The following is an 83,117-nucleotide window of genomic DNA, read 5'->3' as shown; positions in this document are numbered from 1 at the left end:
GGACCTGTAGCTCAGTTGGTTAGAGCGTCCGGCTGATAACCGGGAGGTCACAAGTTCGAATCTTGTCAGGTCCACCACTTTCTTTCGCAATAAACACCCCAGCGAGAGCCGAGTCGCCGCTGGGGTGTTTATTACTGTCTCCGTGGGGGTTTAGCTCAGCTGGGAGAGCGCGGGCTTTGCAAGCCTGAGGTCAGGGGTTCGATCCCCCTAACCTCCACCATGATGGACCTGTAGCTCAGTTGGTTAGAGCGTCCGGCTGATAACCGGGAGGTCACAAGTTCGAATCTTGTCAGGTCCACCATCAAAACTGTGAAGAGCCCTGGGGCGTTGCCTCGGGGCTTTTTTCATACCTACTGAAAGTAGTCAAAAAAGCCCCGTCCCAAATTAACTGCTTTGATTTTGTGTGCTGTGCGAAAGTTTGGGTAGTATAGCTATTCAATGCGGCGGGCTGCCGCGTGTTAACCGCTACGTACCGGAGGTGTTCCATGGTTCGTGTCGACATAGAGACCATCGTCATGGCCGCCGGTCCCGTGCCATCGCTTATCGTACTTCGTGAGCGCAGCAGCAAATCGGACTCGCCCGCGCCGCTGCGTTCCCTTTCCATTCAGACTGGTTCGTTTGAAGCTGCTGCCATCAGCCGCGGCATCGATAGCGGCCGCGCCGAGCGCCCGATTACCCATGACCTGCTGCTCGATACCGTTGACGCCCTGGGCGCCAAGCTCGAGCGCATCGAGATCGTTCGCGCCGAGCCGCCGGTGTTCTACGCGACGATCGTCGTACTGGCCGATGGCGAGGAGCGCAAGATCGACGCCCGCCCCAGTGACGCCATTGCCCTTGCCGTGCGCAGCAATGCCCCCATGTTTGTGGAGGACGACATCATGAATCGCCTGGGCACTGTTTCTACCCACGCCGAGGAAGTCGACGACGAGCAGGAGTTCGAGAAGTTCGACGAGTTCGTCCATACGCTCTCCCCCGATGACTTCTAAATGTCTGGCACGCGAGCGGAGAGGTCGCTGATGGGTACCCGCGTATCGGCTGAAGCGGCCGCCATCGCGCGTGAAGCCCAGATGCGCTCGGAGGCATCCGAGGCGGCACGCATCGCCTATGTGATGCAGGCCCGCACGCTTCGCGAGCGCCGCAGCTCGTTTATCAAGATGGTTGTCATCTCCGTCCTTGTCGCGGCAATCTGTTCGCGCCTTCGTGGTACAGTTGGTGCGCTTGGGTTTTCGATTTCAACAGGCTTGGTAATCTGGGGCGTGGTCGATGCAGTAATGCTGACCAGCCAGATCAAGGTACTCGACAAGCGCGCGATGGATATGATGCGCGCCCGCGACGCTGCCGCCAAGATCGCTGCCGAGGCACAAGAACTGTAACGACGCCAGACTCGATGGGAAGGTCTAAAGATGGCACAGGATATGCAGGACGCCGGTAACGTCTCCGCCGAGCTCGACGCCATGGTGTGTGACCTGATCGGCGCGTTCTTGGACGACCTCGCCGCCGGTGAGAATCCGGGCGTAGTTGTGGCGATCGAGGACGCTACTTCCAACCGATATCTGGCGGCGCTCGACGAGGACGGCGAGGAGGCATGCCTGGAGGCTGCCACCAACTTTATCTCCGAGCACAAGATGGGCCTCAAGGACGAGGGCCTGGGCCGCATAGCCCGCTATGCCATCGGCTACACCGGTTGTGTCGAAATTGACGGCGGCTATCACGACGCCCTGCTTGTGAGCTTCTTCGAAACCACGCTCGAGAGCGGTTTTTCGGCATACGTGCTGTATGAGGGCATGGGTGCCGGCGATGGTTTTATGTGGAGCGACCCTGAACCTGCAGGTGAGGAAACCCCTCTTATCTAAAATCGCTAAAATAAACGAGTTTTCGGTAAAAGGCTCAATATTCCCGCTGAGCGTTGTATCGCTGGGCGGGCCGCATACGCGTGCCGTTTGTATATGGATAGAAGATAGGGGAACTACATGCGCGTAGACAATCTGAGGAACATCGCCATCATCGCCCACGTCGACCACGGCAAGACGACGATGGTCGACAAGCTCCTGCGTGCCACGGACGCCTTCCGTGCCAACCAGCAGGTCGAGGACCGCGTCCTGGACTCCAACGACCAGGAGCGCGAGCGCGGCATTACGATTCTCGCCAAGAACATCTCTATCGAGTACAAGGACGTCAAGATCAACGTCATCGACACCCCGGGCCACGCCGACTTTGGCGGCGAGGTCGAGCGCGTGCTGCGTATGGCCGACGGCGCCCTGCTGCTGGTTGACGCTTTTGAGGGCCCCATGCCCCAGACCCGCTTCGTGCTGCGTCACGCTATCGACACCGGCCTCAAGATCATGATCGTTATCAACAAGATCGATCGTCCGGGCGCCAACCCCGAGAAGGCCTACAACGACTGCCTGGACCTTATGGCCGACCTGGGTGCCACCGACGACCAGCTCGAGTTCGCCATGGAGCACGTGGTCTACGCCAGCGCCATGAACGGCTTTGCCCGTCTTGACCCCAACGACGGCAACATGGACATGTATCCGCTGCTTGATATGATCATCGACGACATGCCCGCCCCCGAGGTTGACGAGAACGCCCCGCTGGCCATGCAGTGCGTGACCATCGACCACTCCAACTTTGTCGGCCGCATCGGCATCGGTCGCGTGTATTCCGGCGCCATTCACCAGGGCGATCAGATCCTGGTTGTCAAGAACGACGGCTCCAGCGCAACTGCTACCGTCAAGCAGCTCTTTACCTTCGACTACCTGGGCCGCACCGAGTGCCAGGAAGTCGGCGCCGGCGACATTGCCGCCGTTGTCGGTATTGACCGCACCGATATCGGCGATGTCTACACCGACCCCGAGAACCCCGTTGAGCTCGAGCCCATCGAGATCGACCCGCCGACTCTGTCCATCGTCTTTGAGGCTTCGACCTCCCCGCTCGTCGGTCGCGACGGCGACATCGTGGGCGCCCGTCAGCTCAAGGAGCGCCTGTTCAACGAGGCCGAGAACAACGTGACCATGAAGATCGAGGAGCTCGAGGACAAGAGCGGCGTCGAGGTCTCGGGCCGCGGCATCCTGCACCTGTCCGTCCTGATGGAGTCCATGCGCCGCGAGGGCTTTGAGTTCCAGGTCGGCCGTCCCCGCGTTCTGTTTAAGAAGGACGAGAACGGCAACAAGATGGAGCCCGTCGAGCAGGCCGTCGTCGAGTGCCCGGACGAGTACTCGGGCAAGGTCGTTGAGGTCTTCGGTACCTCCGGCGGTATCATGACGAGCATGGATACCTCGGGCATCGTGACGCACCTCGAGTTCAAGATCCCGACGCGCGGCATCATGGGTCTTAAGAACCGCATCATGAACGTCACCCACGGCGAGGGTGTGTTCTACCACACCTTCCTGGAGTACGGTCCCTACGCCGGCGAGATCGGCAACCGTCAGAACGGCGCCATGATCTCCATGACCACCGAGAAGGCGGTTGCCTACGCCCTGGGCACGCTGCAGGAGCGCGGCCAGCTGTTTGTTGAGCCGGGCACCGAGTGCTACGAGGGCATGATCGTGGGCGAGCGCAGCAAGGCTGGCGACATGGTCGTCAACATCGCCCGTACCAAGAACCTGGGCAACCAGCGTTCCTCGACCTCCGATATCTCCGTCCAGCTGGTGCCGCCTCGCACCTTCTCGCTGGAGGAGGCGCTGGAGTACATCGCTGATGACGAGCTGGTCGAGATCACTCCCAAGAACATCCGCCTGCGCAAGCGCCTGCTCAACGCCACCGACCGCAAGAAGGCCGCCGTTCGCGCCGGTCAGGTCAACAAATAAGCGCTGGGGCTTATAACCGCCAATAAGAAAGGGCGTCGACCGCGATGGTCGGCGCCCTTTTTGGTCCAAGGGGAACAGGTTCGTTTGCACCACAGCTGGGGCGACTATTCCCCGATCGGCTTTCCAGCCAAAGTAAAGTTGTTTAAACATATACATAATTCCACAGAATATAACTGCTTTAATGCAAAACCGTTAACAGGTAAATATCAACTGGTATTAAATTAAAAGACCTCTTTACCTGCGGTTTACATGACTGGTATCTATATTGTATTTTATGCATTGTGGCATAGACGAACCGTCTTAGAAGTTGCTCCCCAATGGGTTCTTGCAATGCGCTAGGTAGGTTCTCGCTGATGTTGGGGTTTGTGTTCGATCCGACGATTCGCCGTATTCCACACTGTGTTGTAGGAATTAGGGGACAACTATGGACGCACACCGCTCACGGTCGCTGGGTATGGCGGCCCTGATCTTCATTTTAATTAGCCTCACCGCCGCAGTTTTTCACGGTGCAGCCCCCGTGCGCGCCGAGGACGTGACGACGCCGACGCCGATTGTGATCAACGGCGATACGGCGGACGTTAAGGTCAAGCTTTATACCGACGAGTACCATACTCAAGAGCTCAATGGTGCCGTAACGTCTACTTCGAAGCTCTATGGAGCTTTTTCGGCACAATTCAAAAACGGTGAGGCGCCTTCGCCCGAGAACTATATCGCTGTCTATAAGCTACCCGACACCATCGTCGTCGATGACGCACGTGGCAACCTCATGGAGGGTCCGGAAGCTTCTGCCGCCTAAGCTGGCACGTGGAAGATCGAGGGTAATAAGGTTGTCTTTACGTTTGACGAGGCGTGGCTCAAGTTAAACCCCGCGGAAATCTACGTTGCGGCAAACTTCTCGTTCCAGCTCGCAAACAAGGACACCGGTTCAGGCAACAGTACATCCGTAGTATTCCCTGGTGAGGGATCGATTGATATCCCCACTAAGGACGGCGAGGTCACGGGGACGAAGGCTGGGGCCTTCTCCCAGGGATCCGATGGCGTAGCCAAGGTTACCTGGACCGTTACGCTTACCGTTGAGTCGTACGCCACGAACGTTAGCTTCACCGATACACTGGGCGACAACTTCAGCTTTGTGAAAGGCAGCTTCGCGCTCGACGGCACGAAGCTCGAACCCCAGCCGAAGATCGACAGCCAGGTCGCGACCCTCGACAGCCTGGGCGATCTTTCCCATGGCGACCACACGATCACGTACGAAACGGAGCTGAAGAGCGGCGTTTCGGCAAACAACGGCGAGTTCATCGACGGTCAGGAAGCCTCAAAGAACATGGCGTCGTGGGAGTGGGGCGGTGCCAATGATCGTCAGAGCGGCACGGTTACGGCTGCCCCCAGCAAGTTCCGCTACGACATGATCAGTAAGTCCAGCGGCTCGGGCACGTCGTCGGACATTAAATGGACGGTCAAGCTCAACCAAGGCGAGCTCAAGGCGAACATGAGCGGCTATGTGTTCACCGACAAGCTGGACAATAAGCAAACGTATAAGGGGAGCTACGCGGTATATAAAGGCGATTCTAGTTCGGCTCTTTATACCGGCGAGATCGAAACGTCGCAGGACTCCTTTAGCTTCAAGTTCCCGGCCGACCTTGCCGACAAGTACGCCACTTATCGTATCGAATATCACACCGAGATGACGGACGCGAATTCATACGAAACGGTGAGAAATGAGGCGAAGATTGAGCACGAGGGCCGCGTGTCAGGCAACAGCGGCAATACGTTTACGCCGCAGCTTGTCGGTAACTCTTTTGTTGTCAAGAGCAAAGAGGATTCGAGCACTGCCGCCGCGGATGGCATGGTAACCTGGAAGCTAGTCGTTGACCTGGGTTCTATCGTGAACGCGTACAATCCGAATAGCGTTACCGTGTACGACACATTTCAGAGCGCTTTGAGCCAGACGCTCGGCCCTGTTCCCGAAAGTTACTCCATCAAGATCGGAGATAAGAAGCTGAACAAGGGCCAAGACTGGGATTTCTGGTACAGGTACGATACCTCTTCGGTTGGCACCAAAAAGAACATCAACCTCGATATATACACCAATAGCGATAGAGTAAAGGAAGCGCTTGAGCTGTCACGGTATGCGGAGATTACCTATAAAACGCGGACCGACGCTCTACCGGGTTGGTATTCGAATTTCGCTGCCGTTGGAGTCCAAGGTTGGAAGTCTTCCCTTACCGATGTGGTCACCTATGTTGTCAACAACGAGGCGCCTTGCCCTGCTGTGGAAAAGCCCACCTCGAAAGCTGTTGCAAAATGGGATGAGAACTTCGACTGGAATACAGTCGACGGCTCGAAAGAAAAGGGCGCTTGGGTTATCAGCTGGACGGTCTACGCGAACCGCGCCACTACAGTTGGTGGGGGCCATTACGGCGCGACCAAGCTCAACGGCAATCCGCTTAATATCGTCGATACCCTTCCCGCTGGCATGAGCTATGTGCCTGGTTCCGCCAAATACTTGCTGTATCAGAACCCGCACACGCCTCCGGCGGCGAACAATTATGGACGTGGCGATGAAGTAACTATGCTTCCGCAAGGTTTTCCGAATGGCAAGGACCTTGTGGGCGACCAGGTGAAGTCCGACGCTTCGGCGAATGCTGTCACCTTCTCCATTCCCACGACGGAACTCGGCGACTACGCCGGTTACGCCAAACTTACGTATCAGACGGCGGTCAAGCGCAGCGAGCTCGACATCTCCACGAACGAGGTGAAGTTCACCAACACCGCCAGCGCCGAGTCGGGAAGCAAGAAGTTCGAGTCCGGCAGCGGCACTGTCACTGTCAAGAACAGCGTCATCAAAAAGTCCGGCGAGCAGGTTGCCAATAGCAATCGCATCAAATACACCATTCTTGTTAACGAGTCTGCCGTTGCCCTTAAAAATGGCACCGACTTCCTTGAGCTCGTCGATACCATGGATGCCAAGTGCACGCTGGTGCCGTCGACGCTTAAAGTCTATGAGTGGGTGGATGGTGCCTGGTCGTCGCTGAGTGATATGGACTATTCGTCATCGATGGAGCGGATCGACGATGCTTCGGGCTCGCGTACGAAACTGACGCTCAGCGTGCCCGACGAGAAATATCTCAAGGTCGAGTACGAGGTTATCCCGACTGGAAACCCCGGTGATAAGGTGTCTCTTTCCAATACCGCGACACTTACGGGCGTGACGGAAGGCACGGCGATCGACGATCAAATATGGACTATCCAGAGTGCTTCCGCCAGTACGGGTGGCAACGGCTACGGCATCACGGTGACCAAGTACGATGCGCAGCAGGTTGGAGCGACACTCAAAGGGGCGGGGTTCGCACTCTACAGCGTGGATATGGGCGGGGAGAGCGCCAGGAAGTTGTTTGCCACCACTGAGACCGATGACAGCGGCAATATTTCGTTCGGCACGAGTGGCAGTGCGATGAACAGTTGTGTGCTCTACCAGCTTGAGGAGACCAGGGCGCCTGTTGGCTACGCCAAGGCCAAGTCTGCGTGGATCATGCTCAAGGGCAACGAGAACGACGAGGATTATCAAGCTGCGCTAGCTAAGGCGAAGACCATCGTCGGCGGTGCGGATATCATCGGCGATGACAAAAAGGACGAGATATGGATCTACGACAATCGCCTAACGGGCTCTGCGGTTATTAAAGCAAAGAAAGTGCTTGAAGGTGGAACCTTCAAGGAAGGACAGTTCTCGTTCGAACTCAAGGACGGCGAGGGCAAGGTACTCCAGACGGTGACTAATGACGCCGAGGGGAACGTCTCTTTTCCCGTCGAGTACAACAAGGCGGGAACCTATACCTACAAGATCTCCGAGGTCGTTCCCAAGGACGCCGAGGGCAACGTCAAGGATCACATTACCTATGACACGACCGAGCACAAGGTTAAGGTTGTCGTGGCTAATGGCGACGGAAAGCTCGATGTCACCGTCACCTACGATAACGACTCTCCGACTCCACCGACCTTTACCAACAGGTATTCGACCACGCTTCCCGAGGCGGGCGGGGCTGGCTTGACTATGACGTATCTGGCCGGCGCTTCGATGCTGTGTTTTGCCGCGACGTGGATGCATGCTCGTCGTCATCGCGATCTGGATCGAGGTGGCCGTCGTGAGTAGGTTTTGCCGCCGCTTGCTGGCTGTCGCGACGATAGTCACGGTTGCCATCCTCTCTTTTGTGGTGTTGCCCGGGACGGCTCATGCTGTCGGTACCGGAGCTATTACGGTGGACGGTAAAGTTGCGACGCGGTATGACGCGTATCAGCTCTTTTCGGCGATCGTTACCGACGATGCTGATGCCGACCAAAAAGTCGCAACTGACGTAACGTGGGCGAATGACGCCGTTCGTCAAGCTGTTCTCCCCGTGCTTCATGATGCGGGGCTCGATAGCTCGGCATCGGGGGCACAAGAGGCTGCCGAATGGATGGATGCCGACGGACACATGACGATGGCGCTGACGGCGAAACTTGCCCGCGCAATTGTCAAAGCAGGCGCCGTGTCCGTGGCCCTTAACGCGGGCACGACGGCCGAGCTGCCCTGCGGCTACTGGCTCATCGTCGCCGACGACGACGCCATCGCCCAGGGCGAGGCCGGCACCGCGCCGATCATGGCCCTGGTGGGCGGCGGCGCCGTCACCGTCAAGCCCAAGGCGTCGACCCCCAAGGTCCAAAAGCACGTGCTGGAGGACAGCCCCGCCGCCTGGCGGAAGGCCGCCGACGCCACGGTCGCCGACGACCTGTACTGGCGCCTCTCTGCCACGGTCCCGGCCGGGCTCACCGCCTACGACACCTACGCGGTGCAGTTCGTTGACGCCATGAGCGCGGGACTCGACCCCTCAAAGGTGGCCGCGAGCATGCGCGTGTACGTGGCGGCGGGCGCGGACGGCGGCTTTGACGCCGTCGCATGTGAGGACGGCAACGCCAACTCGACGCCGGCTAAAGGGTGGACAGACATAACTTCACAGTGCAAGGTCTCGGTCGAGGGGAACGCCTTCACCGTGCGCACCGGCGACCTGGTCGCCGCGCTCGGCGGGGCCGACGCCTTCACCGCGGGCGCCCGCGTGGCTGCTGTCTACAATGCGCCGTTGGGGGCCAACTGCAATCGAGGCGCTACCAAGGGCAACCCCAACGAGGTCTACCTGCGCTACCCGCGCTCTCCCCTCGCCGACCAGTCCGGCGACGTCGGATTCACCCGCACGCCGAGTGACGATGCGACGGCCTACACCTGGAGTCTCAGTCTGATCAAGCGCTCAAGCTCGGACGATAAACCGCTCGCGGGCGCCAAGCTGCGCATCATCGATGACCGCGGGCGCATTCTAACGACTGACGGCTCGTGGTCGACGGATGCCGACGCTTGTGTCACCACGGGCGCGGACGGCCATGTGGAATTGACCGGCGTGGACGCGGGTGTTTACACCGTCGAGGAAATCGCGGCACCCAAGGGCTACACCGCCTTTGAGGACAAACGTACGGTGACGGTTACGGCCGAGGGTCTGGACGTTAAACAGGTGGCGGCCGCGAAGCCCAAGGTGACTGTATCGGCCGAAAGCCCTCTGCGGGTTGACGCGGCCGATGCCGGGACGGGTTCGATTGAACTGTCGGTGCTCAACATCCCAAGCAAAGAAACAATTCGAGGCTTTATGCCCTCGACGGGAGATAGAACGTTGGTACTGGTGGCGGTTTTGGCTGCCATCGGAGCGGCGGTTATTGTTGTCGCGCTCGTCATCAAGCGGGGAGGAGGTCGCCGTGAAAAATAATTGCCCCCCCCCTTGCTCAATGGCGTGCTGCCTCCGTAGCGAGTGACGCGCGGGTCTACCGACCTGATGATCATTGGTTTTGAAAAAGTTACTAGAGAACCCTCCAAGAAAGAGGACCAAACATGAAGGCAACCAAGAACATCGCCCGCCTAGCAGTAACCGCCGGACTTACCGCGGCGTTGGGCTTCGGTGGAGTTATGGCACCGGTCACGATGGCGTTCGCTGAGGATGCGACTGCAACGGCCAATGGCTCGGTGACCATTGCGAACGTTGAGGGCAACCATACCGAATTCGATGGCTATCAGATTTTTAAGGCTGATGTTGCGACAGTCGAAGGTAAGACGGTTGTGAGTAATATCACCTGGGCAAACGGTAGCGTGAAGGCGGCTGTCGAGGGTGTCATTATGAATGAGGAGCCGACTTACAAAGGCAAGACCGCCCAGGACGCTGCGGACTGGATCACGAGTAAGGTGACGGGAACCAACGATGCATATTGCGTTGGCCCCGACAACATTGCTTATAAGATTGCCGCTGCTGTGGACGATCTTACTGACAAAAAGACAACGAGTGCTGGTGTTGCCTCCGGTCTAGAGCACGGTTACTGGCTCTTTGTGACCGATGCCGGCACCATCGGAGACGGCGAGACGGGCACGTCTCCCATCTTCACTGTCGTGGGAAGCACGCCCGTTAACGTCAACGAGAAAACGGGCATCCCTACCGTTGAGAAGAAAATCGTGAGCGATGCTGATGGCAAAGAGCACGATGCCGCCGATTCCCAGATCGGCCAGGACGTGACGTACAACCTCTACGGCACCGTCGCCGAGAACTTCGACAAGTACGACACGTATTTCTACAAGTTCTCCGATCAGATTTCCAAGGGCCTGACGCTGCAGAAGAATAGCGTCAAGGTCTATCTGTACGCTTCGTATACGGCGGCGAAAGCTGATCCGAACCACGAGAATAATACGGCTACAGACATTACGAATGCCTTTACCGAGGCGTCCTCTAATGCTGATCCATCTGACGGTAGCGTTACGACGACATGGACCCGCGACAACCTTAAAACTATCCCAGACGTGACCATCACCAAGGATTCTTGCATCGTTGTTTCCTATACGGCACAGATCAATAGCCATGCGGTCGTCGGTAGGAATGATGGCGGAAAGGGCAATCCCAACACCGTAACGCTTTACTACTCCAACAACCCCATGACCACCGACCATGGTCAAACCGTGCCCGACACTGTCAGGGACTACACCTACGGCCTAAAGATCAATAAGGTCGACTTGGGAACGGAGCGGGCTCTGAACGGTGCCCAGTTTACCATTCAGGTGAATAAACCAAACGATAAGACCTTGGATGGTAAGTTTGTTCGGGACGATGGCACCCTCTCCACCGAGGAATATGTATTCCAGACCAAGAACGACGGATGTTTTACGGTGACGGGTCTCGATGCCGGCACATATACCGTGACAGAGAAACATCTCGACGGTTATGCCGATATCTTACCGTTCGATTTCAAGATCGTTCCGACCATGTCAGAGGATGGGACTCAAATTGAAAGCCTAGTGCTTTCTATGACCGAATCTGACAAGCTTATCGCCGGCATCAACGATAATGGCGAGGGTAAAGTTGGCGATAACAAGCTTGAGGCCAAAGCTGATACCATCACAAACTCCGACGGCACCTTTAACATTACCGTCGGCAATACCAAACAGATCAACCTCCCACTGACCGGTCTTAACGGCGTGACCTTTACTTGGATTGCTGGTGGCGCGGTGCTGTGCATTGGCGTGGCACATCTCATCCGCAGCCGTAAGCGCGACGACGGTTCTGAGGAGTAGCTGTTCGCCTCGAATATCAACACGAGGTATGAAAAAGCGGGGCGCCCGGTCGATCGGGTGCCCCGCTTCGTTTGTTGGTGCAAAGAAACCTGGGCCTATTACACCACCACAAAAGGTGCCTGTCCCCTTTGTGGTGGTTGGTGGCTAGGCGGTGGGGAGTTCCGGCGTATTAGCCGGCTGTTGCGACTTGAGGTGGGCGTTGCGCCAGATGATCTGGATAACGTAGCCGAGCGTGAAGACAAAGGCCACGCCGCTGATGAAATCGCCTACGAGGGGGATTGCCGTAAGCGCGCCCGCGGCCACGCCGCCCGCGGCTGCCATGGCGTAGCGGTTCTGGTTGTGTCCGACCATGCGGGCGATCGCGCACCCCGCAAAGGCGCTCGACACCAACGCGATGCCGATAACGCCGCACAAGAGGGTTCCGGCAAGCGGCAGGCCAGCGATTGAGATAATCAGCAGTAGGACGGCGGGGACGATAGCGACCGTGCCCAGAAGACCGCTCACCCACAGGGGCGTGGGGCGCTGGTGGAGCATTCCGGCGGCGCTGGCGGTCGCGCGCGGAAAGACGAGCTCGAGCAGTAGGGCGATGAAGCAGGTCGAGAGCGCCGCGGCGACGATGCCGCCGATGACATCGTTAACGGTGGAAGAATCCTCGTTCTCGGTGCGGTCGATCTTGAGGGCACCGACCTCGGCTCCCGCGGCGCGCTCGGGGTCCTCGGAGACGTGCGCGTTCACGGTGCCGGTGATGTGGGCGTTCTTGCCCAGGATGAGCTTGTCGGCCCAGACCTCGACATCGCCCTCGACGGTGCCATCGATGGTCACCGTATCGCCCGCGAGCGCTGCCGACTTGGTAGAGCTGCGCAGGGCAACCGTCTCGCCTATCGCATAGAAGCAGTTGGCGGTGCTGTCGGAATTGAGCACGACATGCTGACCGACGACCGTGACGCTGCCGTCAACCGTAGTCTTGGCAATGTCGATGGTGCGCGCCGCAAGACGAACGGCGCCGCCCACCGTGCAGTCGCGGATCGAGAGGGTATCGCCCGCGGCGATGATATCGCGGTCGATGGAGGTGTCGTCCAGGTTGAGGCTCTGACCTGCCCAGTACAGGTCACCTTCGACGCCGGACGGATTGGCGTCGTTGTCGGTCGTAAGTACGTTGCCTGCGGTGTCCGTGCCGGCGAACGACGCCGTGGGAAGCGCGGTGATCGCCAGTGCGATGAGTGCGAATAGGATGGTGATGCGGCCCCACGCTTTACGGCGCTGGGTCGACGGGAATTGATTGTGGGGCATAGTGAATCCTTCGTCAGATGCTCGATATGCACCTAACAGGGTACCCAACGCGTGGGCGCTCTAAAAGAACCTCTCGGTTGCATTTCGAAGGATGAGCTCGCGCCACCTATTTTTTACGGTGCAAAAAGCGCGCAATGTCTTCCTCGGTGGGACTTTTGATGTCAAAGCGCAGCGATAGCCAGCGCAGCCCCATGGTCACAACGACGCATACGACCAGCGCGGCGACATTGCTCATAAGACCGCTCATGACAAGGCATACATAGCTTGCCGAGCCGGCAATGGCTGCGATGGCATAGAAGTTGGTGCGCTGGAAAATGCCCGGCACCACGCCCATAAAGCTGTCGCGCAACATGCCGCCGCCCACCGCGGTGAAAAAGCCCATCATGATGCACACCGCTGGCGCAAAGCCGTAGACCAGCGCCTTGTCTGCTCCGGTGGCGGCATAGATGCCGACCGAGATGATGTCGAGCAGGGGGATGAGTTTTTCGGGCTTGTCGACGATTGCCGGGAAAATATAGATGATGGCTGCCGTGGCAATGGAAAGCGGGAGTGCCATCGGCTGGTTGAGGATGTAGACGTTGCCCACCTGCAGCGTCATGTCGCGTAAAAGACCGCCGCCCAGGCCACAGACCACGGCAAGCGCGACCGCGCCCACCAGGTCGAGCTTGTGCTCGCGTGCGACCAACACGCCTGAGATCGATGCGGCGACAACAGCGAACATCTCGAGCCAAAATGGGATAGCGACCATGGCATCCGTGGCGTGTGAGGTAACGGTCATAGCGGCGACGACGGGCAAGATGGGGTCCTTTTGGTTGCGGGTTTAGACAAATGCTCGTACATAGTACATGGTTGGCGGGCGTGGTGACCCTATTGCTCGGTAAACGGTCGGCAGCGGATGCTGGCGTGGCATTGCTGGAATGCCAGGGATCCAAAACATGTACGTCACCCTCCAAAAACGACATTTTTCGACATCTTTGGAGGCTGACGTACATGTTTGGATTGAGCTCACAGCATGAGTGGGTTGATTTACCCACATCCGGTATATTTCCCCACTTCAACGGACATAAGAGTTGGATACCGGCTCAGAGCGAGAGGCCCTCAATGGATACCCCTGTTCTCATTTCGCATAAAACCGCATGGCTTGTTCATCATGCACCCCAGAATTTGGTTCAGTCTCTTGCACGGCACGACTACCAGATAGGCGCACGAGGCATCTCCACCCAGCAACGCGTTGCGCGCATACGACAGGCCCTTACCGACTGCGGCATTCCGTCCGATATGCTCAAGACTATCGATATCTCGGTTGTATTCGAATTCGAGCGAATTCGCACCAAAGGCGTCATTTGCCACATTCTTGGACAAAATCTTCCCTACGAGCATATTGACGAGCTGACGCCCGGAATCTTCATCACCGACGAAGCCTTCACCTTCGTGCTCGCTGCCGAGTGGATGGATAAGACCGAATATCTCGAGTATGGTTATGAAGTTTGCGGCGATTATCGCATGAGGCTCAATCCCGCCGACCCCTATACCGAGCAACCAGCCACTACCTCAAAGGATGAAATAACCGAACTGCTCGATCGGCACCCCGGCAAACCCGGTGCCACGCGTGCACGGCTCGCTCTCAGGCACATCTACGATCACTCGGCCTCGCCTATGGAGACCGCTTCGGCAATCGCCCTCTCGCTCCCAACAAGCGAAGGCGGCGTTGGCATCCGAGGTATCGAACTCAACAAACCGCTCGAGATCCCTCAACGTCTCTGGCATTGCGCCAAAGCTCGAACGCTCAAAATCGATGCGCTCGTTACCTACAAGCGCAGGGAGCTCGGTATCGAATATAAGGGCGGCTTTCACGACGAGGTCGAGCGCAAGGGAGCGGATGCGGAACGAGAGGCCGTTCTCTCCCAAATGGGATATCGAATCGTTACGCTCACTTCGGCTCAGTTCAGCAGTCAGCTCGCCTTTCACCGCGCCATGAACAACATTCGCGAAGCACTCGGCATGCCTCGCTGTACCAACACCGAGTACCAGAGAAAACAAAACGAACTACGCAAGGCACTTATCCGCAACTGGAAAGGCATGCGAGACGAGGAGACACCTTCCGAATAGCGCCACTCCCGTGAGCTCAATCCAAACGTGTACGTCAGCCTTCAAAGATGTCGAAAAATGTCGGTTTTGGAGGGTGACGTACATGTTTTGAGGGAGGGGTGGGTTCGAATCCCTCCTCCTCTGCCTTATTTGCTTGTTAGGGATTCAAAACAAAAAAGCTCCCATTCTTGGGAGCTTTCTCAACCAAAATGGCGGAGGAGGAGGGATTCGAACCCTCGTGACCTTATACAGGCCAAACGGTTTTCGAGACCGCCGCATTCAACCACTCTGCCACCCCTCCGCGTGGGGTAAAAACAAAGCAGGCTCGAAGGCCTGCTTTGGAATTAACTGGCGGAGAGTCAGGGATTTGAACCCTGGAGACGCTTTTGACGCCTACACGATTTCCAATCGTGCTCCTTCGGCCACTCGGACAACTCTCCGTTAAATGCGAAAGTCAGTATACACGAGGAATCGCAAAGTGCAAACAGAAAAGTTGGCATTTTTTAAAACGCTTGGCCGCGTTTGGCGTTGCAGCGGGGTTTGAGATGCCAAAAAACGGCTTCCGACCAGCGTAGTTGATCAACTCAATTGTTCAAAAGGGGTATTTATAAGCGATTTGGCAATGAATTTAAAAATCTTTGGGTGGTGCTGTGGGCCACTGGTATGCATTTTGCGACCACAACCATGCGCCCGTTGACCTGCGACTTGGCTCAGCTTGTCCTCACGGCACCGTATCTTGTCCACAGATCCGTCAAGCTTTTGGTCAGCATTTGGTTGGAATGCGCATGAAACGTCGTGCGAGTATGGGCATATGTGGAGGTCATGAGGTTGTAGCTGCATATTCTTGCAGCCTAGGAGGTTGAAAGATATTATTACCAAGTCTTTTCCTGCTTCAGGCGCACCTTCACGACCTGAAGCCACATTTGCCCAGAGGAGGTGACAATATGAAGGCTTATGAACTGCTGTTCTTTGTTGATCCGTCGCTCGACCCCGAGACTCGTCTCGCTGTTATGAAGCGTATCGATACCACGATCGCTGAGGGCGCTGGCAAGGTCGACTCCGTTGACGAGTGGGGCAAGCGCAAGCTCGCCTACGAGATCAACGACCTCACCGATGGTGACTACACCCTCATCAACTTCCACGCAGATCCTACCCAGATCGCCGAGCTTGATCGCGTCCTGCGCATCACCGACGCTGTGGTCCGCCACATGATCGTCCGTCGCGACGACCAGGAGTAAGACTGTCGTTTTGGACTGGGCTTGTGCCCCAAGAGGAAGTAGTGAGTTATGAGCATCAATCGAGTGAACATCACCGGTAACCTCACCCGCGATCCCGAGCTGCGCGCCACCGCCGGCGGAACCCAGGTTCTGTCCTTTGGCGTCGCCGTGAACGATCGTCGCCGCAACGCGCAGACTGGCGAGTGGGAGGACTATCCCAACTTTGTCGACTGCACCATGTTCGGCACCCGCGCCGAGGCCGTGAGCCGTTTCCTGGCAAAGGGAAACAAGGTCGCGATTGAGGGCAAGCTGCGCTACAGCTCTTGGGAGCGCGACGGCCAGCGCCGGAGCAAGCTTGAGGTCATCGTCGATGAGATCGAGTTTATGAGCTCCCGTGGTGGCCAGGGTGGCTACGACCAGGGCGGTTACGCCCCCGCAGCTTCCGCGCCCGCAGCACGTCCTGCCGCGCCGGTGGCTACGCCGCCCGCGGTCGACGTCTACGATGAGGACATCCCGTTCTAAGGGTTGTTCACCTATTTTTGAGTGAGAGGCGGCTTCGGTTCGCCGAAGTTGCCAAATGAAAGGTATTTTGACATGGCTAATGATTTTTCTGCACGTCAGCCGCGTCGTAAGTACTGCCAGTTCTGCAAGGAGAACACTGAGTTCATCGACTATAAGGACACTCAGCTTCTCCGTAAGTACATGACCGACCGTGGCAAGATCAAGCCCCGTCGCGTCACTGGCGCTTGCACGCAGCATCAGCATGACATCGCCAACGCCATCAAGCGCGCCCGCGAGATGGCTCTCCTGCCGTACACCGTCCCCGTGGTTTCCTCTCGTGGCAACCGCGACCGCGGCTAAGAAGGGAGACGCATCATGAAGGTTATTCTTCTCGATGAGATCAAGGGCAAGGGCGGCGAGGGTGACGTCGTAGAGGTCGCTCAGGGTTACGCTGAGAACTTCCTGTTCCCCAAGAAGCTCGCTGTTGCCGCCACCAAGGGCAACCTCAAGCAGCTTGACGAGCGTCGCAACAACATCGCCAAGCGCGAGGCCGTCCGTCTGGCTACCGCCAACGAGACCAAGGCTGCCTTCGAGGGCAAGACGGTCACCGTTGACGTCAAGGTCGGCGACGAGGGCATCCTCTTTGGCTCCGTTACCGCCGCTATGATCGCTGACGCCATCAAGGCTCAGCTCGGTATGGACATCGACCGCAAGCGCGTCGAGCTCGGTAAGCCCATCAAGGTTGCCGGTGCCCACACCGTTGCCATCTCGCTGTACCGCGAGATCAAGGCCGAGGTTGTCGTTCTCGTCGGCGTTACCGCCGAGGAGCTCGCTGCCGAGGCTGAGGTCGAGGAGGCCGCTGAGGTCGCCGAGGCCGAGACCGCCGAGGTCGAGACTGAGGCTGCTGCCGAGTAGCATTTGCTGCAACGCAACAATCTTGTTCTAAGAAGGGCGCTCTGGGAAACCAGGGCGCCCTTTTGTTTTTTGCGCTGAGTGAGTGTCATGGTGAACGTTGCGTCGAAGTCCTATATACAGGACCGTTCATCCGTTTGGTTCGGTGATGATTGGCGGCGCGCGGCGCGTTTTGGGACCGTGGCTGATACTATGGATGCTCGCAAGCGATATGAATGAGGATGCTCATGGCATATGACGATAGGGAGACCGGGCTGACGGTTGAGGACCGCGGCTCAAAGTTGGGTCTTCCCCAAAACCAAGATGCAGAGGCCAATGTGCTGGCCGCTATGCTGCTATCGCCCGAGGTGGTCGAAGAAGCCCAGGTCGAGCTGCAGCCCGATGACTTCTACCGGCCCATTCATAAGACCATCTATACCGCGATGGTCGATATGTACAACAGCCGCATTCCCATCGACTCCATCTCGCTGATCGATTACCTGCGAAGCATCAACAAGCTCGATGCCGTGGGCGGCGAAGCGTACATTTTGGAGTTGATGGGTCAGACCCTGTCGCTCGTCAACTGGCAGCATCATGCCGCCATCGTTCGCCGCGATTCGATGCTGCGTGAGCTGATCGGCGCCACCAACGAGATCAACGCGCTGGCATATAATGCCCCCACCGACACCAAAGAGGTTGTCGAGCTGGCCGAGAGCAAGCTGCTCAAGGTTACGGCGCGCGAGGTCAAGTCGAGTTACAAGACGTTGACCGAGTTTATGGTCGAGGCCTATAACGAGGCCGAGGAAGTGTGCCAGGCCGGTGGCCAGGCTGCGGGCGTGCCCACGGGCTTCCCGTCGCTCGACCGCATGCTCATGGGTTTTCGCGAGGGCCAGCTCATCATCATCGGCGCCCGTCCTGCTGTAGGTAAGACGTCGTTCGCTCTGAACCTGGCACTTAACGCTGCCGCTGCTGGTTATACCGTCGGCTTCTTCTCGCTGGAGATGTCGGGCAAGGAAATTGCCCAGCGTCTGATTTGCGCCTACGCCATGATCTCGATCAGTGACTTCCGCATGGGCCGTATTAGCCCCGAACAGTGGGCCAATATCAACGAGGCCACGCAGACCTTGTCCAAGCTCGATATTCTGATTGACGATACGCCCGGCACCACAGTGACCGAGATTCGCGCCAAGAGCCGCCGTATGCTCCATAACAAGGAGAAGGCAATCATCATCCTGGACTACCTGCAGCTGGTGAGTCCTCCGCCGGGACGCCGCTCCGAGAGCCGTACCGTCGAGGTTTCGGAGATGTCGCGTGGTCTGAAGATCATGGCCAAGGAGCTCAAGATCCCGCTCATCGCGCTGTCGCAGCTCTCGCGTCAGGTCGAATCCCGTACCGGCAAGCGCCCGCAGCTTTCCGACCTTCGTGAATCGGGCTCCATCGAGCAGGACGCCGATATCGTCATGTTCTTGGACCGCTCCGCCGACGAGGCCGAAGCCTCGCGCGACGATCGACCCGACGAGGGCGTTACGCGTATCGTCGTGGCCAAGAACCGTTCGGGCCCGATCGGCGACGTCGACCTGATGTTCCTGCCGGCATCCACCAAGTTCTATGAGCTTGATGGGGCGCATGCCGAGGAGTAGGACAGGCGCCCGTTGCACGGGTATACTGGGAATGTTTTGTGCTTCTGCGTGCCGGCATGGCGCGTAGACAGTCCATGAATGTGAGGAGTAAACATGCCGTCAACCGTTTTGGTCGGTGCCCAGTGGGGCGATGAGGGCAAGGGTAAGATCTGCGACCTGGTCGCCGGCGACTTTGATGCCGTCGTGCGCTATTCGGGCGGCAACAACGCCGGCCACACCATCGTCGTCAACGGCAAGAAGTACGGCCTGCACCAGGTGCCCTCCGGCATCATGTATTCCGACCACGTGTCGGTGATCGGTAACGGCTGCGTCGTCAACCCCAAGGTTGTCCTTGAGGAGATCGACATGTTCGAGGCCGACGGCATCACCACCAAGAACCTCAAGATTAGCGGCAACGCGCATGTCATCATGCCGTACCACATCGATCTGGATGGCGCCTTTGAGCAGAAGCTCGGCAAGAAGAACATCGGTACCACAAAGCGCGGCATTGGTCCGTGCTATCAGGACAAGATGGCCCGCATTGGCCTGCGCATGCAGGACATGCTGGACGAGACGCTGTTCCGCGACAAGCTGGAGACCGCTCTCGCCCGCGTGAATCCCGAGCTCGAGCTCATCTATCACCTGCCCACCTACACCGTGGACCAGATCTGCGACGAGTACCTGCCCATGGCCGAGCGCCTGCGTCCCTACATCACTGAGACGAGCCTGCTGCTCAACAACATGATCGACGAGGGCAAGGACCTGCTGTTTGAGGGCGCCCAGGCGACGCTGCTCGACATCGACCACGGCACCTATCCGTACGTGACGTCTTCCAACTGCACCGCCGGCGGCGCCATTACCGGCTCCGGCGTCGGTATGAAGAATGTCGACCGCGTGCTGGGCGTCATGAAGGCCTATATCACCCGCGTCGGTTCGGGCCCCATGCCCACCGAGCTTTCCTATGAGTCCGAGGCTGGCCACACGCTGACCGAGGAGGGCTATGAGTACGGCGTGACCACCGGTCGCCGTCGTCGTTGCGGCTGGTTTGACGGCCCTATCGCCAGCTATGCCTCGCGCGTCAACGGCCTCACCGACATCGCCGTGACCAAGCTCGACGTGCTTTCGGCCTTCGACACCATCAAGGTGTGCGTGGCCTACGACGTCGATGGCGAGCGCTACACCAGCGTGCCCGAGCACCAGGTGCGCTTTGAGCATGCCGAGCCCATCTACGAGGAGCTCCCTGGCTGGAAGTGCGACATCACCGGTTGCCGCAGCTTTGAGGAGCTGCCGCAAGAGGCTCAGGACTACGTGGCGTTTATCGAGGATCTGGCACACACCCGCGTGACGTTCATTGGCGTTGGCGCTGGTCGCGAGCAGATCATCAACCGATTCTGGAAGTAATCGGGACTATTTGGTTATTGCGATATACCCCTTTGCAGCCCGGACGGGCGGCCGAGGGGTATATTTGCTTGCAAAGGGCTCGCGCGGAGCGGGCCATTCATCCATAGAGGAGGCACCCTTGAAGGCGGACACTCAAACCATCGACATCCTGTTGTTGGGCAGCGGCGGCCGTGAGCATGCTTTGGCAGCTAAGCTCGCAGCATCACCGCGCGCCGGCAAGCTCTACATTGCGCCGGGCAACGGCGGCACCGCGAGCTGCGGCGAGAACGTTGTTCTCGACGACTGCGATCCTGCGGCCGTGGCGGCGTTTGCGCAGAGCCACGGATGCGGACTCGTGGTAATTGGCCCCGAGGCTCCGCTCGTGGCGGGCGTGGCCGACGCCGTGCGCGCGGCGGGTATTCCCTGCTTTGGCCCGGGTGCCGAGGGCGCCCAGATGGAGGGCTCCAAGCTGTTCTCCAAGCAGCTCATGGAGCGCGCCGGTATCCCGACGGCAGCCTATGGTTCGTTTACCGACGAGGCTTCGGCTCTCGCCTACGTGCGCGAGCAGGGCGCCCCGCTGGTCGTCAAGGCCGACGGCCTTGCCGCGGGCAAGGGCGTTATCGTGGCGACCGAACTTGAGCAGGCCGAGGAGGCCGTGCGCGAGTGCTTTGGCGGCACCTTTGGCGATGCCGGCAACACCGTGGTTATCGAGGAGATGCTCGTTGGTCCCGAGTGCTCGCTGCTGGCCTTTACCGACGGCAAGACCGTGCGCCCCATGGCCACCTCGCAGGACCACAAGCGCGCGCTCGAGGGCGACAAGGGCCCCAACACCGGCGGCATGGGCGTCTACAGCCCGGTGCCCATCGTGACTGACGAGGAGCACGCCACCATGGTGGCGGTCATGGAGCAGACCGTGGCCGAGCTCGCTGCCGAGGGTATCGACTACCGCGGCTGCCTGTACGGCGGCTTTATGCTCACGCCTGCCGGCCCCAAGGTGCTGGAGTTCAATGCCCGCTTTGGCGACCCCGAGACGCAGGTCGTGCTGCCGCGCCTTAAGAACGACCTGGTTGAGGTCATGCTGGCTTGTGCCAACTGCGAGCTCGACCAGATTGAACTCGACTGGCGCGACGAGTGGGCCGTGGCCGTTGTCCTGACGAGCGCGGGCTACCCCGGCAGCTACGAGAAAGGCAAGGTCATCACCGGTATTGAGGATGCCGAGGCCATGGAGAACGTGACCGTGTACCACGCGGGCACTGCTGTGGTGGACGGCCAGCTCGTGACCAATGGTGGCCGCGTGCTTGCCGTGACCGCTCTGGGCGACACGTTCGAGAACGCTCGCAACCTTGCCTACGAGGCCTGCGAGAAGATTGATTTTGAGGGCAAGACCCTGCGTCACGACATCGGCCTGCGCGCGCTGCGCGGCCGCGACGCCTGGGATGCCTAAAGTCCGAGAGGAATGAGACGGATGGACGAGAAGAACGAAGAGCTCGTGGACGCGCAGATCGTCGAAGAGGACAGCCGCATGTATGGGCACGCCGAGGGCGAGCCTGGTGGCGAGGTCGCTGACGAGCCGGCACTGGTGCTGGGCGACGACGACCCGCACGATGCCGAGCTGCACGAGAAGATTCTTTCGGAGGAGTGCGCCTGGAAGGGCAAGATTCTCGACGTCCACCGTCTTGAGGTTGAGCTGCCCAACGGTCACCGCAGCGCCCGCGATATCGTTCGCCATCCGGGTGCGGCGGCCGTTGTGGCACTGACCGAGAGCGGCAAGATCGTACTGGTGCGTCAGTACCGCACCGCCATCGACCGCGTGACGGTCGAGATTCCTGCCGGCAAGCTCGACCCGGGCGAGGACCCGCTCGATTGCGCCAAGCGCGAACTGCATGAGGAGACGGGCTTTAAGGCTGGTCGTATTCGCTTTTTGACGTCGATTGTCACGTCCTGCGGTTTTTGCGATGAGATCATCCACATCTACTTGGCTACCAAGCTCGAGTTTGATGCGCCCAACCCCGATGATGACGAGTTTGTCAACGTGGACCTGGTGCCGCTGCACGAGCTGATCGACGCCGTGCTCGACGGCAAGATCGAAGACGCCAAGACCGTCGTAGGCGCGCTTGCCTGCGACAGCATCGCGCACCGACTAGGCGGGGCCGAGCTTTAACGAGCGGGGATGATCCCGCAGGTTTGTGTAAGTCAGCGAAAGTGCTCCATTTGAGACAAGGTGGCCTAAAAGAGGAGGGAAGCGTATGGATATACGCGACCGACGATTGAAGGCCAGATTGTCCAAATGGAGCACTTGCAGCGTCGAGACGAAACGCGGTTTGGTAAAACCGCGTAAGGTGATTATGCTGAAGAGGTTTTTGTCTTATTACAAGCCCCAGATGGGGCTTTTTGTTGCTGATACTGTTTGTGCTCTGGTGCTTGCCGCCATTGACCTGGCGTTCCCCATTATTCTGCGCAATTTGACCGGTGGGCTATTTACTCAGGGTCAGGCTGCCATTATGCAGGCGCTCGGCATGATCGCGGTGGGCTTGGTGCTGATGTATGCCGTCCGCTGCGCCTGCCGCTATTTTGTGAGCTATTGGGGTCACGTGATGGGCGCGCGTATGGAGTCCAAAATGCGCGAGGACCTGTTCGACCAGTATGAGCGCTTTAGCTTTGCATACTTCGACCGCAACAGCTCGGGCGACATGATGAGCCGCGTGGTCAACGACCTGTTCGATATCTGCGAGGCGGCGCACCACGTGCCCGAGTGGATCATCATCTGCGGCATCGAGATCATCGGCTCATTTGTGATCCTCTTTACCATTGCCCCGGTGCTGGCGCTCGCCATGGCCGTGGTGACGGCGGCGTTTGCGGTCATCATGTTTTGGCAGAACATGCGCATGCGCGAGGTCTTTAGCGACAACCGCAAAAAAATCAGCGGCATCAATGCGCAGCTGCAGGATTCGCTGGCGGGCATGCGTGTGGTCAAGAGCTTTGCCAATGAGGAGACCGAACGCTTCAAGTTCCGCGCCTCAAACAATCGCTATCTTTCGTCCAAGGAGAACATGTATCACGCCATGGGCGTCTATACCGCGACGTATGGCCTGCTCTCGGGTGTGCTCTATGTGATCGTGGTGCTGCTGGGCGGCTGGCTGGTCGCCCAGGGACAGCTGCAGGCGGTCGATATGGCGACCTTTGCACTCTATATTTCGCTGTTCTGCACGCCGCTCGAGACGCTCGTCAATTCGGCCGAAACGTATCAGAAGGCTATCGCCGGCTTTAAACGTATGGACGAGGTGCTCTCGACCGCGCCGGATATCCAGGACAAGCCGGGCGCTACGGATCTGCAGGTGACTGCCGGCGCCGTGGAGTATCACGACGTGTGCTTTAACTACGAGGATGTCGAGCTGGGCGAGGGCTATGCCGACGAGCGTCCCGTTATCGACCATATGAATCTGTCCATCAAGCCCGGGCAGACCATCGCGCTGGTTGGCCCTTCGGGCGGTGGCAAGTCCACGACCTGTTCGCTGCTGCCGCGCTTTTATGACGTGGCTGCCGGATCCATTAGCATCGACGGCCAGGACGTGCGCGATGTGACGCAGCAGAGCCTGCGCCGCGCCATCGGCCTGGTGCAGCAGGATGTCTATCTATTTGACGGTACGATTGGCGAGAACATCGCCTACGGCAAGCCGGGCGCCACGGCAGAAGAGATCGCCGAGGCCGCCCGTCGCGCCAACATCGATGCCTTTATCGAGTCGCTTCCGCAGGGCTACGACACCGTGGTGGGCGAGCGCGGCAGCCGTCTTTCGGGCGGACAGAAGCAGCGCGTTGCCATCGCGCGCGTGTTTCTCAAGAACCCCAAGATCCTGATTTTGGACGAGGCGACGAGTGCTTTGGATAACGAGAGCGAGGAGGCGGTGCAGGAGTCACTCGAAGAGCTGGCACGCGGCCGCACCACGATTATTATCGCCCACCGTCTTTCGACCATTAAGCATGCCGATGAGATTGCGACCGTTGAGCATGGTCGCGTTGTGGAGCGTGGCACGCACGAGGAGCTTCTCGCCCGTGGCGGCACCTATGCCCGTTACTATCGAATGCAGTTCGAAGGTGCGCGTGCGCACGAGCTCGACTGATTGATATGACAGGAAGTTTATGGCTGACAAGAACCCTTTGACTCCGGAAGAAGTGACGGAGTTATTCTCCGAAATCGATGCATCCGGCGTCTTGGATCCCACGCTCGCCAAAAAGCGTACCGAGCGCATGCGTGAGAAGGAGGCTGCGGCCAAGCGCGGTGACAAAGCGGCGCTAGCGCAGCTGCGCAGCGAGGACCGCGAGAGCCAGGCAAAACATATCGACCCGCTGTCCGAGGACGATCCTTCGGGCTCGCAGGTGAGCCATACCATTACGAAGACCGCGATGGCCGTGGTCATCGGTATTTTGGTGCTGATCGTGGGCATGCAGATTGGCTACGGCGTGATGCGTCGTCTGAACACCGCCAACCTGTCCGAGAGCGTTTCGGTCGATACCGTTTCGACCGCGCTCAAGGGTGGACTTGAATGGGGCAACGGCTTTACGCAGTTCCCGCTCGACTTCACCGTCGATGAAGCCGATGAACGCACGGGCACGGTCGAGGTGACGGTGTTGGACACGTCGTCTGCCAATGAGCTCGAGCTGCTGTCCAACGGGCAGATTCAGGCCGCGGCGCTTGCGACCAACGCGTTGCTCAACGATAAGATCGACCGCGTGGTGTATAACGTTCACGCCTATATCGACGAGGATAGCAACATTCAGCACGATTCCTTCTTTGGCATGTTCCCCGCGCGCGGCCACCAGAGCGCCATTTTGACGTTCGTGTGGACCAAGAGCTCATCCAACGCCACGAGTATCGACTGGAAGATGCGCATCGTGAGTATGGATGACACCATCGCCGAGCGCATTCAGAAGCAGGTGAACTCGGTGTCGTCGTTGATTGAGGACCCGGTGGTGAGCCAGACCAAGATTGACGAGGAAAAAGCCGAACGTGACCTGGAGCATCGTCTGCATGGCCGCGAGATTTTCCGTGGCGGCAAGCCCGATCGCACACCGTCCGAACTGCTGGAGCAGGACAAGAAAAAATAAGACGCCATCATCCCGCGTGAGCCACAAGCCCCGCGGGATGATTTTTCTGGGACGGGGATTAAAAAACATTATGCATAGAAAGTCATAATTATCATTTCGTAAACATTTCGATGAAATTAACGCCATGAGGCATGCTTGCGGTTACAATACCGCGAGGCCTAACTACACACCTTTAAGCCGGTCCTGTGAGACCGGGAAGGAGAATTATGGCGAACAACCATACCGCGGGCGCTGCCGCCCGCACCTTCGCGCCCAGCGAGCTTTGCCAGCGTATGCTGGCCAAAACCAGCAAGGGCACCTGCGGTCCCTGCATCCTGTATCTTGAGGATGGGACCATTTTTTATGGACGTGCATGCGGCGCCGAGGGCACCGCGACCGGCGAAGTTTGCTTCAACACCTCGCTCGAGGGCTACTTTGAGGTCATGACCGACCCGAGTTATGCCGGCCAAATCGTAACCATGACCTATCCGCAGATCGGCAACTACGGTATCGACGAGACCGACGTCCAGTCGGCCTTCCCCGGCGACGCCGTGTGCCCTGCGAGCGCTCCGGCCATGCGCGGCATGATCGTTCGCGACATGTGCGCCATGCCTTCTAACTGGCGCTCGGCCGTGAGCGTGCCGGAGTACCTGCGCGCTCACGACATCGTCGCTATCGAGGGTGTCGACACTCGCGCCCTGGTGCGCCACCTGCGCGACAATGGTTCCAAGATGGGCATTATTTCGACCGAGATCTTCGACGTCGACGAGCTTGCCGAGCGTCTGGCCGCAGCGCCCACGCTGGTAGGCGAGAACCTGGTCAAGACCGTAAGTTGCCCCGTACCCCACGAGTTTGCAGCTGCCGACCTGCCCGCTACGCATGACTTTGCGCTCGCCCCTGCCGCCCCCGCCCGCCACAACGTGGTCGCCTACGACTGCGGCGTCAAGCGCGGCATTCTGGAGGGCCTCGTCCGCGCCGGCTGCGACCTTACTGTCGTGCCGTGGGATACGCCCGCGAGTGAGGTGCTCGACATGAATCCCGACGGCGTCTTTTTATCCAACGGCCCCGGCGACCCCGATGCCGTGGTGGAGACCTACGAGCAGGTGCAGCAACTGATCGGCAAGGTGCCGGTCTTTGGCATTTGCCTCGGTCACCAGATGATCAGCTTGGCGTGCGGCGCCCAAATGGAAAAACTTAAATTCGGTCATCGTGGCGGTAACCAGCCGGTTATGAACCTGGTGAGCCGGCGCGTGGAGATCACCGCGCAAAACCACGGCTTTGGCCTGCTGTTCCCCAGTCTGGGCAAACTGATCCCGGAGCTTTCCGGCGGCGAGACCGAGCATGCGGCCGATGGCGACCTGCGCGCCTGGGTGCGTCGCGGCATTGCGCCGGTCGTGATGAACGAGCGCTTCGGCCGTATTCGCCTGACGCACGTGAATCTCAACGACGGCACCGCCGAGGGCATCCAGCTGCTCGACGCCCCGTGCTTCTCGGTCCAGTACCACCCCGAGGCCTCGCCCGGCCCCACCGATGCCCACTATCTCTTTACCGCCTTTACGCGACTCATGGACGGCGAGGAGAACTACCTGGACATCGACACCGCGAAGGACCGCCTGCAGGGCTGGAATTTCGCCGAGACCGCCGAGACCGCCGCGACCGAGACCGAGGAGAACTAACATGCCGAAACGTACTGACATCAAGCGCATCCTCGTCATTGGTTCGGGCCCCATCGTTATTGGCCAGGCCTGTGAGTTCGACTACTCCGGCGCCCAGGCTTGCAAGGTGCTCAAGGAGGATGGCTTTGAGGTCATCCTGGTCAACTCCAACCCGGCGACCATCATGACCGACCCGGGTCTTGCCGACCGCACCTATGTTGAGCCTATCACCGCCGAGTTTATCGAGCGCGTGATCAAGAAAGAGCGCCCGGACGCGCTGCTGCCCACGCTGGGCGGCCAGACCGGTCTGAACGCCGCCGTCGAGCTGGCGAAAGACGGCACGCTGGACAAGTACGGCGTCGAGATGATTGGCTGCGACCTGGCCGCTATCGAGCGCGGCGAGGACCGCAAGCTCTTTAACGAGGCCATGGCCGAGATTGGCCTGGAGGTCGCGCGCTCGGGCTATGCCTACAGCGTGGCCGACGCCGAGGCTATCGCCGAGCGCGTGGGCTATCCCTGCGTACTGCGCCCGAGCTTTACCCTCGGCGGCGCCGGCGGCGGCATCGCTCACACCCACGAGGAGCTCGTCTCCATCGTGAGCCAGGGCCTGGAGCTTTCGCCCGCCCACGAGGTGCTGGTCGAGGAATCCATCGAGGGCTGGAAAGAGTATGAGATGGAGGTCATGCGTGACCACGCCGGCAACGGCATCATCGTGTGCTCCATCGAGAATCTCGACCCCATGGGCGTGCATACCGGCGACTCCATCACCGTGGCGCCGGCGCAGACGCTCTCCGACCTTGAGTATCAGCGCATGCGCGTGGCCTCGCTCGCCATTCTGGAGAAGATCGGCGTCGAGACCGGTGGCTCCAACGTGCAGTTTGCCGTGAACCCCAACACCGGTCGCTTGATCGTCATCGAGATGAACCCGCGCGTGAGCCGTTCGTCCGCGCTGGCCTCCAAGGCCACGGGTTTTCCCATCGCTAAGGCCGCCGCGCGCCTGGCTGTGGGCTATACGCTCGACGAAATCGTCAACGACATCACCAAGGCCACGCCCGCCTGCTTTGAGCCCACGATCGACTACTGCGTCGTTAAGGTGCCGCGCTTTGCCTTCGAGAAGTTCAAGGGTACCGACCCCACGCTCACCACGCGCATGAAGGCCGTAGGCGAGATCATGGCGATCGGCCGCACCTTTGAGGAGGCCTTCGGCAAGGCCATGCGCTCGCTGGAGGACGGCCATCAGGGCATTTGCGCCGGTGGCAAGGAGGGTGCCGACAAGCTGAGCGACGACGAGCTCGCCCAGGCTGTGGCCACCCCGACCGAGCACCGCATTTTCTTTGTGGTCGAAGCCCTGCGCCGCGGCTGGGACATCGCGCGTATCCACGCTATTTGCGGTATCGATCCGTGGTACCTCAACCGTATCAACGACATGGTGCAGGTTCAGGAGAGCATCCGCGGCCTGCGTGTGGAGGATATCGACGCCGACGCGATGCGCTTGCTCAAGCAGTACGGCACGAGCGACGCCGAGATCGCCGCGCTGACCGGCTCGGACGAGCGCTTTGTGCGCGCCTATCGCAAGGGTCTGGGCGTGGTTCCCAGCATGAAGACGGTCGATACCTGCGCTGCGGAGTTCTCGAGCGCCACGGAGTACCACTACAAGACGTACGAGAACATCTACCGCACGAGCCCGGATGCCAAGAAGTGCGTGGCTCCCGACGAGACCACGCCGGCGGACAAGCCCAAGGCGATGATTCTGGGCGCCGGCCCCAACCGCATTGGCCAGGGTATCGAGTTCGATTACTGCTGCGTGCACGCGAGCTACGCGCTGGCGGCCCGCGGCTTCGAGACCATCATGGTCAACTGCAACCCCGAGACCGTCTCGACTGACTACGACACCTCGGACCGCTTGTACTTTGAGCCGCTCACCTACGAGGACGTCATGGATGTCATCGATGTTGAGCGTCCCGACGGCGTCGTGGTGACGCTCGGCGGCCAGACTCCGCTTAAGCTGGCGCGCATGCTCGAGGAGAGTGGCGTCAACATCATGGGCACCAAGCCCGATGCCATCGACTTTGCCGAGGACCGCGAGCGCTTTGCCGCCCTGCTCGACAAGCTGGGCATTATGTACCCGCCGGCGGGCCAGGCCACCTCGTTTGAGGAGGCCGAGGCCGTGGCCGCGCACATCGGCTACCCGTTGCTGGTGCGTCCGAGCTACGTGCTGGGCGGCCGCGGCATGATGATCGCCTATGATGCCGAGCATCTGCGCGATTACATGGCCGAGGCTGCGCGCATTAGCCCCGACTACCCGGTGTACCTGGACCGCTTCTTGGAGGGTGCGATCGAGTCCGACGTCGACGCCCTGTGCGACGGCGAGGAGGTCTACATCGGCGGTATCCTGGAGCATATCGAGGAGGCCGGTATTCACTCCGGCGACTCTGCGACCTGCATCCCGCCGTTCAGCTTTAGCGAGAGCCTGCAGGCGAAGCTCCGCGAGACCACGCGCCGCATCGCGATGGCGCTGGGAGTCCGCGGCCTGGTCAACGTGCAGTACGCCATCAAGGGCGAGACCGTCTACGTGATCGAGGCCAACCCGCGCGCGAGCCGCACCGTGCCGTTTATCTCCAAGGCCACCGGTGTGCCGCTCGCCAAGTGCGCGGCGCGTATCATGGCAGGCGATTCCATCGCGAGCCTGGGCCTGCCGAGCGACGAGCGTCAGCTCGATTGGTTCTGCATGAAGGAAGCCGTTATGCCCTGGGGTCGTTTCCCCGGTGCCGACGTTATCCTGGGGCCCGAGATGAAGTCGACGGGCGAGGTCATGGGTATCGCCAAGAGCTATCCCGAGGCATACGCCAAGACGCAGCTGGCAATCGACTACAAGCTGCCCGATCCGAGCTGCGGCAAGGTGTTCATCAGCGTATGCGACCGCGACAAGCGTCATATCCTTTCGGTCGCGCGTATCCTGCGCTACCTGGGCTTTGACATCTGCTCCACCGAGGGTACGGCGCGCGTGCTGCGCGGCGGCAACGTGACGTGCGAAGTCGTGGAGAAGATCAGCGGCCCGCACGACGGCGAGCGTCCCAACATCGGCGACCTCATCGCCGATGGCAAGATTGCGGTAATCATCAACACGCCGTACGGTCCGGGCTCGCGTGGCGATGGCTACCTGCTACGTACCGAGGCCGTGCGTCGCGGCGTGACCTGCGTGACGGCGATGTCTGCCGCCAACACCTACGTGAGCGCCATCGAGGCGGTGCGCGAGGACCAGCAGGGTCACGGCAGCGCCAACGACATGGGCATGGACGTCATCGCCCTGCAGGACCTGCCACAGCACACGGTGTAGTTGACCTGGCCGGCCAGGGCGGGAGGGGCCGAGATTTCCCCCTTTCGCTCCGGCTGCAAGCAGAGTCGTTCAGGAGGAAACTCGGCCCCTCCCGCCCCGGCCTACGGTGACTCGGTTGCATCGTGTGCTGCCGAAGGGGCTTTGCGCGATGACTGGGGATGAATAAAAAGTGAGTGTGGGCTCTGTCGTTCATTCGGACGACAGAGCCCACATTTTGTATGGGGCCTTCAGGTGAATTGCAATCATATGAAGGCCTTTTACCAAGGGAGAGATATGTCTTTGGACAGTTAGTTCAGATTTGTATTTCTCAAAGAGCAGAAGTCGGTTAATTTAGGCTCAATTGAACTGTTTTCGCTTTCCTAATGAGGCAGATATGCTTACTCAAGGGCGGAAAAGGCTTATCGCTGGGTCCCAGTGACTCAAAAACCGAGATGATTAAGCAAAAGCCACTGCCAAAAAAATACAAATCTGAACTAACTGCCCACCACCCTCTGTCAACCTTTCTATTCAAACCAAATCAGCCAACGTATGTCATAGCAATCCCCGGTAGGTCGCAGGGTGGCGGCTGAGCCTTTTCTTCGGGAAACTTCGCGAAGTCCAGTTCCCGAGGGAAAGGTATGGTCTGTGTAATACCAGATAAACAGTACATTTTTGCTTAATTGATATTTGGGAGAAGAACCAATTGGTGTGGCTTATTAAGCCCACTTTGCCATTGACGCTCATTTTAATACCACCGGGCGAATTCCGAACTTGGTTGCGCAACTGCTCCTGTATGCTGACTTAACCTAATAGGTGGATATCTGGTTACTACCAGTTGACCACTTGGTAACGGGTGGGCCCACTGCACGGAATGTACCGAACAGCCCTCCCGTTTGATGCGTGCGCCATGCTACAGGGCGTGCGTCCGCGACACTTCCGCATGTCGGAGGGAAGGAGTCCAGGTGTGTAGGAATTCCATTTTTTCGAAACGGTGGGTGAAGGGAAGCGCGGTCCTCGTTGCCACTGCAGCGACGCTTGTGTTTGCCAATCCCCAGCAGGCGATTGCCACGCCACTCAAGGGTGTCGACTCAGCGACCGTGTCTCAGTCTGCCTCGAACGTCGTCGACATCGATTTCGCTGACGGCATCAAGGGCCGTATTACGTTCCTCGAGGACGGTATTTTCCGTTATAACGTCGACCCCAAGGGTGAGTTTTCCGAGTACGCCACGCCGCGCAGTAAGTCCCACACGGCTAAGATCCAGGCTCAGCCCGATACCTCGGACACCTACAGCAAGCCGAGTGCGACGGTTGCCGACAAGGGCGACACTATCGAGATCACCGGCGGAAAGGCGACCGTGATCCTGGACAAGGCGACTGGCAAGATGAGTATCAAGTCAGGCGACCGTGGCGTGGTTTCTGAGTCTGCGCCCCTCGACCTTGATAAGAAGGGTACCGTCCAGACGCTCGCCAAGGAGAAGTCCGAGAACTTCTTTGGCGGCGGCACCCAGAACGGCCGCTTCCTGCACACCAACCAGACCATCGCCATCTCCAACACTAACAACTGGACCGATGGCGGCGTTGCCTCGCCCAACCCGTTCTATTGGACGAGCGACGGCTACGGCGTGCTCCGAAACACGTTTGCAGAGGGTTCCTACGACTTCGGTTCCACGGACTCATCGACGGTCACGACTTTGCACAGCGAGAATGAGTTTGATGCCTATTACTTCGTGGCGACCAACGAGGGCGCCTCGAACGTGGCAACCGAGATGCTGCAGGACTACTACAAGGTGACCGGCAATCCGGTGCTGCTGCCCGAGTACGGTTTCTACCTGGGTCATCTTAATGCCTATAACCGTGATGGCTGGTCAACGACCTCGGGTCAAAAAAAGTGGGAGACCAAGGGCAGCAAGTCCTCGAGTGAGAAGGGCGACGTTAAATACGAGTCCGGCATGTCGACGGGCTACAAGCTCGACGGCACGCTTGCGGCCGAGACGCTCAACGGTGAGGGCCCTACGGTTGATACCGAGAACATGAAGGCGACCGATTTCGACCGCCAGTTCTCCGCCCGGCAGGTTATCGATGACTACGAGGACAACGACATGCCGCTCGGCTGGTTCCTGCCGAACGACGGTTACGGTGCTGGCTACGGCCAGAACGGTTACTACAAGACCGGCGGCGTCAACTCCGACGGAACGAGTTCTGCCGAGCGCCTCAACGCCGTGCGCGCCAACGTCGACAATCTTAAGAAGTTCACCGAGTATGCCAACTCCAAGGGCGTGAGCACCGGTCTCTGGACCCAGTCGAACCTCGAGCCCGATAGCAACTCCGAGACCCCGTGGCATCTGCTGCGCGATTTCGATTCTGAGGTTAAGACTGGTGGCATCACCACGCTCAAGACCGACGTCGCTTGGGTCGGCTCCGGCTACTCCTTTGGCCTCAACGGCATCAAGACGGCCTATGACACCGTGACCACCGGCGCCAACAAGCGCCCCAACATCATCACGCTTGACGGCTGGGCCGGCACGCAGCGCTTTGGCGGCATCTGGACCGGCGACCAGTACGGCGGTAACTGGGAGTACATTCGCTTCCATATCCCCACGTATATCGGCCAGAGCCTCTCGGGCAACCCCAACATCGGCTCCGATATGGACGGCATCTTTGGTGGCGATCCCATCATCTCCGCTCGCGACTACCAGTGGAAGACATTCACGCCCTCTATGCTTGACATGGACGGTTGGGGCACCTACCGCAAGTCGCCCATGACGCACGGCGATCCATACACGGGCATCTCGCGCTTCTATCTCAAGCTCAAAGCACAACTCATGCCCTATATCTACACGAGCGCGGCCTCGGCGGCCAACATCGACACGGGCAACGGCGATACCGGCCTTCCCATGATCCGCGCCATGCTGCTTTCCGACAACTCCGAGTACGCCGCAAGCACCTCGACGCAGTACCAGTACATGTTCGGTGAGAACTTCCTGGTGGCACCGGTGTATCAGGATACCCAGGCAGATGAGAACGGCAACGATGTCCGCAACGGTATCTACCTGCCCAACTACGGTACCGACGAGAATCCCACCATCTGGATTGACTACTTCTCGGGCAAGCAGTACCGCGGCGGTCAGGTCCTCAACAACTACGAGGCTCCGCTTTGGAAGCTGCCACTCTTTGTTAAGGCCAACGCCATCGTGCCGATGTACGCCGAGAACAACAACCCCGAGGCTGTGACCGAGACCAACACCAAGGGCACCAATCGCAGCCAGCGTATCGTCGAGTTCTTCGCCACCGAGGGTGAGGGCAGCTTTACGCAGTACGAGGATGACGGCTCCTCCATCGAGAACAACACGACCGAGGACGATTCCTACGGCACAATCGACAATATTTCCTACGGTGAGCATGTGAGCACCGTCTATAAGTCGAGCGTGGTGGGCGGCACGGCGACCTTTACCGCCGAGGCATCGCAGGGCGGCTACAGCGGCTACGACTCCAACCGCACCACGACCTTTGTGGCCAACGTCTCCGCCAAGCCCACGAGCGTCTCCGCCAAGAACGGCGGATCCGCGCTCAACGTGGTTGAGGTCGACTCGCAGGAGGCCTTTGACGCCGCGACCCCCGAGGCCGGCCAGGCGGTCTACTTCTACAACGAGACCCCCAACCTCAACCACTACGGCAGCGACGCAGGCAGCACCGAGGCCGAGCAGGGCGAGAGCTTCAACAACACCAAGATCACCACGAATCCCAAGGTCTACGTCAAGTTCGCGAAGACCGATGTCGCCACGGCAGCGCAGACGCTCGAACTGGGCGATTTCGTGAACGCCGATGCCACGCTCGCGGCCGACCGCTTCAACGAGAACCTCTCCGCACCCGCGAACCTTGCTGCCCCCGAGGACGCCACGACCCCCACGAGCATTAAGCTCACCTGGGGGAAGGTCGATGGTGCTACCTCCTACGACCTTAAGGTAGACGGCACTGTGTTCGCCGTGGGCGATGCGGCAGAATTCACGCATACCGATCTTGCCTACAACAGCAAGCATACCTACCAGATTCGTTCGCGCAACGCCGATGGCTACTCCGCATGGAGCGACGTGCTTGAGGCGAACTCTGCGCTCGACCCGTGGCGGAACGTGCCTGAGGCCGAGGAAATCACTTGGGAGGGCTCGCTCTACGGTAGCCATAAGGCCGAACTCGCCTTCGACCATGAGTTCCAGTCGGGCGACGGCGGTTTCCACTCCGGTGGCAACGATCTGGGCAAGGCGCTTACCGTTGACTACGGTCGCGCTTACAAGCTCGACAAGCTCGAGTACTATCCGCGCGATGATGCCGGTAACGGCACTGTGACCAAGATGCGCATCGAGACGAGCCTCGACGGCGTGCATTGGACGACGCAGGAGGTCGACTGGGAGCGCTCCGCCGCTTGCAAGACGGTGGCGTTCGACGGCGCCGTGGCCGCGCGCTACGTGCGTATGACGCCGCTCGCGTCCGTGGGCAACTTCTTCTCCGCCTCCGAGATCGCCATCTACAAGACCGACGGCACGGACGGCTTCGCTGTGGGCTCCAACCTCAACAAGGCCACGGTCTCCGACGGCGACTACTCCAACATGAAGAATTACCTGGGTCTTGAGAACCGCGAGCCCGACACCTCGACGTTCGACTCCCAGATCCGCGCCCACTTCGCCGACCTCAACGGCAACGGCGTCTACGACGTGTACGACTACTCCTTCACCATGGCGGCGCTCGACGGCGGCACCAAGCAAAAGGGCAAGGCTGCTGGCACCCTCGCGGTGATCCCGAGCAAGATGGAGGTCGAGGCCGGCGACGAGATCACGGTCGACGTCTACGCCACCGACGCCGAGAACATCAACGCGCTCGGTGCGCTCGTCAACTTCAACAGCGACCAGTTCGAGTATGTCTCCGAGAGCATCGCGCAGGATGCGTCGACGGCGGGCATGGAGAACCTCTCGCGCGAGAAAGTGCAGTTCACGGATGGCCACCAGACCATCAACCTGGCCTTCGCCAACCGCGGCGACGCCAAGCTCTTCAACAGTACTGGTGTGGTCGCGAGCTTTAAACTCAAGGCTAAGACGGCCGGCAAGGTCGAGCTGCCCTCGACGTCTTGGCTCGTCGGCCCGGCGTGCGACGCGCTCGAGTTCGTGAGTGATGGCACCGTGACGATGCCCGGTGTCCCGCAGCCCACCAAGTCCGAGTACGGCCGCGACGCCTTTGACATCACGATGACCAACGACGAGCTCCCCACCGACGACGGCACCAACGTCGAGAAGCTCATCCAGCAGAAGAGCTATGACGGACTGTTCGACAACAATGAGGGCGGCAACGACTTCGAGTTCCTGTGGAACTATGGGCCCAACTGGATCGACGGCAAGATGCCGACCTACGTCAAGCTGCCCGCCACGATGACGTTCGCCTTCAAGACGCCGTCGAAACTCGATAGCGTCGAGGTCGTTAACCGCAACGGTGGCAACGGCACCGTGCAGAAGATTAAGTCCGTCGTGACGTTCGAGGACGGCTCGACCCAGGAGTTCTCGGGCGGAAGCTTTGATTCCTATCAGGCTCGCTACGCCTTTGGCCTCTCTGCCGAGAACAAGGGCAAGAAGGCGACCAAGGTCGAGATCACGCCGCTTGAGGCATCGGGTGACCAGATGCTCACGCTGCGCGAGATCAACTTCAACTACACACAGGGTGTCGAGGCCATCGAGGGTGTCGAACTGGGCAAGAACCAGACCGAGTTCTTCGAGGGCGATGTGACGCTCGTCGACGCCAAGGCCACGCCCGAGAGCGCCGGCTACCCCTATGTGACGGTCGAGAGCTCCGATCCTTCTGTGGTGAGCGTCTCCGCTGTCCAGGCCGGCGATAGCGTGAGCTACTACCTGCGCGCCAACAAGGCCGGCAAGGCAACGATCACGGTGGCGTCGGTGCTCGATCCCTCCAAGACCGCATCCTATGAGGTCGAGGTCAAGGCTGGTGTCGACACCTCTGCGCTCATGGCAGCGCTTTCCAAGGCCGCGGGCTACAGCGAGTCCGTCTACACCAAGGATTCCTATGCAGCCCTCACCGCTGCGGTCGAGGCGGCTCAGAAGCTCCTCGATGGCGGCCAGGGCAGCTATAGCAAGAAGGATGTCGCAGACGCCACGGCCAAGATCGAGAAGGCAATCGACGGCCTCAAGATGCGCCCCGTCGATGAGAAGAGCCTCATCAACACGCCCGAGAACCGCGAGAACGTCAAGGTGACCGGCTTCTCGAGCGAGGCCGACTATGAGGGCAGCAACGCCGTCAACGCTCTTGACGGCGATGAGCAGACGCTCTGGCACAGCGACTGGGCCTATAAGGCCGGTATGCCCCAGTACCTGACCGTCGACCTGGGCCGCGACTACGATCTCACCGACGTCACGTTCCTGCCGCGCCAGGACGGCGGCACGAACGGCGATATCTTTGAGGCCGAGGTGCTGGTTTCCGACACCGCCGACGGTTATGAGATGGGCACCGCCACGTCGATGGGTACGTTTACCTTCGACAACGACGGCCGCGTGCTCACCGACCGTGGCGACTGGAAGCAGATGAGCTTTGGTGCCGCGCGCGGTCGCTACGTGACCGTCAAAGTGCTCCACGCCGGCGGTGGCAGCGTTGACGCCTACTGCAGCATGGCGGAGCTCAAGTTCTACGGTACGGCCGTTCCCAATCCGGTGGCGAAGGACGACCTCACTGCCGCGATTGAAAAGGTTGATGCCGAGGTTGCAGCCGGCGACCTTAAGGCCAGCGACTACACCGAGGCTTCCTGGACCGCGTTCCAGAACGCCTTGGCGAGCGCCCGCGCCATCCTGAACGACGAGAACGCCACGCAGGACGAGGTCGACCAGGCACTCAAGGCACTCGAGAGTGCTCGCGACGCGCTTGAGAAGACTCCGGTGACCCCGGTCGAGAACCCGACCAAGAAGCAGCTCAAGGCCTTGGTCAAGCAGGCGAAGGAGACTGACACCAGGGGCAAGACGGACGAGTCTGTCAAGGCCCTGACGGATGCCATTACCTACGCCGAGGACGTCTTGGGTGATGAGAATGCTTCCGACATCCAGCTCCAGGCGGCCTATGACCAGCTCAAGCTGGCCATTGAGAGCCTCAAGGATGCCGATTCCGGCAACCAGGGCGGCTCGGGCAACCAGGGTTCCGGCAATGGCTCAAACGGCGGCAACCAGGCGGGCAAGCCCGCAGGCGACAAGGCCCAGGGCAGCAAGAAGAGCGGTTCGGCGATCCCCAATACCGGCGACCAGACGGCGGCGACCGTCGCGGCCGTCGGTGGTCTTGGCGCCATCATCGCCGCGATCGGCGCTTTCTTCCATCGTCGCAGCAAGGCTAAGTAGTCCCAGCGACAACTAAGCAAACGTGCCCGCCGCTCCGTCAAGGACGGCGGGCATTGCTTTATTATTTCAGCCAACGTACGTCATGGCAATATCCGGTAGGTCGCAGGGCGCTTCGCGGGCGGGCCAGGCTCTATCTGAACGACTTTGCGTAGCAACCGGAGTGAAGATGAAAACACCGGGCCGCCGCAGAGCACCCACAGACCGCAGGGGCGGGAGCAGCTATACTACTCTCAGTAGTTAAGGGTCGCGGATTCGCCGCGTCACCGCTCTCAACAGGAGGTCTTTGTTTATGGCAGATCAGAAGCCGGTTGTCGGGATCATCATGGGCTCCAAGTCCGATCTGGGCGTTATGGAAGGTTGTACCGCCGAGCTCGAGGCACTGGGCGTGCCCTATGAGCTCGTGATTGCAAGCGCGCACCGCACGCCGGCGAAGGTCCATGAGTGGGCCTCGACTGCTGCCGACCGCGGCATCAAGGTAATTATCGCTGCCGCCGGCAAGGCTGCTCACCTGGGCGGTGTCGTGGCTGCGTTTACGCCGCTGCCGGTCATCGGCGTGCCTATGAAGACGAGCGATCTGGGCGGTATGGACTCGCTGCTGTCGATGGTACAGATGCCTTCGGGCGTGCCCGTTGCCTGTGTGGCCATCAACGGTGCCAAGAACGCTGCCATTTACGCCACGCAGATTCTGGGCGCATGCGACCCCGAGTACCGCAAGGTTATCGAGAAGATGAAGCAGGAGATGGCTGACGCCTAAGCGCTCTGCCAGTCCATTTGCAGCATAAGGAGAGCCATGTCCGACTATCAGGGAAAGCGTTTTTCGGCTTCTCGGATTCCCGATCCAGCCAAGTCGGGAGCAGCCCGCGCGCCGCAGCAGGGTCGGACATTCTCTCCTCAGCAGCCGCGCGCGCCGCGTCCCGTGACGCCGGCGAAGCATCGCCGTCAGGATACGCCGGCTGCATATCGCCCTTCGTCATACAGTACGGCCAAGAAGTCACCTCGCTCTTCGGCGCATACCGCGCCATCGAGCTATACCGAGCCGCCGCGCAAAAAGCGCCGCTCCGTCATTCCCATTCTGCTCATCATCATCGGCATTGGCCTGATCGTTGCTGCGGCCGCCATCTTTATCAACGCGCAGATTGGCTACAAGCAGGCGAGCGAGTCATATCAAAAAATCGAAAAGCAATATGTGAGCGACAAGGACGCCAGCGGCGTGCCGGTTATCGACTTCAATGCGCTTGCCCAGACAAATCCCGAGGTTGTGGGTTGGATTTACGCACCCGGCACCAACATCAACTACCCCGTGGTGCAGACCAACAACAACTCCAAGTACCTCAACACGCTGTTCGACGGCACCGCCAATGCCTCGGGAGCCATCTTCTTGGATAGCGACGACACCGCGCCGGGCATGGTGGATCAGCAGACCACGATTTACGGACATCACATGAACGACGGTTCGATGTTCAACGTGATTTCGGATACGACCGATCAAGCGACGTTCGACAGCATGGACTACGTGTACTACATCACACGTGACGCGACGTATAAGCTGCGTCCGCTGGCGACCAAGGTGGTCGAGGACACGTATGCCAAGGCGCGCACGCCCAACTTTGAGGGCGATGACGGACTGAAGAATTATCTGTCCGAGATGCTCGACGGTGCCTCTGCCGTGGCGAGCGATGCCACCGATCGTGCCGCTTCGGCAACCAAGGTCGTAACGCTTGTGACTTGCCGTTCGCTGTCATTTAGCAATACGCGCGCAGTCATGGTACTCACGCCGGTCGAGGAATAAGTGGTTCGAGAGTAGCTAAAAGAGCCCCGTCCCAAAAAGACTACCCTGGAAATCAAAAGGAGAAATGATGCTTGAGAACGGCAAATCGATGCCTTCGGTTGATGCTTGGCTGCGCGAAGCCAAGGCCGATGTTTCGGCGGCTGATTGTGGGATGTACCTGACACACAACGGCGTGGTGCGCGCGACGCCCAAGGCCGAAGTGCGCGGAGTCGAGACCGATGGCGTGGCGCCAGGCCACAAGGTGGGCGGCATGGTGTTTGGCTTCGATGCCGAAAAGGTGCAGGCCGCTATCGAGGCGACGCGCACGATGCCGGGTATCGGCTATGTGCGCGTGTGGCTGGCGAGCGGCGAGCTTACCGTGGGCGACGACATCATGCTCGTGCTCATTGGCGGAGACATTCGCCCGCATGTGGTCGATGCGCTGCAGGCGCTCGTCGGTACCATCAAAAATGAGTGTGTGAGCGAGGTCGAGCGCGAGGCGTAAGGCCGGCAGCGGCACTCGCCAACAAAAAGCCCGCTGGCAGTTCATCAGTCTGCCAGCGGGCTTTTCTGTGCGTTGGATAATCTCGGCATTGCGTGACGCTACACGCGCGTCGCATCCTTGGGGCTCATGGTCATGCTCTGGAAGCGGTTCTCCATGTAATCGTTATCGAAATACTTGCCGTAGAACTGCGCGACGGGAATATCCGGCTCCGTGCCGTTGACGCGCTGGTACCAGTAGTCGAGCGACTGCAGCGTCATGACGCCGTCGACCAGCATAATGACGGTAAAGATGACGGTAGCCGAGTAGCGGCTTTTCCACGGAATCATGTTGATGAGCTTGAGCAGCCTTGGCAGCAGCAGCTTGATCCAGATGAGTCCGCCCAGGCCCCACAGGCAGGCAAAGCCCGTGCAGGTGCGTCCGCCCGTAAGGACGGCGAGCGGGTCGGGCATGCCGAACAGCTTCATGTGCGAGTAGCTCCACGAGACCACACCGAACGAGGTCTGCATAAACCAGCCCACGAACACCTCAAAGCTCGCGCCGAGCACAGCGCTTACCAGGAAAATGATGATGGGGTTCTTTTTATAGAAGCGGTTGAGCACCATGGTCATGAGTACGGCGCCAAAGCCATAGATGGGGCTGAAGGGACCAAACAGCATGCCGGCGCGGTCCTGGTAGACGCCTGGGTCGTCGACCGTCATGTGCCAGATGTCCTCGGCGATCAGGCCGAGCACGCAGCAGACGAGGAATACCCAGAACAGGTTGAAGTAGTTGAGTTTGATGTAGCCCTCGCCGGTTTCATCGCGGCCGAGCATGCCCTCGGCGGCGGCGTCGCGGTCGAGCATCTCCTGTAGGCGGCGCTGCAGTTCGCGCTCCTGGCGAAGCGTAGGGTCGACGGTTGCCGAAAGCGCGATGAGGATACCGAGCTGAATAGCGGGACGAAGCAAGAAGAGCCCGATACCCTGGAGCATCACGTCGACCAAAAGCTCGACGACGGTGAATGCAATAAGGATGTAGGACAGGCGGGCGGCGTTGCGGCGCTGGTTTTTGATAAGGTCCAGGCCAAAGATGATCAGGATGACGGCACTTGCCGCAGAGAGCATGATTCCGGCGACAATGAGTCCAACCGAGACCAGCATATTGTCGCTGAGCTTGGCGGCGGCGTTGCCGTTGATGAGCGCGGTGATGACCTGCCACATAAAGGCGGCGACCGACGGGAGTGTGCCCACGCCGGACAGGATGCACAGGACGGCGTACACCTTAATGATGAGGGGAATCTTCTTGACCTCCGTGGCGCTGGGGACGCTGGGGTCGAGTCCGTTTCGATCCATACAGAACCTTTCTCGCTTTGTCCTAGATTACAAGGATACGCCGCCGACCTGCCAAAAGACAGGACGAACGTCCCAATTGCAACTTTGTCATCCCCAACGGTGGACGCGGCAGCCACCTGGGGGCGCGGGCGCTTGCACTGGGCAGACCAATAAAATGTTTGGCCGCAAAACGGATTATTAGCTCGGTGGGCTTTTAAAAAGCGCTGCTCATGCGCTGGGGAGCGCGTCGCGCCGTGCGTATAATAAGGCGGGTAACGCCAAAATACGAGGCTCTGAGGGGATGCCATGTCTCAAGAAACCATCCGCGCGGCCGAGCGCGCCGCGGGACAGGTGAACGCCATGTCGACGTATGATCCGGACTCCGACCAGCTGCATGAGGAATGCGGCGTTTTTGGTGTCTGGGCGCCCGATCGCGACGTGGCTCGACTGACGTACTTTGGCCTGCGTGCACTGCAGCACCGTGGCCAAGAATCGGCGGGAATCGCCGTTGGTGACGGCGGTACGGTTATGGTCCGCAAGGATCTGGGCCTGCTCGACCGCGTGTTCTCCAATGCCGACTTGTCGACGCTCTCCGGTCAGCTGGCCGTGGGTCATGTGCGCTACGGCACCGCCGGCGCCAAGAGCTGGGAAGCCTCTCAGCCGCACCTCTCTACCATCAATAGCGTCATTATCGCGCTCGCGCACAACGGCACCCTCGTCAACACCGACGAGCTGCGCCGCCAGCTGATCGAGCTGGGCGTGCCATTCCTCTCCAACTCGGATTCCGAGGTCGCGACCAAGCTTATCGGCTATTTTACCCAGCGTACGGGCCACCTGCGCGAGGGCATTCGCAAGACCATGGAGCTCGTGCGCGGCGGCTACGCCATGACGCTCATCAATGAGCAGGCGCTCTACGCATTCCGCGACCCGCACGGCATTCGCCCGCTCGTGCTGGGCAAGCTGGTGGACGAGGGCCTGGACCAGGCCGATGCCGCATCCGTTTCGCAGCTGCCGTCGCAGGACGGCGCCGCGACGGTTGACGCCACCACCCATGTCACCCGCGCCGGCGGCTGGGTCGTCGCCTCCGAGACTTGCGCACTCGATATTGTGGGCGCCGAGTACGTCCGCGACGTCCGTCCCGGTGAGATTTTGCGCATCAGCGCCGAGGGCCTTGTGTCCGAGCAAGGCGTGCCTGCCGCCGAAGAGCCTGCTAACTGCATCTTTGAGCAGGTCTACTTCGCTCGCCCCGACTCCATCATGAACGGCAAGAGCGTCTACGCCTGCCGCTATGACATGGGTCGTCAGCTGGCACATGAGGAGCCCGTCGAGGCCGACCTGGTCATCGGCGTGCCCGACTCCGGCCTGCCGCCCGCGGAGGGCTATTCGCACGAGAGCGGCATCCCCTTTGGCGAGGGCCTCATCAAGAATCGCTATGTGGGCCGTACGTTTATCGAGCCTACGCAGGAGCTGCGTGCCATGGGCGTGCGTATGAAGCTCAACCCGCTGCGCGACAACATCGAAGGCAAGCGCCTAGTCGTCATCGACGACTCCATCGTCCGCGGTACCACCATGGTGCAGCTCGTCAAGATGCTGCGCAACGCCGGCGCCAAGGAGATTCATATCCGCATCAACTCGCCCGAGGTCATCTGGCCGTGCTTCTACGGTATCGATACCGACGTGCAGTCGCAGCTTATCAGCGCCAACAAGACGGTCGACGAGATCTGCGAGTACATTGGCGCCGATTCGCTGGCCTTCCTTTCGGTCGAGGGCCTGCTGAAGGTCATGCCCAAGGGCGGTTACTGCGATGCGTGCTTTACCGGACGCTACCCCGTGGCGATTCCCGAGAGCTTTGGCCGCGACAAGTTTATGGAGGGCTTTAAGCCCCGCAACCTGGACAAGCCGCTGCACTTTGACGACGACGCCGTGGTCGAGAAATACGACGACCGCAGCTGGGAAGAGGAGCACGGCGAGGCCTAAAATCTGCCATGTGGGGACAGGTTTATTTTGGTAGGTTTTACCTGCTGTTTTGTTGATATGACGGCGCGTGCTGTTATGGCACGCGCCGAAATGAACGCAACTATGAGCACCGTTTGGCGCCCGGGCGGCGGACGGTAGTGGGAGAGGAAGGTCCAGATGAGCGACAGCAAGCATGTGACGTATGAGGACGCCGGCGTCGATACCGCCGAGGGCGGCCGCGCCGTCGACGCTATTAAGCAAATGGTTAAGGACACCAACCGTCCCGAGGTCATCGGCGGTATCGGTGGCTTTGGTGGCTTATTCTCGGCCGCCGCGCTCAAGGATATGGAAGACCCGATTCTGATCAGCGGTACCGACGGCGTGGGCACCAAGCTCGTGCTCGCCCAGATCATGGATCGCCACGAGACGGTGGGCCAGGACCTGGTCGCCATGTGCGTCAACGACATTCTGGCTTCGGGCGCCGAGCCGCTGTTCTTCCTGGACTATGTTGCCATCGGCCACATCGAGGCCGAGCACATGGCAAAGATTATCAAGGGCGTGGCCGACGGCTGCAAGCTCGCGGGTTGCGCGCTCGTGGGCGGCGAGATGGCCGAGCACCCGGGCGTTATGGCTCCTGCCGACTACGATCTTGCCGGATTTACCGTGGGCGTCGTCGACCGTCCCAAGATGCTCGACCCCGCAAACGTCCGCCCGGGCGATGTGATCCTGGGTCTGCCTTCCACCGGCGTGCACTCCAACGGCTACTCGCTCGTGCGCAAGGTCATCGGCGTCGACGGCATTAAGCCGGGCACGCCCGAGGCCGCCGCTAAGGCGGAGGAGCTGAGCCGTCCGCTCGAGGAACTCGGCGGCGCATCGCTGGCAGACGCCCTGCTGGCTCCCACGCGCATCTACGTCAAGCCGATTCTGGAGCTGCTGCGCGGCGGCGCCAACGTGCACGCTATCGCACACATCACCGGCGGCGGCATTACCGAGAACCTCAACCGCGCGCTGGCCGACGACGTCGACGCCGTGGTCACCCGCAACGGTGCCGAGATGGGCTGGGACGTTCCGCCCGTCATCACCTATGTGTCGCGCCAGGCCGAGCTTGCGCCCAACGAGGCGTGCAAGACCTTCAACATGGGCGTTGGCCTGTGCCTGATCGTCGCCCCCGAGGACGAGGCCGCGGTGACCGAGGCCCTGGTCGCGCTGGGCGAGAAGCCGTTCCGCGTGGGCGAGTGCGTCGAGGGCTCCGGTAAGGTCGTGTACTCCGATGAGCGCTAACGAGCAGATGGCTGCCGTCGAGGGCCTGGGCTTTGTGCCCTACACCCGTCCGACCGGCACCGATACGGCCGAGCCGCTCAAGATCGGTGTGCTCATCAGCGGTTCGGGTACCAACCTGCAGGCGCTGATTGATTTGATCGCCGCCGGCAAGCTCAACGCTTCGATTGAGCTTGTGGTGTCGAGCCGTCCTTCGGCTAAGGGTTTGCAGCGCGCTGAGCGCGCGGGCATCCAGACGCTTACGCTGTCCAAGGATGTCTATGCCGACCCCATCGCCGCCGACGAGATCATCGCGCACGAGCTGCTCGAGCGCGGCTGCGAATATGTGGTCATGGCCGGTTACATGCGCATGGTGCACACGCCGCTGCTGGCGGCGTTTCCCAACCGCGTGGTCAACTTGCATCCGGCACTGCTGCCGAGCTTTACCGGCGCGCATGCGATCGACGATGCCTTTGCGCGCGGCGTCAAGGTAACCGGTGTGACCGTGCACTTTGCCAACGAGATCTACGACAACGGCCCCATCATCGCCCAGCGCGCGCTGGCTGTTGAGGAGGGCTGGGACGTCGGCACGCTCGAGGAGCACATCCACGCGATCGAGCACGTGCTGTACCCCGAGGTCGTGCAGATGCTCGCCGACGGGCGCGTCCACGTGCTGGAGAGCGGCAAGGTGGCAGTTGACCCGGCGCGCTAGCGCGTGTAAACGGGTCACCTAGGTTTCTCTGAGGCGTAAACGACTATAAAGCCGATTGGGGCATATGGAATCACATGTGCCCCAATCGGCTTTTACTATCTCTTTGACTTCGGGCTCCTGATAACGTGACGGGTGGGACTTCGGAAAATGAGGGCGGTTGGCCGCGAGCATGATATGGATATCAGCGGCGATTTCTCCATCTCGGCAAAAAATGGCTTCAAGTTGAGCATCGGCTCGGACTTCGAGGGGGCGGACCTGTTCAGCGAAAATTCTTACACTGACACTCATGCCATGAGCCAGGATAACTAGCCGGTATAGGGTCACTTGAGTGGGTATGCGTCTGTTCAAGCGGTCCATTGGCTTGCTTAAGAAATGGTTAAACTACGTAGCGTACAGCACGTGAGTAACTTACGACTCAGTGAGACTAAAGGGAATCGGAGAAGAAAGCCCATGTTTTGCCCCAAATGCGGTAGCAAGATCAGTGACGATGCGCGGTACTGTACCGAATGCGGGCTGCCCTTGGAAGGACTCTCGGGTAAAACTGCGGCCAAGGAAGGGTCCGGCGCCGAGCCGCTGGCGCGAGAGTCCTCGTCCGCTGAAGTCATGTTGGAGTCTGCAAATACCGAAACGGACTCTGCGATAGGATCCGCGAATGTCGAGTCCACGGCAGAACCGAGTCCCGAGCCGGTCTCGAAGACCGCGGGTAGCGGTCACTCCCAGATGTACAACCTCTTTATGCAACGCTGTCAGGTCGGTAACCGCCTGGTGCCGCAGTTTGCTATCATGATCGCCGCATTTATCGCCGCGGCAGGCATCGCTTACGCTGCTTTCATGCTCTACAAGAACGTCATCGAGCCCAATCTCCAGCAGCAATCCGTGCAACAGGAGCAAGCGACCGAAAGACCCAAGAAGGACGAGAGGGCGGCCGAAAAAGTTGTCTATACGTTGGAGGCAAAGTCATTGACGGTGTCTGCTCCGGTCGACCCTATGCTCAATCAGGGCGAGCGGACTGACATGGAATGGTCCTATCCGCAACTTAAGAGCTCCGCCAAAGACGACGTCGCAGACAAAATTAACAAGGCGATTCTCGAGCCCCTTCAAATTGATGCGGAGCGAACGAATCGAGCATCAGATAATGAGCAATCAGATGCTGAGCTGTACCCCGACGGCGAATTTCCCTGCATATCGAGAAACGTGACGGTTACGTACATGGATGAGAACTATTTTTGTATCCGTGACGAGCGCTATTCGACGGGATGGGGTCCGCATGGCGACACGTATGTGACTGGTGTTATTTTTGATTTGCATACGGGTGATACTGTCAGCCCTCAGGACATGTTTGGCATTGATACCGAGGATCTTGCCAGTTCTATGAGTTCGGCAGTTTGGCCGTATCTTACGGAAATGGGCAGAGAGTATCCGCCTGATTACAATTCTATGCTCATGCGGAGCAATTCTTCAGACTATTCAATCAAGGGCTCAACATGCTTGTATGTGACATCCAAGGGACTGGTGTATCGCACCGAAGACTATGAGCTCGGTTCTTTTGCGGACGGCAATTGCGAGATTTTGGTTGCGTCTTGGGATGATGGGTCTCAAGTGGGGTCCGAAGTAACCCCCGATGAGGTCAAGGACGGTACAACGGTGAAAGTCGATAAGGAGGACTAACATGTTCTGTCCCAACTGTGGATTTGAGCTTGATGGCGATTTGCGATACTGCACCGAGTGCGGCTATGCACTCGAAGATGCAAAGGCGGTGCTGAACTCTGTCAGCAACGAAGTGGCAGAAGAACCTTCCGTTATCAATGAGGCTGCGGAAGAGATTTTCGCTAGCGACGAAACGGAGAAGGAGCCTTTCGCCGGTGCCGAGGCGGGGGAGGAAAAGTCGCCCGTGGAGAGCGAGCCCGTAGCGGACGAAGAAGACGACCAGCCTAAAGACGACGTGTCGTCCGGTGCAACGCCTTCGATTCCAGCCGTGCGTGCCGACCGACCAAAACTGAGCAATCCGGTCGCCAAGCCCGTCGCGGCGCCAGCCCCTGCTCCTGCGGCGAATGCATCCGCACAGAAAAAGGAGCCCAAGGCGCTCTATATCGTTGGTGTCGTCGTTGGCCTGGCAGTCATTGCCATCTTTAGCTACCTGCTGTTCTTTAGCAAGTCCGGCGGCGACGTTGCCCATTACGGCCAGGACAAGGCCATCGTGGTGGTCCAAGAATCCAAGATCACCCCGACCGACGCAAAGGGCGAGAAACTCAAGAAGTACTCGGTGACCCTGAACGGCGACAACGGCTACAGCACCAACGCTGAGGTTAAGGGTGACGAGGGCTTCACGGTAAGCCAGTTTCCCGATGTTAAACCGGGAAAATATACCCTCACCGTTAAGGACTCCAAGTCAAAAGTCGAGTGGAGTATTCCCGTCAAAGCCGTCGATAACTCTAAATCCGCTGATGCCGTAAAAGAGGTTTCCCTCGAGGTGCCTAAGGCCAACGAGGCCGATACAAAGACAGGCGAAGGCGACAAGAAGGATGGAGGCACCGCTGCGGACAATACCGCTACGCATGCCGCTTACAAGCAAAAGTGCCAGGAATACCTCGCGTGCTATGGAGAGCCGCAAATTGCTGAGGTGACTGATTCTGTCTATGCGATGCGAGGGCTTTGTCTTGTCGACCTCGTTGATTTTGATCAGGATGGCCAGCCTGAGCTCTTGACCGTTGTGAACGGTATGAGCGATGACGAACTAAAGAGTGCCTGGAATGGAGATATGGAGGGACTTCAGAAGTCCTACACCGTAGAGGTTTGGTCGTCAGCTGATGGTGGCATCAAGAGGCTTTACAGTCAAAATTGGCTTGATAACAGCAACGGAGGAACGATGTTTCTTCCGCTGATTAAAGCGGATGACGACAGCATCCTCGTAAGCCAAAGAACATATGAGATGAGCAATGCTATTACGGCATTGCTTGCTGGAAGGCAGGTTTTGGCCGGGGACAATACTTCGGTATATGGCAAGAAAAGCGATGCTTTTTCGCTTGTAAGCAACTACGAGTCCTGGGGAGTTGCGCCGAGCGAGGGCAATGGCTACGAATACTATTGTGCGTCGGAGGGCAAGGAAATTTCCGAGACGGACTATAATGCCCTATATCAGCAATTTGGCTATGGGCACAATTACCGGACATATTATTTCCTTGATTTCTCAACCTCAGGTTACGGCACTATTTCGGGGGAATCCCACGTCGATCCCAATCAAGTTGCGGAAGTCACCAAAGATACGCTCAAAAAGGTGGGAATCGAATAAAAACTGAAAGGGGCTTGGAAAACTGTTTCCAAGCCCCTTTCTTATAGTAGTTGCTCGAGTCCAACAAGCCTCGCGCTGCTTGCTTGAGCCGCTCTATTTTGACACGCTTCGCTAAATCCACCCTTGCTAAACAAGTAATACTGTTTGATCGGCCGGCCCAGCAGCGCACTGCGCCGCTCGAGCGTTTCAAGAACGTCGGTATCTACGGGCTCGTTTCTCCATTTGCACTCGCCAACGACGAACTCGCCATCGGCATCCTCTAATACAATGTCAATCTCTTCTTGGTGACGCGTTGCCGGGTTAGTGCCCCACCAAGAGCCGATTGCCTTGGGCAGTACATCCAGCTCGCCCTCAACGACCTGTCGTATCAACCACTGGCGGCATACCTCTTCAAATGTGGGGCCCACGAAGGTAGACAAATCGCGCTTGACGATACGCGCGGCAACAGCGGCTCCGAGCCCCTCTTCAATTGTTCCCGTGTACTGCGGAACAAATCGATACCAAAACCTGAACAGGTTATCGCAGATTCGATAGACCACCTGACGTTTTGTTGCTTTGGCAACGGGCGTGACGCGTTCAACGATTCGCAGATCAATCAATGCGTCGAGTAATCGCGCGACTTGTGGCGTTGCGAGTCGGGTGACATCGGCGATTTCCTTGGGACGTACACAGCCGTTAGCGATGGCGGCTATGACGCCATTGTAGATAGCCGGGCTTCGGACTTCCTGCAACAGATAGTTCTGGGGCTCGGCGTACAGAAACGCATCTTGGCGCAACAGAGCGTGCTCAAGGTTCCATTGCGTGGAGCGCGTGCTATCAAGCTGCGATAAATAGAGCGGCATGCCGCCGACAACGGAATACAGCTCGATAATTCTCTCGATGGGTGCATCGGGAAGCATTTGCGCTACATCGAAAACGACAAAGGGGTCGATGCGCAACTGCATGGTGCGGCGCCCATAGAGAGGACTTTGGTGTCCAAGCACCTGGTGTTCCATAAAACTCATGGACGATCCGCAGAGCACCAAGAACAGGTTGCTCTTGTCTTTGTGTCGGTCGATAAGCGTTTGCAGACACGACGACACGCCCGGGTCGCTCTCGGCGAGGTAAGGATACTCGTCAATGACCAGAATGACTTGCTCCGCTTTGGCGCGTTCAAAGACGGACTCGAGTGCAACCTGGATGGAAGGGAATGCTGCTCCTGCGGCACTATTACCAAGCATCTCGCGGCTGAGCAGCGCAAGGTTTTCGCTTGCAACGGTTTGCTGCCCGGTAAAGAAGATCACACTGGGCTTATCCTGCGTAAAAGCGCGAAGCAGGCTTGTTTTGCCCACGCGGCGCCTTCCGTAGACTACGGCAAACTGGAAGGAACCCTTTTGATAAGCGGTTTCTAGGGACTCAAGCTCACTCTGGCGTCCGACAAACATGGCATGCCTCGCTCATATGCGTGTTACTAACATATATAGTACTAACACGTATGTGAGTAATTTTCCAGTCGGACGGAGAAGAAATGACAGGGCTTCTACTTAACGAGTCGCTTGAGCTTGGCGAAGTCCTGAATCTGCTTTTTGCGCTTGGCGTTGAGGAGGTTGTTGAGGTCGAGCTTCTCAATGGTGCAACGTTTGAGTAGCTCGGAGCTGTCAAAGCCGTTTGACTCAATGTCTTCATCCAGATCGTGCTTGAGCTTGGTCCATTTATTGAGCTGCGAGCGTACGTAGGCCGCGGGACGTTCTATCTCGTTGGCGATGTCGCGTACGCTGGCGCCCGTTCCAAACAACTCGCGTATCTTTGCCGTCTCCTTGCGCGTGCGCTCGTTTTTGGCATCGGTCTTGCATCGATCGCTGCAGTAGTGCCGTTTGACGCCTCGATGTCCGGCAAGTGAGTAGGCGCGTCCACACTGCTCGCAATAGCCAATTTTAACGGTGCTCAGCTTGCGCGAAAAATCAAACCAGAGCCACGAGAGATAGCTGTCAAAGGAAAGGAACCCTGTGGACTCGTTGCCCTGGAACACATCCACGTGCGCGCCCGAGAGATGCGAGATCACGAGCGCCTGCACCAAAGCGGTGAGCGCATCGCGGTCATCGTCGTCAAGTTCTTCGCGGCGCTCCTGGATATCTGCTTGAGGGTCGATTACATAGAAGCTCTCCTCGCTATTGTTGACCTTGAGTCGTGCTGAAATCTCCAAGCTGGAGTCTTCGTCCATGTAGAACATCGCCTGCAAAACACTGAAGTCATTGGCGGTGAGCTCGTGTTCAAAAGAGAGCACGTTGAGTGCAACGAGGGATTCTTCCTCGTCGATCATAAACATAAAGGCGTAGAAATATCCCGCATCGGATTCGATTTTGCGCACGATGGGCAGGCTTTTGAATGAGTTGGTATAATCTCCGCCCGCCCTCAGGATAGTGGTGTAGATCTTGAAGGATGACCCGTTTGCCGCGCAGGTTACCACTGATTTCTCGATTCTTTCCAATGCGGAGACCTTTGCGATGGTGCAGCTCCCGTTGAGGTATTCCTGGATGCGCATGGCAATAAGTGCTGCCATCGCGGCATTGCCCCAATCGCGTACGGATTCTATTGCGTGCTTGCCAAAAAGCGGCCCGGTCTGTTCGGCGTAGTCAAGTACGTTAAAGAGGCTTGCGCGGAAGGGCTGCTCTTTAACGGCGGTGGGTTCGATGCATGATGCCAGCCTGATCAGATCGGCATGGCGCTCGCTGTGTGCGGGCCCTTCGTTGCTTTTGCTGCCGGCCAGCTCGGTGGGCATGTAGAGTTCAAAGACAAGCTGGGCCTCGCCAACGGACCTATTGGGTTCGTTCTCTATGAGGTTGACTTTCTTAAACGGAATCGAACCTTCAACGGTGCGTGTTTGGGAGAACTCAAACATTGTTACCCCTGTCTCTAGCTGCAGGTTTAATAGCGTAGCACGTTTAGGAAAATTACTCGGTCAAAATCCCTATATCGGATAAACGACAAATCGTATCTTGTGATCGTCAAGAAAAGGGGTAACGAGAAAGGACCCGATCATGCATTGCAAACAGTGTGGAGCAGAGATTAACGACGGCGCCAAGTTCTGCGGCGTGTGCGGAACGCCTACGGTCGCGGCTGCGGCCAGCACGGCGGGAGATGCGATTTACGTTGAGGCCCGGCCGATTGAGAGCCAGTCTGTCGAGGCTCAGTTTCAAGCGGCGGAGGATGCAGAGGCCGCTGCTTGCCTGCAAGATTCACTTCGCGAGTCCATCGGGTCCCTTACGCGAGCGTCGGTGATTTCGTTGCTCTATGTGCTCTTTTTCAATTACGTGCTGGGAGGGGGCTCGCTGGGGCTCGACTATATGATTCTGCTGGCGCTGCTTCTGATTGGTCCCTGGAAGGTGATTATCTCGCTGTACCGCAGCGGTGTAAGGCTTCCCTTTGTCTATGGTGGCGGCATTATCGGTATCACGATTATGTTAATCGAACTTGTGGTTCTCGTGGGCCTTCCTGTCGTTGTTCTGATGCTTTTTTACTGGTTGGGCAGCGTGATTCACGGAGCGGTTCCGGTTGTTCCCGAATTAGCCCCGATGACGATGGTGGCACTTTGGCCTATCGTCTCGGTTGCCAACATCATCTTCAAGGTAATCAAGCTGCACATGGCTCGCGCCTAGCAAGTAGCCCGTCGCATGCCTTCCGCGTGGGGTCAGGCGAATTTGAAAGGTGAAAGAAAAGGTTTACAATCGAGCAAATTGTCCTGGGCCTTTTCTGTTTGCAGGCTGTGGGCTATCGTTTCGATATGCTGAAGTTCTAGGGGGGATATATGTACTGCGCAAGCTGCGGGGCAAAGATCAAAGACGGGGCGCGATACTGTTCCGCATGCGGAAAACCGTTGGATGTGGATGATGCGCCGGCGAATGCTCAGCAGCCGCTTCCTTCAGGTACACCAAAGGCGCCTGCTGATAGAAAAGCGACGAGCGATCCTGCTGCATCTCGCGCAGAGAGCGCTTCTCCGGCGCCCTCTGAGCATATGTCCTTTGCGGCCTTTATGATGCAGCGTCGGCAGATCGGCCGTTTTGCCGTGCCTACGTTTGTCACCATTCTTGCAGCAATCATCTTTACCGCTGGTGTCGCCTACGCACTGGTCAAAGCTTACGAGGCCTTTGTGCTGCCTCAGCTGCAGCAGCAGGAACAGCCGGCTGCAGTCGAGAATAAGTCGTCTAAAAAGAAGGTCGCGGCAGCTAACAAGAAAGCGCACGAGGCCTACGAGGGCGTGGTTGCGCGTTACGAGGACTTTGTGAGCTATTGCGAGCAGAAGGGAGCTGGTACTGCCAACTACGACGACTGGGCTCTGGGGCGCGGCGATGATTCTGGGCTGGGGCAGATATTCGTTTATGACAGCCAGAATGCTCCCGGCTTTTTAAACTACTACTATGCTTTCGATGATTTGAACGGTGACGGAATTGACGAGCTACTTATTGGGTCTGTCGATGCGCAGAACGATATTTCGGCGATTGTAGGTGCCTACTGCTTTGTTGATGGAAAGGCCGTTTCGGTTATGCCTTCGTCAGAGATGGTAGAAGGCTCCAGCAATATGACGAATCGGTATGACGGTTTTATTGCTCAGGGTGAGAGCCAAGTCATTACTGTCTGCAAGGACGGCATCGTTAAATTTACTTGTAGACAGGATTGTAACCAGGCAGATTTCTATATTTCGCTTACTGCAAAGGGTCCTGAGGTCGTAGACGCGGTGCAAATTCAAAATAAGGAATTCGATAGACAGAATGGCGCCTACTTGGTGAGGACTGTCGAGGATGGTGGCAAACCACAGGAGACGATGGTCCAGGGGCGTGAAGAAGCGTGTAAAATTCTTGACGAGATTGCCGGGGAGCATCCGGAGGCCGACATTGAAAAGCCGTCTGCAAGCAGCGATATGTGGAAGGCATTCAAAGGAGCGGAGCCTTCGGAGAGCTCTTTGAAGGACGGCTCTGGCACTGCAGATGATCGAACTGGCGCATCTCAAGCACCATCTGAAGCGGCATCCGATAGCGGCGACGATGGGGAGGCCGCTGCGGGCGACGATGGCGTGATCGCCGACATGGATGCGTTCATTGCAAACGCCAAGCGCGAGTTGATTGTGCCAGATGACGCCTCTATTACGTACAAGGTCGCTGATAGGCCAAGCTATTGGGAGGGGGCGGCAACGTACGTTTGGTACGTCGAGTTTTATAAAGACGGAAAGGTCGTAGCGTCTGCGGAATGCGGCTCTGAAGGGTATCCGTGCCGGTCGATTATGGCCTATCACGAGAGCGAGTAACTTTAGCCGAGGCATTTTGGCATTACGGCGTGCGCGGCTCCTATACCTTTCCCCTTGTTCCATCCGACGAGTTTAGTTACAGCTAAAACGGCCGTTACGAAGAGCTGACCGAGAGTCCGAAGACACTCGCCCGCTAAGCGGGTATGCCCCAAAAGGGTATCTGGGGTTCGAACCCTCCCGGTTCTTCGTCAGTTGACCAAAGGTGCGACATTATTACCGCTCGCCGGCGGGTGACTAAATGCGATGACTTGAGGGCTAAAATTAACCGAGCTAAGTTGGGGGATAGATTGAGACGCACGGGCTTTCGATGCGCCTGTCGGCTCGGCATTTCGCAATTCATTAGACACGCGGAGCGCGTGGTTTGGGATTAACGAAAGGAATCAGCATGTCTCTGTTCCATAGCGATAACGAAAAGGAAGAAAAGCACAGCGGAATACTCGGTGCCTTTTCTGTCGACAATATCAAATGGGAGCCTGGCAACAACGAAGATGCCTCGCTTGTCTCATTCCGCTATCCCTACGAGGATTTTCCCAACGGGTCCTATCTTCAGGTTGCGCAATCGCAGATTGCCGTTTTTACCAACAATATGGGGGCGGGCAGTTCTACTGACGCTACGGGTGCCGGCGATTCTCAGGTAAGCGTGTTTGTCGGTCCGTGCAAGATCAAGCTCGACACGGGAGACAGCCGATTCGCCCCGTTCCGCAATGCCGCTCATTCGCTTACCGGCGGTAGCTCGGCGTTTCATTCCGTTGTGTACTTTATCAATACCAACTACATGAACGAGCTACGCTGGGGCACGACCGAGCCCATCATCGTTCAAGACCCTGAGGAAGACGTCAACGTTCACGTTCGCGCCTTCGGTTTGTTTGGCGTGCATATCGAGCAGAACGACTCGAGTCTGGTTCCCATTCAGGCGAGGAAGTTCCTTGTTAAGGTCGTGGGCACGCGAGATCGCTATACGCGAGAAGAACTTACCTCCTTTATGCGGGCAAAAATCCTTGAGTATGTTCCCGACTTGCTTGCTAAGGCGATTGTTGACCAAGGGGTTTCCGTTCTAAAAATCGCGACACATCTGAGCGATTTCTCGTCTCAGATGCAGGGAAGGCTCGTTAACTATTTCGATGAGTTTGGCCTCACGCTCGATAACTTCTCGTTCAACAGCATCAAGCCCTTCGAAGAGGATCTTGCCGCCATCAACGAGATGAAGATCCAGCGTAAGCGGAGCATTCTCGAGGCACAGGGTAACGCTGCCCAGATGGACATCGAGTCCGAGGCACTTGCCAGGAAGCGTGCGCGCGAAGGCTACAACTATCAGCAGGAGCGCGGCATGGACGTAATGGAGAGTGCTGCGGGCAATGAGGGGAGTGCCGCATCGGGCCTCATGGGAGCCGGCATGGGACTCGGCATGGGCGTTGGCATGGGCGGTGCATTTGGAGCTGGCTTCTCCAACTTGGCCAACCAGACCATGGGCGCTGTTGCTCCCATGGTTGGAACGGCTTCCGCGTCCGCAGGTATGCAAAACGGTCTCGTGTGTCCCGGTTGCGGAAACGTTAATCCGATGGGTGCTAAGTTCTGCCTGGAATGCGGACAAAAGCTCGAGCAGGGTGTTGCGTGTTTGGCGTGTGGGCATCTTAACCCGGTCGGTGCCAAGTTCTGCCTTGAGTGCGGGAACCGGTTGACCTCGCCAAGGTGCCCGAGCTGCGGAGCCGAGTTGCCGGAAGGGACCAAATTCTGCCCCGATTGTGGAACTAAGATCCAATAAGGAGAAACAAAGATGAACGGTTCTGTTAAACGTGTCATTTTGGGCGAGGCAATCGTCTTGGTGGCGTGGCTTGTAATCATGTTTGTCTGCAAAAACGCGCTGATGAACCCTATCGTCTTTGCTATGTCGCTTGGTTTTGGGGTTTTGGCTTTTGCGGTGGCTTCGATTTCGGCTACCATGTCCGATAAGCAGTCCACGGTCAAAAGCACGACCGAAATCCATTATTTGCCGATTGCATCCAGCTGTGCCTATTTTGTTGTTGCCCTTCTTGCCAATACGTACTTTGCGTTTGTGGCGTATGGGTGGGGCGGCAGCACGATCCCGGTTGTCGCAAACGTTGTTCTTCTCGTTGTGCTTGTCCTTGTGCAGATGGGTCTTGGCTCCTATGCCCGCCGGGCAGACCAAAAGGTTGCCGCCGCCCTCGCAAAGACGGTTCAAACGGCACAGTTCGGATCATATGTGGGGCAGCTTCTTGCCGTAGCGGAGGACGCTCAGGTTAAAGCCGAACTCAAAGGGCTCAAGGATGACATCTCCTTTAGTTCCAACATGTCGCACCCCCATGTTCAAGAGATCGAGCGACAGTTCTCCGCCGCGCTTGAGGCGGTCTCGAATTCCATGAGTGCCGATGAGCCGGCAGATGTTACGGTTGGCCTTGTCCATGATGCGCGCAATATCTGGAAAAAGCGCAATGCGGCGCTGACCGCTGTCAAATAAGGGCTCGCGCTGCCTTTTTACCAGGGCACTTTGATGGTTGAAGTGGGGGAAGCTATTGGAAATCAACGGAATAACTTGCGAGGGCTGCGGCAGCACCGATGTCGAGTTTGACCCCGCAACTCGAAAGGTTCATTGCAACCAGTGCGGTCGCGAGATGTACTATTCGCGGGCGCGTCTGGGGGCCACGGGCAAAATCGCGTTTGCCAAGGACAATGCCATCAAGTTTTTTAAGGGCGGCAACTTCCCGGAGGCCCGCAAATTTGCCGCGGACGTGCTCAATATGATGCAAGACAACGCGGCGGCACAGTTTATGGTTGCGTACTGCGATGAGTTTTGCGAAGGTCTTTCGGGTTCGATGACGGTTTTCTTTAAAAGGGCCGAAGATATCCCTCTCGAATATGATGAGGTGCGTGACTTGATCGACTTGTTTGAGTCGACGCTCTACAACATGCGTGACTTTGAGGTTCAGATGGTATCGCTCGTGGTCGCCAATATGCAGAGCATGGAGGATCGGTCTCGACTTGAGAACTTTATCGATGCTGTGTGCCCGTTCTGCATAGCGCGGTATGCTTCGGAAGACTTTATGACTGCAGAGCGGGAGAGTTTCTATCAAGATATTGCCGCCAACTGCAATACACCCAAAACGTGTCTTGCACTACTCAAGGGCATTAGAGAGAACCCCGGGTCCCCCTATAAAACTGGTTCGTTTGCGTTACGAAGAAGGACTTCGTACTTTTTCGAACACTATGTGGAGCCCGTCGGTCGCATCGTCAATTCGATGAAGGCGAGCCAATACAAACAGAAGTTTCTTGTGGCCTATCAGCAGGTGTCCGAGCAATACCGAAGCATGGCCTCTCAATAAAGCAGATGGCGGGCGCTTACTCGCTTAAAGCTATTGGATGATCTAAACAGTGCAAACTGAAAGGTGGTACAGATGAGTGATTCGGGAGTAGATACTGTCCTTATCGAGCGCAGGATCGCCGCTATTGGAACAAAAGTTGACCAGATGACCACGAAGGTCGATAAGGTCGAATCGCAAATGGAGGAAGTGCGGAAGGACCTTAAAAAGCTCCGAAAGGACTTTCTCGAGATGATGCTCGAGCAGCGTCGTACCGCCGCACTTGAGCAGGCGACTACGGAGCTCGTGAGCGTCCGGCAGGAGATGGACAAAAAGTTCGGCAACTACTCAGTGGTTCGAAACACCATGGTCGGTATTCTCCAGGCAACCGATGCGGCGCTCGTGCGCAAGGCGACGATTTCGACGGTCTCCGAGGAGTTAATGATCTCTACCCCGGACTACTGGCTGGCACCTGTCCTGGTTGCCCTTGCGGCATGGATCAACAACAACCGAGATCTTGCAGAGCGCGCAATACGCGAGGCTGTCAAACGTGACAACGAGCACACGTCGCTTGCGATGGCTCTGATCTGCAGACGTAATAACCGCACGGCTACGTGCTACGAATGGTTAGCGCGCTACTTCTCGACGCAAAACGCCGCCCGCATCGATGCCGATGCGATGGTCTACATCGATGCCTATATCAACGGCATCTTTGGAACCGACGAAAAGCACCTGTGCGACGACTATATGGCGGGCTGGATCGAGCAGATCAGAAATCAGAGCCCTGAGTTCGAGAATGAGCAGTCAGAGTCATGGGCGGAGTACTTTACCGGCTACGAGGAGGATATGAGTTCGAGATATCCGGCGCTCAAGGTGGTGGTCAAGGAGTTTGACTACATCAATAAGTATCTCGGAAAAGTCGAGGCAATCGAGAGCATCTCCAATGACTTCGCCGACCTCAAGGCTTCTGATGTTGACGAGAGGACGCTTGCCGAGCAGGTTGACAGGCATTTGATGGAGCTCGTTAACTCCGATGACTCCAAGGAGCGAAATTTGCGCCGCCAGGAGGAGTATCTTCTTGCGGTCAAGGCATTTGGCGGAGACGTGGAGCGCGCCCGAGAGCTCGTCAATCGTCGCCGCGATGAGAAGCGTCAGCAGACGATGAACATCATCGACCAGATGACACGCTCGATGCGCGACCAGAGTGCGTCTGTGGATGTGCATAAGAAGAAGACCGCGATTCAGTTTTTGGGTTCCTATATCAACGGTGGTTTCAACCGGTATCGCAAGAGCGACATCCCCGAATTTCCGCAGGCGATCACCCTTGACTTCGACGGATGGACAAGCAGGGCGGTTACCGGCGATGAGGGTAATGCGCTGCGCGGCGATTATGTTCGCTATGTCGGTGAAGAGAAGAAAAAGGAGCTCGCTGAGCTTGATGTCAAGGTTGCGAAGGGCAACAAGAGCCACAAGATAGCGGCCGTTGTCCTCGCTGTTTTGGGAGTAGCTTTCTTTGCGTTTGTAAACCAGGTTATTGGCATTCTGCTTCTTGCGGGGGCTGGCTATTGTCTAGTAAAGACGAGCCTCTCGGGCAAGCAGCGCGCTACGGAGGCAGAAGAGATTGAGGCCAAATACTCCAAACGCATCCAGGAAGGCTGTTCCGAGATCGATCTGGCGCTTAATCAGTGGAAGAGCGCGAAGGAAGCTGCGGCCGAGCGCAGCGACCTGCTTAAGCTTGAAAAGGTTGCCTAGCCGGTAGGATTTGTCTCGATAACCATGAACGGAGTGAAATAGATGACTGATGAAGCGACTGATTTCGACCATAACGATGCTGCGATGCAGGACTTCGATGCATTGAGCGAGCTCGATAGTCTGTTTGAAGAGGACGAGCGACTGAAACAAGCTGAGAACAATGTTTTGACTCAAAATCTCTCAGGCTTTGCAAACTGCTTTCCCGATTGGGATTTGCATCCGCCGGTAGCGTAGAAAAGCGCTCGAAACACAAGCTGCGATCATTTGGAAACATCGATGTTTCTGCGGGCTAGAAGCCATGGGGCTTTTGGCCCGCTGTCTTTCATATGCCGGTCGGCGGCATAGGGCATCAACCGTATTCTAGGTTCTTGGACGCCAGGCCGACTCGCTTCGGATCGGGCGCTACACCAACTTTCTCGAGACTACCAATCTGACAGGGCCTTGTCCGTACGTGGACGGGGCCCTTTTGTGTGGCCTAATAGGTTTGCTATACTGCTAGCACGTAGAAAGGAGCCGCTATGGGTACAGCAACGGTGCAGCTCAACACGCGAATCGATCCTATGCTCAAAGCTGGTGGCGATGCGGTCCTAACTCGCAATGGATTGGGGCCGAGCGATGCCATTCGCGCGCTTTGGGTCTATCTTGTCGAGCACCAAGCGTTGCCGGGATTTATGGTGGCGGATAAGCGCGAGGCGCCCCGTGCGGAGAGTCTGGCCGAGCGGGGGTGTGGCCTAGCTTTCTCCTCGTTGGGACTAAGCCCTTCGGATTTTGCGCCAGTTGGATCATCTGCGGAAGACTGGGATGCCGTACGAGATGATATGTATGACGCGATGATTGCCGACATCGAGGCGAATTGCCGATGATTGAGGCAAAGCATCTCTTGGTAGATACGAACGTTTGGCTCGATTATTACCTGCAAGAGGGGGCGTTCGACGAAGCGAAAAGATTGGTTGAACTGGCCGAGGCGGGAAAGATCGACCTTCTGTATGCGCCAACGACGGCAAAAGATGTGTTCTATATTTTGCCTCGGCGACTAGCCCGGCGGAATGTGAATGGGATTAACGTGTCGTTTGCCTCGGCGTCGTGGGTCTGCATTGAGCACATGATGCAGGTGGCAACCGCCTCCCCGCTTTCGTTGGCAGAGTGCGAGATGGCACGCATGCTTGGCAAGCGCATGCCGGATCTTGAAGATAACCTCATCATCGCTTCGGGCGAGACGGCAGATGTTGACTACGTGGTCACGAGTGACCGGCGCATGCTGGAGGCGATGCCCGAAGTTTGCCTGACGCCTGCCCGCGCACTCGATATGATTGGAATCCTCGGCTAACCTTGCCTGCCTCGTTTCGTTATCATATGGGGCATTGTGAACCTCATGCAACTTTGGAGGACGGTATGGCGGATAACGCCGAGATGCTATTCTCGCCCGAGCTGGTGTTTTTTGATTGGGAGTGCGCGACGCCGGATGAGATGTTTGCGCGGCTCGAGGACGAGCTTGCGCCTCGCGGCTACATTGCGCCCGGTTGGCTCGATGCCGTCCGCACGCGCGAGGATGCCTATCCCACGGGTCTTGCCATGCCGGCGGCAAACATCGCCATTCCGCATACCGATCCGGGATTTGTGGCCAAGCCCTATATCGCGGTGGTGAAGCCCGCCGCACCTGTGATGTTCAACGCGATGGCGGGCATGGGCGCCCCGGTGCCGGCGCAGATCGTCATCAACCTGGGCATTGCCGAGCCGGGCGGCCAGGTCGAGGCCCTGCAAGCGCTTATGAATATCTTTATGGATGCCGACGCTGCAGCCGATGTACTCGGCCAGACCACGCCGCAGGGCATGGTCGACGCCATCCGCCGCCACTTCTAAAGCGGCACTCGGGGACGTTCCTTTTCTGCCGGCAGGTAGGGACAGTCCCCATCTGCCGGCAGAAAAGGAACGTCCCTAGCTGCCAACTGCCAGACCTGTCCCCTTTGCACCAAAATGGTGCAGATTAACCTGTCCCCTTTGCACCAGGTGTGCCGCGGGGGCTGCGTTGTGACACAATGGCGTTTGTTCGATTCGTGATGTGAAAGGCCAAACATGGCAAACAAGAAAAAGAACCCCGAGGTCGCGCCGACGCCCGAGCAACGGTCCCGCGCCGCCTCCAGCTCTCGCAAGAAGCAGCGCAAGACCTATGTGTCCAAGACCGTCAAGATCGTCCTGGTGGTTATCGGCGTGCTGGCAATGCTGCTTTCCGTCTCGGCCATGGCATGCTCCGGCCTTATGTCGCAGGCCGAGGACACCTCGGGCTACAAGCTGACTGGCGGTGTTGCTGCTACTATCAACGGCACCAACCTCACCGAGGACACCGTGACCAAGCAGATCATGAGCATGCGCACGTCCTACGGCTACACCAAGGATAAGGATTGGGCGCAGTATCTGGTCGACAACGACCTCACGCCCAAGAAGTACCGCAAGCAACTCATCGACTCCTACACGCAGCAGATTCTGCTTCAACAGGCACAGAAGGAGAACGGCGTGACGGTGTCGGACGAGGAGATCGAGAAGGCTTGGAAGGACGCGTGCAAGAGCGCTGGCGGTGCCAAGGCCTTTAAGAAGACCCTCAAGACCTACGGCTACACCGAGGACACCTACAAGGACTCGCTCAAGGAGAGCCTAGCGCAGCAGAAGCTCAAGGATGCCGTGGCACCCACCAGCAAGCCCAAGGACAGCGAGATTGTCGATTACATCAACGAAAATCTGTCCAGTTACAACGACGCCCGTCGCTCGTCGAATATTCTGATCAAGGTTGATTCCGACGCTTCCGACGAGGACAAGGCTGCCGCCAAGGCCAAGGCGCAGGAGTGTCTGGACAAGATCAACTCTGGTGAGCTGAGCTTTGAGGACGCCGTTGAGCAGTACTCCGAAGACACCGGTTCCAAGGAGAAGAAGGGCGATGTGGGCTGGGATAAGCTAACCACTTTCGTCGACAGCTACCAGACGGCGCTCGAGGGGCTCAACAAGGGCGATGTGAGCGAAGTCGTCGAGTCGACCTATGGCTACCACATCATCAAGTGCACCGACTACTTCCATGTCGATAATCAGGTCGATGACATCAACCAGGTGCCCAAGGCCATCAAGAAGTACGTTTCCAATGTGGTGAAGACGCAAGCGGCCAGCACCGCGTACAGCGAGTGGCTGGAGCAGTACAAGAAGGATGCCGACATCACCGTTAACCCCATGCCCAAGGACGTGCCGTACAACGTCAGCCTGAAGGGCGTCACCAAGAGTTCGACCGACGATTCGTCGACGACTGAGTAATCATGGGGCGGCGCTCGTGTGAGTTCCGCCCACGCTATTAGAGAGGATTTGCAGATGACCAACGAAGAACTGCAGAAGGAAATGATCGCGGCCATGAAGGCCAAGGACAAGGTTCGCCTGTCCATCATTCGCCAGGTCAAGGCCGAGGTGAAGAATATCGAGGTCAATGAGCGCCGCGATGTGACCGAGGAAGACGTCAACAGCATGATCAAGCGTCTGATCAAGCAGACGAGCGAGACGCTGGAGATGTCCATCAAGGCCGGCACCGACCAGGAGCGTACCGACAACCTGACCGAGCAGGTCAAGATTCTGGAGAGCCTGCTGCCCGCGCAGGTTTCGGGCGAGGAGCTCGAGGCTCTGATCGAGCAGGTCATCGCCGAGCTGGGTGCCACGTCCAAGAAGCAGATGGGCCAGGTCATGGGCGCGCTGGGCAAGGCCACCGGCGGCAACTTCGACAAGCCGGCAGCGGCAAAGATCGTCGGAGCAAAGCTGGCTTAAGGGTCGAGCGGTACATAGTTGATGTTGAGGGGGCGTGACCGTCATGGTCGCGCCCCTTTTTGCTGGGCTGGGCACTCATTGGGGACAGACTTAAATGAGTGCCCAATGAGCGGGTACTCATTTAAGTCTGTCCCCAATGAGTGGCTTAAAGGTTGCGGGTTCTTTACGGGAATGTAGTGTGGGCTGCGGAAACGCGGTTCTTTCCGTACAATAGTTCAACTCGTGTAAACGCAGGGAAGGAATATTCATGGCAGACATGATCGAGATCAAGCATCTCAACAAGTACTTTGGCGACCTGCATGTGCTCAAAGATATCAACCTCACCGTCAAGCGCGGCGAGAAGCTCGTAATGATCGGGCCTTCCGGTTCGGGTAAGTCGACGCTCATCCGTTGCGTCGATTATCTGGAGGAGCCCACGTCGGGCGAGGTCGTCATCGACGGTACGCCGCTCACCAAAAAGAACCACCTGGAGATGGCTCGCAAGTACAGCTCCATGGTGTTTCAGCAGTTCAACCTGTATCCCAACATGACGGTGCTGGGCAACCTGACGCTCGCGCCCATCAAGCTGCAAAAGAAGAGCAAGGAGGAGGCGACCGAGATCGCCATCGCCGCGCTCAAGCGTGTTGGCATGGCGCATAAGGCCGGTGAGTATCCGCAGAATCTCTCGGGCGGCCAGCAGCAGCGCATCGCCATCGCCCGTGCTCTGTGCACCAAGCAGCCCATCATCCTGTTTGACGAGCCGACCTCGGCGCTCGACCCCGAGATGGTCCAGGAGGTTCTGGACGTTATGATCGAGCTTGCGCAGGAAGATATCACCATGATCTGCGTGACGCACGAGATGGGCTTTGCACGCCAGGTGGCCGACCGCGTCATCTTTATGGAGGACGGCCGCATTTTGGAGGAGGGCACGCCCGAGCACTTCTTCGATAACCCCGAGAACCCGCGCTGCCGCGAGTTCCTGTCCAAGATTCTGCACTAGGCGCGGTGATGGACATGACGGATATGACGAGGGCGGCCGTGTCGCGCCGTCACTTTTTGCAGCTGGCGGGCGCCGGCATGCTCGCGTTGACGGGGACCGCGCTTACCGGTTGCGGCAACTCCACCAGTGGCGAGGGCTCCGACAAGGGGTCCAAGCTTGCGGCCATTAAGTCGCGTGGCCATCTGAATGCCGGCGTTAAGAAGGATGTTCCCGGCTACGGCTATTACGACACCGCCAAGGGCCGCTTTGAGGGCATGGAAGTCGATTTGTGCTACCAGATCGCCGCTGCCGTCTTCGGCGTGAGCTACAAGGAGGCCCGCGCCCAGGAGCTTGTCGAGTTTACCGACGTAACGCCCAAGACGCGCGGCCCACTGATCGATAACGGCCAGCTCGACGTGGTCGCGGCGACCTACACCATCACCGACGAGCGCAAGAAGAGCTGGGATTTCTCGACGCCGTACCGCACCGACTACGTGGGACTCATGGTCAAGAAGCGTTCGGGCTTTACCTCGATTGAGGACCTGGACGGCAAGGTTATTGGCGTGAGCCAGGGTGCCACCACGCAGGGCCTGATCGAGCAGATGATCAAGGACAACGGCTTTAGCTGCAAGCCCGAGTTTAGGGCCTTTAGCGGCTATCCCATCATCAAGAGTTCGCTCGACGCCGGCAATATCGACGTCTTTGCCATGGACCGCTCCACGCTGGCCGGTTACATGAACGAGACCGTTGAGCTGTTGCAGCCCGAGGTCAAGTTTGGCGAGCAGGGCTACGGCGTGGCGACCAAGAAGGGCTGCGACCTTTCGGCCGTGGTCGATCAGGTGATTTGCGATCGCCTGGCCGATGGCTGGCTCGACCAAGAGGTCAAGACCTGGGGTCTTGTATAGGCGCATCGTCCAAGGAAGGAATCAAATGCTCGAAGGATTATTTGACGCCGACCGTTGGTCGACGACATTTCAAAACATGGGGCCCTTCTGGGAGGGCTTTGGCGTGACGCTGCAGGTGGTCGTTGCCGGCCTGCTGCTGTCGCTGGTGCTGGGCACGCTGCTGGGCGTGTTCTCTACCACTCGCTCGCGCGTACTGCGCGCCATAAGCCGCGTGTACGTGGAGTTTTACCAGAACACCCCGTTGCCCGTGCAGGTGCTCTTTATGTACATGGCCGGTCCGCAGTTTTTGCAGGCCATAACCGGTGCCGATCAGCCGGTGCGCATCGCGCCGTTCGTGCTGGGCTTCTTGGGCGTGGGCCTGTATCACGCGGCCTACATTTCGGAGGTCATCCGGACTGGTATCGAGGCGGTTCCGCGCGGTCAGATGGAGGCAGCCCAGAGCCAGGGCTTCACCCGTGCGCAGGCGTACTGGTACATCGTGTTGCCCCAGACATTCAAGATCATTCTGCCGCCGCTGTGTAACCAGGCGCTCAACTTGGTCAAGAACACGTCGGTGCTCGCGCTTGTGGCCGGCGGCGATCTTATGTACCGTTCCGACAACTTTGTGAGTTTGTACGGTTACCTGCAGGGATACATCGTCTGCTGCCTTATGTACTTCATCATCTGCTTTCCGCTCGCCATGCTGGTGCAGTGGCTCGAGCGCCGCTCCAAGGAGCGTCCGCGCGGCGTGAGCCTGGCCGAGCTGGGGCTCGACAACGTAGAGGAGGCCTAGCGCATGGAAATCTTCAACGCGACCAACCTGCTCTACATTTGGGGCGGCTTTGTTAAGACAATCGAGATCTCGGCGCTGTCGATCTTTTTCTCGCTCATCTTTGGTACGGTGCTGGCGCTCGTTAAAAGCTATGCGCCCCGCCCGTTCCGTATTTTGGTGAGCGCCTATATCGAGCTGTTCCGTTGCACGCCGAACCTGCTGTGGATCCTGTTTATCTACTTTACAGTGCAGGGTTTGGACATTGTGATTTCGACCATCGCCTTTACGCTGTTTACCAGCGCTGTTATGGCCGAGATTGTGCGCGGCGGCCTCAACTCGATTCCGCGCGGCCAGTTTGAGGCGGCGCAGAGCCAGGGCTTCGGCTTCTTTGCCACCATGCGCTACATCATTCTGCCGCAGACATTTAAGACGATCATTCCGGCGCTGTTTAGCCAGTGCACGACCGTCATTAAGGACAGCTCGTATCTTTCGGGCATTAACGTGGCCGAGCTCATGTACACGGCAAACGTCGTGATGGCCCATGCGATCGACCTGTCGCAGGTGCTTATGCTCTACGGCCTGGTGTTTGCGATGTACTTTGTGCTCAACTTTGGTATCTCGCTGCTGGTCCGAGCCTATCAGCGCCGTATTGTGGCAGCGTAGAATGTGGCAAAGGGACAGCCCCTTTGTCACACAGAGAAAGGAATCGCGATGAGCGATCTGGAGAATAAGAAGAATCCTGTGGTCATTACCATCGCGCGCGACTTTGGCGCCGAGGGCCACGAGATTGGTCGCATGCTTGCCGACGAGTTGGGGATTCCACTGTACGATAACGAGCTGCTGGTGCGCGCGTCGCTGCGTGCGGGCGAGTCGCTCGATAAGATGGCCGTCTACGACGAGCGCCTGGCTGTGGAGAACATGGCGTTTTTGCCCGACCGCTACGACGCGCGCTCGTACTCGGATAAGTTGTTCCAAAAGATGAGCCAGGTGATTTTGGACCTGGGCGAGACCGAGAGCTGCATTATCGAAGGCCGTCTGTCCGATTACCTGCTACGTAACAACCCCAACCACATTGCCGTGTTGGTGACCGCACCCTTTGAGGACCGCGTCGAAATCGTGCGCAAGAAGCGCGGACTTAACAAAAAGAAGGGCGCCAAGCTGGTCAAACAGCAGCAGAAGGCGCGCGAGGCGTTCTATAAGCGCTACAGCGCCGGAAAGTGGAAGATGACGAGTGGCAAGGACATCGTCGTCAACCGCGCCAAGTTGGGCCGCGAGGGCTGCAAAGACGTCATCGCGGCGGCCTACCGCTACAAGCTGGCACAGCTCGAGGGCTAACCGCAGCCGAGCGAGAACCACCACAAAGGGGCACAGGCACCTTTGTGGTGGTTTTTGTTTTTAGGCCGAGGGGAAGGCCTTGGTGAGACCGGCGCGCGTCTGCGTGTCGGTCTTTTGGTAGATAGAGCTTAGGTGGCGCTGCACCATGCGCATCGAGATGCCGAGTTCCTCGGCGACCTGCTTGAGTGGGCGTTCATCCTGAGTTACGGCTACCAGCACGTCCACTTCGCGCGGGGTGAGGCCGTGGTCGCTGATGAAGGCCTGGCGTTGCTCTTCGATACTCGGCGCTGCCAGTGCTTCCTCGGCAAGCTGTTGATGTTCGCGTTCCTGCTTGGTCTGGGGTAGACGGAACAGGCCGGCGGCAACGAATGCCACGCAAGCCGCGACGAGCAAAACGAGCGCACCGATCATGATGAGAGCAACATTGCCCGAGGTTACAAGTGTCAGCGAGATTCCCGATGTAGTGAACGCGCACATGTTGTTGGCGGCGCGTCCCATGCCGGCCCAGAGGGCGGGCGCATGCATGCGCGGTGCCAGCTGTGTAAAGGTGGCGGTGAAGAACGTGACGAAAAAGCCCGAGCTCAGGTAAAAGACGATAAGGCCCAGGTTGGGATCGGCCCCGGCCTCTACGGCTAGGATGGAAATGGTCGAGAGTACGGCGATGCCGAGCATGACGAGTCCCATGTATCGGCGTTCGGCAAGATCAAAGATAATGCCGGCGGCAAGGCCGCTCGCCGCCAAAAAGAGGCGCGGCCATGTTTGCACGGCAATGGTGCCGTGGGCGTTGGAGAGCGTGACCACGTTGTCCAGGGTCGAGAACAAGCAGGCAAGAATCATGATGAGCGCGATGCTCCAGCATGCCTGCTTGGCGAGGGCGTGCGAGGGCTCAACAAAGGGATTGATGGCGCGGCTGGAGCTCTCGGCGGCCTTTTGGGGAACGACGCTGAGTGCGGAGATGGCGATGGTCGCTATGCCAAGGACGATGAGCTCTGCGATGCCGCCGCAATTGAGCAGGTTGATGGCGAACTGCATCAGGATGCCCGCGGCATAGGCTGCTCCTGCGCCGGTGGCGAGTTTGGGGTCATCTTGGAATGCCAACGAAAAGGCGTGGTGCGCTGCGGCGCCCAGTAGGCCGAGTCCGAGGAATGCGAGGCATCCCAGAATCTCGAGCGCAAGCGGGCTCGTGGGGAACTGAATCTGAATCAGCCCCAAGATGGCGATGGGGGCGGCGGCACTGACAGCTGCCTGGGGCTGGCCTTTGCGCTGCGCGTGCCCAAGCAGCGGAGCGTATCCGATAAGGCCGATCACGCTGGCGCCTAGGATGAAGCCCTGTGCGAGCACAACGCGTTCGGCACCGGAGAGCAGCCCGACATTGATATCGAAGCGAAACTCGGCGGAAAGAAAGGCGAAGGTAAAAAGCGCGAGTGCCAGAAGCGCGTTGATTTTAGGCTTGCTCAGGTTCAAGGACGGTCCTTTGGATGGACGAATTATCGTGCCCTCGATTGTAGACCATGGCGGTAGGGGGCGGGCCTTTCGGGGGGCGGGGTGCGCTTGGCAATCGCATGCTCGTTGCCTTTTGCGCTGGCAGATGCGCCACTTGAGAATTTGTGCCCCGGGATCCGGATATCTTCCCGTAACATGGTGTTACAGAAGCACCCCTTACGACAAGGAGGCTCATATGCGAAAGCAAATCCATGACAACCCAATCGACCACGGCCGCGCGTGCTCGCTCTCCCACGGAACATGGCGCCGCGTGGGCGCAAAACTCGCCTGCGTGGGGACCTGCGTGCTCATGGCCGGCCAGCTGCTGCTGCCGAGCGTGGCGCTCGCCGCCGACTGGGTCAACGTGGGCGGCACGCAGTACGACGCGGGCACCGCTGCCGGCGACGAGGCAGGAACCTGGTCCTGGGATGGCGCTAACGACATGAAGCTCAACGGCTACGATGGCGGCTCCATCGGCGCCAAGGGCAACCTCACCATCGGCGTGACGGGCACCAACACCGTCACGGCCGACGCCGGGCAGAGCGCCATTGCTGTTAAGAACGGTAACCTTGCCATTACCGGCGATGGCACCCTTAATGCGACGGCTCAGACCGATGTGATTGCGGCGGAAGGCGACGGCAATGCGGGTGGCGATGTGACCATCAGCGGCGCCAACGTCAACGTGACGGCTTCGGGCGCAGTGAACAGTGTGACGGGCATTCGCGCGACGGCCGGCAGCGTGACGATCGATAAGGGTGCCGATGTCAAAATCGAGGCAAAATCGGCGGAAGGATCTTGGCGTCCAACGGTGGGCACCTACGGTATCTTTGCCGATAACCTTCCCAGTAGACACGCTGCTCAGGAAGGCGAGCAGGAAGAACCGGATTATGTCTCCGTGCACGGGGGCGACGTCACGATCGATGCCGCCAACCTGTCGATCAAGACAGCCGATGCCTGGCAGGTTTCCGTGTGCATCAATACGGTCGGTATCAAAAAGAATACCCTCATGAAAATCGTCAACGGAGCCGATGTCGCGCTTTCCGCCGGCAGTGCGGCTTCGCTCTCGGCGGGCATCAGCGCGCGTTCGCAAAGCGGTGCGGTGTGGATGCTTGTCGAGAAGTCGAATCTTACGTCTCGAAGCCTGTCTGCTGCAAACGGCATCGATGCCGTCCGCAATCAAAGTTTTGGAATCATGGCAGAGGCAAACACCGGGTCGGAAACGCCTCGTATCAAGATTCGCAAATCGAAGATTGAGGCTTCGGGCGCGACTGCGGGAATCTATGCGATCAACTGCAACGACGCGACTGCGACGCTGTTCCGTGCTGCAATGATTGATTTGAGCTGGGGCGAGCCGCGCGGGAACGCGATGATTACGACTCCGACGGATGGTGCCGTGCGCGATGTGAAAAAGGTTGTTGATACGGGGAAATGGCCGAGCTCCCAGAACGGGCAGGTCGTCGGTGTTGCCGGTTCGTCTGCTATTACGGATATCGTCGGTTCTGCCGAGGTCGCCCATGATGTAGTGATTGATTTTGGAGACGGGCAGGAGCCGGAGCCGACACCGGAGCCCGAGCCGACACCGGAGCCCGATCCTATGCCCAATCCCGAGCAGAAGCCTGACCCCAAGCCCGTAGATAAGGACGCAAAGACCACCACGGCGGTTACCAAGACCGTTACGACCAAGACTGCCGCCGGCGCCAAAAGCGCTTCCGACGCCCTGGCCGCCACGGGCGATAGCGCCGCGATGGCGGCGGCAGCCCTCGGCATCGCCGGTGCGTCCGTCATCGGCGCCGGCTTCGTCGCGTCCAAGCGCCGCAACCGCTAGCGTAAGCTTTCATAGTCATTTTCAGCCGCCGCGTGGGCATAAATGCCCTTGCGGTGGCTCTTTGTATTTCCGCAGGTAGAGGCCTAGGTTCACATCTACGAACCTAGGCATACGGAGTCATTTGACACATCTTGGTGGTACAGGACCACCACAAAGGGGACAGGCACCTTTGTGGTGGTATGGCCCATCGACCAAGGAGGCCGTTATGAACGGAAGCCACTTTGATAAGCAAACTCAGCGTGAGCGTACCTGCTCGCTGGTTCACGATACCTGGCGTTGTGTGGGTGCCAAAATCGCGTGCGTCGGCGCGTGTGCGCTTATGGTCGGCCAGCTGCTGCTGCCGAGCGTGGCGCTGGCGAACGAATGCGCCGATCCCGCCGCTGGGACGGACGAGGTTGCCGCGGCTCCGGTGACGCCGGCGGTTGCGGAGGATGCGGCTGCGACGACCGCACCAGCTGCTTCGACCGCGCCTGCAACCGATGCTGCCCCGACGGTACAAACCGTCGCTGAACCTCAGCAGACGACTCCGGCTGGCACCGCCGATGAATCTAGCGATGCGGCACCCGCTGAGCAAAACACTCTCAGCGATAACGCCGCCACGCCGGCGAATGACGCCATCATGCCCTGCGGTGTGACCGATGTTGTTGGCGGCAGCGGCGTTAGGGTCAATATTACGGTGCGGAACAATTACACCGACATCAAGAAAGAAGAAACGATTGAGTATGTGAAGGGGATTGCCCTTGTAGATGGAGACCAGTCTGCTCTCGATGGTAGCGCTTTGACTTTTATCGGCCTGGGGGACTTGATCGTCCATGCGGCGTATGACAGTGCGAGCAATGAAACAACGCTTACCCTGGATATCAGCAAGATTCAGAGACAGAAGGAGGAACAGAAGTACTTTACGGAGTACAAGGAGAATAAGTCCAAGATGACGACCACCTATGATGGATCCAAGCTTACGTATACGGGTACAGAGCCCGGGAATATCATCATCGGTGATCCGGACGACGCCTTTAAAGGAGACACCGAGGCGACCGGGAAACCCACTATTAACGAGATCCGGGATGACTACTACACCCGCACCCATGTCTACGAGAGGGCGTGCCTTGTTATCCCGGCAGCGGAATCAGAATCGGAATCCATCTCCTTTGCCAATGTTCAGAATACGAACTTCAATTGGCAGCTGGATACTGGTCCGCAGGCGACGGCAGGTGTCCCTAACTACGATGCAGATAAATACGAAATCGCTTATGAATGCTGGCAGGAATTTGAAAACAACGAACCCATTGCTGCCTGGTATTCCGATAACGGCTCACATGGTTCCCTGCCGACTATTACAAAGTTTAAAAGCGGGAAAGAGTACGTGTATTCTCTTATGCTGAAGCCAAAAGACGGATATTCCTTCAGCGATGAAACCGTTGTTACCGTAAACGGGGAAACCGTAAAGTCGAGTCTAAGCGGAGAATTCCTGTATGTCCCTGCTATTAAAACAATTACGATGCCTGCTTCGTCGGAAAACGAAGCCCTCCATAACCTGAACGTCAACGACGTGAAGACCGACTACGCGCCCGGTGAGGCGCCGCGCGCGACCGCGACGATCCCCGCTGCCGACGCCGATAAGTACGAGATCGCCTATGAGTGCTGGGAAGAGATGGATGGCAGCGACCCTGCGGAGCTCAAGCCCGTTGCCTTCTGGTATTCCGACCCCGCAAAGTACACGCCGGGCATGAAGAAGATTGACCACTTCGAGGAGGGCAAGTTCTACATGTATTCCGTCGAGCTGAGGCTCAAGGGCGACAATACCGTGGCTGATGACTGCGAAATGAACGTCAACGGCCGTTGGGTGCACCACATTAAGACCGTCAACGGTGTCTTCGCGCCAAACGCTGTCAATATGCTGTGCGAGCAGCCGATTGACGAATGGCGTGCCATCGACGTTATCGAGGTTAACGGCGCCACGACCACCTTCAAGGCGGGCGATAGGCCGGTCTTTACGGCGAATGTTCCGACGGGTTCCAACTCCCTTCCTCAGTGTGAGTTCTGGACGGGCAGCGACGGCAGCGAAGTGAACTCCGTGGATTTCTGGGATCAGAACATTACGAACCACATCGACGCCTTTAAGCCTGGCGTGACCTATCGCTACGGCATCTACCTCAAGTCCGCGCGCGGCTTCTACTTCACGTCCGACACCAAGCTGGTGATCAACGGCCAGGAGTGCGGCTACCAGGTCGCGGATAGCGTATCCGATGAGGACAGCGGTTGGATCTACACTCTGTGGCTCAACACCGATTTGACCTTTACGCCCGAGGCCACGCCGACTCCCGATCCGCAGCCTACGCCTGATCCCAAGCCGATGCCGCAGCCTGGGGTGAAGCCCGAGACCAAGCCCGAGGTGAAGCCCGAGACCAAGCCCGCGGCCAAGCCGGCCACGACAACCGCCACGACCAAGACGGTTGAGAAAACCACGCAGGCCAAGAAGGGCGATGCTGCTCTGGTGGCCACGGGGGACACCACCGCGATGACGGTCGTCGCCCTAGGCATTGCCGGCGCAACCGTAGCCGCCGCCGGCCTCGCCGCGACCAAGCGCCGCAAGCGCTAGGCTTTTGGTGGCAGCGCCCATTCTCGGCTTTTACAAAATCTCAATCTGTAACACCAAACTGCCCAAAACGGCTCTAGATGTTACAGATTGAGATGAACCGAATGGCCGCCAATCTAATGTCTCGATCCGTAACACCAAGCGGGATATTTGGTTTCTAACTGTTACAGATCGAGACAAACTGGCCGGCCAAGTCCAGAACCGTCACAAAGGTGCCTGTCCCCTTTGTGGCGGTTTGCGCAGGTAGAACGGTAGGTTCGTATATATGAACCTACCGTTCGCTTTGTTTTTGGACGACGATTACGCTGGATGACTTTTGGTTTGCAGGAAAGGAACGACCATGAGGTGGACTACTGTTCGAGCGCTTTGCCGCCGCCTGACCATTGCCGCGGTGACCCTCACCATGGTGACGGGCTCGTTGCCTGTGGGCGCATTTGCTGAGGTGCTCACCACCGATAGCACCTTTGTGCAGACGGATGTCGACCAAGTAGACGATGCCGACCCCGACGCCGCCGCGCCCGATGCCGACCCCGCCGACCCCGCGCCCGATGCCGGCGCTGCCGACCCCACAGTGCTCGATACCGGTGACGCCCCTACGCCCCCGGCCTCCGAGATTGCATCGGCGGCGGGCCTGACGGGCGCCGGACAGACCGAGAGCACACCTGCGGGTACGCTTGCCACCGATCTTGTCGAGGGCAAGGAGCTCGCCGAGCAGCAAAAGCAAGAGGAGGCTTCCGGCACCGAGGCGACCTGGAACGAGGAACTTGAACTCTGGGCAACCTCGAAGGGCGCCACGGGCGTAAAGGACGAATACGACGATGGCTACGTGGCCGGCGAGCAGACCCCCGCGCAGTACTACTTCTCGATTGATAGCCTCACCAACGAAATTTCTATCGAGTATGGCGACGCGGGCATTACCACGTTGGAGGTGCCCTCGACCATCGACGACAAAAATGTCGTAAGCCTTACGGGTGTGGGAAGCGCTGCGCTCACATCGATCACCTTCGCTTCGAATTCGCATGTCCGCTCGGTTGGCGGCCTGGGCGGCAGCAGCATCAAAGAGATCGCACTGCCCGATTCGGTCGAGGAGCTCGGGAGCTATGCATTCTACAAATGCAAGACGCTCCAAACGGTAACCTGGCCCAACAACGCGGCCTTTACCACGATTCCCGAGCAGGCCTTTAAGGAATGCGAACAGCTTGACGACAATGTGGTGGCAACGCTGCCGCCTTCGGTCAAAACTATCGCCTATCTTGCATTCGCCTATTGCGGCGTGCCGCAGTTCTATGTCTCGGACACAACAGTGCTCACCTTTACGGAAATCAACGTGCCGGGTACCGTGGAGAGAATCGAGAGCTATGCCTTTAATGGTTGCTCGCACGTGTCGTCGGTGACGATCGGCGATGGCGTCAAATCTATCGGGGCGCTCGCGTTCGCCTCTCTTGATCCTGCGATTGCTGGCAAAGAGATTGTGCTACCCAAAAGCGTGGAAATGATAGAGTGGGGAGCTTTTGAGAACACGAGATACGGAAACGAGACGAACCATAATGCCGTTGCCCTGCGCGTGATGAACCCCGATCTTCAGTTTGGTGAGGCGGGCTATCCGGGCGACTATAATGAGCGCGTGACAATCGATGGCGTAACGTATGCGATTCCCTTTAGTGAAGGCCAGACCATCTATGCCTATGCGACCGATTCGGCTGGCAACCCCTCGATGGTCAAAAAGCTTGCCGATGCCGTGGCCGATCGCAAGGACTCCGTCGATTCCTCGAGGCCTGCCTACACGTTTGAGTGGATGGGCGAGGCGGCCCAGGTGACGGGCAAACTTCCCCAGAGCGCGACGGCTACACTCGTGCAGGCGGGGCAGTCCACGCCGCTGGCGGTTGGCGATGACGGCAGCTTTACAGCGGACGCTCTCTCCAAGACAGCAGCCACCCTGCGCATTTCGCTCAGCGGTTACTATGACATGGTGCTGGCGCGCCCGGGCGACCAGATGACGGGCACATGGAATATCGGAGAGATTAAGGCGGAGGACTTTACCAAGATTCCGACTTCGCGCGCGATTGAACTCAATGTGGCCTATCTCGAACCGGTCGCAGGCCAGGATAAGACCGAACGCATTGAGCTCGATAGTCTCGATGACATCGATCTGACGGTGAAGAGCGGCGGCAAGACGCTTAAGCCTGCCAAGGGTGACAAGGAAAACGACTTCCGTATTCAGGGCACAGCGCTCGTGGTGTCGCAGGCCATTGCCGATGCGGACCAGGATCTGGAGATGACGCTCGAGCCCAAAGACAGCCTCAAGCTGGGTGGGGCGACGGCGACGGTGAAGCCCTCGGCCGGTAAGGTCGATATCGACTTGAAGCCTTGGGGTACGGCGACGGTCACGACCAAGGGCGACTACCAGGGAGCCAACCGCGTGCTGGTGTTCCGTACGTCCGACGGCAAGCTAGTCGCCGACGGTGTCACCTATCTGATGGGCTACGAAGACGATGGCACCACGCCCATCATGAAGGCCGAGACGCCGCGCCTTAAGGCCGGTTCGTACACCATCGTCGCCTTTAACAAGACGAGCTACGACATCCAAGCGACGAGCTATTCCACGTTTAGCCGCCTAGGGCTGACCGTGGGTAAGCATATCGCGCAAAAGCAAGTGAAGATTGAGGACGGCAAACAGCTCGACGTGACGCTCGACGTCCCCGCGTTTGACGTGGAGACGTATCGTGTCGAGCGCGGGCTGACGGCGGGCTCGGTTATCGCCGATTCGTCCGCGGTCGTTGGCGTGGAGACCGAGCTGCGCATTCATTACGAGCTCAAGGACAGCCAGACTGCCAAGATTGAGATTCCGCTGGCCAAGGATGCCGTCGAGGATGTGTCCGCAGGCTCTCGCGACCCCGGTGATAGCTCCCGTACATGGTGGACTGACGCGACGTGGAAGGGCGACAACCTCGTTCTCGATATGAAGAAGGGCAAGGGCGCCGATGTTTTTGTGCGCTTTAAGCCTAAGGCCGCGGGCATCTATGCCATCTCGCCGCTTATTACGCTGGGCGAGGTGACATTGCCGCTGGGAAGCACCACACTCGAGGTTAGTGGATCGCGCATCGAGGTCGACAGCACCGACGTTCACAGCCTGCTGGGCAATGTGGCCTACGTTTATGCGGCGCCCGGCAAAAGCGTGCAGCTTACCGTGGGCGCGGGCGCCTCGGCCGCAAAGTACACTGGCGAGACCAATAAACTCGGCCGTGCCAAGATTGAATACGACTTGCCGCAGGATACGCTTGCCGCCGAGCGCGTGACGCTCGAGGCTCGCGTGGGCTCGACCGATGTCGCCGCCGCTGCTGCCGAGGTAACGGCTCGCAATTATGTGCGCTATGTTCCGGGCGCTTCGGTCTGGAACTTTGATGTGACGTATCGTGGCGGTACGCAAAACTTGGTCAAGGACGGCAAGGACACCGGCAAGAGCCTGTGGACCTTCCATCATCTGCCACAAAAGAAGAACGCCTACTGGACCTTTGACATCACGCTCGAGGTGGGAAACGAAGAGGCCGCCGACACGCTCGACCTGTACGTGGACTGCGTGGATGGCAAGACGGTGACGATTCCTCTGACTCAAAAGTCGCGCGAGGGCACCCGTGCGCGCTATGTGGCGGAGTATGTGGACGAGGGTTACCTTAAGCTGCTCGACGAGTTTAACAAGGCGAATGACTCGACCTATGTGAACTGCGGCAACTTTGAGCAGATCTTTATGCCGCAGACCTACCGCATCTCCAATGCTCAGCTTATGACCATGCTGAGTTTTGACGCCAACGCTTCGGCCAAAAAGCATTCCGCTGCGGCCGAGGAGCGCCAGCAGGAGTTCTCGAATGCCGTGCAGCAGTGGCACGAGTATATGATGGATAACTCGTTTAATGATGTCGACCAGGCGTTTAACGACGCGATTGATCAGATGGTCGCCGATGCGTTTGCCGAGGAAGAGAAGGGCGGTAAAGAGGGCGAAGCTAGCAAGGAGGGCGAGGCCCAGGGCGGCGCTGCTCGCAAGGCCCGCCGTGCCCCTGCCGCCAGCGACGGCGAGGGTGATGATGCTGGCAACGACGAGGCCGCGCAGTTTGCGGCCGAGCTCAAGGCTGCGGTCGGCGGGTCATCGGCGCTGCTAACCCAGCAGGGCGACAGCTACGGCGTCAATGTGGACAAGATGATCTTTGAGGATGCTTACGGCACCAGCGAGGATTGGTATCAGGAACTCGCGGCGGCCCAGGGCGCGAACGCTGCGGATGCGGCCGCCATCAAGGAGCTCGTCGACCATGCATCGCGAGCGGAGTTTATTGCCCAGCAGGCCGAGGATCTGGTGGGCCAGTCGATGGGTATCGGCCGGCTCAACCAATACGGAAGCTGGAATGACGCAAGCGCTGCGGCGCTCAACAAGTGTGCGGGCATTAAGGCCAGCGAGTACAACGGCCAGTCGACGAGCGGGTTTAACGATTTGGGCCAGGCGCTCGGCAGCTCGCTGAGCTACAAGGCGGCTGACGACGATACCGTCAAGGGCTTTAAGGTCGCCGCGCCCGATGGCGAGCAGACGGCCTATATCGAGTCGGAGTTTATCGAGAACTCCAATAACAACAAGAACCAGGCGCTTCTGTTTAACTCGATCGCTATGCAGTGCGACATTCTGGACAACCTGTACGACAACTGGAATGTGGTCCATAGCCTCAATAACTCTACGATTCGCGGCTGGCTTATGGCTTGGAAGCGTAACGGCGACGTGAGCGCCCATATGAAGCTCATTCGCACGATCCGTTCGCTCAAGAGCTATAAGATTGAGTGCGAGATGTTCGGACAGGTCTTTAAGACCGATGCGTGGAAGGCGGCCGGCCAGGCGTTTCCCGCGGCGACCCAGGGCATCGGCATCTTTACCGGCATTTACGGCGTGAACGATGCCAGCAAGAACTGGGAGAACGTGAACGTCCGTATGCAGAAGGTGAAGGGCGAGCGCGAGGGCTATGAGCTTCAGCATACGCGCTTGCTTGCCAAGCCCGAGAAGACCGAGGACGACTGGAAGTGCATTTACGCGCTGCGCGACGCCATGGAGAAGGCGCGTGCGTTTGAGGACCTGCTGTATCGCCAGCTCTGCCACGACAGCACCGATGTGGCAGTGGGCTCCATTATGACAATCGCCGGCGTGCTGACGGCCGGTTCGGCGGGTACCGTGGTGGGCGCTGCCTATGACGCGGCTTCGACCAGCGTGGGTTCGGAGCGCGCGATTAAGCTGACCAATGCCGAATGCGCCTACGATGTTGCCTGCGAGCAGGTGGAGCGCGCGTGCCAGAATCGTATTACGGTTAACTGGGGCGAGCTGACCGATGCCGAGGTCTATAACGCCAACAAGGACGGCTTGATCTCGGACGAGAAGATGCAGTCGATTTTCGAGGCGCGTTATCGCAATGTGGCTGCCAAGGCTGCACCCGATCCTGCGGGCGTGGTGTACGAGGGCCTGCTGTCCAATACGGTTGAAGGCGCGACGGTTGAGCTGTGGAGCGCCGACGATGCGGCCGGTACCAATGCAGTGCGTTGGGATGCCGAGGAGTATGAGCAGGATAATCCGCTTGCGACGGGTGCGGACGGTGCGTACAACTGGAATACGCCGACCGGCTGGTATCAGGTGCGCGTGACCAAGGACGGGTATGAGGAGGCGCGTTCGGCTTGGCTGCGCGTGCCGCCGATTCAGACTGAGGTGAACATTGGTTTGGTGCCGACGGCGGCGCCCGAGGTGGCTTCGGCCCATGCCTATACCGATTGCATCGAGGTTGAGTTTGCGCAGTATATGGATGCGAGCGACGATGCCCTGGTCGCATTGTGCGCGCAGGGCTTGGGCGACGTGACGTATACGTGGCTCGACAAGCAGGACGATCCCAATGGCAAGCCGCTGTCGCGCGTGCTGCGTATTCGCTATGCCGATGCGCGTGAGGCGGGCTCGACGGTGGCGTTTGAGCTCGACGGTGCTCGCAACTACGCCGGCACGGCCATGGCGCGCTGGGCAAGTGGCGAGCTTGTCGTGGGCGTTCGTGCCGACAAGCTCAAGCTCAACGTGGAGCAGGCCGTGACCATGCTTGAGGGCAGTGACTTTGAGCTGGTGGCGCACGTGACCGATAAGACGGGCAAGCCGTTTGCGGGCGCCAAGGTTAGTGTTGGGCTGGAGTCCTCGGCTATCTGCTCTGTCGATGCCACCCAGGCCGTGACGGGCGAGGATGGCGCGGCGACGTTTGCGCTGCATGGTGCTCTGCCCGGTTTGACGATGTTGACGGCGGCGGTGGACGGCACGGCGCTGTCCAAGCAGGTCGACGTTCGCGTGTCTGCCGAGGCAGTGCGACCGGCGCGACCGGTGGCGACGATTGGTGCGACGACGTTTGGTGCATGGTCGCCCAAGGAGAACTACATTACGGTGCCCAAGGGCACGAAGCTGGAGCTTTCGGCCGAGGATGGCACGACGATTTGGTACACCACCAACGACACCTGCCCCTGCCGTGACGAAGGCCGCGTAAAGTACACCGAGCCTATTGCGCTCGATAGCAACATGTATGTGCGCATCGCGGCACAGCGCCCTGGCATGTCGTACAGCGAGTATTCCGAGCGTCTGAACATTACGATTACGGTGACCGATGAGGCGACACCCGAGCCCAAGCCGGAGCCCGGGCCGGAGCCCGAGCCCAAGCCGACGCCTGGCGGCGGCGAGCAGGGTAGCGGCGCGGATGGCTCTGGCGGTACCGGGGCTCCTGCGGGTGGTTCGACTTCGACGACGACCACAGTGACGACGGACAAGTCCAAGGGTAAGGGCGAGAACGGCAAGAAGTCCAGCGGCACGGAGCTCGCCAGCACGGGTGACTCCGCCGCGATGACGGTCGCCGCCCTGGGCATCGCCGGCGCAACTGTTGCCGCGGCAGGCATCGCTGCGACCAAGCGTCGCAAGCGCTAGGTTTTGGTGACGGCTTCCATCCTCGGCTTATGCAAAATCTCAATCTGTAACACCAAGCTGCCCAAAACGGCTCCAGGTGTTACAGATTGAGATGAACTGTTCAGCCGCTAACCTAATGTCTCGATCTGTAACACGTAGCGGGGAATTTGGTCTCTAACTGTTACAGATTGAGATAAAGAGGAGGCGGCTGGCGCAATATCTTGATCTGTAACAACTACGAGGCTCAACAGGGTCTAACTGTTACAGATTGAGACAAACGTCGGAATCGGTTCGCCGGCCAGGCCCCCAACCACCACAAAGGTGCCTGTCCCCATCGTGGTGGTTTGGGCGGTCGGCATAGAAAAAGTCCCCGACGGGCGTGTGCTCGACGGGGACTTTGCCGTTTGGTGGCTAGCGCTGCAGGTGATTACTCGCCCAGCAGGCTCTTGGTGATGGAAGCGGCGGCCTTCTTGCCGGCGCCCATCGCCAGAATGACCGTAGCGGCACCGGTGACGATGTCGCCGCCGGCCCAGATGCGGGGATCGGTGGTCTGGCCGGTCTCCTCGTCGGCGACGATGTAGCCCCACTTGTTGAGCTCCATCTTGCCGCCGATCTTGGCAGCGAAGGGGTTGGCGTTGGTGCCGATGGCGCTAATCGCGACGTCGCAGGGGATCTCCTCGATGGCGCCCTCGATGGCAACCGGACGACGGCGGCCGGACTCGTCGGGCTCGCCAAGCTCCATCTTCTGGACCTTGACGGCGCACACGGAGCCGTCCTCGCCAGCGACAAACTCGAGCGGGGAAACGAGCGGCAGGACCTCGACGCCCTCGGCCTTAGCGTGGTGCAGCTCGGCGCGACGGCAGGGCATCTCGTCCTCGGTACGACGGTAGGCGATGATGGCGTGCTCGGCGCCCAGGCGCTTGGCGGTACGGACGGCGTCCATAGCCACGTTGCCGCCACCAAAGACGACGACGTTCTTGCCGTGCTTGGTGGGGGTGTCGTACTCGGGGAACTTGTTGGCCTTCATCAGGTTCACGCGGGTGAGGTACTCGTTCGCGAAGAAGACGTTGGGCAGGTTCTCGCCGGGGACGTTGAGGAACTTGGGCAGGCCGGCGCCGGTCGCCACGTAGATGGCGTCGAAGCCCTGCTCGAACAGCTCCTCGGCCGTGGCCATGTTGCCCACGACGGAGTTGTACTCAAACTTAACGCCCATGTCCTCCAGGCCGTCAATCTCGCGCTTGACGACTGCCTTGGGCAGACGGAACTCGGGGATGCCGTAGACCAGCACGCCGCCGCCGGTGAAGAAAGCCTCGAAGACGGTGACGTCAAAGCCGTTACGGGCGAGCTCGCCGGCGCAGGTGATGCCGGACGGGCCGGAACCGACGACGGCGACCTTCTTGCCGTTCTTGGGGGCCATCTTGGGCGTGGAGGCGAGCTCGGGGCGGTCACCCAGGAAGCGCTCGAGCTGGCCGATGGCCACGGGCTCGGACTTCTTGCCGCGGATGCACTTGCCCTCGCACTGGTTCTCCTGCGGGCAGACGCGGCCGCAGATGGCGGGAAGCATGGAGTCCTCGCGGATGGTATCGAGAGCGCCGCCGAAGTCCTTCTCGCGGATCTGCTCGATAAAGCGGGGGATGTTGATGTTGACGGGGCAGCCCTCAACACAGAACGGCTTCTTGCAGTTGAGGCAGCGCTCGGCCTCGGCCAGCGCCATCTCCTCGGTGAAGCCCTTGTCGACGGGGCGGAAGTCGCAGGCGCGCTCGGCAGCCGGCTCCTCGTTATCGGGGGTGCGGGGCGACTTCATATCGGCAACGAAACGACCGTTAACTAGTGGCATGCGCAGCTCTTTTCCTCATAGGCCTTGAGGGACTCGCCCTCTTCGGAACGGTAAGCGGCCTGGCGGGCACGAAGGTCATCCCAGTCAACCAGGGTGGCATCGAAGTCGGGGCCGTCGACGCAAGCGAACTTGGTCACGCCGCCCACCTCGACGCGGCAGCAGCCGCACATACCGGTGCCGTCAACCATGATGGGGTTGAGCGACGCGGTGATGGGGGTGTCGTACTTCTGGGCGGTGAGGGTCGAGAACTTCATCATCGGAACGGGGCCGACGCAGAAGACCTGGCTCACGGCCTTGTCCTGCAGCAGGCGCTCCAGCGGAGCGGTGACAACGCCCTGCTCGCCGTAGGAGCCGTCGTCAGTGGTGATGTGGATGTGGTCCTCGTCGAGGAGCTCGCGGAACTGGTCCTCCATGAGCAGGAGGTCCTTGGTGCGGGCGCCCATGATGGCGTGCACCTCGTGGCCGGTCTCGACCAGGTGCTTGGCGACCGGGAAGGCAATTGCCAGGCCGACGCCGCCGCCAATGACGGCGCAGGGGCCCTCGGCCATCTCGGTGGGAACGCCCAGCGGGCCCACGACGTCGCGCAGCGACTCGCCGGCCTCGTAGGTGGACAGCATCTCGGTGGTCTTGCCGATCACCATGAAGATGAACTCGACCCAGCCCTCGTCACCGTTCCAGCCGGCCAGGGTAAACGGGACGCGCTCGCCCGTCTCGTTGGCGCGAACCATGAGGAACTGTCCAGCGTGCGCATGCTTGGCGATTGCGGGCGCCTCGATGCGGAACTTGAACACCTTCTCCGAGAACTGCGTCTTCTCCAGGATCTTATACATAGAACCCCTCTCTTGTTAGGGCTGCCGAACCGTGCCTCCACGGAAATGGACGGTAGCCCGAATAAAACCGTACGCGCACAGGCGTTGTGCAGACATACGGTGCAAATTATACCCTCATGGGCATGTCGCTTACGTGTGTCTTCGGCGGTTGGGAAAAGGGTTTATCCACTTCGTCCTACCGAATAGGGGCAGGTTTATTTTGGTCAGTTTTATCAGGTAAAACAGCAAAGGGGGCCGGCCTCGGGTTGTGATGAGGCCGGCCCCCTTTGGGGTGCTATGCGTGTATGGCGGCGCGCGGTTTATCGTGATGCCGCAACTGGGGCGTTTCCGCAGGTAAAACCTGCCAAAATAAACCTGTCCCTAAATGATAGGTTTTAGTGCTTGCCGTTGGCGGAGGCGGCGCCGTTGACATGGTCGCGGGCATAGACCACGCCGTGCACGATGGCGAGACCCGCGGCGTCGGCCGCGCGGGCACAGGTGTCCTGGAAATCCTCGGCCTCGCGGGCGCGCAGCTGCTTGAGCACGTAGTCGGCGACGGCCATCTTGCCGGGAGGGTTGCCGATGCCGGTGCGGATGCGGCTGAAGTCGCGGCTGCCCATCTTGTCGATGATGGAACGCAGGCCGTTGTGGCCAGCATGGCCACCGCCCACCTTAACACGCACGTCGCCGGCGGGAATATCGAGCTCGTCGTGGATTACGAGCAGCTCCTCGGCCTTGATTTTGTACTCGCGACAGAGCTTGGAGATGGGGCCGCCCGAGGTGTTCATGTACGACTGCGGCTTGACCAGCACAATCTGGCGCTTGCCGCCCTCTTCCTCGGGGTCGTTGATGTTGATGAGCGCGACCTCGGCGCCGGCCTGGTTTTTCCAGT

General features: G+C 58.8%; 59 protein-coding genes and 5 tRNA genes (1 of these 64 cut by a window edge). 53 read left to right on the top strand and 11 right to left on the bottom strand.

Annotation, left to right across the window (positions count from 1 at the left end; translation table 11 throughout):
* The 11 genes from I2H81_RS05845 to I2H81_RS05795 all read left to right on the top strand — a co-directional run bounded on the left by I2H81_RS05845 (position 1) and on the right by I2H81_RS05795 (position 11,439).
* Positions 1-77, top strand: a tRNA-Ile gene (locus tag I2H81_RS05845).
* Positions 78-144: 67 nt separating this feature from the next.
* Positions 145-220 (top strand) — tRNA-Ala (locus I2H81_RS05840).
* Positions 221-224: 4 nt separating this feature from the next.
* A tRNA-Ile gene (locus I2H81_RS05835) sits at positions 225-301 on the top strand.
* Positions 302-485: 184 nt separating this feature from the next.
* Entirely contained in the window at positions 486-986 is a 501-nt protein-coding gene (locus I2H81_RS05830) for a bifunctional nuclease family protein (protein WP_099432413.1), read from the top strand.
* A 30-nt stretch (positions 987-1,016) separates the two neighbouring features.
* Positions 1,017-1,373, top strand: coding sequence for a hypothetical protein (locus I2H81_RS05825; RefSeq protein ID WP_195644895.1), 357 nt, complete (start codon positions 1,017-1,019; stop codon positions 1,371-1,373).
* Between the two features lie 30 nt (positions 1,374-1,403).
* Positions 1,404-1,853, top strand: coding sequence for a hypothetical protein (locus I2H81_RS05820; protein WP_117734803.1), 450 nt, complete (start codon positions 1,404-1,406; stop codon positions 1,851-1,853).
* A 117-nt stretch (positions 1,854-1,970) separates the two neighbouring features.
* On the top strand, positions 1,971-3,809 hold the full coding sequence (gene typA, locus I2H81_RS05815) for a translational GTPase TypA (protein WP_055287536.1): 1,839 nt from the start codon (positions 1,971-1,973) through the stop codon (positions 3,807-3,809).
* Positions 3,810-4,233: 424 nt separating this feature from the next.
* Positions 4,234-4,605, top strand: coding sequence for a hypothetical protein (locus tag I2H81_RS05810; protein ID WP_195644894.1), 372 nt, complete (start codon positions 4,234-4,236; stop codon positions 4,603-4,605).
* Positions 4,606-4,941: 336 nt separating this feature from the next.
* Positions 4,942-7,959 (top strand): Spy0128 family protein, encoded by a 3,018-nt coding sequence (locus I2H81_RS10575; RefSeq protein WP_195644893.1) that lies wholly within the window; start codon positions 4,942-4,944, stop codon positions 7,957-7,959.
* Entirely contained in the window at positions 7,913-9,595 is a 1,683-nt protein-coding gene (locus tag I2H81_RS05800; RefSeq protein ID WP_195644892.1) for a SpaA isopeptide-forming pilin-related protein, read from the top strand. Before I2H81_RS10575 ends, I2H81_RS05800 begins: the two co-directional genes overlap by 47 nt.
* A gap of 122 nt (positions 9,596-9,717) precedes the next feature.
* Positions 9,718-11,439, top strand: a complete 1,722-nt coding sequence (locus I2H81_RS05795) for an isopeptide-forming domain-containing fimbrial protein (RefSeq protein WP_195644891.1) — start codon at positions 9,718-9,720, stop codon at positions 11,437-11,439.
* 144 nt (positions 11,440-11,583) lie between these two features.
* Here the strand turns inward: I2H81_RS05795 and I2H81_RS05790 are convergent, their stop codons facing one another.
* A complete protein-coding gene (locus tag I2H81_RS05790; RefSeq protein WP_195644890.1) occupies positions 11,584-12,729 on the bottom strand; it encodes a bactofilin family protein in 1,146 nt (381 codons plus the stop codon).
* A 106-nt stretch (positions 12,730-12,835) separates the two neighbouring features.
* Complete coding sequence (locus I2H81_RS05785; RefSeq protein ID WP_229108094.1) at positions 12,836-13,525, bottom strand: trimeric intracellular cation channel family protein; 690 nt, start codon at positions 13,523-13,525, stop codon at positions 12,836-12,838.
* A gap of 305 nt (positions 13,526-13,830) precedes the next feature.
* On the opposite strand from I2H81_RS05785, the gene I2H81_RS05780 reads away from it, so the two are divergent.
* The gene (locus I2H81_RS05780) at positions 13,831-14,838 is read left to right on the top strand and encodes a hypothetical protein (RefSeq protein ID WP_195644889.1); all 1,008 of its coding nucleotides are present in this window, start codon (positions 13,831-13,833) and stop codon (positions 14,836-14,838) included.
* Between the two features lie 189 nt (positions 14,839-15,027).
* On the opposite strand, the gene I2H81_RS05775 is transcribed toward I2H81_RS05780, so the two are convergent.
* Together I2H81_RS05775 and I2H81_RS05770 are read right to left on the bottom strand one after the other, a co-directional pair.
* A tRNA-Ser gene (locus I2H81_RS05775) sits at positions 15,028-15,118 on the bottom strand.
* Positions 15,119-15,166: 48 nt separating this feature from the next.
* A tRNA-Ser gene (locus tag I2H81_RS05770) sits at positions 15,167-15,257 on the bottom strand.
* A 504-nt stretch (positions 15,258-15,761) separates the two neighbouring features.
* Here I2H81_RS05770 and rpsF point away from each other — a divergent pair.
* From rpsF to I2H81_RS05690, 16 genes are all read left to right on the top strand, one after another.
* Positions 15,762-16,055 (top strand): 30S ribosomal protein S6, encoded by a 294-nt coding sequence (gene rpsF, locus I2H81_RS05765; protein WP_006235831.1) that lies wholly within the window; start codon positions 15,762-15,764, stop codon positions 16,053-16,055.
* Between the two features lie 48 nt (positions 16,056-16,103).
* Positions 16,104-16,556, top strand: coding sequence for a single-stranded DNA-binding protein (locus tag I2H81_RS05760; protein WP_138341029.1), 453 nt, complete (start codon positions 16,104-16,106; stop codon positions 16,554-16,556).
* A gap of 72 nt (positions 16,557-16,628) precedes the next feature.
* Positions 16,629-16,895, top strand: a complete 267-nt coding sequence (gene rpsR / locus I2H81_RS05755; RefSeq protein WP_006235829.1) for a 30S ribosomal protein S18 — start codon at positions 16,629-16,631, stop codon at positions 16,893-16,895.
* A 15-nt stretch (positions 16,896-16,910) separates the two neighbouring features.
* A complete protein-coding gene (gene rplI, locus I2H81_RS05750; RefSeq protein ID WP_022094073.1) occupies positions 16,911-17,450 on the top strand; it encodes a 50S ribosomal protein L9 in 540 nt (179 codons plus the stop codon).
* Positions 17,451-17,668: 218 nt separating this feature from the next.
* Positions 17,669-19,066, top strand: coding sequence for a replicative DNA helicase (gene dnaB, locus I2H81_RS05745; RefSeq protein ID WP_006235827.1), 1,398 nt, complete (start codon positions 17,669-17,671; stop codon positions 19,064-19,066).
* Between the two features lie 93 nt (positions 19,067-19,159).
* Entirely contained in the window at positions 19,160-20,446 is a 1,287-nt protein-coding gene (locus I2H81_RS05740; RefSeq protein ID WP_195644888.1) for an adenylosuccinate synthase, read from the top strand.
* Positions 20,447-20,564: 118 nt separating this feature from the next.
* Complete coding sequence (purD, locus tag I2H81_RS05735; protein ID WP_117786843.1) at positions 20,565-21,869, top strand: phosphoribosylamine--glycine ligase; 1,305 nt, start codon at positions 20,565-20,567, stop codon at positions 21,867-21,869.
* A gap of 21 nt (positions 21,870-21,890) precedes the next feature.
* Entirely contained in the window at positions 21,891-22,586 is a 696-nt protein-coding gene (locus tag I2H81_RS05730) for an NUDIX domain-containing protein (RefSeq protein WP_175406092.1), read from the top strand.
* Between the two features lie 184 nt (positions 22,587-22,770).
* Positions 22,771-24,543, top strand: coding sequence for an ABC transporter ATP-binding protein (locus I2H81_RS05725; protein ID WP_195644887.1), 1,773 nt, complete (start codon positions 22,771-22,773; stop codon positions 24,541-24,543).
* Positions 24,544-24,562: 19 nt separating this feature from the next.
* Positions 24,563-25,528 carry a hypothetical protein gene (locus I2H81_RS05720; protein ID WP_195644886.1) on the top strand — a complete coding sequence of 322 codons (966 nt, stop codon included), beginning with the start codon at positions 24,563-24,565 and terminating at the stop codon, positions 25,526-25,528.
* 206 nt (positions 25,529-25,734) lie between these two features.
* Entirely contained in the window at positions 25,735-27,183 is a 1,449-nt protein-coding gene (gene carA, locus I2H81_RS05715; RefSeq protein WP_195644885.1) for a glutamine-hydrolyzing carbamoyl-phosphate synthase small subunit, read from the top strand.
* 1 nt (position 27,184) lies between these two features.
* Positions 27,185-30,499 carry a carbamoyl-phosphate synthase large subunit gene (gene carB / locus I2H81_RS05710; protein WP_195644884.1) on the top strand — a complete coding sequence of 1,105 codons (3,315 nt, stop codon included), beginning with the start codon at positions 27,185-27,187 and terminating at the stop codon, positions 30,497-30,499.
* Positions 30,500-31,473: 974 nt separating this feature from the next.
* The gene (locus I2H81_RS05705; protein WP_195644883.1) at positions 31,474-37,851 is read left to right on the top strand and encodes a discoidin domain-containing protein; all 6,378 of its coding nucleotides are present in this window, start codon (positions 31,474-31,476) and stop codon (positions 37,849-37,851) included.
* A gap of 289 nt (positions 37,852-38,140) precedes the next feature.
* Positions 38,141-38,605: a 5-(carboxyamino)imidazole ribonucleotide mutase gene (purE, locus tag I2H81_RS05700; protein WP_006235810.1), complete on the top strand. Its 465-nt coding sequence runs from the start codon at positions 38,141-38,143 to the stop codon at positions 38,603-38,605.
* Between the two features lie 36 nt (positions 38,606-38,641).
* Entirely contained in the window at positions 38,642-39,640 is a 999-nt protein-coding gene (locus tag I2H81_RS05695; RefSeq protein ID WP_195644882.1) for a class B sortase, read from the top strand.
* Between the two features lie 64 nt (positions 39,641-39,704).
* Complete coding sequence (locus I2H81_RS05690) at positions 39,705-40,124, top strand: molybdenum cofactor biosynthesis protein MoaE (protein WP_229108093.1); 420 nt, start codon at positions 39,705-39,707, stop codon at positions 40,122-40,124.
* Positions 40,125-40,222: 98 nt separating this feature from the next.
* Here I2H81_RS05690 and I2H81_RS05685 read toward each other — a convergent pair whose 3' ends face one another.
* Positions 40,223-41,452 carry a putative ABC transporter permease gene (locus I2H81_RS05685; RefSeq protein WP_195644881.1) on the bottom strand — a complete coding sequence of 410 codons (1,230 nt, stop codon included), beginning with the start codon at positions 41,450-41,452 and terminating at the stop codon, positions 40,223-40,225.
* 285 nt (positions 41,453-41,737) lie between these two features.
* Here I2H81_RS05685 and I2H81_RS05680 point away from each other — a divergent pair, with 285 nt between their 5' ends.
* The 5 genes from I2H81_RS05680 to I2H81_RS05660 all read left to right on the top strand — a co-directional run bounded on the left by I2H81_RS05680 (position 41,738) and on the right by I2H81_RS05660 (position 48,645).
* Positions 41,738-43,408: an amidophosphoribosyltransferase gene (locus I2H81_RS05680; RefSeq protein ID WP_148331751.1), complete on the top strand. Its 1,671-nt coding sequence runs from the start codon at positions 41,738-41,740 to the stop codon at positions 43,406-43,408.
* A gap of 156 nt (positions 43,409-43,564) precedes the next feature.
* Positions 43,565-44,668 (top strand): phosphoribosylformylglycinamidine cyclo-ligase, encoded by a 1,104-nt coding sequence (gene purM / locus I2H81_RS05675; protein ID WP_055251557.1) that lies wholly within the window; start codon positions 43,565-43,567, stop codon positions 44,666-44,668.
* Entirely contained in the window at positions 44,658-45,356 is a 699-nt protein-coding gene (purN, locus tag I2H81_RS05670; protein WP_195644880.1) for a phosphoribosylglycinamide formyltransferase, read from the top strand. The genes purM and purN overlap by 11 nt, the downstream gene beginning before the upstream one ends.
* 450 nt (positions 45,357-45,806) lie before the next feature.
* Positions 45,807-47,024 carry a zinc-ribbon domain-containing protein gene (locus I2H81_RS05665; RefSeq protein ID WP_195644879.1) on the top strand — a complete coding sequence of 406 codons (1,218 nt, stop codon included), beginning with the start codon at positions 45,807-45,809 and terminating at the stop codon, positions 47,022-47,024.
* A gap of 1 nt (position 47,025) precedes the next feature.
* Positions 47,026-48,645 carry a zinc ribbon domain-containing protein gene (locus I2H81_RS05660; protein ID WP_161162529.1) on the top strand — a complete coding sequence of 540 codons (1,620 nt, stop codon included), beginning with the start codon at positions 47,026-47,028 and terminating at the stop codon, positions 48,643-48,645.
* Between the two features lie 41 nt (positions 48,646-48,686).
* Here I2H81_RS05660 and I2H81_RS05655 read toward each other — a convergent pair whose 3' ends face one another.
* Both I2H81_RS05655 and I2H81_RS05650 read right to left on the bottom strand, forming a co-directional pair.
* Entirely contained in the window at positions 48,687-50,069 is a 1,383-nt protein-coding gene (locus I2H81_RS05655) for an ATP-binding protein (RefSeq protein WP_161162530.1), read from the bottom strand.
* Between the two features lie 95 nt (positions 50,070-50,164).
* Complete coding sequence (locus tag I2H81_RS05650; protein ID WP_195644878.1) at positions 50,165-51,523, bottom strand: hypothetical protein; 1,359 nt, start codon at positions 51,521-51,523, stop codon at positions 50,165-50,167.
* Between the two features lie 139 nt (positions 51,524-51,662).
* Between I2H81_RS05650 and I2H81_RS05645 the strand changes: the two genes are divergently transcribed.
* The 17 genes from I2H81_RS05645 to I2H81_RS05565 all read left to right on the top strand — a co-directional run bounded on the left by I2H81_RS05645 (position 51,663) and on the right by I2H81_RS05565 (position 66,730).
* Entirely contained in the window at positions 51,663-52,280 is a 618-nt protein-coding gene (locus I2H81_RS05645) for a zinc ribbon domain-containing protein (RefSeq protein ID WP_161162532.1), read from the top strand.
* A 149-nt stretch (positions 52,281-52,429) separates the two neighbouring features.
* Positions 52,430-53,923 carry a zinc ribbon domain-containing protein gene (locus I2H81_RS05640; RefSeq protein ID WP_195644877.1) on the top strand — a complete coding sequence of 498 codons (1,494 nt, stop codon included), beginning with the start codon at positions 52,430-52,432 and terminating at the stop codon, positions 53,921-53,923.
* A 385-nt stretch (positions 53,924-54,308) separates the two neighbouring features.
* Positions 54,309-55,685 carry an SPFH domain-containing protein gene (locus tag I2H81_RS05635; RefSeq protein ID WP_195644876.1) on the top strand — a complete coding sequence of 459 codons (1,377 nt, stop codon included), beginning with the start codon at positions 54,309-54,311 and terminating at the stop codon, positions 55,683-55,685.
* Between the two features lie 39 nt (positions 55,686-55,724).
* Entirely contained in the window at positions 55,725-56,399 is a 675-nt protein-coding gene (locus I2H81_RS05630) for a hypothetical protein (protein WP_195644875.1), read from the top strand.
* A 55-nt stretch (positions 56,400-56,454) separates the two neighbouring features.
* Positions 56,455-57,261: a hypothetical protein gene (locus I2H81_RS05625; protein ID WP_161161664.1), complete on the top strand. Its 807-nt coding sequence runs from the start codon at positions 56,455-56,457 to the stop codon at positions 57,259-57,261.
* Between the two features lie 72 nt (positions 57,262-57,333).
* Entirely contained in the window at positions 57,334-58,989 is a 1,656-nt protein-coding gene (locus I2H81_RS05620; protein WP_195644874.1) for a hypothetical protein, read from the top strand.
* Positions 58,990-59,031: 42 nt separating this feature from the next.
* Positions 59,032-59,223, top strand: coding sequence for a hypothetical protein (locus tag I2H81_RS05615; protein ID WP_195644873.1), 192 nt, complete (start codon positions 59,032-59,034; stop codon positions 59,221-59,223).
* 284 nt (positions 59,224-59,507) lie between these two features.
* Positions 59,508-59,852, top strand: a complete 345-nt coding sequence (locus I2H81_RS05610; RefSeq protein ID WP_195644872.1) for a type II toxin-antitoxin system RelB/DinJ family antitoxin — start codon at positions 59,508-59,510, stop codon at positions 59,850-59,852.
* Positions 59,849-60,316: a PIN domain-containing protein gene (locus I2H81_RS05605; RefSeq protein ID WP_229108092.1), complete on the top strand. Its 468-nt coding sequence runs from the start codon at positions 59,849-59,851 to the stop codon at positions 60,314-60,316. The genes I2H81_RS05610 and I2H81_RS05605 overlap by 4 nt, the downstream gene beginning before the upstream one ends.
* 65 nt (positions 60,317-60,381) lie before the next feature.
* Positions 60,382-60,849 carry a PTS sugar transporter subunit IIA gene (locus I2H81_RS05600; RefSeq protein WP_195644870.1) on the top strand — a complete coding sequence of 156 codons (468 nt, stop codon included), beginning with the start codon at positions 60,382-60,384 and terminating at the stop codon, positions 60,847-60,849.
* A 213-nt stretch (positions 60,850-61,062) separates the two neighbouring features.
* On the top strand, positions 61,063-62,283 hold the full coding sequence (locus I2H81_RS05595; RefSeq protein WP_195644869.1) for a peptidylprolyl isomerase: 1,221 nt from the start codon (positions 61,063-61,065) through the stop codon (positions 62,281-62,283).
* 54 nt (positions 62,284-62,337) lie between these two features.
* Entirely contained in the window at positions 62,338-62,781 is a 444-nt protein-coding gene (locus I2H81_RS05590) for a GatB/YqeY domain-containing protein (protein ID WP_006235801.1), read from the top strand.
* A gap of 247 nt (positions 62,782-63,028) precedes the next feature.
* Positions 63,029-63,760 carry an amino acid ABC transporter ATP-binding protein gene (locus I2H81_RS05585; protein ID WP_022094215.1) on the top strand — a complete coding sequence of 244 codons (732 nt, stop codon included), beginning with the start codon at positions 63,029-63,031 and terminating at the stop codon, positions 63,758-63,760.
* An 8-nt stretch (positions 63,761-63,768) separates the two neighbouring features.
* Positions 63,769-64,644: a transporter substrate-binding domain-containing protein gene (locus I2H81_RS05580; RefSeq protein ID WP_082435536.1), complete on the top strand. Its 876-nt coding sequence runs from the start codon at positions 63,769-63,771 to the stop codon at positions 64,642-64,644.
* Between the two features lie 25 nt (positions 64,645-64,669).
* On the top strand, positions 64,670-65,416 hold the full coding sequence (locus I2H81_RS05575) for an amino acid ABC transporter permease (RefSeq protein WP_035136546.1): 747 nt from the start codon (positions 64,670-64,672) through the stop codon (positions 65,414-65,416).
* A gap of 3 nt (positions 65,417-65,419) precedes the next feature.
* On the top strand, positions 65,420-66,058 hold the full coding sequence (locus I2H81_RS05570) for an amino acid ABC transporter permease (protein WP_055285379.1): 639 nt from the start codon (positions 65,420-65,422) through the stop codon (positions 66,056-66,058).
* A gap of 48 nt (positions 66,059-66,106) precedes the next feature.
* Positions 66,107-66,730: a cytidylate kinase-like family protein gene (locus I2H81_RS05565; RefSeq protein WP_195644868.1), complete on the top strand. Its 624-nt coding sequence runs from the start codon at positions 66,107-66,109 to the stop codon at positions 66,728-66,730.
* Between the two features lie 60 nt (positions 66,731-66,790).
* On the opposite strand, the gene I2H81_RS05560 is transcribed toward I2H81_RS05565, so the two are convergent.
* Positions 66,791-68,194 carry a helix-turn-helix transcriptional regulator gene (locus tag I2H81_RS05560; RefSeq protein WP_195644867.1) on the bottom strand — a complete coding sequence of 468 codons (1,404 nt, stop codon included), beginning with the start codon at positions 68,192-68,194 and terminating at the stop codon, positions 66,791-66,793.
* Positions 68,195-68,408: 214 nt separating this feature from the next.
* On the opposite strand from I2H81_RS05560, the gene I2H81_RS05555 reads away from it, so the two are divergent.
* The 3 genes from I2H81_RS05555 to I2H81_RS05545 all read left to right on the top strand — a co-directional run bounded on the left by I2H81_RS05555 (position 68,409) and on the right by I2H81_RS05545 (position 79,600).
* Positions 68,409-70,037: a TonB N-terminal domain-containing protein gene (locus I2H81_RS05555; RefSeq protein WP_195644866.1), complete on the top strand. Its 1,629-nt coding sequence runs from the start codon at positions 68,409-68,411 to the stop codon at positions 70,035-70,037.
* A gap of 205 nt (positions 70,038-70,242) precedes the next feature.
* Positions 70,243-72,636 carry a hypothetical protein gene (locus I2H81_RS05550; RefSeq protein ID WP_195644865.1) on the top strand — a complete coding sequence of 798 codons (2,394 nt, stop codon included), beginning with the start codon at positions 70,243-70,245 and terminating at the stop codon, positions 72,634-72,636.
* 337 nt (positions 72,637-72,973) lie between these two features.
* Positions 72,974-79,600 (top strand): leucine-rich repeat protein, encoded by a 6,627-nt coding sequence (locus I2H81_RS05545; protein WP_195644864.1) that lies wholly within the window; start codon positions 72,974-72,976, stop codon positions 79,598-79,600.
* A gap of 406 nt (positions 79,601-80,006) precedes the next feature.
* Here the strand turns inward: I2H81_RS05545 and gltA are convergent, their stop codons facing one another.
* The 3 genes from gltA to pth form a co-directional block, all read right to left on the bottom strand.
* Complete coding sequence (gene gltA, locus I2H81_RS05540) at positions 80,007-81,416, bottom strand: NADPH-dependent glutamate synthase (protein ID WP_117734771.1); 1,410 nt, start codon at positions 81,414-81,416, stop codon at positions 80,007-80,009.
* Positions 81,407-82,246 (bottom strand): sulfide/dihydroorotate dehydrogenase-like FAD/NAD-binding protein, encoded by an 840-nt coding sequence (locus I2H81_RS05535; protein WP_006235793.1) that lies wholly within the window; start codon positions 82,244-82,246, stop codon positions 81,407-81,409. Before I2H81_RS05535 ends, gltA begins: the two co-directional genes overlap by 10 nt.
* Positions 82,247-82,620: 374 nt before the next feature.
* A protein-coding gene (gene pth / locus I2H81_RS05530) for an aminoacyl-tRNA hydrolase (RefSeq protein ID WP_006235792.1) crosses the window boundary here: on the bottom strand, positions 82,621-83,117 show its 3' portion. 133 nt of this gene lie beyond the right edge of the window; 497 of the gene's 630 nt are visible here — the last part of the coding sequence; its start codon lies off the right edge, out of view; the stop codon is at positions 82,621-82,623.

The sequence above is a fragment of the Collinsella aerofaciens genome (assembly GCF_015561195.1).
Classification (GTDB): Bacteria; Actinomycetota; Coriobacteriia; order Coriobacteriales; family Coriobacteriaceae; genus Collinsella; species Collinsella aerofaciens_AC.
The sequence above is the reverse complement of the archived record's forward strand: the minus strand, read 5'-3'. Positions and strand labels throughout refer to the sequence as shown.

What these genes read in the sequence shown, in the direction of transcription:
- I2H81_RS05830 (WP_099432413.1), top strand. Translation starts at nt 486, where the DNA reads ATGGTTCGTGTCGACATAGAGACCATCGTCATGGCCGCCGGTCCCGTG.
- I2H81_RS05825 (WP_195644895.1), top strand. Translation starts at nt 1,017, where the DNA reads ATGGGTACCCGCGTATCGGCTGAAGCGGCCGCCATCGCGCGTGAAGCC.
- I2H81_RS05820 (WP_117734803.1), top strand. Translation starts at nt 1,404, where the DNA reads ATGGCACAGGATATGCAGGACGCCGGTAACGTCTCCGCCGAGCTCGAC.
- typA (WP_055287536.1), top strand. Translation starts at nt 1,971, where the DNA reads ATGCGCGTAGACAATCTGAGGAACATCGCCATCATCGCCCACGTCGAC.
- I2H81_RS05810 (WP_195644894.1), top strand. Translation starts at nt 4,234, where the DNA reads ATGGACGCACACCGCTCACGGTCGCTGGGTATGGCGGCCCTGATCTTC.
- I2H81_RS05800 (WP_195644892.1), top strand. Translation starts at nt 7,913, where the DNA reads ATGCTCGTCGTCATCGCGATCTGGATCGAGGTGGCCGTCGTGAGTAGG.
- I2H81_RS05795 (WP_195644891.1), top strand. Translation starts at nt 9,718, where the DNA reads ATGAAGGCAACCAAGAACATCGCCCGCCTAGCAGTAACCGCCGGACTT.
- I2H81_RS05790 (WP_195644890.1), bottom strand. Translation starts at nt 12,729, where the DNA reads ATGCCCCACAATCAATTCCCGTCGACCCAGCGCCGTAAAGCGTGGGGC.
- I2H81_RS05780 (WP_195644889.1), top strand. Translation starts at nt 13,831, where the DNA reads ATGGATACCCCTGTTCTCATTTCGCATAAAACCGCATGGCTTGTTCAT.
- rpsF (WP_006235831.1), top strand. Translation starts at nt 15,762, where the DNA reads ATGAAGGCTTATGAACTGCTGTTCTTTGTTGATCCGTCGCTCGACCCC.
- I2H81_RS05760 (WP_138341029.1), top strand. Translation starts at nt 16,104, where the DNA reads ATGAGCATCAATCGAGTGAACATCACCGGTAACCTCACCCGCGATCCC.
- rpsR (WP_006235829.1), top strand. Translation starts at nt 16,629, where the DNA reads ATGGCTAATGATTTTTCTGCACGTCAGCCGCGTCGTAAGTACTGCCAG.
- rplI (WP_022094073.1), top strand. Translation starts at nt 16,911, where the DNA reads ATGAAGGTTATTCTTCTCGATGAGATCAAGGGCAAGGGCGGCGAGGGT.
- dnaB (WP_006235827.1), top strand. Translation starts at nt 17,669, where the DNA reads ATGCTCATGGCATATGACGATAGGGAGACCGGGCTGACGGTTGAGGAC.
- I2H81_RS05740 (WP_195644888.1), top strand. Translation starts at nt 19,160, where the DNA reads ATGCCGTCAACCGTTTTGGTCGGTGCCCAGTGGGGCGATGAGGGCAAG.
- I2H81_RS05730 (WP_175406092.1), top strand. Translation starts at nt 21,891, where the DNA reads ATGGACGAGAAGAACGAAGAGCTCGTGGACGCGCAGATCGTCGAAGAG.
- I2H81_RS05725 (WP_195644887.1), top strand. Translation starts at nt 22,771, where the DNA reads ATGCTGAAGAGGTTTTTGTCTTATTACAAGCCCCAGATGGGGCTTTTT.
- I2H81_RS05720 (WP_195644886.1), top strand. Translation starts at nt 24,563, where the DNA reads ATGGCTGACAAGAACCCTTTGACTCCGGAAGAAGTGACGGAGTTATTC.
- carA (WP_195644885.1), top strand. Translation starts at nt 25,735, where the DNA reads ATGGCGAACAACCATACCGCGGGCGCTGCCGCCCGCACCTTCGCGCCC.
- carB (WP_195644884.1), top strand. Translation starts at nt 27,185, where the DNA reads ATGCCGAAACGTACTGACATCAAGCGCATCCTCGTCATTGGTTCGGGC.
- purE (WP_006235810.1), top strand. Translation starts at nt 38,141, where the DNA reads ATGGCAGATCAGAAGCCGGTTGTCGGGATCATCATGGGCTCCAAGTCC.
- I2H81_RS05695 (WP_195644882.1), top strand. Translation starts at nt 38,642, where the DNA reads ATGTCCGACTATCAGGGAAAGCGTTTTTCGGCTTCTCGGATTCCCGAT.
- I2H81_RS05690 (WP_229108093.1), top strand. Translation starts at nt 39,705, where the DNA reads ATGATGCTTGAGAACGGCAAATCGATGCCTTCGGTTGATGCTTGGCTG.
- I2H81_RS05685 (WP_195644881.1), bottom strand. Translation starts at nt 41,452, where the DNA reads ATGGATCGAAACGGACTCGACCCCAGCGTCCCCAGCGCCACGGAGGTC.
- I2H81_RS05680 (WP_148331751.1), top strand. Translation starts at nt 41,738, where the DNA reads ATGTCTCAAGAAACCATCCGCGCGGCCGAGCGCGCCGCGGGACAGGTG.
- purM (WP_055251557.1), top strand. Translation starts at nt 43,565, where the DNA reads ATGAGCGACAGCAAGCATGTGACGTATGAGGACGCCGGCGTCGATACC.
- purN (WP_195644880.1), top strand. Translation starts at nt 44,658, where the DNA reads ATGAGCGCTAACGAGCAGATGGCTGCCGTCGAGGGCCTGGGCTTTGTG.
- I2H81_RS05665 (WP_195644879.1), top strand. Translation starts at nt 45,807, where the DNA reads ATGTTTTGCCCCAAATGCGGTAGCAAGATCAGTGACGATGCGCGGTAC.
- I2H81_RS05660 (WP_161162529.1), top strand. Translation starts at nt 47,026, where the DNA reads ATGTTCTGTCCCAACTGTGGATTTGAGCTTGATGGCGATTTGCGATAC.
- I2H81_RS05655 (WP_161162530.1), bottom strand. Translation starts at nt 50,069, where the DNA reads ATGTTTGTCGGACGCCAGAGTGAGCTTGAGTCCCTAGAAACCGCTTAT.
- I2H81_RS05650 (WP_195644878.1), bottom strand. Translation starts at nt 51,523, where the DNA reads ATGTTTGAGTTCTCCCAAACACGCACCGTTGAAGGTTCGATTCCGTTT.
- I2H81_RS05645 (WP_161162532.1), top strand. Translation starts at nt 51,663, where the DNA reads ATGCATTGCAAACAGTGTGGAGCAGAGATTAACGACGGCGCCAAGTTC.
- I2H81_RS05640 (WP_195644877.1), top strand. Translation starts at nt 52,430, where the DNA reads ATGTACTGCGCAAGCTGCGGGGCAAAGATCAAAGACGGGGCGCGATAC.
- I2H81_RS05635 (WP_195644876.1), top strand. Translation starts at nt 54,309, where the DNA reads ATGTCTCTGTTCCATAGCGATAACGAAAAGGAAGAAAAGCACAGCGGA.
- I2H81_RS05620 (WP_195644874.1), top strand. Translation starts at nt 57,334, where the DNA reads ATGAGTGATTCGGGAGTAGATACTGTCCTTATCGAGCGCAGGATCGCC.
- I2H81_RS05615 (WP_195644873.1), top strand. Translation starts at nt 59,032, where the DNA reads ATGACTGATGAAGCGACTGATTTCGACCATAACGATGCTGCGATGCAG.
- I2H81_RS05610 (WP_195644872.1), top strand. Translation starts at nt 59,508, where the DNA reads ATGGGTACAGCAACGGTGCAGCTCAACACGCGAATCGATCCTATGCTC.
- I2H81_RS05605 (WP_229108092.1), top strand. Translation starts at nt 59,849, where the DNA reads ATGATTGAGGCAAAGCATCTCTTGGTAGATACGAACGTTTGGCTCGAT.
- I2H81_RS05600 (WP_195644870.1), top strand. Translation starts at nt 60,382, where the DNA reads ATGGCGGATAACGCCGAGATGCTATTCTCGCCCGAGCTGGTGTTTTTT.
- I2H81_RS05595 (WP_195644869.1), top strand. Translation starts at nt 61,063, where the DNA reads ATGGCAAACAAGAAAAAGAACCCCGAGGTCGCGCCGACGCCCGAGCAA.
- I2H81_RS05590 (WP_006235801.1), top strand. Translation starts at nt 62,338, where the DNA reads ATGACCAACGAAGAACTGCAGAAGGAAATGATCGCGGCCATGAAGGCC.
- I2H81_RS05585 (WP_022094215.1), top strand. Translation starts at nt 63,029, where the DNA reads ATGGCAGACATGATCGAGATCAAGCATCTCAACAAGTACTTTGGCGAC.
- I2H81_RS05580 (WP_082435536.1), top strand. Translation starts at nt 63,769, where the DNA reads ATGGACATGACGGATATGACGAGGGCGGCCGTGTCGCGCCGTCACTTT.
- I2H81_RS05575 (WP_035136546.1), top strand. Translation starts at nt 64,670, where the DNA reads ATGCTCGAAGGATTATTTGACGCCGACCGTTGGTCGACGACATTTCAA.
- I2H81_RS05570 (WP_055285379.1), top strand. Translation starts at nt 65,420, where the DNA reads ATGGAAATCTTCAACGCGACCAACCTGCTCTACATTTGGGGCGGCTTT.
- I2H81_RS05565 (WP_195644868.1), top strand. Translation starts at nt 66,107, where the DNA reads ATGAGCGATCTGGAGAATAAGAAGAATCCTGTGGTCATTACCATCGCG.
- I2H81_RS05555 (WP_195644866.1), top strand. Translation starts at nt 68,409, where the DNA reads ATGCGAAAGCAAATCCATGACAACCCAATCGACCACGGCCGCGCGTGC.
- I2H81_RS05550 (WP_195644865.1), top strand. Translation starts at nt 70,243, where the DNA reads ATGAACGGAAGCCACTTTGATAAGCAAACTCAGCGTGAGCGTACCTGC.
- I2H81_RS05545 (WP_195644864.1), top strand. Translation starts at nt 72,974, where the DNA reads ATGAGGTGGACTACTGTTCGAGCGCTTTGCCGCCGCCTGACCATTGCC.
- gltA (WP_117734771.1), bottom strand. Translation starts at nt 81,416, where the DNA reads ATGCCACTAGTTAACGGTCGTTTCGTTGCCGATATGAAGTCGCCCCGC.
- I2H81_RS05535 (WP_006235793.1), bottom strand. Translation starts at nt 82,246, where the DNA reads ATGTATAAGATCCTGGAGAAGACGCAGTTCTCGGAGAAGGTGTTCAAG.